Annotated in this window: 105 protein-coding genes and 1 pseudogene; 52 read left to right on the forward strand and 54 right to left on the reverse strand. The window is 68.7% G+C overall.

What is annotated here, in order from left to right:
- Positions 1-125: 125 nt before the first annotated feature.
- The 3 genes from J2X20_RS08570 (at position 126) to J2X20_RS08580 (ending at position 3,762) form a co-directional block, all read left to right on the forward strand.
- Positions 126-1,514, forward strand: a complete 1,389-nt coding sequence (locus J2X20_RS08570) for a pyridoxal-phosphate dependent enzyme (protein WP_310263370.1) — start codon at positions 126-128, stop codon at positions 1,512-1,514.
- The gene (locus J2X20_RS08575; RefSeq protein WP_310263372.1) at positions 1,511-2,692 is read left to right on the forward strand and encodes a trans-sulfuration enzyme family protein; all 1,182 of its coding nucleotides are present in this window, start codon (positions 1,511-1,513) and stop codon (positions 2,690-2,692) included. Before J2X20_RS08570 ends, J2X20_RS08575 begins: the two co-directional genes overlap by 4 nt.
- Before the next feature lie 80 nt (positions 2,693-2,772).
- The gene (locus J2X20_RS08580; protein WP_310263374.1) at positions 2,773-3,762 is read left to right on the forward strand and encodes an AAA family ATPase; all 990 of its coding nucleotides are present in this window, start codon (positions 2,773-2,775) and stop codon (positions 3,760-3,762) included.
- Between the two features lie 4 nt (positions 3,763-3,766).
- Here the strand turns inward: J2X20_RS08580 and J2X20_RS08585 are convergent, their stop codons facing one another.
- Positions 3,767-4,264, reverse strand: a complete 498-nt coding sequence (locus J2X20_RS08585) for a DUF3455 domain-containing protein (protein WP_310263376.1) — start codon at positions 4,262-4,264, stop codon at positions 3,767-3,769.
- Between the two features lie 94 nt (positions 4,265-4,358).
- Between J2X20_RS08585 and J2X20_RS08590 the strand changes: the two genes are divergently transcribed.
- Entirely contained in the window at positions 4,359-5,249 is an 891-nt protein-coding gene (locus J2X20_RS08590; RefSeq protein WP_310263378.1) for a 5'-nucleotidase, read from the forward strand.
- 261 nt (positions 5,250-5,510) lie between these two features.
- Here the strand turns inward: J2X20_RS08590 and J2X20_RS08595 are convergent, their stop codons facing one another.
- The 4 genes from J2X20_RS08595 to J2X20_RS08610 are packed head-to-tail and all read right to left on the reverse strand — an operon-like array spanning position 5,511 to position 9,584.
- Positions 5,511-6,617: a HupE/UreJ family protein gene (locus J2X20_RS08595; RefSeq protein ID WP_310263380.1), complete on the reverse strand. Its 1,107-nt coding sequence runs from the start codon at positions 6,615-6,617 to the stop codon at positions 5,511-5,513.
- On the reverse strand, positions 6,614-7,765 hold the full coding sequence (locus J2X20_RS08600) for a hypothetical protein (RefSeq protein ID WP_310263382.1): 1,152 nt from the start codon (positions 7,763-7,765) through the stop codon (positions 6,614-6,616). Before J2X20_RS08600 ends, J2X20_RS08595 begins: the two co-directional genes overlap by 4 nt.
- Complete coding sequence (locus tag J2X20_RS08605) at positions 7,762-8,031, reverse strand: hypothetical protein (RefSeq protein ID WP_310263384.1); 270 nt, start codon at positions 8,029-8,031, stop codon at positions 7,762-7,764. Before J2X20_RS08605 ends, J2X20_RS08600 begins: the two co-directional genes overlap by 4 nt.
- Before the next feature lie 11 nt (positions 8,032-8,042).
- Positions 8,043-9,584, reverse strand: coding sequence for a DUF4331 domain-containing protein (locus J2X20_RS08610; RefSeq protein WP_409034143.1), 1,542 nt, complete (start codon positions 9,582-9,584; stop codon positions 8,043-8,045).
- A gap of 129 nt (positions 9,585-9,713) precedes the next feature.
- On the opposite strand from J2X20_RS08610, the gene J2X20_RS08615 reads away from it, so the two are divergent.
- Positions 9,714-13,076, forward strand: a complete 3,363-nt coding sequence (locus J2X20_RS08615) for a S41 family peptidase (RefSeq protein WP_310263387.1) — start codon at positions 9,714-9,716, stop codon at positions 13,074-13,076.
- 114 nt (positions 13,077-13,190) lie between these two features.
- Positions 13,191-13,622 carry an ExbD/TolR family protein gene (locus J2X20_RS08620; protein WP_310263391.1) on the forward strand — a complete coding sequence of 144 codons (432 nt, stop codon included), beginning with the start codon at positions 13,191-13,193 and terminating at the stop codon, positions 13,620-13,622.
- Between the two features lie 51 nt (positions 13,623-13,673).
- On the opposite strand, the gene tyrS is transcribed toward J2X20_RS08620, so the two are convergent.
- Entirely contained in the window at positions 13,674-14,900 is a 1,227-nt protein-coding gene (tyrS, locus tag J2X20_RS08625; RefSeq protein WP_310263393.1) for a tyrosine--tRNA ligase, read from the reverse strand.
- A gap of 224 nt (positions 14,901-15,124) precedes the next feature.
- Here tyrS and J2X20_RS08630 point away from each other — a divergent pair, with 224 nt between their 5' ends.
- Positions 15,125-16,510 (forward strand): M23 family metallopeptidase, encoded by a 1,386-nt coding sequence (locus J2X20_RS08630; RefSeq protein WP_310263398.1) that lies wholly within the window; start codon positions 15,125-15,127, stop codon positions 16,508-16,510.
- Complete coding sequence (locus J2X20_RS08635) at positions 16,488-17,603, forward strand: anhydro-N-acetylmuramic acid kinase (protein WP_310263401.1); 1,116 nt, start codon at positions 16,488-16,490, stop codon at positions 17,601-17,603. The genes J2X20_RS08630 and J2X20_RS08635 overlap by 23 nt, the downstream gene beginning before the upstream one ends.
- Here J2X20_RS08635 and mdtD read toward each other — a convergent pair.
- From mdtD to rplM, 4 genes are all read right to left on the reverse strand, one after another.
- Positions 17,600-19,042, reverse strand: a complete 1,443-nt coding sequence (mdtD, locus tag J2X20_RS08640; RefSeq protein ID WP_310263402.1) for a multidrug transporter subunit MdtD — start codon at positions 19,040-19,042, stop codon at positions 17,600-17,602. The genes J2X20_RS08635 and mdtD overlap by 4 nt on opposite strands.
- Before the next feature lie 59 nt (positions 19,043-19,101).
- The gene (gene erpA / locus J2X20_RS08645; RefSeq protein WP_310263403.1) at positions 19,102-19,467 is read right to left on the reverse strand and encodes an iron-sulfur cluster insertion protein ErpA; all 366 of its coding nucleotides are present in this window, start codon (positions 19,465-19,467) and stop codon (positions 19,102-19,104) included.
- A 102-nt stretch (positions 19,468-19,569) separates the two neighbouring features.
- Positions 19,570-19,962, reverse strand: coding sequence for a 30S ribosomal protein S9 (gene rpsI, locus J2X20_RS08650; protein WP_310263405.1), 393 nt, complete (start codon positions 19,960-19,962; stop codon positions 19,570-19,572).
- A 9-nt stretch (positions 19,963-19,971) separates the two neighbouring features.
- The gene (rplM, locus tag J2X20_RS08655) at positions 19,972-20,400 is read right to left on the reverse strand and encodes a 50S ribosomal protein L13 (protein WP_119043837.1); all 429 of its coding nucleotides are present in this window, start codon (positions 20,398-20,400) and stop codon (positions 19,972-19,974) included.
- Positions 20,401-20,610: 210 nt separating this feature from the next.
- On the opposite strand from rplM, the gene J2X20_RS08660 reads away from it, so the two are divergent.
- From J2X20_RS08660 to J2X20_RS08670, 3 genes are all read left to right on the forward strand, one after another.
- Positions 20,611-21,414 (forward strand): GNAT family N-acetyltransferase, encoded by an 804-nt coding sequence (locus J2X20_RS08660; RefSeq protein WP_310263408.1) that lies wholly within the window; start codon positions 20,611-20,613, stop codon positions 21,412-21,414.
- Positions 21,415-21,710: 296 nt separating this feature from the next.
- Positions 21,711-22,451: a DUF2726 domain-containing protein gene (locus J2X20_RS08665; protein WP_310263410.1), complete on the forward strand. Its 741-nt coding sequence runs from the start codon at positions 21,711-21,713 to the stop codon at positions 22,449-22,451.
- Between the two features lie 23 nt (positions 22,452-22,474).
- The gene (locus J2X20_RS08670; RefSeq protein WP_310263411.1) at positions 22,475-23,521 is read left to right on the forward strand and encodes a serine/threonine protein kinase; all 1,047 of its coding nucleotides are present in this window, start codon (positions 22,475-22,477) and stop codon (positions 23,519-23,521) included.
- On the opposite strand, the gene J2X20_RS08675 is transcribed toward J2X20_RS08670, so the two are convergent.
- Both J2X20_RS08675 and J2X20_RS08680 read right to left on the reverse strand, forming a co-directional pair.
- The gene (locus tag J2X20_RS08675; protein WP_310263413.1) at positions 23,518-23,904 is read right to left on the reverse strand and encodes a YciI family protein; all 387 of its coding nucleotides are present in this window, start codon (positions 23,902-23,904) and stop codon (positions 23,518-23,520) included. The two genes, J2X20_RS08670 and J2X20_RS08675, sit on opposite strands and share 4 nt — an antisense overlap.
- Positions 23,905-23,935: 31 nt before the next feature.
- The gene (locus tag J2X20_RS08680; RefSeq protein ID WP_310263415.1) at positions 23,936-24,313 is read right to left on the reverse strand and encodes a VOC family protein; all 378 of its coding nucleotides are present in this window, start codon (positions 24,311-24,313) and stop codon (positions 23,936-23,938) included.
- Positions 24,314-24,457: 144 nt separating this feature from the next.
- Between J2X20_RS08680 and imuA the strand changes: the two genes are divergently transcribed.
- The 4 genes from imuA to J2X20_RS08700 all read left to right on the forward strand — a co-directional run bounded on the left by imuA (position 24,458) and on the right by J2X20_RS08700 (position 31,268).
- Complete coding sequence (imuA, locus tag J2X20_RS08685; RefSeq protein WP_310263417.1) at positions 24,458-25,312, forward strand: translesion DNA synthesis-associated protein ImuA; 855 nt, start codon at positions 24,458-24,460, stop codon at positions 25,310-25,312.
- Positions 25,281-26,573 carry a Y-family DNA polymerase gene (locus J2X20_RS08690; RefSeq protein ID WP_310263419.1) on the forward strand — a complete coding sequence of 431 codons (1,293 nt, stop codon included), beginning with the start codon at positions 25,281-25,283 and terminating at the stop codon, positions 26,571-26,573. Before imuA ends, J2X20_RS08690 begins: the two co-directional genes overlap by 32 nt.
- Entirely contained in the window at positions 26,570-29,923 is a 3,354-nt protein-coding gene (locus J2X20_RS08695) for an error-prone DNA polymerase (RefSeq protein WP_310263421.1), read from the forward strand. The genes J2X20_RS08690 and J2X20_RS08695 overlap by 4 nt, the downstream gene beginning before the upstream one ends.
- Positions 29,924-30,257: 334 nt before the next feature.
- A complete protein-coding gene (locus J2X20_RS08700) occupies positions 30,258-31,268 on the forward strand; it encodes a tetratricopeptide repeat protein (RefSeq protein WP_310263425.1) in 1,011 nt (336 codons plus the stop codon).
- Positions 31,269-31,472: 204 nt separating this feature from the next.
- On the opposite strand, the gene J2X20_RS08705 is transcribed toward J2X20_RS08700, so the two are convergent.
- Positions 31,473-32,657, reverse strand: coding sequence for an alkane 1-monooxygenase (locus J2X20_RS08705; protein ID WP_310263428.1), 1,185 nt, complete (start codon positions 32,655-32,657; stop codon positions 31,473-31,475).
- A gap of 147 nt (positions 32,658-32,804) precedes the next feature.
- On the opposite strand from J2X20_RS08705, the gene msrP reads away from it, so the two are divergent.
- The 8 genes and pseudogenes from msrP to J2X20_RS08745 all read left to right on the forward strand — a co-directional run bounded on the left by msrP (position 32,805) and on the right by J2X20_RS08745 (position 39,409).
- Complete coding sequence (gene msrP / locus J2X20_RS08710) at positions 32,805-33,773, forward strand: protein-methionine-sulfoxide reductase catalytic subunit MsrP (protein WP_310263430.1); 969 nt, start codon at positions 32,805-32,807, stop codon at positions 33,771-33,773.
- The gene (locus J2X20_RS08715) at positions 33,773-34,384 is read left to right on the forward strand and encodes a protein-methionine-sulfoxide reductase heme-binding subunit MsrQ (protein WP_310263433.1); all 612 of its coding nucleotides are present in this window, start codon (positions 33,773-33,775) and stop codon (positions 34,382-34,384) included. Before msrP ends, J2X20_RS08715 begins: the two co-directional genes overlap by 1 nt.
- A 40-nt stretch (positions 34,385-34,424) precedes the next feature.
- Positions 34,425-34,964: pseudogene (locus tag J2X20_RS08720) on the forward strand (FAD-dependent oxidoreductase); the annotation flags it as partial.
- A gap of 312 nt (positions 34,965-35,276) precedes the next feature.
- Positions 35,277-35,672 (forward strand): dihydroneopterin aldolase, encoded by a 396-nt coding sequence (locus tag J2X20_RS08725; protein WP_056203616.1) that lies wholly within the window; start codon positions 35,277-35,279, stop codon positions 35,670-35,672.
- Positions 35,673-35,677: 5 nt separating this feature from the next.
- A complete protein-coding gene (ttcA, locus tag J2X20_RS08730; protein ID WP_310263436.1) occupies positions 35,678-36,592 on the forward strand; it encodes a tRNA 2-thiocytidine(32) synthetase TtcA in 915 nt (304 codons plus the stop codon).
- A 109-nt stretch (positions 36,593-36,701) separates the two neighbouring features.
- Positions 36,702-37,325, forward strand: a complete 624-nt coding sequence (locus tag J2X20_RS08735) for a DUF4136 domain-containing protein (RefSeq protein ID WP_310263438.1) — start codon at positions 36,702-36,704, stop codon at positions 37,323-37,325.
- A 168-nt stretch (positions 37,326-37,493) separates the two neighbouring features.
- Positions 37,494-38,867 (forward strand): bifunctional UDP-N-acetylglucosamine diphosphorylase/glucosamine-1-phosphate N-acetyltransferase GlmU, encoded by a 1,374-nt coding sequence (gene glmU, locus J2X20_RS08740; protein ID WP_310263441.1) that lies wholly within the window; start codon positions 37,494-37,496, stop codon positions 38,865-38,867.
- A 122-nt stretch (positions 38,868-38,989) separates the two neighbouring features.
- Entirely contained in the window at positions 38,990-39,409 is a 420-nt protein-coding gene (locus J2X20_RS08745; protein ID WP_310263443.1) for a hypothetical protein, read from the forward strand.
- A 62-nt stretch (positions 39,410-39,471) separates the two neighbouring features.
- Here J2X20_RS08745 and J2X20_RS08750 read toward each other — a convergent pair whose 3' ends face one another.
- Both J2X20_RS08750 and J2X20_RS08755 read right to left on the reverse strand, forming a co-directional pair.
- Positions 39,472-40,617, reverse strand: a complete 1,146-nt coding sequence (locus tag J2X20_RS08750) for a BON domain-containing protein (RefSeq protein WP_310263446.1) — start codon at positions 40,615-40,617, stop codon at positions 39,472-39,474.
- Between the two features lie 147 nt (positions 40,618-40,764).
- Positions 40,765-41,619, reverse strand: a complete 855-nt coding sequence (locus J2X20_RS08755) for a phytanoyl-CoA dioxygenase family protein (RefSeq protein ID WP_310263448.1) — start codon at positions 41,617-41,619, stop codon at positions 40,765-40,767.
- Positions 41,620-41,704: 85 nt separating this feature from the next.
- On the opposite strand from J2X20_RS08755, the gene J2X20_RS08760 reads away from it, so the two are divergent.
- Positions 41,705-42,235: an SRPBCC family protein gene (locus tag J2X20_RS08760; RefSeq protein WP_310263450.1), complete on the forward strand. Its 531-nt coding sequence runs from the start codon at positions 41,705-41,707 to the stop codon at positions 42,233-42,235.
- Here J2X20_RS08760 and J2X20_RS08765 read toward each other — a convergent pair.
- Entirely contained in the window at positions 42,162-43,076 is a 915-nt protein-coding gene (locus J2X20_RS08765) for a DMT family transporter (RefSeq protein ID WP_310263452.1), read from the reverse strand. The genes J2X20_RS08760 and J2X20_RS08765 overlap by 74 nt on opposite strands.
- Before the next feature lie 126 nt (positions 43,077-43,202).
- On the opposite strand from J2X20_RS08765, the gene J2X20_RS08770 reads away from it, so the two are divergent.
- Positions 43,203-43,649 carry an Lrp/AsnC family transcriptional regulator gene (locus J2X20_RS08770; RefSeq protein WP_310263454.1) on the forward strand — a complete coding sequence of 149 codons (447 nt, stop codon included), beginning with the start codon at positions 43,203-43,205 and terminating at the stop codon, positions 43,647-43,649.
- A 121-nt stretch (positions 43,650-43,770) separates the two neighbouring features.
- Positions 43,771-44,379, forward strand: a complete 609-nt coding sequence (locus J2X20_RS08775) for a hypothetical protein (protein WP_310263456.1) — start codon at positions 43,771-43,773, stop codon at positions 44,377-44,379.
- Between the two features lie 6 nt (positions 44,380-44,385).
- Here J2X20_RS08775 and J2X20_RS08780 read toward each other — a convergent pair whose 3' ends face one another.
- A complete protein-coding gene (locus J2X20_RS08780) occupies positions 44,386-45,099 on the reverse strand; it encodes a hypothetical protein (protein WP_310263459.1) in 714 nt (237 codons plus the stop codon).
- A gap of 208 nt (positions 45,100-45,307) precedes the next feature.
- On the opposite strand from J2X20_RS08780, the gene J2X20_RS08785 reads away from it, so the two are divergent.
- The 5 genes from J2X20_RS08785 (at position 45,308) to J2X20_RS08805 (ending at position 48,171) form a co-directional block, all read left to right on the forward strand.
- A complete protein-coding gene (locus tag J2X20_RS08785) occupies positions 45,308-45,823 on the forward strand; it encodes a hypothetical protein (RefSeq protein ID WP_310263461.1) in 516 nt (171 codons plus the stop codon).
- On the forward strand, positions 45,820-46,506 hold the full coding sequence (locus J2X20_RS08790; RefSeq protein ID WP_310263463.1) for a DUF4386 domain-containing protein: 687 nt from the start codon (positions 45,820-45,822) through the stop codon (positions 46,504-46,506). Before J2X20_RS08785 ends, J2X20_RS08790 begins: the two co-directional genes overlap by 4 nt.
- Before the next feature lie 9 nt (positions 46,507-46,515).
- Complete coding sequence (pyrF, locus tag J2X20_RS08795; protein WP_310263466.1) at positions 46,516-47,208, forward strand: orotidine-5'-phosphate decarboxylase; 693 nt, start codon at positions 46,516-46,518, stop codon at positions 47,206-47,208.
- 73 nt (positions 47,209-47,281) lie between these two features.
- Positions 47,282-47,752, forward strand: coding sequence for a group II truncated hemoglobin (locus tag J2X20_RS08800; RefSeq protein WP_310263468.1), 471 nt, complete (start codon positions 47,282-47,284; stop codon positions 47,750-47,752).
- A gap of 35 nt (positions 47,753-47,787) precedes the next feature.
- Positions 47,788-48,171 (forward strand): VOC family protein, encoded by a 384-nt coding sequence (locus J2X20_RS08805; RefSeq protein WP_310263471.1) that lies wholly within the window; start codon positions 47,788-47,790, stop codon positions 48,169-48,171.
- Between the two features lie 15 nt (positions 48,172-48,186).
- On the opposite strand, the gene J2X20_RS08810 is transcribed toward J2X20_RS08805, so the two are convergent.
- Complete coding sequence (locus J2X20_RS08810) at positions 48,187-50,424, reverse strand: penicillin-binding protein 1A (RefSeq protein ID WP_310263474.1); 2,238 nt, start codon at positions 50,422-50,424, stop codon at positions 48,187-48,189.
- Positions 50,425-50,475: 51 nt separating this feature from the next.
- Positions 50,476-50,922 (reverse strand): tetratricopeptide repeat protein, encoded by a 447-nt coding sequence (locus J2X20_RS08815; RefSeq protein WP_310263476.1) that lies wholly within the window; start codon positions 50,920-50,922, stop codon positions 50,476-50,478.
- A gap of 220 nt (positions 50,923-51,142) precedes the next feature.
- Here J2X20_RS08815 and J2X20_RS08820 point away from each other — a divergent pair, with 220 nt between their 5' ends.
- From J2X20_RS08820 to J2X20_RS08835, 4 genes are read left to right on the forward strand one after another with little or no spacing between them, the layout of a single operon-like run.
- Positions 51,143-51,511 (forward strand): hypothetical protein, encoded by a 369-nt coding sequence (locus J2X20_RS08820; protein WP_310263479.1) that lies wholly within the window; start codon positions 51,143-51,145, stop codon positions 51,509-51,511.
- A complete protein-coding gene (locus tag J2X20_RS08825) occupies positions 51,511-52,593 on the forward strand; it encodes a sensor histidine kinase (RefSeq protein WP_310263481.1) in 1,083 nt (360 codons plus the stop codon). Before J2X20_RS08820 ends, J2X20_RS08825 begins: the two co-directional genes overlap by 1 nt.
- Complete coding sequence (locus J2X20_RS08830; protein WP_310263483.1) at positions 52,578-53,597, forward strand: LytS family sensor histidine kinase; 1,020 nt, start codon at positions 52,578-52,580, stop codon at positions 53,595-53,597. Before J2X20_RS08825 ends, J2X20_RS08830 begins: the two co-directional genes overlap by 16 nt.
- On the forward strand, positions 53,594-54,334 hold the full coding sequence (locus J2X20_RS08835) for a LytR/AlgR family response regulator transcription factor (protein ID WP_310263484.1): 741 nt from the start codon (positions 53,594-53,596) through the stop codon (positions 54,332-54,334). Before J2X20_RS08830 ends, J2X20_RS08835 begins: the two co-directional genes overlap by 4 nt.
- On the opposite strand, the gene J2X20_RS08840 is transcribed toward J2X20_RS08835, so the two are convergent.
- On the reverse strand, positions 54,321-55,154 hold the full coding sequence (locus J2X20_RS08840) for an amidohydrolase family protein (protein WP_310263486.1): 834 nt from the start codon (positions 55,152-55,154) through the stop codon (positions 54,321-54,323). The genes J2X20_RS08835 and J2X20_RS08840 overlap by 14 nt on opposite strands.
- Entirely contained in the window at positions 55,154-55,999 is an 846-nt protein-coding gene (locus J2X20_RS08845; RefSeq protein ID WP_310263487.1) for a transposase, read from the reverse strand. Before J2X20_RS08845 ends, J2X20_RS08840 begins: the two co-directional genes overlap by 1 nt.
- A 65-nt stretch (positions 56,000-56,064) precedes the next feature.
- On the opposite strand from J2X20_RS08845, the gene J2X20_RS08850 reads away from it, so the two are divergent.
- The 3 genes from J2X20_RS08850 (at position 56,065) to J2X20_RS08860 (ending at position 57,327) form a co-directional block, all read left to right on the forward strand.
- The gene (locus J2X20_RS08850; RefSeq protein ID WP_310263489.1) at positions 56,065-56,304 is read left to right on the forward strand and encodes a hypothetical protein; all 240 of its coding nucleotides are present in this window, start codon (positions 56,065-56,067) and stop codon (positions 56,302-56,304) included.
- 25 nt (positions 56,305-56,329) lie between these two features.
- Complete coding sequence (locus J2X20_RS08855; protein ID WP_310263491.1) at positions 56,330-56,938, forward strand: UPF0149 family protein; 609 nt, start codon at positions 56,330-56,332, stop codon at positions 56,936-56,938.
- Between the two features lie 65 nt (positions 56,939-57,003).
- Positions 57,004-57,327 carry a hypothetical protein gene (locus tag J2X20_RS08860; RefSeq protein ID WP_310263494.1) on the forward strand — a complete coding sequence of 108 codons (324 nt, stop codon included), beginning with the start codon at positions 57,004-57,006 and terminating at the stop codon, positions 57,325-57,327.
- 75 nt (positions 57,328-57,402) lie between these two features.
- Here the strand turns inward: J2X20_RS08860 and J2X20_RS08865 are convergent, their stop codons facing one another.
- Positions 57,403-59,187 (reverse strand): ABCB family ABC transporter ATP-binding protein/permease, encoded by a 1,785-nt coding sequence (locus J2X20_RS08865; RefSeq protein ID WP_310263495.1) that lies wholly within the window; start codon positions 59,185-59,187, stop codon positions 57,403-57,405.
- 74 nt (positions 59,188-59,261) lie between these two features.
- On the opposite strand from J2X20_RS08865, the gene J2X20_RS08870 reads away from it, so the two are divergent.
- Positions 59,262-59,666 (forward strand): acyl-CoA thioesterase, encoded by a 405-nt coding sequence (locus tag J2X20_RS08870; protein WP_310263497.1) that lies wholly within the window; start codon positions 59,262-59,264, stop codon positions 59,664-59,666.
- Between the two features lie 21 nt (positions 59,667-59,687).
- Here J2X20_RS08870 and J2X20_RS08875 read toward each other — a convergent pair whose 3' ends face one another.
- Complete coding sequence (locus J2X20_RS08875; protein ID WP_310263501.1) at positions 59,688-61,520, reverse strand: rhamnogalacturonan lyase B N-terminal domain-containing protein; 1,833 nt, start codon at positions 61,518-61,520, stop codon at positions 59,688-59,690.
- A 102-nt stretch (positions 61,521-61,622) separates the two neighbouring features.
- Complete coding sequence (locus J2X20_RS08880; RefSeq protein WP_310263503.1) at positions 61,623-62,357, reverse strand: SGNH/GDSL hydrolase family protein; 735 nt, start codon at positions 62,355-62,357, stop codon at positions 61,623-61,625.
- 263 nt (positions 62,358-62,620) lie between these two features.
- Here J2X20_RS08880 and J2X20_RS08885 point away from each other — a divergent pair, with 263 nt between their 5' ends.
- Together J2X20_RS08885 and J2X20_RS08890 are read left to right on the forward strand one after the other, a co-directional pair.
- Positions 62,621-63,409 carry a PEP-CTERM sorting domain-containing protein gene (locus J2X20_RS08885; protein WP_310263505.1) on the forward strand — a complete coding sequence of 263 codons (789 nt, stop codon included), beginning with the start codon at positions 62,621-62,623 and terminating at the stop codon, positions 63,407-63,409.
- Between the two features lie 124 nt (positions 63,410-63,533).
- Complete coding sequence (locus J2X20_RS08890) at positions 63,534-64,148, forward strand: phage tail protein (protein WP_310263507.1); 615 nt, start codon at positions 63,534-63,536, stop codon at positions 64,146-64,148.
- A gap of 20 nt (positions 64,149-64,168) precedes the next feature.
- On the opposite strand, the gene J2X20_RS08895 is transcribed toward J2X20_RS08890, so the two are convergent.
- The 8 genes from J2X20_RS08895 to J2X20_RS08930 all read right to left on the reverse strand — a co-directional run bounded on the left by J2X20_RS08895 (position 64,169) and on the right by J2X20_RS08930 (position 72,909).
- Entirely contained in the window at positions 64,169-64,933 is a 765-nt protein-coding gene (locus J2X20_RS08895; protein ID WP_310263509.1) for an enoyl-CoA hydratase, read from the reverse strand.
- A 72-nt stretch (positions 64,934-65,005) separates the two neighbouring features.
- Entirely contained in the window at positions 65,006-65,539 is a 534-nt protein-coding gene (locus tag J2X20_RS08900) for a DUF1569 domain-containing protein (RefSeq protein WP_310263512.1), read from the reverse strand.
- Positions 65,540-65,542: 3 nt separating this feature from the next.
- Positions 65,543-66,757 carry an acetyl-CoA C-acyltransferase gene (locus J2X20_RS08905; protein ID WP_310263515.1) on the reverse strand — a complete coding sequence of 405 codons (1,215 nt, stop codon included), beginning with the start codon at positions 66,755-66,757 and terminating at the stop codon, positions 65,543-65,545.
- Positions 66,758-66,786: 29 nt separating this feature from the next.
- A complete protein-coding gene (locus J2X20_RS08910) occupies positions 66,787-67,317 on the reverse strand; it encodes a DUF4442 domain-containing protein (RefSeq protein ID WP_310263517.1) in 531 nt (176 codons plus the stop codon).
- Positions 67,318-67,328: 11 nt separating this feature from the next.
- On the reverse strand, positions 67,329-69,725 hold the full coding sequence (locus J2X20_RS08915; protein WP_310263519.1) for a 3-hydroxyacyl-CoA dehydrogenase/enoyl-CoA hydratase family protein: 2,397 nt from the start codon (positions 69,723-69,725) through the stop codon (positions 67,329-67,331).
- Between the two features lie 173 nt (positions 69,726-69,898).
- On the reverse strand, positions 69,899-70,324 hold the full coding sequence (locus J2X20_RS08920) for a DUF2147 domain-containing protein (RefSeq protein ID WP_310263522.1): 426 nt from the start codon (positions 70,322-70,324) through the stop codon (positions 69,899-69,901).
- A 38-nt stretch (positions 70,325-70,362) separates the two neighbouring features.
- Positions 70,363-72,153: an acyl-CoA dehydrogenase C-terminal domain-containing protein gene (locus tag J2X20_RS08925; RefSeq protein ID WP_310263524.1), complete on the reverse strand. Its 1,791-nt coding sequence runs from the start codon at positions 72,151-72,153 to the stop codon at positions 70,363-70,365.
- Positions 72,154-72,195: 42 nt separating this feature from the next.
- A complete protein-coding gene (locus J2X20_RS08930) occupies positions 72,196-72,909 on the reverse strand; it encodes a TetR/AcrR family transcriptional regulator (protein WP_310265140.1) in 714 nt (237 codons plus the stop codon).
- A gap of 362 nt (positions 72,910-73,271) precedes the next feature.
- Between J2X20_RS08930 and J2X20_RS08935 the strand changes: the two genes are divergently transcribed.
- The 5 genes from J2X20_RS08935 (at position 73,272) to J2X20_RS08955 (ending at position 76,212) form a co-directional block, all read left to right on the forward strand.
- Entirely contained in the window at positions 73,272-73,829 is a 558-nt protein-coding gene (locus J2X20_RS08935) for an HNH endonuclease (RefSeq protein WP_056203026.1), read from the forward strand.
- Between the two features lie 117 nt (positions 73,830-73,946).
- On the forward strand, positions 73,947-74,429 hold the full coding sequence (locus tag J2X20_RS08940; RefSeq protein ID WP_310263526.1) for an outer membrane lipoprotein: 483 nt from the start codon (positions 73,947-73,949) through the stop codon (positions 74,427-74,429).
- 50 nt (positions 74,430-74,479) lie between these two features.
- Positions 74,480-74,968: a hypothetical protein gene (locus J2X20_RS08945; RefSeq protein ID WP_310263528.1), complete on the forward strand. Its 489-nt coding sequence runs from the start codon at positions 74,480-74,482 to the stop codon at positions 74,966-74,968.
- Between the two features lie 102 nt (positions 74,969-75,070).
- A complete protein-coding gene (locus J2X20_RS08950; RefSeq protein ID WP_310263530.1) occupies positions 75,071-75,529 on the forward strand; it encodes a DUF1203 domain-containing protein in 459 nt (152 codons plus the stop codon).
- A gap of 92 nt (positions 75,530-75,621) precedes the next feature.
- Entirely contained in the window at positions 75,622-76,212 is a 591-nt protein-coding gene (locus J2X20_RS08955) for a PEP-CTERM sorting domain-containing protein (RefSeq protein WP_310263532.1), read from the forward strand.
- On the opposite strand, the gene J2X20_RS08960 is transcribed toward J2X20_RS08955, so the two are convergent.
- The 5 genes from J2X20_RS08960 to J2X20_RS08980 are packed head-to-tail and all read right to left on the reverse strand — an operon-like array spanning position 76,209 to position 84,522.
- Positions 76,209-76,964 carry a nitrilase-related carbon-nitrogen hydrolase gene (locus tag J2X20_RS08960; RefSeq protein ID WP_310263533.1) on the reverse strand — a complete coding sequence of 252 codons (756 nt, stop codon included), beginning with the start codon at positions 76,962-76,964 and terminating at the stop codon, positions 76,209-76,211. The two genes, J2X20_RS08955 and J2X20_RS08960, sit on opposite strands and share 4 nt — an antisense overlap.
- Positions 76,961-78,196, reverse strand: a complete 1,236-nt coding sequence (locus tag J2X20_RS08965) for a saccharopine dehydrogenase family protein (protein WP_310263535.1) — start codon at positions 78,194-78,196, stop codon at positions 76,961-76,963. The genes J2X20_RS08960 and J2X20_RS08965 overlap by 4 nt, the downstream gene beginning before the upstream one ends.
- Positions 78,193-78,738, reverse strand: coding sequence for a GNAT family N-acetyltransferase (locus tag J2X20_RS08970; protein ID WP_310263537.1), 546 nt, complete (start codon positions 78,736-78,738; stop codon positions 78,193-78,195). Before J2X20_RS08970 ends, J2X20_RS08965 begins: the two co-directional genes overlap by 4 nt.
- 60 nt (positions 78,739-78,798) lie before the next feature.
- Entirely contained in the window at positions 78,799-82,473 is a 3,675-nt protein-coding gene (locus J2X20_RS08975; RefSeq protein WP_310263541.1) for a M48 family metalloprotease, read from the reverse strand.
- 54 nt (positions 82,474-82,527) lie between these two features.
- A complete protein-coding gene (locus J2X20_RS08980) occupies positions 82,528-84,522 on the reverse strand; it encodes an SDR family oxidoreductase (RefSeq protein ID WP_310263543.1) in 1,995 nt (664 codons plus the stop codon).
- A gap of 186 nt (positions 84,523-84,708) precedes the next feature.
- On the opposite strand from J2X20_RS08980, the gene J2X20_RS08985 reads away from it, so the two are divergent.
- Positions 84,709-85,416 (forward strand): phasin family protein, encoded by a 708-nt coding sequence (locus tag J2X20_RS08985; RefSeq protein ID WP_310263545.1) that lies wholly within the window; start codon positions 84,709-84,711, stop codon positions 85,414-85,416.
- 20 nt (positions 85,417-85,436) lie between these two features.
- Positions 85,437-86,678, forward strand: a complete 1,242-nt coding sequence (locus J2X20_RS08990) for a patatin-like phospholipase family protein (RefSeq protein ID WP_310263547.1) — start codon at positions 85,437-85,439, stop codon at positions 86,676-86,678.
- Position 86,679: 1 nt separating this feature from the next.
- On the opposite strand, the gene ubiM is transcribed toward J2X20_RS08990, so the two are convergent.
- The 4 genes from ubiM to J2X20_RS09010 form a co-directional block, all read right to left on the reverse strand.
- Positions 86,680-87,834, reverse strand: coding sequence for a 5-demethoxyubiquinol-8 5-hydroxylase UbiM (gene ubiM, locus J2X20_RS08995; protein ID WP_310263549.1), 1,155 nt, complete (start codon positions 87,832-87,834; stop codon positions 86,680-86,682).
- Between the two features lie 68 nt (positions 87,835-87,902).
- Positions 87,903-89,672 carry an ABC transporter ATP-binding protein gene (locus J2X20_RS09000; RefSeq protein ID WP_310263551.1) on the reverse strand — a complete coding sequence of 590 codons (1,770 nt, stop codon included), beginning with the start codon at positions 89,670-89,672 and terminating at the stop codon, positions 87,903-87,905.
- Positions 89,673-89,843: 171 nt separating this feature from the next.
- Positions 89,844-91,622 carry an ABC transporter ATP-binding protein gene (locus tag J2X20_RS09005; protein ID WP_310263553.1) on the reverse strand — a complete coding sequence of 593 codons (1,779 nt, stop codon included), beginning with the start codon at positions 91,620-91,622 and terminating at the stop codon, positions 89,844-89,846.
- Between the two features lie 6 nt (positions 91,623-91,628).
- Complete coding sequence (locus J2X20_RS09010) at positions 91,629-93,029, reverse strand: sodium:solute symporter (RefSeq protein ID WP_310263555.1); 1,401 nt, start codon at positions 93,027-93,029, stop codon at positions 91,629-91,631.
- Positions 93,030-93,134: 105 nt separating this feature from the next.
- Here J2X20_RS09010 and J2X20_RS09015 point away from each other — a divergent pair, with 105 nt between their 5' ends.
- Entirely contained in the window at positions 93,135-96,170 is a 3,036-nt protein-coding gene (locus tag J2X20_RS09015; RefSeq protein WP_310263557.1) for an ExeM/NucH family extracellular endonuclease, read from the forward strand.
- A 29-nt stretch (positions 96,171-96,199) separates the two neighbouring features.
- Positions 96,200-96,688 carry a PEP-CTERM sorting domain-containing protein gene (locus J2X20_RS09020; protein ID WP_310263559.1) on the forward strand — a complete coding sequence of 163 codons (489 nt, stop codon included), beginning with the start codon at positions 96,200-96,202 and terminating at the stop codon, positions 96,686-96,688.
- Between the two features lie 47 nt (positions 96,689-96,735).
- Here the strand turns inward: J2X20_RS09020 and ruvC are convergent, their stop codons facing one another.
- The 12 genes from ruvC to dusB form a co-directional block, all read right to left on the reverse strand.
- Positions 96,736-97,284: a crossover junction endodeoxyribonuclease RuvC gene (ruvC, locus tag J2X20_RS09025; RefSeq protein WP_310263561.1), complete on the reverse strand. Its 549-nt coding sequence runs from the start codon at positions 97,282-97,284 to the stop codon at positions 96,736-96,738.
- Complete coding sequence (locus tag J2X20_RS09030; protein WP_310263563.1) at positions 97,281-98,261, reverse strand: phosphatidate cytidylyltransferase; 981 nt, start codon at positions 98,259-98,261, stop codon at positions 97,281-97,283. Before J2X20_RS09030 ends, ruvC begins: the two co-directional genes overlap by 4 nt.
- Complete coding sequence (locus J2X20_RS09035; protein WP_310263565.1) at positions 98,261-98,911, reverse strand: lysophospholipid acyltransferase family protein; 651 nt, start codon at positions 98,909-98,911, stop codon at positions 98,261-98,263. Before J2X20_RS09035 ends, J2X20_RS09030 begins: the two co-directional genes overlap by 1 nt.
- Before the next feature lie 45 nt (positions 98,912-98,956).
- The gene (locus J2X20_RS09040) at positions 98,957-99,841 is read right to left on the reverse strand and encodes a tetratricopeptide repeat protein (RefSeq protein ID WP_310263567.1); all 885 of its coding nucleotides are present in this window, start codon (positions 99,839-99,841) and stop codon (positions 98,957-98,959) included.
- An 82-nt stretch (positions 99,842-99,923) separates the two neighbouring features.
- Entirely contained in the window at positions 99,924-100,313 is a 390-nt protein-coding gene (locus J2X20_RS09045) for a GFA family protein (RefSeq protein WP_310263569.1), read from the reverse strand.
- A gap of 4 nt (positions 100,314-100,317) precedes the next feature.
- The gene (locus J2X20_RS09050; RefSeq protein ID WP_310263571.1) at positions 100,318-100,842 is read right to left on the reverse strand and encodes a GNAT family N-acetyltransferase; all 525 of its coding nucleotides are present in this window, start codon (positions 100,840-100,842) and stop codon (positions 100,318-100,320) included.
- Positions 100,843-100,859: 17 nt separating this feature from the next.
- Positions 100,860-102,470: a GMC family oxidoreductase N-terminal domain-containing protein gene (locus J2X20_RS09055; RefSeq protein ID WP_310263573.1), complete on the reverse strand. Its 1,611-nt coding sequence runs from the start codon at positions 102,468-102,470 to the stop codon at positions 100,860-100,862.
- Entirely contained in the window at positions 102,467-102,958 is a 492-nt protein-coding gene (locus tag J2X20_RS09060; RefSeq protein WP_310263576.1) for a hypothetical protein, read from the reverse strand. Before J2X20_RS09060 ends, J2X20_RS09055 begins: the two co-directional genes overlap by 4 nt.
- Positions 102,958-104,367, reverse strand: coding sequence for a coniferyl aldehyde dehydrogenase (locus J2X20_RS09065; RefSeq protein ID WP_310263577.1), 1,410 nt, complete (start codon positions 104,365-104,367; stop codon positions 102,958-102,960). The genes J2X20_RS09060 and J2X20_RS09065 overlap by 1 nt, the downstream gene beginning before the upstream one ends.
- Positions 104,368-104,638: 271 nt before the next feature.
- On the reverse strand, positions 104,639-106,219 hold the full coding sequence (purH, locus tag J2X20_RS09070; RefSeq protein WP_310263579.1) for a bifunctional phosphoribosylaminoimidazolecarboxamide formyltransferase/IMP cyclohydrolase: 1,581 nt from the start codon (positions 106,217-106,219) through the stop codon (positions 104,639-104,641).
- Between the two features lie 106 nt (positions 106,220-106,325).
- A complete protein-coding gene (locus tag J2X20_RS09075; protein WP_310263581.1) occupies positions 106,326-106,577 on the reverse strand; it encodes a helix-turn-helix domain-containing protein in 252 nt (83 codons plus the stop codon).
- Positions 106,578-106,600: 23 nt separating this feature from the next.
- Positions 106,601-107,653, reverse strand: coding sequence for a tRNA dihydrouridine synthase DusB (dusB, locus tag J2X20_RS09080; RefSeq protein WP_310263583.1), 1,053 nt, complete (start codon positions 107,651-107,653; stop codon positions 106,601-106,603).
- 70 nt (positions 107,654-107,723) lie between these two features.
- Here dusB and J2X20_RS09085 point away from each other — a divergent pair, with 70 nt between their 5' ends.
- Both J2X20_RS09085 and J2X20_RS09090 read left to right on the forward strand, forming a co-directional pair.
- Complete coding sequence (locus J2X20_RS09085; RefSeq protein WP_310263585.1) at positions 107,724-108,221, forward strand: YqaA family protein; 498 nt, start codon at positions 107,724-107,726, stop codon at positions 108,219-108,221.
- Positions 108,218-109,705 (forward strand): carboxypeptidase M32, encoded by a 1,488-nt coding sequence (locus J2X20_RS09090; protein WP_310263587.1) that lies wholly within the window; start codon positions 108,218-108,220, stop codon positions 109,703-109,705. Before J2X20_RS09085 ends, J2X20_RS09090 begins: the two co-directional genes overlap by 4 nt.
- Before the next feature lie 54 nt (positions 109,706-109,759).
- Here J2X20_RS09090 and J2X20_RS09095 read toward each other — a convergent pair whose 3' ends face one another.
- Positions 109,760-110,353 (reverse strand): hypothetical protein, encoded by a 594-nt coding sequence (locus tag J2X20_RS09095; protein ID WP_310263590.1) that lies wholly within the window; start codon positions 110,351-110,353, stop codon positions 109,760-109,762.
- Positions 110,354-110,751 lie beyond the last annotated feature (398 nt).

Raw genomic sequence — 110,751 nt, forward strand, 5'->3', positions numbered from 1 at the left:
GCGGCAGCGCAGCATCAAAAAAAGCGCAAGCACATGCGGAAAACGGGATTGCGCACGAAGCCTGCCTTCGTATCCTGCGAGGTCTAGCCTATATTGGCCGCGCCCGACCCGCGGCCCGACTCGTCATGAACGCTCGACTCCCGCTCGAGGCCCGGCCCGCCGTGCTCGACCTCATCGGCAACACGCCGCTATTGCCCGTGCAGCGCCTGGACACCGGCCCCTGCCAGCTCTTCCTCAAGCTCGAATCCCAGAACCCCGGCGGCTCCATCAAGGACCGCATCGGCCTGGCCATGATCGAGACGGCCGAACGCGAGGGCCTGCTCAAACCCGGCGGCACGGTGGTGGAAGCCACCGCCGGCAACACCGGCCTGGGCTTGGCCCTGGTGGCCCGTGCCAAGGGCTACCAGGTGGCCCTGGTGGTGCCCGACAAGATGTCGGCGGAGAAGGTGCTGCAGCTCAAGGCCCTGGGCGCCCAGGTGCATCTGACGCGCTCCGACGTCGGCAAGGGCCATCCGGCCTACTACCAGGACGTGGCCGCCCGCCTGGTGCGCGAGATCCCCGGTGCCTGGTATGCCGACCAGTTCAACAACCCCGCCAACCCGCTGGCCCACGAGACGACGACGGCGCCCGAGATCTGGCAGCAGATGGGCCATGACGTCGACGCCATCGTCTGCGGCGTCGGTTCGGGCGGCACCATCACGGGTTTGAGCCGCTACTTCCAGCGCGTGCAACCGGGTGTCGAGATGGTGCTGGCCGATCCGGTCGGCTCCATCCTGAAGGACTACATCGACACCGGCAAATTCGGTGACGCCGGCTCCTGGGCCGTGGAAGGCATCGGCGAGGACTTCGTCCCTCCCATCGCCGACCTCAGGCCCGTGCGCAAGGCCTACAGCGTCAGCGACGCCGACAGCTTCGGCACCGCGCGCGAGCTCTATCGCGCCGAGGGCATCCTGGCGGGTTCGTCCACCGGCACCCTGCTGGCCGCGGCCCTGCGCTACTGCCGCGAGCAGACCACGCCCAAACGCGTCGTCACCTTCGTCTGCGACACCGGCACGCGCTATCTGTCCAAGGTCTACAACGACCATTGGATGTTCGACCAGGGCCTGCTGACCCGCCCACGCCTGGGCGACCTGCGCGACCTGATCTCGCGCCCGGTCACCAGCGGCGGTGTCGTGTCCGTCGGCCCTGACGACACGCTGCAGACGGCCTTCTCGCGCATGCGCCAGGCCGATGTGTCTCAGCTGCCGGTGCTGGAAGGCGGCCGCCTGGTCGGCCTGCTGGACGAGTCCGACCTGCTGGCGCGCCTGCATGCCGAGCCCGCGGCTTTCGGCGCCCTGGTGCAGAGCGCGATGAACACCGACGTCATCACGCTGGCGCCGAGCGCCTCGCTCGCCGAACTGAACGAGCAACTGCGCCGCGGCCTCGTCGCCGTCATCGCCGACGCCGCCGGCTTCCATGGCCTCGTCACCCGCTTCGACCTCATCAACCATCTGCGCAAGGAGGTCACGCGATGAGCAGCCCCAACGACACCCGCCTGGACTTCAACACCCGTGTCATCCACGCCGGCCAGACGCCCGATGCCGTGACCGGCGCGGTCATGCCGCCCATCTCGGTCAGCTCCACCTACCGCCAGAGCGGCCCCGGCGAACACACCGGCTACGAGTACGGCCGCACCCACAACCCGACCCGCCAGGCCTGGGAGCGCGCCGTGGCGGACCTGGAAAGCGGCGCCCAGGCCTATGCCTTCGCCTCGGGCCTTGCCGCCATGGCGACCGTGCTCGACACCCTGCCCGCCGGCGCCCACATCGTCGCCGGCGATGACCTCTATGGCGGCAGCTATCGCCTGTTCGAGCGGGTGCGCAAGCACAGCGCCGGCCTGCGGGTGAGCTATGTCGACAGCCGCGACACCGAGGCCGTACGCGCGGCCCTGCAGCCCGACACGAAGCTGATCTGGATCGAGACGCCCAGCAACCCGCTGCTGCGCCTGAGCGACCTCTCGGCAATAGCCAAGCTCGCCCGCGAGCACGGCGCGCTGGCGGTGGCCGACAACACCTTCGCCAGCCCCTGGGCGCAACGACCGCTGGAGCTGGGCTTCGACCTCGTCGTGCACTCGGCGACGAAATACCTCAACGGCCACAGCGACGTCATCGGCGGCATCGCCGTCGTCGGCGGTGAACCGCGCCAGGCCGAGCTGCGCGAGAGGCTCGAGTTCCTGCACAACGCCGTCGGCTCGGTCGCCGGACCCTTCGACAGCTTCCTGGCCTTGCGCGGTCTCAAGACCCTGGCCCTGCGCATGGAGAGACACAACGCCAGCGCCGCTGAACTGGCCGCCTGGCTGGCTGCGCAACCTCAGGTCGAGCGCGTGCTCTACCCCGGCCTGGAAAGCCATCCGCAGCACGCGCTGGCCAAGCGCCAGATGCGCGGCGGCGGCGGCATGATCAGCGTCGCGCTGAAGACCGACCTGGCCGGCGCCCGCCGCTTCCTGCAGCGCGTCGAGCTGTTCACGCTGGCCGAAAGCCTGGGCGGCGTCGAGAGCCTGATCTCGCTGCCGGCCTTGATGACGCACGCCTCCATCCCACCCGACACGCGGGCGCGGCTGGGCATCACCGATTCGCTGGTGCGGCTGTCGGTCGGCATCGAGGCCGCGGACGACCTCAGAAGGGACCTGGCAACCGCCCTCAGCGTGATCTGACACACGAACCGGTGATTTCCCGACATGCGCGGTGGGGGCGGTTTTTGCTTGAATCAAGGCGTCCAGACGGAGTTGGAGCCATGAGCAGTACCGCCATCACCTGTGTCGCCCCGCGCATCCCGGTCGCCCGCATGCGCAGCATCTACCGCGTCGAGGAGGTGTCGCGCCGCCTCGACAAGCTGCCACCCAAGGAGCACGAATCCCTGCGCGCCACCTACGAGCGCATGATCGAGAAGGGCGAGCAGCGCTTCCAGGTCAAGCCGTCGGGCCTGCCCGTCATGGACGCCCTCTACGAAGAGCTGCCCAACTTCCACGAGGTGCTGGATGACGTGCGTCGCCAGATCGCCCTGTGCAATGACAGCAGCGACGCGCTGGAGATCACGCCGCTGCTGCTGCTCGGCCCGCCCGGCGTTGGCAAGACCCACTTCGCCCGCCAGCTCGCCGAGCTGCTGGGCACCGGCATGGGCTTCGTCTCCATGAGTTCATTGACGGCCGGCTGGGTGCTGTCCGGCGCCTCCAGCCAGTGGAAGGGCGCGCGCGCCGGCAAGGTCTTCGAGGCGCTGGTGGACGGCGACTATGCCAACCCCGTCATGGTGGTGGACGAGATCGACAAGGCCGGCGGCGAGGCTGCCTACGACCCCCTGGGTTCGCTCTACAGCCTGCTGGAACACGACACGGCCAGCACCTTCATCGACGAGTTCGCCGAGGTGGCCGTGGACGCCAGCCAGCTCATCTGGGTGGCCACCGCCAACGATGCCCGCGCCATTCCCGATCCCATCCTGAACCGCGTCAACGTCTACGAGATCCAGGCGCCGGACTTCGCCGCCGCCCGCACCATCGCGCTGCGGCTGTACCAGAAGCTGCGTAGCGGCCACGACTGGGGCAAGCGTTTCGACGAGCGGCCCAGCGACGGCGTGCTGGACCGCATGGCCGAGCTGGCGCCGCGCGAGATGCGTCGCGCCTGGATGACCGCCTTCGGCAATGCGCGCCTGGCGCACCGCGACACCCTGCTCTGCGAGGATCTGCCCGTCGCCGGCGCGAAGAAGGCGCGCATCGGCTTCATGCAATGAGGCCTCAGCGGTAGAAGTAGTAGGCCGCCGTGTAGGCCACGCGGGCCTGCTGGCCCAGCTTCTCGGTCGTGCAAGGCTCGGCAGGCTCCACCCCGCCGCCGGTGTTCAGGCGCTGGATGCTGCGCACGGTGGCGAACACGCCGCTGCCGCTGTTGCTCTTGGCGGCCAGCAGCAGCCAGGGGATGGCGGTCTCCGGCGTGGGGCTGGGCGCGCGGGCCTTCACTTCGCCGACCACCTTGCTGCCGTCCGGCGCCTCCCAGGTCGGGCCGGCGTAATGCTTGCCCAGCGGGTTGCTGCGCTGGTCGGCCAGCGTGGCCTCGGGTGCCTTGAACACCCAGCCCGGGCCGCTGCCGTCGGCCTTGGCGGCGCAGTCGTAGATCTGCACGCCGCTGGCCAGGGCTTCCATGACGAAGGTCTGGCCGGCGGGTGGCTGCAGGTTGGCGGGCACCTGGGGCGGCTGGGGCGCGGAAACGCAGCCCGCCAAGGCCAGGACGGAAAGCATGGCGACAGCAATGCGCATGGAGAGGCTTTCGAACCGGTGAGACGGCGAGTCTAGAAAGAGGCGCCGCCTCAGTCGCCCCCTATCATCGACCACCATGCCTGCCAGCCTTTCCGGTCAACTCGTCGTCGCCATCTCCTCGCGCGCCCTCTTCGACTTCGAGGCCGAGAACGAGGTCTTCGAGGCCGGCGACGACCACGCCTACATGGCCCTGCAGCAGCAGCGCCTGGACGAACCGGCACCGCCCGGCGTGGCCTTCTCGCTGGTGGAGAAGCTGCTGGCCTTCAATGCCGGCGGTGCGCCCCAGGTGGAGGTCGTCGTGCTGTCGCGCAACGACCCGATCTCGGGCATGCGCGTGTTCCGCTCGGCCAAGCATTACGGCCTGCCCATCGAGCGCGGCGTGTTCACGCGCGGCGCCTCGCCCTGGCGCTATCTGAAGCCGCTGTCGGCCCAGCTCTTCCTGTCCACCAACGAGGCCGATGTGCGCCAGGCCCTGGGGGCCGGCGTGGCCGCGGCCCGCGTGATGCCGCTGGCGGCGCGGGCCTCGGCGGCGCATCCCAAGGAACTGCGCATCGCCTTCGACGGCGACGCGGTGCTGTTCTCTGATGAAGCCGAGCAGGTCTTCCAGCGCGACGGCCTGGCGGCCTTTCGCGAGCATGAGCTGCAGCGCGCCCATCAGCCGCTGCAGGCCGGTCCATTCAAGGCGGTGCTGGAGGCCCTGCACCGCCTGCAGCAGCCGCACGCCAACGGCATGAAGGTGCGCACCGCCCTGGTCACGGCGCGCAGCGCGCCGGCGCACGAGCGCGCCATCCGCACGCTGATGGACTGGCAGATCGAGGTCGACGAGGCCATGTTCCTCGGCGGCCTGGCCAAGGGCGAGTTCCTGCGCGAGTTCGAGCCCGACTTCTTCTTCGACGACCAGGTCGGCCACATCACCAGCGCCGCGGCCCATGTGCCGGCGGGTCATGTGGCCATGGGCAGGGCCTGATAGCGCCACGGCAACGGGTCGCGTTGTGACCAGAAAGGTCGCAGGCACGACAGCAAACCGCAAGCTGGGCTCCCCGCCCAGCGAGGATTTGCAACACAGCATGCGGCCTTTCTGGTCACAACCCTTCGGGCAGGCCCGCCGCAAGGGGCCACTCGTTGTTGCAGCCCTGGCCCGCACACGAGTGCGGGCGGCGCGCTACGTCTAGATTGGCCCCTTGCGGCGGGCCTGCGCGACCCATTGCCGTAGCGCTATCAGGCCCAGCTAGCTGATCAGGGCCAGGCCCAGGCTGCGCTCGGCCAGCCAGACCAGGGCCAGCATGGCCACGGCGCTCGACCCGCCGGGCACGATCCAACGCCGGTAGACGGTCGCCGAACGCAGCGCGAGCGCCAAGGGCAGCAGCAGCGCGACGACCGCGAGTTGCCCGAGTTCGACGCCGAGGTTGAAGCCCAGCAGCGGCAGCACCAACTCGCTGCCGCGCAGGCCGAGGTCCTTCAGCGGCCCGGCAAAGCCCACGCCATGCACCAGGCCGAACAGGCCCACCATGCTCCAGCGCGGCCCCGGCACGAAGGGCCTCAGGTTGTCGATGGCGGCCAGCAGCACGGTCAAGGCGATCAGCGACTCGACGACGGCCGCCGGCGGGTCGATGGCGCCGCTGGCCGCCAGCGCCAGCGTGATCGAATGGGCCAGCGTGAAAGCGGTGACGAGCTTGAGCGTCTCGCCCAGCGCGGCGCGGCCGCTGGCGCGCGGCGCCCAGCCCTTGCCCTCGCGGCGCCAGACGGCGACCAGCAGCAGCGTGACCAGGAAGAGCACATGGTCCAGCCCGCTGGCGATATGAGCCATGCCCTCGACGACAAAGCCGCCGAAGCCGCGGCTCTCGAGGCTGAGGCGCTGCGGGCCGGCGCCCGGCGTCAGCACCAGCGGCTCGCCCGCCGCGCCGACGAGGCGTGCCAGGCCACGGTGGGCCGTGTCGGTGCTGGCGAAGAGGCGGTAGTCGATGTCGAGCTCATGCACGGCCGCCGCGCAGTGCCAGTGGCTGATGAGGACGGCATGCGTGCCGTCGCTGTGCTGGTCGAGCTGGGGTTGGGGTCGGTCCTGCAGCGTGCAGGCCGCGCCATCGGCCGTCAAGCGCAGGCCGGCCGCGGCGAGCGCCTCGACGTCGGGCCAGCGCTGGCGCACCTCGCCCCAGCTGAGCTTGCCGTCGCCGTCGGCGTCCAGGGCGAGATCGCGATCCAGGTCACGCAGCGCGATGTCCAGGCGCTGCTCGACGGCAGTACCGTCGACGCGGTAGACGAGATAGGCCTCGCTGGCCTGGTGGGCCTGGGCCGCGCCGCTCAGCAGCAGCGCCAGCCACAACAAACAACGGATCACGGCGCAAAGCTCCGGTCAAGGGCGGCAAGGCGTGCATCCTGCCAGCCCTTGCCGCGCAGCACACGCGCCAGCTCCCGGCGCGTCGCGTCGCCATCACGGCCGGCAGCCAGGGCCGCGCGCAGCAGCAGCACGGCATCGACCGGCTCGCGCTGCATGGCCCAGTTGACCTGGGCCAGGCGCAGGGCCTCGCGCGGCTGCTGCTCGACGTCCAGCGCAAAGCGGGCCTGCTCGCGTGCATGCTTGCCGGGCTCGCGGCGGTCGGCGGCGGCCAGGCGCTCGCGCATCTGCGCCGTAGCTGCCGACGCATCGCGGCCGAGCTGGCGCAGGGCGATGACCTGGCGCAGCAGCAGCGCATCGGCCTCGGCGTCGGGGCTGCGCTCGACCAGCACCAGGGCCTCGGCCGCACGCTGGCGGGCCAGCAGCCAGTCGGCCAGCGCAGCGCGGGTGTAAACCTCGTCCTCACCGGCCAGCGCCGTGCGGTAGAGGGCCGGCGCGGTGGTCTCGTTGCCCAGGCGTTCGGCCAGCTCGGCACGCATCAACGCCAGCCAGGGCGCCATGGTCCGGCCCGGGTTCAGCCGGGCCAGGGTTTGATCGGCGGCCTGGCCCTGGCCCGACAGGCTGGCCAACTCGGCCAAGCAGGCCGCGGCGGGCAGCGCGGCCAGCGGCTGCAGCTGCTCGCACAAGGCGCGCGACTCGGCCAGCTCGGCGCGCAGCTGGTGCAGGGCGGCGGCGTCGAGCAGGGCCTGGGCACGCTGGTCGGGTGCCAGCTCGGTGCGCGCCAGCAGGTGCTTCAGCTCGGCCAGGGCCGGCTCGAACTCGTGCCGCGCCTGCAGCACGCGGGCGCGCAGCAGCACCGCTTCGGCGGGCGCATCGGCCTGGCGCCACCACGGCGCCAGCGCCGCCTGCGCGGCACCGAGCTCGCGCGGGTCGCCATGCACGCGGGCGCGCTGCAGCGCTGCGCGGGCGGTGGCGACGGCGAGCGGCAATTGCGCCGGATCGCGCGCCAAGGCCGCACGACGCTCGCGCTCGGCGGCGTCGATGCGATAGGGCAGGCGCTGCACGATCTCGGCGTCGTCCTTCGGCACGAAGGGTTCGGCCGAGACCGCGAGCGGCAGCGCCAGCAGCAGCGATACCAGCAGCAGCTTCACAGGCTTTGCGGCTCTTCGGTCTCGCTGACCGACACCGCCACCGTCGGCAGCGTCAGCGCCTCCGTGGTCTCGTCGTCGGTCTTCTGCGCCTTCAGATAGCTCACCAGGGCCGTGGATGAAGCCACGGCGCTGTCGGGCACGGCGGTGGGAGCCGGCGGAGGCGGGGGCGGTGGGGCGATGATTTCAGTGTCGCTGTCACTGCCGCCGCAAGCGGCGAGCAGGAGGGCGGCAGCTGTTGCGACGAGGGCGTTCTGGCGGGTCAGCATGGCGGCCCCCTTCACTTCGTGCCCGGGATGGGCGTGTTGAGATAGGGGAAGCCACTCATCAGGGGCACGACGGCCTGATCGACCGCGTCATGCAGCTTGAAGCTGGTGGCACCCAGGGGCACCGCGGCGGGCTTGCAGGCCGCGCCGAAGCCGAGCTTGTCGGTGTCGCCATTGGCCACGCACAGGCCGCCCATGACGGCCACCAGGGAGATGTCGACGACGTCGTCCTTGGGACGGCGGCCATTGGGGAAGCCGGCGTTGTCATTGCCCGCGGCGAGGATGTTGCCGACGATGCCCAAACGGTTCTGTTGAGCGAAGGGCACGGCCGGGATGGCGGTGTTCAAGCGCAGCATCTCGGAGGCCGTGACCGTCTTCTGCTGATTGACGCCCTTGATGCCGGTCAGGAAGGTGGTGACGAGGTCGTTGCGCGGGAAGTTGGTGGGCGCCGTGTTGGGCAGGCCCAGCGCGATCTCCAGCAGGGCCGGCAGGGTCGGGTTGGTCACGTAGTCAGCGAACTGACCGTCGTCCTTGGGCTTGGACGAGTTGAACTTGTCCTTGTCCTTCAGGCCGATGACGACCTCGTTGACCAGGGGCATGCCCAGGCGCGAGACCTGCACCCAGGCGCCGCCGGCCTTTTCGCTGGCCTGGTGGCCCGAACCCGGCTTGGGATCAAGCAGGCGGCCCTGGCGCAGGCTGGCCGTCGTCCAGCCGCCGATGACGTCGTCGGTCGCCGTCTTCAGGCAGTCCTTGTGGATCTCCAGCGCCAGCGTGGTGACGTTCTTGTCGTCGATGGTGTTGGGCGCGGCATTGATCAGCGACGGGTCGGTGATGACGGAGACCGGCGCGTTGACGAGGTCGAAGATGGTGCCGAGGTTGACGGCAAAGGGGTCCTGGCGCTGGCCGACGAAGACCTTGGCCTGGGTCGAGCAGCCGGGAATGGTGATGGGGTAGACATGCTTGGCCGCGTAGCTCGCATAGTCGGCGATGGTCTTCTTGCCGATGTTGTCGACCGGCTTGTCAAAGGTCGTGGCGCCGCTGGTGGCATGTGCCACCGCCTGGGCCGTGCCGCTGCGGCGGTCGCCGCGCACCACGGTCAGCGTGTAGCTCTCGTTGACCTGCAGATTGGCGTCCTTCACATTGGACACGGCGCCCGACTGGATCAGCGGGATGCCGACCATCTTGCCGCCCACGCTCAGCGACGTGCCGGCGCCGCTGTTGGACAACGTGTTCTTGAAACGGAACTGGAAGCTGATGTGTTCCTTGGCGTCGCCGACGTTGTCGACGTGGATCTCGTACAGCGCGTTCGGGTCCATCGAGAAGTAGTTCGGGCCGCCATAGCCATCCTGCAGGGGCTGGTAGTTGGCGATCAGCGTCACATAGCCGGCGCGGCCGGTCTCGTAGCTGTTGAACATATAGAAGTCCGTCGCATCGACCTTGGGCACGGTCGTGATGAAAGGGGCTTCGCGGTGGCTGGAGGCCTGGGCGCCAGCGGCCAGGCAGAGCAGCGCAACGCCCAAAGCGCTGCGGGTGAGACGAGCATTCATCGTGGGCATCCTGTGGGGCAATGCCGGCTTGGCATCTGGGGTGCTCTACGCGCGCTGCGCGCCTCCGGATTCACCCGATGTGACGAATCGCCCCTCCTCCCCCTAGCAAGACAATCGCGCTACTTTCAGGAGAGCTGAATGCCCCGTTTGCGTTTCGCCGCCCTTGCCGCCGCCCTATGCGCCACCAGCGCCTGGGCCGGTAGCAACGGCTTCTACCGCCAGCCCGCCCTCCAGGGCGACCAGATCTATCTCGTGGCCGAGGGCGACCTCTGGCGCGTCGGCACCCAGGGCGGCGCCGCCCAGCGCCTGACGACGCACAACGGCCAGGAAAGCCAGCCGGCCGTCTCGCCCGACGGTCAGTGGCTGGCCTTCACCGGCCAGTACGACGGCGGCACCGAGCTCTATCTGATGCCGGTGGCCGGCGGCCCGCCCAAGCGCCTGACCTGGGAAGGCGGCGGCATGCGTGTCTGGGGTTTCACGGCCGCTGGCGAAATCCTCTACACCGGCCTGGACAGCCGCCCCGGCTCCCAGCTCTTCGCCATCGACGTGAAGACCGGCCAGCGCCGCCAGTTGCCCGTCGGCCAGGCCAGCGACGCCGCCCTGAGCGCCGACGGCAGGACGCTCTACTTCACGCGCGGCGGCCTGCGCGGCGACAACGCCCGCCAATACCGCGGTGGCGGCATCTCCAAGTTGTGGGCCCTGGATCTGCAGGACAAGGCCGAGGCCAGGCCGCTGATCGCCGAGGGCAACAACGACCGCCGGCCCCTGCCCTACCGCGTCGGTGCTGCGGAGCGCATCGCCTTCCTGTCGGACCGCGATGGCACGGTCAATCTCTGGTCGGTGGACAGCCGCGGCGGCGACCTGCGCCAGCACACCACCCACAAGGGCTGGGACATCCGCCATGCGTCCATCGACGGCACGCGCGTCGTCTATGCCCTGGGCGCCGATCTCTACCTCGTCGACCTGGCGCAGTCCGTCGCGCCGAAGAAGCTCGACATCAGCCTGGGTGGTGACTTCGACCAGCAGCGCGAGCGCTGGATCAAGAAGCCCCAGGATTTCCTGACCGACACCGCCTTCGCGCCCAACGGCGAGCGCGTGCTGCTGGCCGCGCGCGGCCATCTCGCCACGCAGGGCGTGCAGCAGCTGCGCCGCGCCGAGCTGGCCCAGCCGGCCGACGGCCGCTGCAAGCAGGGTGAATTCAGCAGCGACAGCAAGAGCGTGTTCGCCTTCTGCGACTTCAGCGGCGAGCAGGAGATCTGGCGCTTTGCCGCCAATGGCAGCGGCCAGCCCGAACGCATCACCCATGGCGCACCGGCCCAGCGCCGCGAATTGCTGGCTTCGCCCGACGGCCGCTGGCTGGCCCATACGGACAAGGAAGGCCATATCTGGCTGACCGACCTCAAGGCTCCCGCCGGCCCCGCCAACACCCGCGAGGTCGGCCGCAGCCAGCTGCCCAGCGCAGCGAAATTACTGGCCTGGAGCGCCGACGGCCAGACCCTGGCCTGGATGCTGCCGCTGCGCAACGCCGACCGTGACCAGTTGCAGCTCTTCCACATTCCCGACGGCCGCACGCACACGCTGACCTCTGACCGCTACGACGCCGGCGGCGCCGCCTTCAGCCCCGATGGCCAGTGGCTCTACTTCGCCTCCAACCGCAACTTCGCAACGACGGCCAATGGCAGCCCCTGGGGCGACCGCAACACCGGCCCCTTCTTTGGCTTTCGCAGCAAGCTCTACGCCCTGGCCCTGCAGCCCGGCCTGCGCTCACCCTTCGCGCCCAAGGACGAACTGGAATCGGTTGTCGAGAAGAAGGCTGACGAGCAGCGTGCCCAGGACCGCAAGGCCACCGACAAGGACCCGACCGAGCGCAAGCCTGACGACAAGGACGGCAAGGACGCCAGCAAGAAGCCCGAGGAGAAGAAGAGCGCGAAGCCCTCCATCGTCTTCGAAGGCCTGGCCGAGCGCCTCTACGAACTGCCCGTGCCGGCCGGCAGCTACCGCAGCCTGCGCGTGGACGGCAAGCGCCTGTGGTTCCTGGACCGCGACCTGGAGAACAAGAGCCAGCTCAAGTCCATCGCCATCGACAACCAGGGCGGCCCAGCCGAGATCCTGGCCAGCGATGTGCGCGACTACGACCTCAGCGCCGACGGCAAGAAGCTGATGGTCGTGCGCAACCAGCCCGCCGGTGCGGCGCCCGAGGTCCTCATCGTCGAGGCCGCACCCAAGCTGCCGACCGACCTCGCCAAGCTGCAGGTGCGCTGGAGCGACTGGCAGATCGCCACCCAGCCGCGCGCCGAATGGAAGCAGATGTTCGTGGACGCCTGGCGCATGCACCGCGACCACTTCTACGACAAGGCCATGCATGGCGTCGACTGGGCGGCCGTGCGCGCCAAATACGAGCCCCTGGTGGAGCGCGTGACCGACCGCTACGAGCTCGCCGAGCTGATGGCCCAGATGGTCAGCGAGCTCGGTGCCCTGCACAGCCAGATCGGAGCCGGCGACACCCGGCCGGCGCCGGACGAGCCCGGCCTGGCCGGCCTGGGCGGCCGCTTCTCGCGCGCGCCGGGCGGCTGGCGCATCGATGCCATCTACGGCCATGAGGCCGAGCTGCCAGCCGAGGCGCCACCGCTGGCCGCCGCCGGCGTCAACCTGAAGGTGGGCGACATCATCACCACCCTCAATGGCCGCCCCACGGCCGACGCGCCGCACATCCTGGACATGCTGCGCGGCCAGGCCGGCCGCCAGGTATTGCTGGAGGTGAAGCAGGCCAATGGCAAGACGGTGCAGCGCATCGTCACGCCGGTGGCGCAGACGCGCGAGAACCAGTTGCGCTACAACGACTGGCGCGTCAGCCGCGCCCGCACGATCGAACAGCTGGGCCAGGGCCGCATCGGCTATGTGCATCTGCGCGCCATGGGCCCGGCCGACATCGCCGACTTCGTGCGCGAGTTCTATGCCGCCAGCGACCGCGACGGTCTCATCATCGACGTGCGATACAACAACGGCGGCAACATCGACAGCTGGATTCTCGAGAAGCTGCTGCGCCGCGCCTGGGCCTTCTGGCAGCCGCGCTCGCCCGACGGCGCGTCGGTCTATCCGAACATGCAGAACGTCTACCGCGGCCACACCGTGGTGCTGATGAACGAGGACACCTATTCCGACGGCGAGACCTTTGCCGAAGGCTTCAAGCGCCTCAAGCTCGGCCCCGTCATCGGCAAGCGCAGCTCGGGCGCGGGCGTGTGGCTGTCGGACGGCAACCGCCTGCTGGACAACGGCATCATGCGCGCCGCCGAGAACGGCCAGATCGATGCCGAAGGCCGCTTCCTCATCGAGGGCATAGGCGTGACGCCCGACATCGAGGTCGACAACCTGCCGCGCGCGACGGCGATGGGATTTGATGCCCAGCTGGACGCGGCGCTGGCGGAGCTGAAGCGGCGCATCGCGGCCGAGCCGGTCCAGCCGGTCAAGCCCGGCGCCTATCCGCGGCCCGTGAAGCCGTGAGTTGCAGGGAGGCCGCGGCCTCCCTTTGCTTTTGCGCCCAAACTGGCATCATGGATCGCAGCCCCGTCATCCCGACGCTCGGCATGGATCCTGGGAGGCCTTATGGGTTTAGGAATGAAGCTCGCGACCGCGTCCGGCAGTACCGAACCCCAAGCCCTGATGGAGGTCAACACGACGCCATTGATCGATGTGATGCTGGTGCTGCTGGTGATGCTCATCATCACCATCCCGATGCAGCTGCACTCCTTCGGGCTGGATATCGGCGGCAGCCCTCCTGCCGCGAATCCGCCCAAACCCGTCGTGCATGTGGTCTCCATCGACTTCGACGGCACCGTCTACTGGGATGACCAGGCCCTGAACGGTCGTGCCGCCGTCGACGCCAAGATGCAGGAAGTGGGCGCCCTGGCGGCGGCCAACCAGCCCGAGGTGCATATCAAGCCGAACAAGCTGGTGGACTATGGGGTCGTCGCCGCCGTCATGAGCTCGGCGCAGAGCCACGGCGTCAGGAAGATGGGCGTGCTCGGCAACGAGCAGCTCGCCAGCTAGCCGCCCGATCCCGTCGCGAGCAAAAGGGAGGGCGCGGCCTCCCTTTTGTTTTCAGCTCAGCACGACCCGCGCAAACTTGCGCTTGCCCACCTGCAGCACATGCTCGCCGGCATCGAGCTTCAGGCCCTTGTCAGAGATCACCTCGCCGCCACGGCGCACGCCGCCCTGCTCGACCATGCGCAGGCCTTCACCCGTCGATGCGACCAGGCCGGCGGCCTTCAGCACCTGGGCCAGGCCCATGGGCGCGCCGTTGAGTTGCACCTCGGGAATGTCGTCCGGAATGCCGCCCTTGGCGCGGTTGTTGAAATCGGCCTCGGCTGCATCCGCGGCGGCCGCGCTGTGGAAGCGCGCCGTGATCTCCTTGGCCAGCATGACCTTGGCGTCCTTCGGATTGCGGCCTGCCTGGACCTCAGCCTTCAACGCGGCAATTTCGCCGAGAGACTTGAAGGACAGCAGCTCGAACCACTTCCACATCTGCACGTCGCTGATCGACAGGATCTTGGCGAACATGGTGTTGGCCGGCTCGGTGATGCCGATGTAGTTGTTCTTGGACTTGGACATCTTCTCGACGCCGTCCAGGCCCTCCAGCAGCGGCATGGTCAGGATGCACTGCGGCTCCTGGCCGTATTCCTGCTGCAGATGGCGGCCCATCAGCAGGTTGAACTTCTGGTCGGTGCCGCCCAGCTCCAGGTCGGCCTTCAGCGCCACCGAGTCATAGCCCTGCATCAGCGGGTAGAGGAACTCGTGCACCGAGATCGGCGTCTGGGCCGCGAAGCGCTTGGTGAAGTCGTCGCGCTCCATCATGCGGGCCACCGTGTACTTGCTGGCCAGCTGGATCATGCCGGCCGCGCCCAGCGGCTCGCTCCACTCGGAGTTGTAGCGAATCTCGGTGCGTGCCGGGTCCAGCACCAGCTTGGCCTGGGCGTAATAGGTCTCGGCGTTGGCCTGGATCTGCTCCTTGGTCAGCGGTGGGCGGGTGGCGTTGCGGCCGGACGGGTCGCCGATCAGCGAGGTGAAGTCGCCGATCAGGAAGATGACCTGGTGACCCAGGTCCTGCAATTGGCGCATCTTGTTCAAGACCACCGTGTGACCGACGTGGATGTCGGGCGCCGTCGGGTCCAGGCCCAGCTTGATGCGCAGCGGCACGCCCGTTGCGGCCGAGCGGGCCAGCTTCTTCGTCCATTCCGCCTCCGGCAGCAGCTCATCCACGCCGCGGCGCGTGACAGCCAGGGCTTCGAGGACGGCATCGGTGATGGGGAATTGCGGGGCGTCGGACATGGCGCATCGGCGCCTGGCAGCTAACCAGACGAAACGTTAAGTTATTGATCCATCGGGGTTAACCGGCATGCCAGGTAGGACAAAGCCGTTAGAATTCACCCTTCGTTTTGGGGGTGTTGTTTCAACACAACCAATCCAGGGATTTTAAGGGCCGCCCACGAGCGGCCTGCGCGCGGAACCGGCTCGGCCGGGATTGCCCCAGCGACAACCCCGGGAAACCGAGAGTGACCGTTCAGAATCGTCTCCAGCAACTCCAAGCCAGCCTGCAGCGCGCCGAGGCCTTCGCCGCCAAGCACCCGCGCGCACTGACGGCGTCCGTCGTCGGCGCCCTGAGCTGTTTTGCCGTGACCGCCTTCGGCATTGCGCCGCTGGCCCCCGATGCGGCCCAGCTGCCCAAGCGCACCCTGGTCGAAGCCATCGCCACGCCCGACATCGAGAGTCAACTCGATGAACTGGCCGCCCATGCCGTCGGCCTGACCCGCGCCGAGGCCACCCGCTCCAGCGACACCCCCGACAGCCTGCTCAAGCGTGCCGGCGCCTTCGACCCGGCCGCCGCCGCCTTCCTGCGCAACGACCCGCTGGGCCGCCGCGTGCTGCAGGGCCGCGCCGGCAAGATGGTCCACCTGACGGCCGACGCTTCGGGCCAGGTGCAGCAGATCGTCGTGCGCTCGCCTGCCGAGAAGGTCGAGCAGCAGGGGAGTCACTTCACCCGCCTGACCATCGAGCGCGTCGGCGGCCGCTTTGTCGCCCGCACCGAAACGGCACCGCTGCAGGCGCAGGTGGCCCTGGGCAGCGGCACCATCCGCACCTCGCTGTTCGCCGCAACCGACGACGCCAACATCCCTGACGCCATCGCCTCGCAGATGGCCGACATGTTCTCGGGCGACATCGACTTCCACCGCGAGCTGCGCAAGGGCGACCGCTTCAGCATCGTCTACGAAACGCTGACGGCCGACGGCGAACCCGTTCCATGGGACGGCGGCGTGGGCCGCCTGCTGGCGGGCGAGTTCACGAACAACGGCCGCACCTATTCGGCGGTCTATTTCAAGGACGGCGTCACCGGCAAGAGCAGCTTCTTCGGCTTCGACGGCACAAGCAAGCGCCGCGCCTTCCTGGCCAGCCCGATGGAGTTCTCGCGCATCACCAGCGGCTTCGCGATGCGCCTGCACCCCATCATGAACACCTGGCGCCAGCACAACGGTGTCGACTACGGCGCGCCGACCGGCACGGCCGTGCGCTCGGTGGGCGACGGCACGGTCGAGATGGCCGGCTGGCAGAACGGCTTCGGCAACGTCGTGCAGGTGCGCCACAGCGGCGACCGCAGCACGGTTTACGCCCACCTGAGCCGCATCGACGTCAAGAAGGGCCAGCGCATCGAGCAGGGCATGAAGCTCGGCGCCGTCGGCATGACGGGCTGGGCGACCGGCCCGCATCTGCACTTCGAGTTCCGTGTCGGCGGCCGCCACATGGACCCGCGCACCATCGCGAAGGCTTCCGAAGCCGTCACGCTGCCGGGTTACGCCAAGTCGCAGTTCCTGCAGACCGTCGCCAGCGTCAAGACCCAGCTGGCCGTGGCCGAGACCATGGATGGCGTCTCCGCAGCGGACTGAAGCCCCCCGGCTCTTCATCGGGCTGATGTCGGGCACCTCGCTCGACGGCGTTGATGGCGTCCTCTTCGACGCCGACGCGCTGGCCGTCACCGGCCATGTGCACGCCCCCTTCTCGCATGCGCTGCGCGACGAACTGCTGGCGCTGAACAGCCCCGGCGACAACGAGCTGCATCGCGCCGCCCTGGCCGCCAATGCGGTGGCCCGTGCCTATGCCGACGTCGTCTCGCAGCTGCTGGAAGCCACGGGCACGCCGCGCACCCAGGTTGCCGCCCTCGGCGCCCATGGGCAGACCGTGCGCCACCGCCCGGACGGCTTCGACGGCTACACCACCCAGCTGCTGAACGGCGCCCTGCTGGCCGAGCAGGCCGGCATCGACGTCATCTGCGACCTGCGCAGCCGCGATGTCGCCGCCGGCGGCCAGGGTGCGCCCCTGGTGCCGGCCTTTCATCGCGCCGTGTTTGGTGCGCAGGGCCAGGACGTCGCCGCCCTCAATCTCGGCGGCATCAGCAATCTCAGCCTGCTCTTTGCCGATGGCCGCACCGGCGGCTTCGACTGCGGACCGGCCAACTGCCTGATGGACGGCTGGATTGCCCGCCACCGCGGCCTGGCCTACGACGCCGACGGCGCCTGGGCCGCGACGGGCCAGGTGCTGTCCGGGCTGCTGGCGGCCCTGCTGGCCGAGCCCTGGCTGGCGCTGCCACCGCCCAAGAGCACCGGCCGCGATCTCTTCCATCTCGGCTGGCTGGAGCAGCGCCTCAGCGACGGCCAGGCGCCCCAGGATGTGCAGGCCACGCTGCTGGAACTGAGCGCCCGCTGCGTGGCCGACGCGCTGAAGGCGCAGATGCCTCAGGCCCGAACGCTGATCGCCTGCGGCGGTGGCGCGCTCAACGGCGCCCTGATGCGCCGCCTGGCCGCCCTGCTGCCCGGCGTCGCGGTGCAGAGCAGCGCCGAACGCGGCCTGCCGGTCGACCAGGTCGAGGCTGCTGCCTTTGCCTGGCTGGCGCATCGTTTTGTCGAACGCCTGCCCGGCAATCTGCCGGCTGTCACCGGCGCGGCCGGGCCACGGTCGCTCGGCGCCCTCTATCCGGCCTAGCCGGCTTCCACGTCCTGTTCACGGTTCGCCGCCGTCGCGGCGCTGTCGCGTTCGTCGAGCTGCCAGAAGATGGCGGCCGAAGCCATGGTGATCAAGGCCATGCAGACAAAGGTGGCGCGGAAGGTCTGCAGGGTCTGCACGCCGTCCATGCCGAAGTGGGCCGTGAAGGCCGCCAGCACCGCGCCCGCCGCCGCCACACCCATGCCCATGGCCAGCATCTGCACCATGGACAGCAGGCTGTTGCCGCTGCTGGCCGTGTCGGGCCCCAGGTCCTTCAGCGTCAGCGTGTTCATGGCCGTGAACTGCATGGAATTGACGGCGCCGAAGACGGCGAGCTGCAGGATGTTCAGCACCAGCGGCTGGCCCGGCGAGACGAGGGCAAAGCTCGCCATCGCGAGCCCGACCAGCAGGGTGTTGACGGTCAGCACGCGGCGGTAGCCGTGGCGGATGATCAGCGGCGTCGTGATGCGCTTCACCGACATGCTGGCCAGCACCACGGGCAGCATCATCATGCCGGCCTGGGCGGGCGAGTAGCCCAGGCTCACCTGCAGCAGCAGCGGGATCAGGAAGGGCATGCAGGAACTGCCCAGGCGCGAGAACAGATTGCCCAGCAGACCGATGCGCAGCGAGCCGACGCGAAACAGCCGGGGCGAGAACAGCGGGTCGGGCCGGCGCAGTGCATGCAGCCAATAGGCCGTCAGGCTGGCCAGGCCGAAGATCATCAACAGCAGCACCGAAGCCTGGCGCAGGCCCAGGCCGGACAGGCCGTCCAGGGCCAGCGAGATCGCCACCATGCCGAAGGCCAGCAGCAGATAGCCGGCCAGGTCAAAGCGCCCGGTGGAGACGGGTGCCGGTGCCGGCATATAGCGCAGCGTGGCCAGCGCGCCGATGACGCCAACCGGCACGTTGATGAGGAAGATCCAATGCCACGACGCCACCTCAACGAGCCAGCCGCCCAGCGTCGGGCCGATCAGCGGGCCGACCAGGCCGGGGATAGCGACAAAGCTCATCGCCTGCAGGAAGCGCTCGCGCGGGAAGGTCCTCAGCACGACGAGGCGCCCCACCGGCAGCAGCATGGCGCCGCCCGCGCCCTGCACGACACGCGCGGCGACGAGCATCGTCAGGCTGGGCGCCAATGCGCAGAGCACGGAGCCGATCACGAACAGCACGATGGCGCCGATATAGACGCGCCGTGTGCCGAAGCGGTCGGCCACCCAGCCCGTGGCCGGGATCAGCATGGCCATGGTCAGCGAGTAGGCGACGACGACGGACTGCATGCGCAGCGGGCTCTCGCCCAGGCTGCGCGCCATCGCCGGCAGGGCCGTGTTGACGATGGTGGCGTCCAGCGTCTGCATGAAGAAGCCGAGGGCCACCAGCCACAGCAGCATGCGCTGGTCGCGCTCGTGCTGGAGGTCCGGCGTGGGCAAGGGAGATGCCATGGCTCAGAAAGCGAAAAACCGCCCGAAGGCGGTTTTTTGGAGGGGTGGTCAGCGCACGCTCAGACCGAGAAGCTGGAACCGCAGCCGCAAGTGGTCGTGGCGTTGGGGTTCTTGATGACGAACTGGGCACCCTGCAGGTCTTCCTTGTAGTCGATCTCGGCGCCCATCAGGTATTGCAGGCTCATCGAGTCGATCAGCAGCGTCACGCCGTTCTTCTGCATCTGCGTGTCGTCTTCGTTGACGGCCTCGTCGAAGGTGAAGCCGTACTGGAAGCCGGAGCAGCCACCGCCCTGCACGAAGACGCGCAGCTTCAGGTCCGGGTTGCCCTCCTCGGCCACCAGGTCGCGCACCTTGTCGGCGGCGCTGTCGGTGAAGACCAGGGGCACGGGAATGTCGGTGACGGGGGTATCAAGCACGGCGCTCATGGCGTGGGCTCCTGTGAATCTGTCCAGAGACGAATATGGGGATTGTCGGCGCAAAAACAAAAGGCCGCTTGGGAGCGGCCTTTTGTGTCCAAAGCGTATGAATTAACGCTTGGAGAACTGCTTGCGGCGACGGGCACCGTGCAGACCGACCTTCTTACGCTCGACTTCACGCGCGTCACGCGTGACGAAGCCGGCGCGGCTCAGTTCGGGCTTCAGGGCTGCGTCGTAGTCGATCAGCGCGCGGGTGATGCCCAGGCGCAGGGCGCCGGCTTGACCCGATTCGCCACCACCGTGCACGTTCACCTTGATGTCGAAGGCCTCGCCATTGTTCGTCAGCAGCAGGGGCTGCTTGGCGATCATGATGGAGGTCTGACGACCGAAGTAGGTGTCGATGGACTTGCCGTTGACGATGATCTGGCCCGTGCCCTTCTTGATGAAGACGCGAGCAACCGACGACTTGCGGCGACCAGTACCGTAATTCCAATTTCCGATCATGGCCGTTCCTTAGATCTCGAGAGCCTTGGGCTGCTGGGCGGTGTGCGGGTGCGAGGGACCTGCATAGACCTTCAGCTTCTTGACCATGGCGTAACCCAGCGGGCCCTTGGGCAGCATGCCCTTGACGGCCTTCTCCAGCGCGCGGCCGGGGTGCTTGGCTTGCATGTCCTTGAACTTCGTGGCGTAGATGCCGCCGGGGAAGCCGCTGTGACGGTAGTACACCTTGTCGGTGGCCTTGTTGCCGGTCACACGGAGCTTGTCGGCATTGACGATGACGATGAAATCACCGGTGTCGACGTGAGGCGTGTAGATGGCCTTGTGCTTGCCGCGCAAACGGAGTGCCACTTCGCTGGCAACACGTCCGAGCACCTTGTCGGTGGCGTCAATCACAAACCACTCGTGCGTCACTTCGGCCGGCTTGGCGCTGAAGGTCTTCATGAGAGTAGCTTTCGCTGTGCCGGCCCCTCAAATCAAGAAGCCGGCGATGGATGGCTGAATACTGCCGGCCTCGGTGCTGCGTCTGTTGCACAGCCTCTCGACACGGATCTTTCCCGCAGCCTTTTGACGGAAAAGCCCACGAGTGTACCAGCGCCGCCGGTGGTTTGGAAAGGCTCGACGCGTTAACCTTGTCATACCCGCAGGCCCACCATGCCCAAGCCCCCGCCCGCCATCCCTGATGCGCCCGCCGAACTCACGGCGGACTGGGATCACGAGCTGGCGGCATTCGGCCCTGACCCGAATGCGCCGGCCGCTGCGCCACCCACGGAGGCCCCGGGCCCGCTGGCCAGCGCCCGCGCCGCGCTGGAGAGGCTGTCGACCTGGGTGCCCATCCGTTCCCTGGCCCGGCGCCACCGGCGCCGCATCATCGACCACCTGCTGGCCCTCGACCCCCAGGACCGCTATCTGCGCTTCGGCTATCCGGCGTCCGACGAGCAGATCCGCAAATATGCGCTGAGCATCGATTTCGCCCGGGACGAGGTGCTGGGCATCTTCAACCGCCGCTTGCAATTGATCGCCCTGGCCCATCTGGCCTACGCCCAGCCGCTGCTCGGCGGCGAGCCCGAGCGGGCGATGGCCGAGTTTGGCGTCTCCGTGCTGCCGCAGTCGCGCAGCCGCGGCCTGGGCAGGCGGCTTTTCGACGCCGCCGGTCTGCACGCCCGCAACCGCGGCGTCGACACCCTCTTCATCCACGCCTTGAGCGAAAACCGCCCCATGCTGCGCATCGCGGCGGCCGCCGGCGCTCTGGTCGAGCGCGACGGCGGCGAATCGGCGGCCTATCTGCGCCTGCCGCCGGAATCGTTTGGTTCGCAGGTCGAACAGGCACTGGAGCGTCATCTGGGCGAGCTGGACTTCCAATTCAAGCGCCAGGCCCAGGTGCTCAGCGAGTTCGTCGACAGCGTGGCCGAGGTCAAAGCCCATTTCGAATCCTCGGGCCGCGCCGCCAAGGAATAAATGACGGCCTGACGGTCGTTTGCGAGCGCCTTCAACCCCTTAGCCCGGGGGCATCGGGGCTAGCGAGTAATGTCTTTTGGGGACGTTGCGCTTACATTGACCGTCCATTGCGCCGCGAAACAACAGGTCGGCGTCATCCGCCGTCCTCCCTGAGGGATATGCCGTACGCCATCTACTGGATCGCCGCGCTGGCTGTTTGCGTCCTGGGTCTGGCCATCAGCCTGATCTGGGCGCTGCGCCGACCTGCGTACGCCAATAAAGGCTTGCCGGCGGAGTGGTCACTCACAGCACGACCGGTGTTCACGACCGACGAGCGGCGCGTCTTCCGCCTGCTGCGCGAAGCCCTGCCCCATCACGTCGTGCTGTCCAAGCTGCCGCTGGTGCGCTTTTGCCAGCCGACCGAGGCCAAGGAGGTCCGTTACTGGTTCGACCTGCTGGGCGCCTCCCATGTCACCTTCGCCGTCTGCAGCCCCAACGGCCGCGTGCTGGCCGCCATCGACCTGGAAGGCGAACGCGGCGTGACGCCGCGCAGCCTGCAGATCAAGCATGCCGTGTTGTCGGCCTGCCGCGTGCGCTATCTGCGCTGCGCCATGGATCAGCTGCCCAGCGTCGCCGAACTGCAGCTCCTCGTGCCGCAGAGCAGCAATTCGCGCGGCCCGCTGCCGGCGCCGGCCAGCACGGCGCCTCCGTCGCGACGCCGCATGGGCGGCAGCGAGGACGAATTCGGCAGCGACTGGGGCCAGTTCTCCCAACCCCTGCCGCTGTGGCAGGACGCCGGCGTCTTTGGCGGCAGCAACGACGGCTATGGGGATCGGGAGCGGGAGCGCGACCGCCATTACCCGCGCGCGCAGCCGCATCAACCGGCTCCGCCGCAGCCGCAACGCCGCCTGCCCCAGCGCAACCTCGACACCGCACGCTACAACCCGCGCAGCCTGCCGGTGCTGGATGACGCCGACGAGGAGGCCATGATGGACGACATCGTCGGTGTCGTCGTCGATGCGCCGCGTTACGCAACTCAGCGCCCACGCAGGGGCTGATCGCAACCGGCGACACTCGCCGGATGCCCCACGCGATTCCTGACCTCAGCTTCGGCGACCTGACGCCGGAGTTCATGCTCGACGCCCTCGAGGCCGCCGGCCTGCGCGCCGATGGCCGGCTGCTGCAGCTCAACTCCTTCGAGAACCGCGTGCTGATGCTGCATCTGGAGGACGGCGGTGCGGCCGTGGCCAAGTTCTACCGGCCGGCGCGCTGGAGCGATGCGCAGATCCTGGAGGAGCATGCCTTCGCCGCCGAGCTGGCTGCGGCCGAGGTGCCGGTGGCCGCGCCTTGGCCGCTGGAAGGCGGCTCCACTCTTTTTCACTACCAGGGCCAGCGCCTGGCCGTCACGCCGCGCCAGGGCGGCCGCGGGCCGGAGCTGGAAGACCCCGAGGTACTGCGCTGGATCGGCCGCCTGCTGGCCCGCCTGCACGGTGTGGGCCGCCAGAAACCTTTCGCCGAGCGTCTGGCCTGGGCGAGCGCCGAGCCGGCGCAGACGGCCCGGGACTGGCTGATGGCCAACGACGCCATCCCGCCCGAGATCGCGGCCAACTGGGATGACGCGGCCCAGCGCTGCATCGCCGCCATCCAGGCCGCCTTCGACAGCCTGCCCGACCTGCAGCTGACCCGCCTGCATGGCGACTGCCATCCCGGCAATATCCTGTGGACGCCCGACCGCGGCCCGCATTTCGTCGACCTCGACGATGCCGTGACCGGTCCCGTGGTGCAGGACCTATGGATGCTGTTGCCCGGCGAGCCCGACGCCGCTCGCCAGTTGCTGAACGCCGTGCTGGACGGCTACGAGCAGATCGCCGAGTTCGACGACCGCGAGCTGCGCCTTATCGAACCGCTGCGCACCATGCGCATGATCCACCACAGCGCCTGGCTGGCCCGGCGCTGGGGCGACCCGGCTTTCCCGCTGGCCTTCCCCTGGTTCGGCACGCCCAACTACTGGCTGGACCAGGTCGCCAAGCTGCGCGAGCAGTTGGAGGCCATGAAGCCCAAGGACGCGCCGCCGACGCTGGCGCGGGACGAGGACGTGGTGGACTTCGACGGCGACGGCTTCTCTTAACGCCAGCTCGTAGGCGTCTCGTTGGTCGCCACCCTCACGTCGGCGAGGGTGGGATCCAGCGGGCGGATTTCCATGGTCAGGCCGAACTGCAGGCAGGGGTTCCCGGCCGCGATGGCCGCGGCCTGCTCCAGCGTCTCGGCGACGATGAACCAGTAGCCGCCGACCCATTCCTTGGTCTCGGCAAACGGGCCATCGGTGATGAGTCCGCCCTTGGCGACGACGCGGCAAGCCGGCTCCAGGCGGCTGCCGGGCTTGAGCCGGCCCTGGGCCAGGCCCTGCTCGTACCAGACATAGAAGGCATCGATGGCGGCCTGCACAGCCTGCGGGCTGGCGTCGGCATCCCATTGACCGCGGGACAGCACCAGATAGTCGTTCATCGGCATCGAGGCATCTCCTGGAAGGTGGGGCGCATCATCAGGGCAAGGGGCTGGTCAGCACCACCGAATAACCGTCGGGGTCGCGCAGCCAGAACTCCCAGTTGCCGTTCTCGCTCCAGCGCCGCGGCCTGACAACCTCGACGCCCAGGCCCTCGGCCCGCGCGACCGCGGCGTCGAAGTCCGGCAGCTCGAACCACAGCAGCACGCCGTTGCCGTGCGGCAGGGCCGGGTCGCCCAGCGGCCCATGGTCGTGGCCGACATCCCAGCGATGCAGTTGCAGCACCAGGCGCCCCTGGGCGTCGTTGACGCGCTCGTACTCGTCGCCGCCATGGCCGCTGTGGGCACCCAGCAGGCGTTGATACCAGCGGCTGCTGGCGGGCACGTCGCGAACGCAGATCAACGGGGCAAGTTGCATGGCGGCTCTCCGGGGCAGGCGTGAAATGCTAGCGGCTCGAGCCGGTCGATAGGCGGAAAATACTGGATATAAATACAGCATTGTGATCTCATCCAAGCTCCGGTTCCTTCCCTCTGACCCTCGCCCGCTCCGTGCTTCCCGGCCATGTCGCCCGCTTCCGTCGCCACTTCCGCCCCCCTTGTTCCGCCGCCTCTCGGCCGCCTGCCGCTGGACGACGCCCGTCTGCAGGGGCGACTGTGGCGCGGCAGCAGCCTGAGCACCGCCGCCGACCCGGCGCTGGCCAGCGGCTTCGCAGCCCTGGACGCCGAACTGCCCGGCGGCGGCTGGCCGCTGCGGGCCGTCACCGAGCTGCTGACGCCTCAGCCCGGCGTGCTGGAGTGGCGGCTGCTGGCCCCGGCCCTGCGCGACTGGTGGGCGGCCCAGGCCCTGCCGGCGGCCACGCCAAGCCGGCGCGGGCGCGCGGCCACGCCGGCACTGCGCTCGCTGCTGTTGATCAACCCGCCGCACACACCGCATCTGCCGGGCCTGCAGGCTCTGGGCCTGCCGCCAGCGGCCCTGGTCTGGGTGGAGGCCGGCACGCCGGCCCAGGCGCTCTGGGCCGCCGAGCAGGCCATCAAGTCGCGCGTGGCCATGCTGGCCTGGCTGCCCGAGACGCAGCCGGAGCAGATCCGGCGCCTGCAGGTCAATGCGCTGAGCTCCGACGCCCCGGCCTTCCTGATGCGGCCCGAACGCGTCCAGCAGCAGTCCTCGGCCGCGCCGCTGCGCCTGGTCGTGCAACCCGGCGAAGGCTGGGAACTGAACGTGCACCTGCTCAAGCGCCGCGGCCCGGCGCACGAGGGCTGGCTGCAGCTGTCCGCCGTGCCGGGCGAGGTCGAGCCCCTGCTGACGGCGGCCAAGCGCAAGCCCCTGCCTGTGCCGGCGCCGGAACCCACCCCGACACCCGTCAGTCCTCCCATGGAGCGCCATCATGCGCTGGCTCGCCCTGTGCTGCAGGCCTGATGCGCCCGCGGGTGACAGCGACGCCCTGGGCTGGCTGGCGCTGAGCTTCACGCCGCGCGTCGCGCGGCTGGAGGAGGCCGTCGTGGCCGAGGTGTCCACCAGCCTGAAGCTGTTCCGCGGCGCCCGCGCGCTGCGCCAGCGATTGCAGGCGCAAGCAGCGCAGGCCGGGCTGGCCCTGGGCAACATGGCCTGGGCACAGACGGCCCTGGGTGCGCTGGCGCTGGCGCGCTGTGCCGACACCACCCCTGGCCGCCTGAGCGAACGCCTGGACGCCCTGCCGCTGTCGGCCCTGAGCGCCGCCCAGGCCCACCACGCCATGCTGGCCCGCCTAGGCTGCACACGCCTGGGCGAGTTGCGCCGGCTGCCGCGCCCGGCCCTGGCCCGGCGCTTCGGCCCGGCCCTGCTGATGGCACTGGACCAAGCCTATGGCGACCTGCCCGAGGTGCACGAGTGGTTGAGCCTGCCCGACCGCTTCGACGCACGGCTGGAACTGCCTTATCGCGTCGAGCATGCGCCGGTGCTGCTGCACTTTGCCGAGGTGCTGCTGCGCCAGCTCTGTGCCTTCCTCACAGCTCGCCATGCCGGCGTGCGCGCGTTGCGCCTGTCCTGGCAGCACGACGCCATGCGCGCGCGGGACGTGGCCAGCAGCGGCGAGATCGACATTGCCACCGCCGACACGACACGCGACCTGCCTCGTCTGACGCGCCTGCTGGGCGAGCACCTCGCCCGCACCGAGCTGGCCGCCCCGGCCGGCGAGATCCGCCTCAGTGCCGACACCGTGCTGCCCTTGCAGGAAGGCAGCGTCAGCTTGCTGCCCGGCCCCTCCGACCCGGCCGAGCGCACGACGACGAATGCGCTGCTGGAGCGGCTGTCCGTGCGCCTGGGTGCCGACCACGTGCGCGAGGGTCGGTTGCGTGAGGACCACCGGCTCGACCATATGCAGAGCTGGCGGGCCTGGCCGGCCCCACCGGCCACCGCCTCGCGCCGCCCCTCAGGCCCCCAACCCACCTGGCTCGTGCAGCCGCCCCGGCCGCTGCGCTCCGATGCGCGCGAGCAGCCGACCTACTGCGGCGCCTTGACCCTCGTCAGCGGCCCGCACCGCGTCGAGGCGGGCTGGTGGGAAGGCGCCAGCGGCATGCAGGCGCGCGACTACTTTGTGTACCGCAGCGCCACGCGCGGCCTGCTGTGGGTCTATCACGAGCGGCCTTCATCGACCGCATCCGCCGCTCCCGGCTGGTTTCTTCATGGAGTGTTTGCATGACGCCTCCCATGTCAGACCGCGACGAAAGGCTGGCGATGCTGCGCCAGCAAGGCATTGACTCGGAGGCCGAGCTGCGACGAGCGGCCGATGGCGGTTGGCCATCTCCGTTCTCCGGTTCAGGTGGCGAGCTGCCGCGCTACGCCGAGCTGCACTGCCTGTCGGCCTTCAGCTTCCTGCGCGGCGCCTCGGAGCCGGCGGAGCTGGTCGAGCGCGCCTGCGAGCTGGGCTACGAGGCCCTGGCCATCACCGACGAATGCTCGCTGGCCGGGGTCGTGCGCGCCCACAAGCAGCTGCGGGAGATGCGCGAGGCGGCGCATCACATCCTCAAGGAAGAGGCGAAAGAGGCTGGCCTGCCGACCGAGGACATCGAGCAACCGCAACTGATGAAGCTGCTGATCGGCAGCGAATTCCTCGTCCGCGACGACGCCGGCACGCCGCGCTTCAAGCTCGTGCTGATCGCGCAGAACCTCAATGGCTACGGCAATCTCAGCCAGTTCATCACCCGGCTGCGCCGCGCCAGCCCGGTCAAGGGCGAGTACACCCTGTACTGGCGCCAGCTCGCGCCCGAGAAGCTGGGTGATTGCCTGGCCCTGCTCGTGCTGCCCCGCGAAGCCCCCGATGCCGAGCTGGCGCCGGCCGCGCATTGGGTGCTGCGCCATTTCGCCGGCCGCGCCTGGATCGCCGTCGAGCTGATGCGCGAGGCCAGCGACGCGCTGTGGCTGCAGCGCCTGCAGGCGCTGTCCGAGCAAACCGCCCTGCCCCTGGTGGCCGCCGGCGACGTGCACTTCCATGTGCGCTCGCGCAAGGCCCTGCAGGACGTGATGACGGCCACGCGGCTGGGCCGCACCGTGGCCGAGTGCGGCTTCGACCTTCAGCCCAACGCGGAGCAGCATCTGCGCAGCACTTATCGAGTCTCCCGGGTCTATCCGGAAGCGTTGATGCGCGAAACACTGCAGGTGGCGGCGCGGTGCGAGTTCAGCCTCAGCGAGATCAGCTATCACTATCCGAGCGAGGTCGTGCCACCGGACGTCACGGCCGCTCAGCACCTGCGCAATCTGACCTATGCCGGCGCCGAGAAGCGCTGGCCCTGGGACAAGCAGGGCCTCGGCGGTGTGCCGGACAAATGGAAAGCTCGCATCGAGTACGAACTCGAGCTGATCGAGGAACTGGGCTACGAGCACTACTTCCTGACGGTTGGCGAGGTCGTGGAGTTCGCACGCAGCATCAAGATCCTCTGCCAGGGCCGCGGCTCAGCGGCCAACAGCATCGTTTGCTACTGCCTGCACGTCACCTCCGTCGACCCGGACCGCAGCACCTTGCTGTTCGAACGATTCATCAGCCGCGAGCGCAACGAACCGCCGGACATCGACGTCGACTTCGAGCACGAGCGCCGCGAAGAGGTCATCCAGCACCTCTACAAGAAGTACGGCCGTGACCGCGCCGCGCTGACCGCCGTCGTCATCTGCTACCGCCCCAAGAGCGCCATCCGAGACGTGGGCAAGGCGCTGGGCTTCACGGAGGAACAACTCGATGTGATGAGCCAGGACCACAGCGGCTGGTCCACCCAGGTGCTGCCCGAGGAGCACCGCCTCGAACTGCTGCAAAAACTCGGCCTACCCGAGGACGACCCGCGCCTGCTGCAGCTCATCACGCTGGGCCGCCAGCTCAACGGCCTGCCGCGCCACCTCAGCCAGCACGTGGGCGGCTTCGTGTTGACCGAGGGGCCATTGGAGCGCCTCGTGCCCATCGAGAACGCGACCATGAAGGACCGCAGCGTCATCGAATGGGACAAGGACGACATCGACGAGCTGAAGATGATGAAGGTCGACGTGTTGGCCCTGGGCATGCTCAGTGCCATCCGGCGCTGCTTCGATCTCGTCAACCGGATGCGCGGCACGTCCATCGACCTCACCATCCCCGACAACGACACCGCCACCTACGACATGATCTGCAAGGCCGACACCATCGGCGTGTTCCAGATCGAGTCGCGAGCGCAGATGTCGATGCTGCCGCGCCTGCAGCCACGCAAGTACTACGACCTCGTGGTCGAGGTGGCCATCGTGCGGCCCGGCCCCATCGAAGGCGGCATGGTGCATCCCTACCTGAAGAACCGCGCGCTGGACCCCAAGGACATCAAGTACCCGAAGGAGGCCCTGAAGGAAGCGCTCGAACGCACCTGCGGCGTTCCCATCTTTCAGGAGCAGGTCATGCAGGTGGCCATGATCGCGGCCGGTTTCACTGCAACCGAAGCCGATGGCCTGCGCCGCGCGATGGCGGCATGGAAGCGCCCCGGCGTGCTCGACAAGTACTACGACAAGGTCATCAAGGGCATGCGGGAACGCGGCTACGAAGACGCCTTCGCCGAGCAGATCTTCAGCCAGATCAAGGGCTTCTCCTCCTACGGCTTCCCCGAGTCCCATGCCGCCAGCTTTGCCCTGCTGACCTATGTCAGCTCCTGGCTCAAATGCCATGAGCCGGCGGCCTTCCTGTGTGCACTGCTGAACTCCCAGCCGCTGGGCTTCTACACACCCAGCCAGTTGGTGCAGGACGCACGCCGCCATCACGTCGAGGTGAGGGCCATCGACGTCAACCACAGCAACAGGTACAGCACCCTCGAGCACCGCGACGGCGAACACCAGCCGGCAGTGCGCCTGGGGCTGCATCTGGTCAGCGGCTTGGGTGACGAGGCGGCCGACCGCATCGAGCAGGCCCGTACACGCGACGGCGATTTCGCCCACCCGCAGGACCTCGCCTTCCGCGCCCGCCTCACCCAGCAGGACATGCAGCAGCTCGCCGCCGCCGATGCCCTCACCTCACTCGCCGGCCACCGCCGCCAGCAGGTCTGGCAGGCCTCGGCCCTGCATGCCATGCCCGAACTGCTGCAGGGCAGCCTGCTGCCCGAGGACGACCTCGCCCTACCGGCCGCTGCCGAGGGCGAGGAAGTGCTGTGGGACTACGCTGCCACCGGCCTGACGCTGCGCCGCCACCCGCTGGCCCTTCTACGTCCGCGCCTGGCCAAGGAGGGCCTGCTGAGCGCCCAGCAGCTCGACGCCGTCAAGAGCGGCCGCCGCGCCAAGGCCTGCGGCATCGTCACTGGGCGGCAAAAGCCGCAGACGGCCAAGGGCACCCTCTTCGTCACGCTGGAAGACGAGACCGGCAATGTGCAGGTCATCGTCTGGCCCAAGGTTTATGAAGAACACCGCGGCACCATCCTCGGCGCGCGCCTGCTGGCCGTGGAAGGCGTCTGGCAGCGCGGGGATGGCGATGTGCGGCATCTGCTGGCGCAGGGATTCACCAACCTCAACCCGCTGCTGGGCAGGCTGCCGACGGAGAGTCGGGATTTCAGGTGAGGGGCGGCGGCATCAGGCCAAAAGCAGTTCGGGCCGCCGTGGCGGCAGCTCTCGTGCGAAGCGGTAGTGTGTGTTTACCGAATCGATTGGATAGCACGAGCGACGCGATGCGGCCACTGAACTGAGGCGCCTGACAGGCGAACTTTGACAATGAATACGCTGGCGCTCCAGTCTGTGAGTTCTTGGAAGCTTCGGTCTAATGTTCCGTCAATGAGGGCGGCGCGATGTGCCTGAACGCGACGTCAGCTCTGCAATGGCTGCGGCACGAAAAAACGTTGTCCTATAGAAACGGAGACCCCATTTGAGAAGATCTTGGAGATTCAAGTCGCGAGTCTTGCTCGCCGTCACCTGCATTGCCATAACTGTCGCTGCTGCTGCCGAGCCTGCGCGAGTTCCGGCAGACGCTCTGCAACATTGGAATGCGGCAGGAATCCGCGCGAGTCAGTTTGATTGGGGAGGTGCAATCATTGAGATCAATGCTGTCATTGCCCTGCTCCCCAATGAACCCGCGGCGTTGAACTTTCGCGGCGATATGCATTTGCGGATGCAAAACTGGGCTCAAGCGGAGGCTGACTACTCGCGCGCTATCGAACTCTACGGGGCTAACAAACAGGCCGCTCAATCGCTGATCCGGCGGAGCACCATCTGGACTAGATCGCGACCCGATGATTCGCTCAAAGACATCGAACGAGCGGTCAGACTTGATCCTGACTATGCTGAGGCCCGATACATGCATGCGGCCGCTTTATGGCAGCGAGGCCTCAACAAAGACGCACTTGAAGAAATAAACAAGGGCATCGCGCTTGATCCCGACAAGGGTCTTTATCACCAAATGCGCGGGATGGTGCTGGAGAGGCTGGGGGACCTTGCTAGTGCAAAGGCAGCCTTGGATATCGGGGTGCAGCGCGAGCCCAGCATGTTCATGACTTGGTCTGCGCGCGCTTCGCTAGGTCTGAAGTTGGGCGACTTCGTGTCAGCCAGAGATGACGCCAACAAGGCACTGTCTCTGTTCCCCTCGGCCCGCGGAATGCGCGTTACCGTCGCGATTGCGACCGCACTTCTTGGGGATATCGTTGCTGCCAACGCCATGTTTCTCGAAATTGCAGCGCAGACACCAGAGGCGCTGTCACCTCAAGCACGAGTTGCGGGCCTGGAGATCGATGCCGTTCTTGAGCGAATAGGCCGAAACGATGTCAATGGCGCCCGTGCTGAACTCGCTTGGGGACTGGTGTGCAAGGCCCGCGGAGAGAAAGATGATGCCAAACGACATTTCGCAGAGGCGCTAAGAAGAGATCCGTCTACGCATTCGGAGGTTGAGATCGCTCGAGCCGAAGCGCGACGGTGAGGACTAAACCGGGCGACGCACGTCTTTGCGCGAAGTTGCCGCAAAGGTTGTCGCCAACGGGCAATGACGTTCTGAGTTCTGGGCTGGTTCGCGAGCTTCGTGCAGAACCGTAGCGGTTCATATAACAGCGCACTAAGGGGGTCGAGCGGCGTGTGCACACGTGGTATCGCACAGGCGTGCGACCGCTTAGAGCCGCGGTCGCCCTTACCTTTCGCGTCCCTTGCCCCACCATTTCTCCAACCTCCCCCTCTTCCCCTCCTGCACATTTGCCCTCCCCAACTCCCCGCCGTAATGCGCCATCACCCTGCGGTCCATCAACCGGAACCACAGCGGCGGCACATAGGCCACCAGCAGCAGGCCGGCATAGCCGCTGGGCAGCTGCGGCGCCTCTTCGAAATGCCTGAGAGCCTGGTAGCGGCGCGCCGGATGGGCGTGGTGGTCGCTGTGGCGTTGCAGGTGGTACAGGAACAGGTTGGACATGCGGTGGTTGCTGTTCCACGAGTGCTCGGGCGCGCAGCGCTCGTAGCGGCCGTCGGGCCCGCGCTGGCGTAGCAGGCCGTAGTGCTCGATGTAGTTCACCACCTCCAGCAGCTGGGCGCCGTAGAACGCCTGCACGAGCAGGAAGGGCAGCACCGCCCAACCCAGCCAGGCGACCAGGCCCGCGTAGAGCAGCGCCGTCATGGCCCAGGCTTGCAGGCATTGGTTGCGCCAGTGCCAGGGGCCATGGCCGCGGCCGGTCAGGCGGTCGCGCTCCAGCTGCCAGGCCGAATGCAGGCTGCCCCACATCGTGCGCGGCAGGAAGGCCCAGAAGCTCTCGCCCAGGCGGGCGCTGGCCGGGTCCTCGGGCGTGGCCACGCGCCGGTGGTGGCCGCGGTTGTGCTCGACGAAGAAATGGCCGTACGCCACCGGCGCCAGCACCAGGCGCGACAGCCAGCGCTCCCAGGCGGCGTGTTTGTGGCCCAGCTCGTGGGCGGTGTTGATGGCGATCCCGTTGATGCCCCCCACCGTCACCACCAGGCCCGCGAGGCCCACCCAGCCCAACCCGCCGTGCACGGCCAGCCAGGCGCCGTGCAGCGTCAGCCCGAACTGCAGCGGCACGAAGACCAGCAGCACGACGAGGTACCAGCGGTCGGCCTCGAGCGCGGGCACCAGCGCCTCGGGCGGGTTGCTGCGGTCCTCGCCCAGCAACGTGTCCAGCAGCGGGATCAGCGTGTACATGACGCCCGGCAGCAGCCACAGCCAGAAGGCGTCGCCGCTGCGGCCGGCCTGCCAGACGTTCAGCCAGGCCAGCCCCGGGAACAGGCCCGACAGCAGCCAGGCGTAACGCTTGGCGTCGCGCCATCGCGTGGGAGCAGGTGCAGGAGCGGGCGCCGACAGGGTGGCAGGCATGGCGGCATGCTCGGCGGCCGGGCGGCGGCCGTCAAGGACGGCGCTACTCAGGTTTACACAGGGCCTCGTACGGCCCGGCGCCAGGCGGTGTAAGTTCCGGCCATCCCTGGCCGACCGAACCGCCAGACCCACCGTATCGCACACACCATGCTGATCAAGACCTCCGCCGCCCACGAGCCCCTGTCCAGCGAGATCACGCCCCGCCGCGTCTACCTGAACCGCCGCACAGCCCTGGCCGGCCTGGGTCTGGCCGCGACCTCGCCGCTGGCCCTGTCCCAGGCCGCGCCGGGCGGCGGCAAGCTGCCCAAGCTGCCAGGCGCCCACTCGGCCGTGCCCGGCGCCCTGGTCATGGACAAGGTCACCAGCTACGCCGACGCCACCTCGTACAACAACTTCTACGAATTCGGCACCGACAAGTCCGACCCGGCCGCCCACGCCCACACCCTCAAGCCCCGGCCGTGGACGGTCAGCATCGAGGGTGAATGCGCCAAGCCCGGCCGCTACGACCTGGACGCCCTGCTCAAGCTCAGCGCGATGGAAGAGCGCGTCTACCGGCTGCGCTGCGTCGAGGGCTGGAGCATGGTCATCCCCTGGGTCGGCTATTCGCTGGGCGAGCTGCTCAAGCAGGCCCAGCCCACGTCCAAGGCCAAATACGTCGAGTTCACGACGCTGGCCGACAAGGCCCAGATGCCCGGCGTGCGTTCCGGCGTGCTGGACTGGCCCTATGTCGAGGGCCTGCGCATCGACGAGGCCATGCACCCGCTGGCCCTGCTGGCCTTCGGCATGTATGGCGAAGTGCTGCCCAACCAGAACGGCGCGCCGCTGCGCCTCGTGGTGCCCTGGAAGTACGGCTTCAAGTCGGCCAAGAGCATCGTCAAGATCCGCTTCGTCGAGAAGGAGCCCGTGTCGAGCTGGACCAAGGCGGCCCAGCAGGAATACGGCTTCTATTCCAATGTGAACCCCAATGTGGCCCACCCGCGCTGGAGCCAGGCCAGCGAACGCCGCATCGGCGAGGACGGCCTGTTCGCCAAGAAGCGGCCGACGCTGATGTTCAACGGCTACGAGGCCCAGGTCGGGCAGCTCTACGCAGGCATGGACCTGAAGCGCAACTACTGATGAAGGCGGCGTTGACGCGCGCGCTGCTGCACCCAGCGGCGAAGGTGCTGCTGTTCCTGCTTTGCCTGGGCCCCCTGGCCTGGCTGGTCTATGGCGCCTTCGCCAACCAGCTCGGTGCCAACCCGGCCGAGGCCCTGATCCGCCGCCTGGGCGACTGGACGCTGCGCGGCCTGTGGCTGACGCTGGCCATCACGCCGCTGCGCGAGCTGACGGGGCTGGCCGCGCTCGCAAGGTTCCGGCGCATGCTGGGCGTCTTCACCTTCAGCTACGCGACCCTGCACCTGATGGCCTACAGCTGGCTGGACCAGGGCCTGGATTTCGCCGTCATCGCCACCGACATCGCCAAGCGGCCCTTCATCCTGATGGGCTTCACGGCCTGGGCGCTGATGCTGCCGCTGGCCGCCACCAGCTTCAACAGGGCCATCAAGGCCCTGGGTGCCAAGCGCTGGCAAGCCCTGCACAAGGCCATCTACGCCATCTCCGTCATCGCGCTGATGCACTTCATCTGGATGCGCGCCGGCAAGCACAACTTCGCCGAGCCGGCCGTCTACGGCGTGATCCTTGCCGCGCTGCTGGGGTGGCGCCTCTGGAAGCGATTCAGCAGGAAATAGCCTCGCCTGGGATAATTCGCGGCTTTGCCCCGGCCGCCCCATGCCCAGCCCCACTTCCATCGACGTAGCCATCCTCGGCGGCGGCCCTGCCGGCTGCAGCGCTGCGTCCTGGCTGGGCCAGATGGGCATGAGTACCCTGCTGGTCGAGCGCGAACCCCGTCTGTGCGCCGCCCTGGCCGGCCTGGACTTTGCCCAGGACTGGGTGCTGGGCGAGCCCGCCGCCCACCTGGCGGCGCTGGGCCAGCACTACGCCGCCCAGGCCCAGGCCACGCCCGGCATGACGCTGCGCCTGGGCACGCGGGCCGAATCCGCGCGCCACACGCCCGAGGGCTGGACGCTGCAACTGGCCACCGGCGAGCATGTGCAGGCCCGCGCCCTGCTCGTCGCCACCGGCCTGCGCCTGCTGCGCCCGGCGCGCTATTTCGCCGTGCCACACGAGCGTGTGCTGGATGCCTCCCAGCTCACGGCCCGCCGCGAGAGCCTGCCCCCCGGCCGTGTGCTGCTGCTGGGTGCCGGCGACAACGCGGCCGAGAACGCCCTCTTCCTGGCTGAGCGCGGCCACCAGGTCACCGTGTGGTCGCGCGGCAGCTGGCGTGCCCAGGTCCATCTGGCGGAGAAGGCCGAGTCGCATCCGCACATCACCGTGCAGCTGGCCACGCCCCTGCCCGAGGCCCTGCTGCCGGACGCCAGCGGCGTCACGGTCGGCAGCGAGCGCTTTGATTACGTCGCCGCCCTGCTGGGTTTCGAGCCCGAACCCTCGGCCTTCGCATTGCTGGACGAGGCCTCGCGCCAACGCGCCTTCGTCGCCGGCGACGCCAGCCGCCGCTGGCACCCCTGCGTGCAGACGGCCCTGGCCGATGGCGTGCAGGCGGCCAAGCAGATCGAGCTGGCCCTGCGCCCGCAGGTCGCCGCCGCGCCGCAGCGCTACAACAACCGCCAGGTCATCCACCTGCAGGGCCTGCGTTTCCGCGCCAACCTGGGCGTGCTCGACTTCGAACGCACCGGGCCCCAGCCCATCCAGGTCGATGCCGAGGTCAACCTGGGCGCCATGCCGGTGGTCGCGCGCGACGCCGACATCGGCCATGTGCTGGACTACCGCCGCGTGCGCACGGCCATCATCGACGAGTGCACGGCTGAGCACACCGACCTCGTCGAAGCCCTGCTGGGCAAGCTCTGCAACCGCCTGATGAGCCTGCCCGGCGTCGTCGGCGTGCGCCTGAAGCTGACCAAGCTCGAAATCTTTCCCGACTGCGAAGTCGCAATCAGCACCGAACTGGGTGCATGGTGAGTCCTATGTCTGAAGTCCTCGATCTCGAACAAGCCGCCGCCGAGAAAAAAGCGGCCCACGAAATCAACAAGTTGTCCAAGCGCCTGCATCGGCAAGTGGGCCAGGCCATCACCGACTTCAACATGATCGAAGACGGCGACAAGGTCATGGTCTGCCTGTCGGGTGGCAAGGACAGCTACGCCATGCTGGACATCCTGCTCAACCTGCAGCAGCGCGCGCCCATCAAGTTCAGCCTCGTCGCCGTCAACCTCGACCAGAAGCAGCCCGGCTTCCCGGAAGAAGTGCTGCCCAACTACCTGCGTTCGCGCGGCGTGGACTTCCACATCGAGAACCAGGACACCTATTCCATCGTCAAGAAGCTCATCCCCGAGGGCAAGACGACCTGCAGCCTGTGCTCGCGCCTGCGCCGCGGCATCCTCTACCGCGTGGCCGGCGAGCTCGGCGCCACCAAGATCGCCCTGGGCCATCACCGCGACGACATGGTCACGACGCTGTTTCTGAACATGTTCTTCGGCAGCCGCATGAAGGGCATGCCGCCCAAGCTGGTCAGCGACGACGGCAAGAACGTCGTCATCCGGCCGCTGGCCTATGTGAAGGAGCCCGACCTGGTGCGCTGGGCCGAGCACCGCGAGTTCCCCATCATCCCGTGCAACCTCTGCGGCAGCCAGGAGAACCTGCAGCGCGTGCAGGTCAAGGCCATGATCAACGAGTGGGAGAAGCGCTACCCGGGCCGCATCGACAACATCTTCACGGCCATGGGCAATATCGTGCCCTCGCACATGATGGACAAGAAGCTCTTCCCCTTCGAGACCATGAAGGCGACGGGCGTGGCGGACGCGGGCGGCGACATCGCCTTCGACGACGACGAGTCTTGCGCGACGCCGTCGCCGGCGGCCTCGGTCATCACGCTGCAACGCTAGGGCGACGCGAAACAGGCTGCCGTCGCAGTGACCTGTTTTGCGCCGCCTTTACACGAGGGCAATCTGGCCGCGTCAGAATCCCCTCCATCACCCAAGATGGAGGTGTTCCATGAACCGCCGCCTGATCCTGTCCGCCGTCGCTGCCGCGTCGGTCGTAGCCCTCACCGGCTGCGCCGGTCCCTACACGGTCTCCGCTGACGTCTCCAGTTATGGCAACTGGCCGGCCGACCGCAAGCCCGGCACCTACGCCTTCGACCGCCTGCCCTCGCAGCAGCAGAGCGAGGAGGCCGCCAAGCGCCAGGAAACGCTGGAGAACGCCGCCAAGGCCGGGCTGGAGAAGGCCGGCTTCAAGCCCGCGGCCGACGCCAAGAGCGCCGACGTCCTCGTCACCCTGGGGGCCCGCGTCACCGCCTACGACCCCGTGCCCTGGGACGACCCGTTGTGGTGGCGCTGGCGCGGTCGCATGTTCTCGCCCCGCTATGGCTACGCCGCCGGATGGGGCGGCTGGGGCTGGCGCCAGGACCCCTTCTTCGACCGCCGCTACGACCGCGCCGTGGCCGTGCTGATGCGCGACCGTGCCAGCGGCGAGGCCCTGTTCGAGACCCATGCCAGCAACGAAGGCATGACCATGGGCGGCGAGGCCGTCATCGGCAGCCTCTTCGACGCCGCCCTGGCCGAGTTCCCCAAGGTCAACCCCAAGTCGCACCGCGTGTCCGTACAGGCGACGAGATAGCCACCCCCTACCGGCTTCGCCGGCCCCCTCAAGGGGGCACCACCAGCGGCCCGGCAAAGCCGGTTCCGCGGTGGTCGCCCTGGGTAAGGCACGACGCCAGACGTGTCCGCGCGTCGCGATAGCCTGCCCATAATCGCGACTTCGTCAAAACGTAGTCGCAAGGCAGGCATGGCGCTCAATATCGTGATCATGGCGGCGGGCAAGGGCACCCGCATGAAGTCCGCAACGCCCAAGGTCTTGCACAAGCTCGCCGGCCGCTCGCTGCTGGCCCATGTGCTGAAGAGCTGCGAGTCCCTGGCCGCCGACGCGCGCATCGTCATCACCGGCCACGGCGCCGAGCAGGTCGAGGCCGCCGTGGCCGGCGTCTCCTTCGTGCGCCAGATGCCCCAGCTGGGCACCGGCCACGCCATCCAGCAGGTCGTGCCCGCCCTCGTGGGCGAGGGTACGACGCTGATCCTCAATGGCGACGTGCCCCTCATCGAGACGAGCACGGCCAAGGCCCTTATCGACGCCTGCGCCGGCCATGCCCTGGTGCTGCTGACCGTCGACCTCGCCGACCCCACCGGCTATGGCCGCATCATCCGCGACCCCGATGACGGCGGCGTGCTCGCCATCGTCGAGCACAAGGACGCCACGCCCCAGCAGCGCCTCATCCACGAAGGCTACAGCGGCATGATGGCCGCCCCCACCGTGGCGCTGAAGCGCTGGGTCGGCCAGCTGACCAACAACAATGCCCAGGGCGAGTACTACCTGACCGACATCGTCGCCATGGCCGTCGCCGAGGGCCTGCCGGTGCTGGGCATCAAGGCCCACAACGAGATCGAGGTGCTGGGCGTCAACGACCCGGTCCAGCTCGCCCAGCTCGAGCGCGCCTTCCAGCTGCGCCAGGCGACGGCACTGATGCATGCCGGCGTGCGCCTGGCCGACCCGGGCCGTTTCGACCTGCGCGGCACGCTGACCCACGGCCAGGACGTCGAGATCGACGTCAACTGCGTCTTCGAAGACGATGTGAGCCTGGGCGATGGCGTGCGCGTCGGCGCCAACTGCGTCATCCGCAACGCCAAGATCGCCGCCGGCGCGCGCATCCACGAGTTCACCCACATCGACGGCGAGGCCGCCGGCGCCAGCGTCGGCGAAGGCGCGCTGATCGGGCCGTTTGCCCGCCTGCGCCCCGGCGCCCAGCTCGGCGCCGAGGTCCACATCGGCAACTTCGTCGAGGTCAAGAACTCGACGCTGGCCAAGGGCGCCAAGGCCAACCACCTGGCCTATCTCGGCGACGCCACCGTCGGCGAGCGCGTCAACTACGGCGCCGGTGCCATCACGGCCAACTACGACGGCGCCAACAAGCACCGCACCACCATCGGCGACGACGTCCACGTCGGCTCCAACTGCGTGCTGGTGGCCCCGCTCACCATCGGCAAGGGCGCCACCATCGGCGGCGGCTCCACCATCACCAAGGAAGTTGCACCTGGTGACCTGGCTGTGGCGCGTGGCAAACAAGTTGCATTGGCTGGCTGGACCCGTCCGACCAAGAAGCGTTGAATAGAAGCTGTCCCGTGACTTAGTTCCGGCGATTGCTTCACGAGGCCCGGGTTGAGGGGAAGCTCGCCGGCCCGGCCCGCCGTTACGATGGCCCCGACTCACGAATGCCGCTGTAGCACTCCATGGCCCAAGAACTCGACTTTGCCGCGCTCTCGCTTGACGATGCCGTCCCGGCCGATCTCGGTGCCTATGAGATCGCCCAGGCACGCAGCGAGGAAGACGCCCGCAACCGTGCCCTCGAACTCAAGGCCCAGGCCTGCGACAACGCCGCAGAAGCCTGCTGGTACCTGGCCCGCAGCCTGGGCGCCGCACGCGATCTGCCCCAGGATGGCGAAGCCAGCCTGGAGCTGCTGTTCCAGCTGATCGGTGCCCTGGCCGACCTGCCCACCGACATCGCCGCCGCGCCCCTGCCCGAAGTCATCGGCGGCCGTGACGATGGCATCACCGAACTCTGCCTGCAGCTCGAGGCCGCCCGCGAGGTGACCGAGGAAGCGCTGATCGACGCTGAGCTGGCACCGGCACGCAGCCAGTTCTGTCACTAAGCCAAATCGCCCAAAGCAAAGGCGCCCCGAGGGGCGCCTTTTTCATGGCCGTGCGGCCGCTCTTACTGCTGGATGACGGGCGCCTGGCTGACGACCGTCGCAGGCGGCAGCGTCAGGCGGTTGTCGACCGCCTTCACGCCCGTCGCGGACGAGGCGACGACCGTGGCTCGCTCGCGCGTCTGGCTGTCGGGCGCCTGGCCTTCCAGCTTCACGACGCCATGGTCGGTGCTGACGGCGATGGGCACGGCGGCCAGCGTCGCGTCGGCGGCCAGGGCCATGCGCACCTTGACCGTGATGCCGCTGTCTTCAGCCACCGCCGGCTGAGCCGGGGCCTGCGGCGTGGTCTGGGCCAAGGGAGGCGTCCCCGTCGCGGCCGAACTGGCGGCCGTGTCCGGCGTGGTGGCGGCGATGGGCGGGATGACGGCCGGCGGCGTCACGACGGGCTGGGGCGCCGTCACCGGGCCGGCCGAGGTCGGCGGCATCACGATGGGGGCGTTGCCGGGCGGCACGCTGAGCGGCTGTGCATTCGCCGGCGCCGCGGCGACCGTGGTCGGCGGCGGCAAGGTGGGTGCCGGCGTGTTCGGTGCGGCGCGCTGGACCATGTCAGGACGCGGCGCTGGCGTCGGGGCCTGGGCGAGGGTGCGGGACTCGACGGCCGGACGGCTCGTCGTCACGGGCGGGCCCAACCGGGCCGGCTCGACGGGCTCCGGCGTGGCTGCGGCCATGGCCGTCGTCGATGCCGTGCTGTCCGCGGCCTGCGAAGCGGCGGGCGTTTCAAGGGCCGGCGTGGCGTCGGCAACCTGGGCCGGCTGTTCGGCGCTGCCCACCACCAGGGCAGGCGGCGTGACCGGCGCTTCACTCGGGCGGTTCATGGCCCAGATGGCGACGGCCGCGATGATGGCGGCGCCAGCACCGGCGGGAATCATCCAGCTGATCTGACGGTCACGGTGGATGGCGGCTGGCGCGGGACCCGTGGGCGTCGGCTGCGGACGCACGAAGGCAGGGTCGACGCGGGGCGCTTCGGTCGCCGCCGCCGCATTCAGCGGCGCGTGGATGGAGACCTTGGCGCCCGCACCGGCGGGCTTGAATCGCGCCGCGCCGACGGCGGGCCGGCCGGTGGACTTCAGCGCATCGGGCAAATGCTCGGGCTTGGTCTCTTCCAGGTGGCTGGCCCAACCCTCGGCGTGCATCGATTTCGGGAATTTCATATCTGCCTCCAGATCGTCGTGGTCGACGTTTGCGGTGGAGACAACTTTGAAGTGACCCGACGGCGCGCCCTGCCGGTGCAGGCACCTTCGCCTTGTAGGACAAAGGGCGCGGAATGTATGCGCTTGTGAGTGTTGTGAGCAGAGGGCCTAGAAACCCCGCACCGGCAACGTCTCATCACGTTGCAGCCAATTGCGCGGCGAGTAGCGGCTGGCGCCGTCGGTCACATGCAGGGTGTAGGCATGGCGCGACTTGTCGGAGCGGTTGGCTGCTGAGTAATGCGGCAGCAGGCCATGGAAGACGACGAGGGAACCGGCCTCGACCTCGAGCGGGATGGCTTGCTGCGAATCCGCCGCCGGCCAGGGCGTCGGGTCGACCTGCTCCATCCAGGCCTTGCGGCCTTCGCGCACAAAGCGCTCGCGCAGCACGCCGCGCTGGCCCTTGTGGCCGCCGGGCTCCGTCCACAGGCAGCCGTTTTGCAGCGTCGCGTCTTCCAGCGCAAACCAGAAGGTCGTCACGGTGATGGGATCGCTCTCGAAGAAGCTGGCATCCTGGTGCCAGCGCACCTCGCCGCCGATGCCCGGCTGCTTGAAGATGAACATGCTCTGCCAGACCTGGGGCCGGGCCAGGCCAAGTTGTGCGGCCACGCCGCGCAGCGCCTCGCCCTTGGAGAAGGCGCTGAAGACGGGGTCCAGGTCATGCATGGCATGGCCGATTTTGTTGATGGCCAGTTCCTTGGGCACGCGCAGGCGACCCTGTTCGTCGAAGGCCTCCTCCTCGAAGAAGCAGCGCATCTGGTCGCCGCTGTCGAGGAAGTAGTCGTCGACATGGCGCTGCTGCTCCTCGGTCGTGAAGACGGGGCGCTGCTCGCCCGGGTCGAAGGCCTCGACGAGGTCCAGGGCGCGCCGACGCAGCGCGGCGATGTCGGCGGCCGTCTTGAAGCCGGGGATGACGAGATAGCCCTGTTCGGCGTAGACGGAGGCGAGGTCGGCGTCGATCTTCATATGCTTGCGGGAAGGAGTTGTGCGGATTGTGTGGCCAGCGCGGGGCGCCCACAGTCGGCCCCCTCAACACTGCGGGAGACTTCCGATGAAAGTGCTCAAGGTCCTGGTGATCGCCATCGTCGCCCTGCTGCTGATCGTCTGCGTCGGCGGCCTGCTGATGTCGCCCAAGTACACGCTGTCGCGCACGGTGAAGATCAACGCCGCGCCGGACAAGATCTACGCCCTCATCGCCGATCCGCGCGGCTGGAAGCAGTGGAGCGCCTGGAACCAGCGCGATCCGGCCATGGCCATCGAGTACAGCGGCCCGGCCTCGGGCCCGGGTGCCGTCTGGGCCTGGAAGAGCAAGAGCCAGGGCGACGGCCGCATGACCTTCACGACGGCCGAGGCGCCCAAGCGCCTGGCCTACGAGCTCTATTTCCCCGACTTCAACACCACCTCCACGGGCGACTTCCGCCTCGACGCCAATGGCGGCGCCACCCAGGTCACCTGGTCCATGGACGGCGACATGGGCAGCAACCCCGTCTACCGCTGGATGGGGCTGTTCATGGACAAGATGGTCGGGCCGGATTTCGACGCGGGGCTGGCGAACCTGAAGGCGCTGGCCGAGAAGCCTTGAATAGCCCTGCAGCGCCGAGCAGGATGGCCGCCGCCCCCAGCCACTGCAGCGGCGCCAGCTCATGCCCCAGGGCCAGCCAGTCGACGAGGATGGCCACCACCGGGTAGAGAAAGGACAGCCCGCCCTGCAGGGCTGTCGGCAGGCGCTGCACGCCCGCATACATCAGCGCATACATCAGGCCGGTGTGCACGACGCCCAGCACCACCAGCGGCATCCAGCCCAGCGCCGTTTGCGGCAGCTGGCCGAAATCGGCAAAGGGCGCCAGCATCAGCAGGCCCACGGCGACCTGGATCAGGGCGATCAGCGGCGCGGGCACGCCGCTCAGGCGCTTGGCGACGACGGCCGCCACCGCCCACAGCGCCGCGGCACCCAGGGCCATCGCCACACCCAGGCCGAAGTCGCCGCCGACATAGCCGGCACTGGGCTTGGCCTGCACGATGAGCACCATGCCTGCAAAGGCCAGGGCCACCCAGGCCAGCCGCGCCAGGCTCAGGCGCTCGCCGAAGAACACCACGCCCAGGCCCATCAGCAGAAAGGGCTGCAGGTTGTAGACCGCCGTGGCCACGGCCACCGAGGCCCGGCCATAGGCGCCGAACAGCAGCACCCAGTTCAGCACGATGGCCACGCCGCCCAGCACGGCCAGGCCCAACTCGCGCGCGCTGGGCCGGCGCCACAGGCCCAGGGCCGTGCAGATCAGCGCCAGCGTCAGCAGCCCGAAGCCGCAGCGCCAGAACACGACGTCCAGCGGCGCCAGGCCGGACAGCAGCACGAAATAGCCGATGGAGCCCAGCAGGCTCATCGCGCTGCCCATCTCGAGGGCGCCGCGGGTGGTGGGGGACATGGTGCTGGCCAGCAATGACGATGAGGGCCATTGTTCCAAGGCCAGCCCAATCGATACATGCATTTGAGACGGCAGATTGATGACTTGGCAGAATCGACAACGGCATTTCTCCATTTGCACCTAATCATGATCGACGACACCGATCGCCTGCTGCTGGCCGCCCTGGCCGCTGACGCCCGCGCGCCGCTGAAGGACCTGGCCGAGGCCATTGGCCTGTCGCCGCCCGCCACCTCGGAGCGGTTGGCGCGGCTCAAGGAGCGCGGCGTCATCCGCGCCTTCACCATCGACATCGACCCGCTGGCCCTCGGGTTCACGCTGCAGGCCATCGTGCGCGTACGCCCCATGCCCGGCGCCCTCGCCCAGGTGCAGCAGCGCATCGAGGACATGCCCGAGGCGCTGGAGTGCGACAAGGTCACCGGCGACGACTGTTATGTGCTGCGCCTGGCCCTGCGCTCCATCGAGCACCTCGACCAGGCCCTGGACCGCCTGGCCGACTGCGCCCAGACCAGCTCCAGCATCGTCAAGGCCCAGCCGCTGCGCCGCCGTGTACCGATGCTGAAACTGGTCGGCTGAGGCACGATCCCCAATCGAGAGCCGCCCTCCCCCCGAAAACGGTGGCGACAGAGCCGCCCCCGATTGACCCTGACGCGGCAGAGGCGCAAGGTCTGCGCGCCCATCCAGGAAAGGAAACGCCATGACGTCCCTCCTCCTTCGCGCACGGCTCTGGCTCGCTGCGCTGCTGTTCGCCCCCACGCTGCTGCTGGCCGCGCCCTATGAGGTCATCGGTGCCATCAGTACCCACCAGACCGGTGGCCCGTTCCTGACCAACCTCGGCAACGGCACGACGCGCTGGGTCACGCCGCTCGACTGGACCAACAACAACGCCTTTGCCACCGGCCCGCTGTTCTTCATCGCGACCTCGCAATGGGTCAACGGCTCGCCCGTCAACGCCAACGCCATGCAATGGGACAACGCCGCCGGCCTGTTCCGCCAGGGCAATCTGGCGGCCGAGGCCGACAACGAGGACCGCTTCATCAAGCTGACCGACACCGACATCAGCTTCGCGGCCCTGAATCCGGTCTTCGGCATCGGGGCCGGCGACAGCCTCGCCGCCTTCGCCCTCGGCACCTTCAACCCCGGCCAGACACGCAACGCCGAGATCAACTTCCTGCTGACCGATAGCATCGGCGAAATGTGGTTCAACGGCTTCATCGTGCAGCAGAAGCTGCCGCTGCCGGGCAGCCTGCCGCTGGTGCTGGCGGGCTTCCTCGCGCTGTCGGCAGCGCGCCGGATCCGCCGCTGAATCCCGTCAGCTCGGCTCCCACACCAGGGCCAGGGCCAGCGCCGCCTCGGTGACGGCGCGGCCCAGCGGCGTGGCCGGGTCGGGGCGGCGCAGCCGCGGCTGGCTGCCGCTCAGGTCCAGGCTGCCGACGACCGTGCCCTGGTGCAGCATCTCGTAGCCCACCGCCGCCGTGCGCGGCTGGGCATTGCCTTCGAGCAGATGGACGGAGCGCAGCCCCACCGTCAGCTCGCCGCGGCGGTAGGCACCTTCGCGGCTGAGCTTGCCGCGGCGCATCTGGCCTTCGCCGATCTGCAGCATGGCCGCGGGCGCGCTGCCCCAGCGGCAGCTCAACACCCAGGGCTTGCTGTCGGTCAGGCGGCCGTTGGCGCTGACCTCCTGCGCCCAGGCCTCGCAAACGGTGGAGCTTTCGCCTGTCGGCCCCTGCCAGCTGAAGTTCAGAGGCGCGCGCAGATTGCCCGGCAAGGGCTCGAACAGGGCCAGCCGCTCCGCGCCGCGCTCGTAGCGCACGCGCTGGCCGCTCAGCGAGAAATCGCCCTTGCGCGCCCAGCCCGGCTTGCCAAAGCTCTCTTCCGCCACGCCCGCCACCGACGGCGCCTGGGCCATGTGCGCGTCGCGCCCGTCATGCCCACGCGTCTCGCGCCCCTCGCGTACCGAGGCGCAACCGGCAAGCAGCAGGGCCAGCAGGGTCGGAACGGCAACGGTCAAAAGGCGATGGCGCATGGGCAGGAAACTGGATCGTGGCGGATGCCCCGACTCTAGGGCCGCGCCCGCCGGACAGCTGTTACCCGGCGTTGCTTCCGTTAAACGCCACACCGGCTGTCGGCCCGCACTGCGGCTCGTCGCAACGCCGGCGCTGCCGGTCGCAGCCGCGTCGCGACCGGCCTGCGGCCGCGGCAAGCTGCGCGCTGCCCAGTCACACTCCGCCACCATGCCCAACGCCTCCCCGCCGCGCCTGCCCCTCGCCGCCCTCGCCCTGATGGCCGAGGCCCTGCACCTCGCCTGGGAGGCCCTGCATGGCGGCATCGTCAGCCACCATCTGCTGCAGCGCGCCGACCTGCCCGGTCTGTCCAACGCCTGGGGCCTGCTGATCCTGCCGGCGCTGGCTGCCTGGGCGGCCGGCCGCCTGCCCAGCGCCCCGGCAGCACGACGCGCCTGGTTGCCCGTAGCCCTCGGCTTTGTGCTGCCGCTGCTGCTGGGGGCCGCCCTGTCCCTGGCCTTCCAGCTGCATCTGCAGTTGCTGACCGAGGCCCTCTTTTTCGGCCTGCTGCTGCTCGCCCTGCTGCTGCCGGCGCACCGGCCCGAGAGCCTGTTCGGCTATGTGCTGGGGATGAGCTGGACCTTCGGTGCCGTGCTGCCGACGCTGGTGGGTGGCGTCATCGCCGGGCTGTCGTGGTGCCTGCGCGGCATCGCCCGCCGCGTCTGGCATGCAGCGAGGCCCGCATGAGCGCCGTCGGTTCGCGCGAGCTGCGCATCTCGGGGCTTTGCTATCTCGCCATCATCGCCCTGGGCCTGTACAGCGAGGCCTACGTCCGCGGCAGCCTGGTCGTGGCCGGCGATGCCACCGCGACGGCCCAGCGCATCGCGGCCCACCCGCTGCTGTGGCGCAGCGGCCTGGTCGCCGACCTGATGATGCAGGTGCTGGACCTGCCCATCATCGTCATGATGTGGCGCTTGCTGAAGCCGGTGAACGAACCGCTGGCCCTGACGGCCACCGGCCTCAACCTCGTACAGACCTGCGTGCTGGTGGCCAACCGCGTGCAGGCCCTCGCCGCACTCGATGTGCTGATCAGTCCTTCCATGGCCGCGGCCTTCCTGCCCGGCCAGCGGGATGCCCTCGCGCTGTTCGCCGTGCACCTGCATGGCCAGGGCTTCGGCATCGGCCTGATCTTCTTCGGCTTCGCCTGCGTGCTGCGCGGCTGGCTGATCGCCCGCAGCGGCGTGCTGCCGCGCGTGCTCGGCGGCCTGCTGGCGCTGGCGGGGGTCTGCTACCTCGTCAACAGCCTGGCGCTGCTGCTGGCCCCCGCCTTCGCCCAACTGCTGTTCCCGGCCATCCTGCTGCCCAGCCTCGTCGGCGAGCTGGCGTTGGCGCTCTGGCTGACACTGAAGGGCAAACCTCGTTTGGCATAGTCGCCCCCCATGCCCAGCCCCGTCATCGTCGCCCTCGATTTCGAATCGGCTTCAGAGGCCCGCGACATGGTGCGCAGGCTGGGCGCCGCGGCCGACCACTACAAGATCGGCCTGCAATTGCTGACCGAGGCCGGCCCCGACCTCGCGCGCGAGCTGGCGGCCGCCGGCAAGCAGGTCTTTCTCGACCTCAAGCTGCACGAGATTCCCAGCTCCGTCGCCGGCGCCGTCCAGGCCGCCGGCCGCATGGGTGCCGGCATGGTGACAGTCCACGCCTCGGCCGGCTCGGCGGTCCTGGGCGCCGCCGTGGCGGCGGCCCGGCCCTATCCGCAGCTGAAGGTGCTGGCGCTGACGCTCATCACCAGCCTGTCGGACGCCGACCTGCCCGAGATCGGCCTCGCGCCCTCGGTGCAGGACCAGGTGCTGCGCCTGGCCCGGCTGGCGGCCGAGAACGGCTGCCATGGCGTCGTCGCCTCCGCCCGCGAGGCAGCCTGGCTGAGCGAGATCCTGCCCGCCGGCATGCTCATCGTCTGCCCGGGCGTCCAGCTGCCCGCCGCCACGGCCAACGACCAGGTGCGCACCGCCACGCCGGCCGCCGCGGCCCGCGCGGGAGCCACCCATGTCGTCATCGGCCGCGGCATCACGGCAGCAGCCGATCCCGCCGCGGCCCTGCGCCTCGCGCAAGCCGCCTTCGCGGCCGGCTGACCGCGGGCAAACACCCGCTTGTCATCGTCCGGCCAGGCCCCAAGTCCCGCGCATCTCCACCCTCGAGGCCCTCATGAGCGAGCCCCAAGTTCCGACCCTCTACGCCTGGCTGGGCGGCCTGCCCACCCTGCTGCGCCTGACCGAACGCTTCTACGAGCGCGTCAAGGAAGATGCCCTGCTGGCCCCCGTCTTCGCCCACATGAACGGCGAGCATCCCGCCCATGTGGCGGCCTTTCTCGCTGAAGTGCTGGGTGGCCCGGCCACCTATTCGGCCGAGCATGGCGGCCACCCGCACATGGTGCGCCAGCATCTGAACCGCCACCTGAGCCAGGCCCAGCGCCGCGCCTGGGTGGCCCTGCTGCTGGACACGGCCGACGAACTTGGCATGCCCGACGACCCCGAGTTCCGTTCCGCCCTGGTGGGCTATCTCGAATGGGGCTCGCGCCTGGCCGTGCTGAACTCCCAGCCCGGCGTGACGGTGGATGACAACGCCACCATGCCCAAGTGGGGCTGGGGCGAGGTCAAGGGGCCCTGGCAGGGCTAGGGCATGCTGAAATCGCGCGACTTCAGGAGACCCTCATGAAACGCGTGACCGGCATCGGCGGCATCTTCTTCAAATCCCCTGACCCCAAGGCCCTGGGCGAGTGGTATCGCCAGCACCTCGGCATGGACGTCGAGGCCTGGGGCGGCGTCACCTTCGAGCCCGCCGTGCCCGGCGAGGCCGGTGCGGGCTCGACGAACTGGTGCCCCTTCAAGGCCGACACGACGTATTTCGCGCCCAGCACCGCGCCCTTCATGATCAATTTCCGCGTCGCCGACCTGCACGGCCTGCTCGCCGCCCTGCGCGAGGAAGGCTGCAACGTCGTCGGCGAACCGCAGGACTCGGAATTCGGCAAGTTCGGCTGGGTCATGGACCCCGACGGCAACAAGCTCGAGCTCTGGGAGCCGCCGGCGGGGCAGTAAGCAGCCGCCGCGCGGCTACTGGTTGATCGGCGGCTGCGACGGCCTCTCAGTCTCGGGCTCCGACGCCACGGGCGGCGGCGCCGGCGGCAGGCCGATGCGGGCGATCGCCATGTCGCCAGCGAACTCCGAATAGAACCAGTTGCCGTCTTCCTGGACCAGGCCTTCGGCCGGCGGCGCCAGCTGGGTGTTGGGCTGGCCCTTCAAGGCCACGGCCATGGTGGCGGCCCAGACCGGCAGGGCCAGGCCACCGCCGGTTTCGCGTTCGCCCAGGGACTTGGGCTGGGGGTAGCCTATCCACACCGCGCCGGCCCGCGTGGCCTGGAAGCCGCAGAACCAGGCATCGACGGCGTCATTGGTCGTGCCCGTCTTGCCGTAGAGGTCCCAGCGGCCCAGCATGCTGCTCGCCCGGGCACCCGTGCCTTCGCGCGCGACCGCGGCCAGCAGTTGCGAGGTCATGAAGGCATTGCGCGGGCTGACGGCCGTCCTGAAGCGCGGCGCCTCGGCCTTCCACAGCACAGCGCCCTGGGCGTCCTGCACGCGGTCGATGAGCCAGGCCACCGGCATCTGGCCCGCGTTGGCAAAGGCGGCATAGCCCTGTGCCATCTGCAGCGGCGTGACCGAGCCGGTGCCCAGGGCGATGGTCAGGTTCAGCGGCTGCTTGTCCTCGTCCAGGCCGAAGCGGGCGGCCCAGGCACGCGCGCGCTGCGGACCGATGGCCTGCACGAGGTGGATGGTGACCATGTTCTTGGAGCGGGCCAGGCCCTGGCGCAGCGTCAGCGCCTCCTCATACTGGCCGTCGTAGTTGCGCGGTGACCAGTCGCCCACCTCCACCTGCTGGTCGCTGACCAGCGTGCCCGCCCAGGCGCCCTGCTCGATCAGGGCCGAGTAGATGAAGGGCTTGAAGGCCGAGCCCGGCTGGCGCCAGGCCTGGGTGGCGGAGTTGAACTGGTTGCGGGCGAAGTCGAAGCCGCCGACCAGGGCGCGGATGGCGCCGGTGCCCGGGTCCAGCGTGACGACGGCACCCTCGGCCTGCGGCGTCTGGCTGAGCTGCCACTGCTTGCCCGACTCCAGCACGCGCAGCACGGCGCCGCGCTTGAGATTGGCCAGCGGGCGCAGGGCCTGGCCCTTCCACGTGATCTTCTCGCCATCGGCCATCACCAGCTCGGCGGCGTTCTTGTCGATCTTGAGCAGGATGGCCGTGCGCAGCTCGCCCAGGTCGGGGTAGGCATCGAAGGCGGCGTCCAGGGCCTCGTCCTGCTCTTCACCTTCGGGCAGCTCGACGGTCTTCTCCGGGCCACGGAAGGGCTGGCGGCGCTCCAGCTCGAAGAGGGCGTGGCGCAGCGCCTCCTGGGCCGCGGCCTGCTCGGCGTAACGCAGCGTCGTGTAGACGGTGAGGCCGCGCGTGTAGGCCTCCTCGCCATAGCGCGTGACCATCTCGGCGCGCACCTGCTCGGCGGCATGGTCGGCCACGCCCGAGAGGCGCTTGGGCCGGCGCACGTCCAGCGGCATCTCGCGGGCCGCATCGGCCTGGGCCTGGGTGATCTGGCCCACGGCGACGAGGCGGCCCAGCACGACAGCCTGGCGGCGCTTGGCGCGTTCGGGGTAGAGGGCCGGGTTGAGGCGGTTGGGGTCCTTGGGCAGGCCGACGAGGACAGCAATCTCGCCGGTCGTCAGCTTGTCCAGCGGCTTGCCGAAATAGCGCTCGGCCGCGGCGCCGAAGCCATAGGCCTTGTTGCCCAGCGAGATCTGGTTCATGTAGATCTCGAGGATCTGGTCCTTGCTCAGATTCCTCTCGATCTTGATGGCCAGCAGCCCTTCCTGGGCCTTGCGCGCCAGCGTCTGGCGGTTGCTCAGGAAGATGTTGCGGGCCAGCTGCTGGGTGATGGTGGAGGCGCCCTGCAGCCGCGTCGGGTGCAGCAGGTTGTGCAGCATGGCGCGGCCGATGCCGCTGTAGTCGATGCCGGAGTGGACGTAGAAGTCGCTGTCCTCGACGGCCAGCAGCGCGTCCTGCAAGGGCTTGGGAATCTCCTTCAACGGCACGAAGCGGCGCCGCTCGGCACCGAACTCGCCGAGCAGCTGGCCGTCCTCGCTGAGCACACGCAGCGGCTGGTGGGGCTGGTAGTCGGTCAGCGCATCGAGGGCCGGCAGCTGGGACCAGATCAGGGCAGCGACGATGCCGCCCAGCAGCAGGATGGCCAGCGGCGCGCCGACGAGGGCGGCGAGCCAGGGGCGTTGGAGCAGGTACTTCAGCATGGCGCGCATCCTAGGGGCTGGACGCCAGCGCCTGGTGTAGGCCGCGAGCTGTTATTTCGCCGCACCGGCGATGGCCTTTTGCAGGTCCTCGCGTTGCTCGCAGCCGCTTGGGCAGGCCTTCTCCAGCACCGCCAGGCGCTCGCGTGCCTTGGCCAGGTCACCCTTCATCACATAGAGCTCGCCGAGGTATTCGTTGGCGCCGCGGTGGCTGGGGTCGATGCGCAGCGCCTCCAGGTATTGGGCCTCGGCCTCGGCGAACTGCGGCGTGGCCTGCTTGCGCAGCGTGTAGCCCATCAGGTTGTGCCAGTCGGCGCTGCCGGCCTGGGGCTGGGCGCGCAGCGCGGCCAGGGCACCCACCCAGTCCTTGGCCGCGATGAGGCGGCGCGGTGCGGCCAGCGGGTCGGCCGCGGCGGGCTTGATCTCGGGTGGCGGGCTCATGTCGGCGGCGCCGGCCGAGGCAGCCAGCGACAGGGCGGTCAGGGCAGCAATCCAGCGCATGTCGTCTCCTCGTTGTGGGGCGGAGCTTAGCGTCCCCGGGTCGCCGGGCCGGGCTGGCGGAACGTCTGCGCTGACCGCCTGCCGGAAGTCATGGGGCGCTGCCCGCCGTCGGCCCCGGCGCGGGCTTCGTCGGCTGAATTCCAGGCTTGGTCCGGCGGCTGCTGACTGCAGCGGCGGCGATCTCTAACTTTGCGCCATCGCCACCCCTCAAGGAGCCCCCATGAAAGCCATCCTGCCCCTGCTGCTGCTTGCCGCCGCCCCCGCCTTCGCCGCCCCTGCCGCCTGCCCCGACGTCAATGAGCAGCTGAGCGAATACCTGGCCAGCGCCAAGCAGCGCGTCGGTTTCGACGGCGAGGTGCGCGTCGAGTTCGAGGTCGACGCCGAGGGCCGCGCCACGCTGCTGGCGCTGGACGGCTCGCGCCAGTACCGCAGCCCGGTGCGCATCGCCATGAGCACGCTGGAATGCCAGCGTGGCACGCCGCAGCGCTATGTGCTGAACATCCGCTTCGCCGACCCCGCGCCCCGGGCCGTCGCGGCCGCCGCCTCTGCCACCCTGGCCCAGGCCAAGCCGGGTGACACTCCGCGCTGATGCCCCCCGCTCCTCCCGCCGATCGCGTCGCCCCGCTGCACTGGCGTGCCCTGCTGGCCGCGGCCGCGCTGAGCGCCGCGCTGGCCACGGCCCTGCTGCTGCCGGGCGCCCTGCGCTGCGCGCTGTGGCGCGAGCATGACTGTCGCGCCAGCATCGGCCTGAAGGGCGGGATCGGCCTGGCTCTGCTGCTGTGGGGGCTGTGGCTGGCGGCGGCGCTGACCCAGCCCCTGCTGCCGCGTGCCGGCGTGGCCCGGCGCTGGGGGCTGGCCGTGCAGATCGGCGGGCTGACGCTGCTGTTCGCGACGCTGAACGGCGTCCTGCACACCGTCGGCGTACCGGACGGCCGGCTCAATGCCTACACGCTGCAGATGCTGCTCACCTTTGCCGCCTGTGTCTGTCTGGGCCTGGAATACCGCCAGCGCGGCTCCCTTGGCCAGGCCGATGCCGAACGCCTGCAACGCAATGAGCAGACCCTGGCCCGCCAACTCGACGAAGCCCGCGCCGCCCTGCTGCAGGCCCAGGTCGAGCCGCATTTTCTGTTCAACACCCTGGCCCACCTGCGCCGCCTGGCGCGCACCGATGCCCAGGCCGCCCACGCCATGCTGGCCGACCTGCGCCGCTACCTGGCGGCCGCCCTGCCCGAACTGCGCCAGGCCGAGACGCCACTGGCGCGCGAGCTGGAGCTGGTGGTCGCCTTCCTGGCCCTGCACCAGCGCCGCATCGGGCCGGAACGCCTGGCGCTGCGCTACGAGATCGCGCCGGGGCTGGAGGACGTCATCGTGCCCTCCACCTGCCTGCTGACGCTGGCCGAGAACGCCATCAAGCATGGCATCAGTCCGCAGGTGGAAGGCGGCGAGATCTGCGTGCGCGCCGGGCCCGATCCCGAAGCGCCGGGCCTGCTGCGCCTGGAGGTGGCCGACACCGGCGCCGGCATGGGCAGCAGCAGCGGTAGCGGCACGGGCCTGGCCACACTGCGCGCGCGCCTGGCGGCGGCCCATGGCGCCGAAGCCAAATTGAGCCTGCATCTCAACCAACCCCGCGGCCTCATCGCCCGCGTGCAGCTGCCATGGCCTGGACGCTGAAGGCGAGCGACCCTGGCTGGATGCTGCTGGTCGGCGCCGCCACGCTGGTGGCCAATGGCACGCCGCTGGACAACACGATGTCCGGCAGCGATGCGCTGAACGCGCTGGCCTACAACGTCATCCAGTTCGGCATCCCCGCCGTGCTGCTGCTGCGCCTGGCCGACGCCCTCGTCGACGCCGGCCACCTGCCGGCCTGGCCGGCCTATATGGGCGTCGTCGGGCTGACCGTCTTCGGCGGCGTCTGGCTCATTGCGCCGCGGCTTTACCCCCTGCTCGGCAAGGCCGATTGGTGGACCTGGGAGAACGACTTCGCGCTGGCCAGCACGACGCTGATCTGGCACGGCCTGGGCGTGGCCGTCTATGTGCAGCTGCGCTTCTCGCAGCGCGCCCTGGCGCGCCTGTCGACGCTGCAGGATGCCGCCGCCCAGCGCGAGCGCCAGCTCGCCGCCACCCAGCTGCTGGCCCTGCAGGCACGCGTCGACCCCGCCCTGTTGTCCGAACGCCTGGCCGCCATCGACGCCGAGCTGTTGAGCCAGCCCCTGCGCGCCCAAGGCAGGCTCGCAGCCTTGATCGAGCTGCTGCGGGCCCTGCAGCCCCACGTCGAGGCGGAGGTGTCGACGCTGGCGCGCGAGATCGTCGCCCTGCGAGCCTATGCCCGCCTCGTCAGCGCCGACGCCCAGCACACCGAGAGGCTGCATCTCGCCGGCCTGGCGGAGCCACCCGACTGGCCCTTGGCACCGATGGTGCTGCTGCCGCTGGTGCGGCCCCTGCTGGACGAGGGCACGACGCTGTGGAGCCTGTCGCTGCATAGCAGCCCCGGCCTGGCGGAGCTGCGCCTGCGCGCCCTGGGGCCCGACCTCACGCGGACCCGCCTCGCGGCCGAAGCTGTGGCCCTGTCGGAGCTGTCCCGGCGCCTTCAGGCAGTCCACGGCGACTCGGCGTCGCTGGAGCTGTTCATCGAAGATATGCCGCTGTTCAAGCTGACCTGGCCGACGCCGACATGACGCGCATCCTGATTGCCGAAGACGAAGCCCTGCTCGCCGCCGAGATCCGCGAGGAGCTGCTGCGCCAATGGCCTCAGGCCCAGGTCGTCGGCATGGCGCGCGACGGCCATGAGGCGCTGCGCCTCGTGGAACAGCTGGCGCCCGAGGTCTGCTTCCTGGACGTGCAGATGCCGGGCCTGTCCGGCCTGGAGGTGGCCCAGCTCGTCGGCCGCCGCGCCCATATCGTCTTCATCACGGCCCACGAGCGCTATGCGGTGCAGGCCTTCGACGAAGGCGCCGTCGGCTATCTGCTCAAGCCCCTGGACCCGGTGCGCATGGCCAAGACCCTGCAGCGGCTGAAGGAACGCCTCACCCAGCCTCCGGCCGATCTCGGCGGCCTGACCTCCCGCACCACGCCCACGGTGACCGTGGAGCCGCTGCGCTGGATCACCGTGCAGCGCGGCCGCGAACTTCAGCTCATCACCGTCGAGGACGTGGCCTATTTCCGCGCCGACCACAAATACGTCGCCGTCGTCACGGCCGACAGCGAGGCCCTGATCTCGGTGCCGCTGAAGGAGCTGGTCGCGCGCCTGGACGGCGAGCATTTCTGGCAGGTGCACCGCTCCACCATCGTCAATGCGCGGGCCATCAAGTCGGTCAGCCGCTCCCTGAGCGGCAAGCTGAGCATCGCGCTGAAGGACAGGCCGGAGACGCTGGAGGTCAGCCCGGCCTACGCGCACCGCTTCAAGCAGTTGTAAGGCGAAAAAGTTCGGCGGCGTTGCCCCAAGCGATGCGCTGTGCCACCTCGTTCGGCAATTGGCCGAGCCAACCCCGGTAGTCGGCAAACAGTCCCTCGTAGTGCTGCAGGCGCTGGGTCACCCAGGTGTCGGAGCCGATCAGGAAACGGTGGGGGTGCTGGGTGAACACGGCACGCCAGTCCTCGCTGAGGCGGCCGTCGAAAGTGATGCCGGGCCGGTAGGACAGCTCGCCGCGCAGGCCCGGGTGCCTGGCCAGCAGCTCGCGCACTCGCGGCAGCGGCTCGCCGGAAATGCCGGAATGCGCCCAGATCAGCGAGGCGCCGGGCGCATGGCCGAGCAGCTTGTCGACGGCCACATCGTCCACATGGGCCAGCACGGTGAGGCCGCGCTCGCGGGCCAGCTTCATCAGCGCGACGGCGGTCGGGCCGTCGGCATTGGCGCTGTCGTAGAGATGGAATTCACCCAGACCGCGGAAGGGGCCGGCCGGGCTGCCCTTGGCCAGCAGGTCCAGCACCATGCGGCGGATGCTGTCGTCGTTGAACCAGCCGGTGTAGTCGGCGCGGTTGCGATACAGGCGGATGAACGGCACCCATTGCGGCCCCGCCTCGGCGACGAGGCGCAGCGTGCCGTCGTTGGGCCGGCTGTTGACGAGGGCCCCGCGTACACCGGCGCGGGCCATGCGCGCCAGCACATCGGCCGGCGGATGCGGCAGTTGGGCGTCGTCGTTGTAGTGCAGATGGGCGTCGAACAACGGGCCGGCGTAGTCAGCCGCCCGGGCCGAGAGTGGCAAGCCAGCCAGCAGCAGTGCGCGTCGTTTCATCAGACCGCGCGCTCTGCTGCGGCGATCAGGCGGCTGATGCGCGACACCGACAACCCGAGCTGGCCCGCCAGATCCGTCATCGCCACGCCACCCTCGGCATGGGCCAGCCACAGCGCCTGTTCACGGATGCCGCCGGCGCGCTTCATCCATTCCGTGAAGCTGGTGCGCGCGACGCGCCGCGGCGCGACGGCCGCCGCCCGCATGCGCGCAGCGAAGTCCGCGTCACCCAGGAAGATCTGCTCGCGCAAACGCCCCGGCCACAGCTGCAGGCCCGGATCGGACGCGACCAGGCGCGCGTAACGTTCGCCGGCCAGGCGATGCTGGGCCGGCGTCGTCGCTGGCTTGCCCAGCAGATGGGTGTGCAAGCCGTCGACATCCAGCCATTCGGGCGCGTCCTCCATGCCGGCCAGGGCGCGGAAGCTCGAGCCCGACCAGCCCGCCGCGCCGCGGGCCAGGCCCAGGCGCACCGGGTTGAGGTCGATATAGCGGCAGGCATCCAGCAGATAGCGCTCGCGATCGACCAGCACGGCATGGAAGCGCCCCTGGAAGAGCGGCCCGCGAAAGCCATGGCGGTGCTGGCAATGCTGGGTATAGACGCCGTTCACATGCCGCATCAGCTGCGACAGGTTGGCGCGGCGCGTGAACAGCAGCAGGTGGTAGTGGTCGGGCAGCAGGGCGTAGGCCAGGGCCTGGGCGTCGAAGCGGTGCAGGGCCTGGGCCAGCAGGGAGCGCATCTCGGCGCGGTCGGCGTCGTCGACAAAAGCCAGCTGCCCGCTCTCGAACGGGCAATGGGCGCCGATCAGATAAACGGCGCCGGCGATCTCCAGTCGGGCAGGCCTTGCCATGCGCCACCTTAAGTCTCGCCGCCCGGAATGGCAAGATGGCGGCCTGCCGGCACACGCCAAGCCAGATGAAAACGCATCAAATCGAAATCCAGAAGTTCAAGGCCGCCTCCACCAACCAGCACGGCCAGATCCTGTTCAAGGTGGACGCCCTGGTCACGCCCAAGACGCCCATTGACGGCATCGAGCCCAGCAGCGTCATCGTCATGACGGAGCAGAACGCCCGCGTGCTGATGGCCCTGCTGAAGGCGCAGATCGCCGAATTCGACAGCAAGAAACCCAAGAGTCGCCACGGCCGCCACGGCTGAACTCGCGAGCCCAAGGACGACACCCATGCAGTACCCCCAGTACAACCCCGCCTCCGACAACCGCCCGCTGACCGACGAGGAGCTCAACGACCTGGACGAGTTGCTCTCGGTCCTGCCCAGCGACAGCGCGATGAACATCGAGGCGCTGGACGGCTACCTGACCGGCCTGCTGCTGTCGCCGCAAAAGCTGGCCGACCTGCCCGGTGAGGCCTGGATTCCGGTCGTCTGGGGCGGCGACCAGGAGCCTGATCCCAAGCCTTTCGCCAGCGGCAAACAGCGCAAGAAGGTCGTCATGGCGGTGCTGCGGCATGTGCAATCCATCGCCATGGCCTGGGCGCACGCCCCCAAGGCCTGGGAGCCGATCTTCAGTTTTGCGGATGGCGAGGACGAAAACACCGAGTACGCCGACGCCGAGGATTGGGCGGTGGGTTTCCTGACGGCCGTGGACCTGGCGCCCGAGGCCTGGGCGCCCTGGTTCGACGGTGCCGAGACCGGCCCCCTGCTTGCGCCCATCGCCGCCCTGGGCGGGGAGGACGGCCCCCTGGCCGAGGCCTCGGCAGCCGAGCGCGACGCCGCCAGCCGGAAGATTCCTGACGCCATGCTGGCGTTGTGGGCCATCCGCGAGAAAAGGTAAACATCCCCCCTAACGCGGGTGTCTGCAGGTGGTCTCTGACGCCGGTTTAGGTTAAGTTCAGTCCCATGCTCCAGACCGTGCTCGCCGCCACCGGCCTCGTCGTTTGCATCGCCCTGGGCGTGCATATGGCCCTGCCCTACCGCTGGCAGGCGCGGGTGGACGCCGGTGTGGCCGCCCTGCAGTCCTGGGCGCAATTGCAATTCGCCCGCCTCACGGGCTGGCGCCGCCGCCAGCGCCAGACCCGAGCCGCCGCGCTGGAGGCCGAGCGTGTGATCCGCCGCGCCCGCGAGTCCGCGCTTCACGATGCGCGCGACAGCCGCACCGATGGTGAATGGGACGGCAACGTCTACCGCCCCAAGAGCTTCGAGAAGCCCAAGAAGCCGCACTGAGCAGGGCCCGAGGACAGCGCCTGCGCGCTGTCCGACGCTCTGTGAAGGACCGCGGCATGCAGGCCGCGGGCATGATCAGTCCACCGACTGCTGCAGCTTCCACATCTCCGCATAGCGGCCATTCCTGGCCAGCAGTTCGTCGTGCCGACCGCGCTCGATGATGTGGCCCTGCTCCAGCACGATGATCTCGTGGGCGTCGACCACCGTGGACAGCCGGTGGGCGATGACGAGAACCGTCTTGTTCTGGCCCACCGACTCCAGTTCGGCCTGGATGGCGCGCTCGTTGGTCGAGTCCAGCGCCGACGTCGCTTCATCAAAGATGAGGATGGGCGGGTTCTTCAGCAGCGTGCGGGCGATGGCCACGCGCTGCTTCTCGCCGCCCGACAGCTTGAGACCGCGCTCGCCGACCATGGTGTCGTAGCCCAGCGGTGTGGCGGCGATGAAGGCGTGGATATGGGCGGCCCGCGCCGCGCCCTCGACCTCGGCCTGGCTGGCGCCGGGTCGGCCATAGGCGATGTTGTAGGCCACCGTGTCGTTGAACAGCACCGTGTCCTGGGGCACGATGCCGATGGACTTGCGCAGGCTGGATTGCGTGACGGCGCGGATGTCCTGGCCGTCGATGCGGATGGCGCCGGAGTCGATGTCGTAGAAGCGGTAGAGCAGCCGCGCCAGCGTGCTCTTGCCCGAACCGCTGGGGCCGACGACGGCCACCTTCTTGCCGGCCGGGATCTCGAAGCTGACGCCGTGCAGGATGGGCCGCACCGGGTCGTAGGCAAAGCGCACGTTGTCGAAGACGACGCTGGCGCCACCCGCCTGCAGATCGGTCGCACCCGGCGTGTCGGCCACCTCGCGCTCGCGGTCGAGCAGGCGGAACATCTTCTCGATGTCGGTCAGGGCCTGCTTGATCTCGCGGTAGATGACGCCGAGGAAGTTCAGCGGGATGTAGAGCTGGATCATGAAGGCGTTGACCATGACGAGGTCACCCAGGCTCATGCGCCCGTCCACGACGCCCTGGGTGGCCCGCCACAGCATCAGCACCAGGGCGGTGGCGATGATGAGCTGCTGGCCGGTGTTCAGCATGGACAGCGTCCGCTGGCTTTTCAGCTGGGCCTTGTACAGCTTCTCCAGGCTCTCGCCATAGCGCGCCGACTCGAAGTCCTCGTTGTTGAAGTACTTGACCGTCTCATAGTTCAGCAGCGAGTCGATGGCCTTGCTGTGGGCCACCGAGTCCAGCTCGTTGAGCGCCTTGCGGAACTTGGTGCGCCACTCGGTGACGACGACGGTGAAGCTGATGTAGACGACCAGGGCCGCGACGGTGATGCCGGCGAACCAGACGTCGAACTTGACGCCCAGCAGCGTCAGCACCAGCACCACCTCGATCAGCGTCGGCACGATGCTGTAGAGGGAATAGCTGATCAGCGAATGCACGGCCCGCGTGCCGCGCTCGATGTCGCGCGTCATGCCGCCGGTCTGGCGCTCGAGGTGAAAGCGCAGGCTCAGGTCGTGCAGATGCCGGAACACCTGCAGCGAGATGCTGCGTGCCGTGCCTTCGGTGGCCTTGGCGAAGATCAGCTCGCGCAGCTCGGTGAAGAGGGACGTCGACAGCCGCAGCCCGCCATAGGCCAGCAGCAGGCCCAGGGGCACGACGACCAGAGTCTGGGGCGAACCCGGCTTGAGGTCCAGCGCATCGATGAGGTGCTTGAGCAGGATGGGTACGCCCACATTGCTGACCTTGGCGCCCACCATGAAGGCCAGGGCCAGGCCGACGCGCCAGCGATAACGCCACAGATAGGGCAGCAGGCGGCCGACCGTGCCCCAGTCACCCCGGGGGGCGGGAGCCGAGGCGGCCGTGGCTGGCACGGAGGATGCTGATGTGAGGGATCTCAAGCGCAGGACCGAGAATGTGGATCGATGAATTGTTGCAAGTAGAAGCGATGACCCAGGATTCAAGCCTCACACAACCCCACGCCGGCCAGCGCGAGCTGGTGCTGCGGGTGATGCCCATGCCCGCCGACTCGAATGCCAACGGCGACATCTTTGGTGGCTGGATCATGGCCCAAGTCGACATTGCCGGCTCCATCCTGCCGGCGCGCATCTCGCGCGGCCGCGTCGCGACGGTGGCCGTCAATGAGTTCATCTTCAAGCAGCCGGTCTCCATTGGTGACCTGCTGAGCTTCTACGTGACCGTCACCCGCGTGGGGCGCACGTCCGTCTCGGTGCACGTGGAGGTCATGGCCGAGCGCGACCCGGAGAACCTGCACGTGGTCAAGGTGACCGAGGCCAACCTGACCTATGTGGCCATCGACCGCGAAGGCAAGCCCAGGCCGATCACGGTCTGATCTGCCTCGGCAGTCCAGGCGTCACGGCGTCACGATCAGGTCGACCGCGTCGTAGGAGAGGCCTGGGCTCAGATAGGCCGTGCCCGAAGTGCCGCTGACGACATTGATCGTCAGCGTGTTGGTGCCGGCTACCAGCGCCGTCGATGGGATGTCGAAGCTGTAGAGCCGGTTGACGCCGCGATAGGTGCCCACGGTCAGATTGCGTGAGCCCTTGGGCGGCGCCGTCGGAATGGCCGAGGTCCAGCTGTTGACGGTGATCTGCGGGCGCGCGCCGTTGAAGTCGGCCGTGGTGCCCAGGCGCAGCGTGAGGTTGCGCACCTGGGCGCTGGTCAGCGTGAACTGGATGACGCGCGCGTTGTTGACGTCCTTCCACTGGTAGGCCGGGAAGCCGCTGGCGGCGCTCGACGAACCGACGACGAAGGTGGACGGCAGCCAGCTGCTCATGCGCACGTCCGTCGGATGCATGGTCGTGAGCCGGCTGCCGTTCAGGAACTCGGCGGGCGAACCGTCCCAGTTGCCGATGCGCCAGAGCGCCGACGTGCCGGAAGGGTCGGCGTTGATCGCCAGCGTGTTCAGCGCCGTCGTGCCGCCGGCCGTGACCGTCACGCTGCCGGTGTAGACCGCCAGCTCGTTCTTGTAGACCGTCAGCGTGTAGGTCCCTGGCCGCATGCCGGTGCTCTTGAAGAAGCCGCCGTTGGCCAGGTTGGCGCTGGCCCAGTACTGCGCCGTGGCGTTGGAGAAGCCCACGGTGTAGGTGTACGCGGAATCGGTGCCCGACAGGCCCACGCCAGCCACCGTGCCACGACCGGAGGCCGCCACATAGCCATCCAGCGCCATCAGCGAGAACCAGCTGGTGTCGGGCGCGGCCGGCGCGCCGCCATTGGTGAACATCAGTGTGTAGCTGTTGAGAACGCCCAGGCGGAAGGCCTCGGTCTGGCCCTCGCCGTAGTTGACGATATAGGTCAGCTCGTTGCTGGTGGACGTGATCTGGTTGAGCAGGCTGCGGTAGAACGGTCCGCCGGAGTTGCCTTCGTTGTTGTCGCGGTAGAACCAGAGCCCGACGCTGCCGGCGCTGTTCACGCCGCCGAAGTACTGCCAATCCTTCAGCCGCATATTGGAGTAGTGCTTGGAGCGCGTCTGTCCGCTGCTCGCCGTGCCGCTGGAGAAGCCGAACACGTCGCTCGCTTCGACCGTCGTGTCGGTGCCGCGCAGGTCCTGCGGCCAGCTGCCATTGCTGGCCAGGCCGCCGGGCGTGCCGGCCGGGCCGCCCTTGGACAGCACCGCAACGGGCACGCGAACGATGAAGCGCACCAGGTTCAGCGTGTCGGGCTCCTCGGTGAAATAGCTGCCCATATAGATGCGCGGCTCGCCACTCTTGGCCATGTAGTAATGCTTGAGCACGCCGCCGTTGGCGCTGTAGACCGTCACCGTGATCTTCACGTAGGCGCCGCCGCTGACGACGCCGCCATCGGCCGTGGATGCCGGGGTGGCCGCACCGGTGCTGCTGATCATCTGGGCCTGCACATCGACGGCCGAGACATTGCTGTAGAGATAGTCGAAGCCGGAGTTCAGCTGCGAGCCGCGGCTGGCGTCGGCGTACTGCACGCCGTTGTAGAGGAGGCTGGAGAGGTCGCCCTTGGACTGGGTGCTGACGCCATTGTCATAGGCCATGACCTTGAACACCAGGCCGCCGCCGGTGTCCACCTGGTATTGCAGCTTGGAGGAACTGCCGCCGTCGTAGAGGGTGGTGAGGCTGAAGGCCGCCAGCGCTGGCGTGGCTGTCGCCATTGACAAGAGCACGAACGCCGCCGCACCCAGCCGGCGCAGGCGCCGGCGGAGGATATCGATCCGCATGTTTTGTCTCCTATTGAGCCCGCCGTCTGCGGGTTCGCGCGGCCGGTGCTGCCGCGTGTTTGCGGCGGGGGCAGTCTAGGAATGGGCTGGCGCCCATAACGCTCAACTTGATGAGCGGATCGAGAGATGAGGCAGCGAAGCCACAACCCGGTCGGCCAGGGCCTCGGCCCACAGGGCATAGCCGCGCGGGCCGGGATGGAAGCCGTCCTCCGCCATCAGCTCGGCGGCGTTGCGCTGCATGGCTTCGGGCAGAAACAAGACCTGCCGGCCCGGTTGGCCGGCCACGGCACGATGCAGGGCCGCATTGAAGCGCGCCGCCTGGCGGCCGAAGAACCAGCGCAGCGGCTGGGGCAGCAGCGGGAACTGCTGCATGGGTGGCGCCGCGCAATGCAGGCTCAGGCGCACGCCGGCACGCTCGGTCGCCAGCGCATGGATGCGGTCGAGTGCGGCCAGGGCCTGGGAAGGCGCAATCTGGTCGACGACATCGTTGACGCCCAACGACGTGATCAGCACATCGGCCGGTATCACCTCGGCCGCTTCGAAGGCGGCGAGCGCCTGTTCGCTGCGATGGCCGCTGGTGGCGATGAGCTGCCAGCCCACCGCTTGACCGAGCCGGGTCGTCAGGGCCTGGGCCAGCCGGCCGGCCAGGGCTTCATCCTGGTGGGAGGCGCCGACGCCGGCAGCCGATGAGTCGCCGACGATGAGCAAGCGCAGCGCCGAGCCGTCCGCCGCACGCGGCCCTGCGGCCTCAGGCAGACGCAGCGCAGTGGCCCTCACACGGCGGCCTTGCCAGAGCAGGAGCGGGCCCAACAGCAGTTTGGCGACGAACAACTTCATTCGGCTAAGGGGACCGGATACAGCGGCCCTGTTGGGGATGGGCAGGCGCGGCGAGTGTAAGGAGATGCCGCCCACCAAGGACGGCGACATCGTCAAAACGCCAATTTTCAAGGAGGGTTTGACTCCATGTCGAAATGATTGACAGCCGCCGGCCGGGGCTGCACCACTGGGGCGCCAAGTCCTTGAATACAGTGGATTTGTTCGATGCGGCACGGGATATGCGGGTACCGATATCAAGGCCTTTTCGGGCCAAGGAGCTGGAGATGAGCAAGCCTTTCACCCAGTTGTCCTTTGCGGCGGCCCTGCTGCTGTCGGCCACGTTCAGCGCTGCCGGCCCGGTGCCTGTGGGGCTCAGCATCAACGGCTCGGTGACGCTGGACACGGTCAATTCCGCGGCGCCCACGGGCACGGCGACCCAGAGCGGCCAGCTCAAGTACCGCAACGGTGGCAGCGACAGCCTCGCCTCCTTCAGCGGCGCTCCGGCCGGTATTTCGCCATCGAGTTCCCTGGGCGGAGCGCTGAGCGCCACGGGTGACGGGTTCGGCGTGCAATTCAGCATGGCGGGCGGCGGCCTGTCCTCGGTCGGACCGCTGTTCGCAGACTATGCGCTCAGCCTGGCCAACAGCTCGGCCACCGACACCTTCACCATCCTGTTCCGCGGCCTGTACACGAACTCGGTCAGCGCCAGCGGCGCCGACGCCTACGCCCATTCGCTGTGGAGCTTCAAGGACGCCGGCCTGAACGAGCTGGTCGCCACCGAGCATTCGGTGGACACCCTCAACACCGGGCCCAGCAACAACTTCAGCTTCGACAGCGCGAGCAACGCCGTCCTGATCACCCTGCTGCCCGGCGAATCGGCGAGCTATACGGGCTTCCAAAGCCTGGTGGGGGGCGGCAGCGACGGCAATTTCGCGAGCTTCTTCGACGTCTTCTTCGAGCTTGAAGACATCCGCTCCAGCGGCATCGTCAACCGCGTGCCCGAGCCGGGCACGCTGGCCCTTGCCGCGGTGGCCCTGTTGGCCCTGTCGCGACGACCCCGCGGCCGCCGCTGAAGGCGCCCGCTGGCCGCGGGCTGCTGCAAGCCCGAGACCTTCTCGAGATTTCAACGGCGGCGCGCTTCTCCAGCCTGGAGCGGGGCGCCCTTCTTTCTCGACCCCACCCTGAAAGGCTTTCCCCATGAAACTACGCCCCATCGTTTCGCTGGCCGGGGGATTGCTCGCCAGCCTCGCCGGCTCTTCGGCCATGGCCTGTTCAGGCGCCGAGCCCTACCTCGCCACCGTGTGCATGACGGCCGCCACCTTCTGCCCACGGGGCTATCTGGAGGCCGACGGCCGCCTGCTGTCGATTGCGCAAAACACGGCGGTGTTTGCGCTCATGGGCACGACCTATGGCGGCGACGGCCGGACCACCTTCGCCCTGCCCGACCTGCGCAGCCGCGTGCCGGTTGGCGCCGGCATGGGCCCGGGCCCGGGCCTGGCCAGTGTCGACCAGGGCGAGGTGGGCGGCGTGGAAAACGTCACCCTGCTGCAGAACCAGATGCCGATACACAGCCACGCAGCGCAGCTGCGCGGCGTTTCAGGCACCGGGACCACAGACACCCCGACCGCCGCCTCACCCGCCCGGCTGGCGCGCTCCAACAACTACAGCGCAGCCCCGACCGACGTCAACATGGCCGCAGGGACGGTCTCGGTCGCCTCGGCCGGCGGCAGCCTGCCCTTCGCCGTGCGCAACCCCTATCTGGGCCTGCGCTACTGCGTGGCCATGGAGGGGATCTTCCCCTCGCGGCAATAAGCCAGGCGGCGCGCCCGGGCTCAGTTGAACTTCGAGAAGTCCGGCGCGCGTTTCTGGAAGAAGGCCTGGAAGGCCTCCATGGCCTCGGGGCTGCGCAGGCGGGCACCGAAGATCTCGGCCTCACGCGTGATGGCGGCCTTGACGGCGTCGCGCTGGGCGTCGCGGATCAGCTTCTTGCTGTCGCGCACGGCGCCCGGCGCCAGCGTGTTGAAGCGCTCGGCAATGCGGCGCGCGTGGTTCAGCACCTCGCTGCCCGGCAGCACGCGGTTGGCGATGCCACATTCGACGGCCTGCTCGCCGGTGAAGGGGTCGCCCAGCAGCAGCTTCTCGGCGGCGCGGCGGTTGCCGATCAGCTGCGGCAGCACGACGCTGGACGCGAACTCGGGCACCAGGCCCAGGGCCACGAAGGGCATGGCCAGGCGGGCTTCATCCGAGACAAAGACGAAGTCGCAATGCAGCAGCATGGTCGTGCCGATGCCGATGGCGGCACCGGTCACGGCGGCGATGACGGGTTTGCCGCAGTCGACCAGGGCATGCATGAACTGGAAGGTCGGCGCGTCCTCGCCGCGCGTCGGGCCGGCCATGAAGTCCTCGAGGTCGTTGCCCGAGGTGAAGATGCCGGGCTGGCCGGTGATCAGCACGGCGCGCACGGCCGGGTCGGCGTCCGCCGCACGCAACGCATCGGCCATGGCCTGGTACATGGCCTGGGTGATGGCATTCTTCTTCTCGGGGCGGGCGATCTCGAGGGTCGCGACGCCATTGACGGTGTAGCTCTTGATGGTCATGTGAACTCCTTGCGGCAGGTGCTGGCGCTATTGGACGGCATCGACGCCAGGCGAGGCGTCAACCGCGCGACGTCACGCTGTTGCCGTCTTGGCGTGGAACTGGGTCCAGTGATTGGCCAGGTGCATCAGATGGGCTCGCTCGTACTGCGGCTTGGTCAGCTCACCGTAGGCGAAATGAGGCCGCAGTGTGCCGTTGAATTGGGCGAAGGCGTCCATCGCGGCCAGCAGGCGGTTCACCGAGGTCTTCAGCGCCTGTGACGCGTCCAGCGCCGGCGCGCCGGGAATGGGCTCGTCCAGACTGTGGCTCATGGCGCCACGCGCGTTGAAGACGGCGAAGGCGGCGGAGCCAACGGAGGAACGGAACCACGCGCCCTTGAGCGCCGGGAAGCCCTGCATCGAGAACTCGATGCTCTGGGCCAGATGCTGCATGACCTGGCTCAGATTCCACGGATTGCCCTGCACGACCTTCTCGTTGAACAGCAGGTCCAGCACGGCCTGTTGGGCCTGCTTCCAGCTGGTGAAGGTCTCAAGCCGCCCGGTGCAGGCGGCCAGTGGTGTCGCCGCGAGCAACACCGTGGAGGTCTTGAGCGCGCGGCGACGGTCCATGGTTCAAAGCCTTTCGAAGATGCCAGCAGCGCCCTGGCCGGCGCCAACGCACATTGTGACCATGCCGTACTTGCCGCCGGTGCGGCGCAGATTGTGGATGACCGAGGCGGCGCGGATGGCACCGGTGGCGCCCAGCGGGTGGCCCAGGGCGATGGCGCCGCCGTTGGGGTTGACCTTGGCGCGGTCGAGCTCGATGCCCTTGCTGTCGAGGTCGTTCAGCACGGCCAGCGATTGGGCGGCGAAGGCTTCGTTCAGCTCGACCCAGTCCAGGTCCTTGGCCGAGATGCCGGCCATCTTCAGCGCAGCGGGGATGGCTTCGATGGGGCCGATGCCCATGATCTCGGGCGGCACGCCCTTGACGGCGAAGGAGACGAAGCGGGCCAGCGGCGTCAGGTTGAAGCGCTTCAGCGCCGCTTCGCTGACGATCAGCAGGCCGCCCGAGCCGTCGGAGGTCTGCGAGCTGTTGCCGGCAGTGACGCTGCCCTTGGCGGCGAACACGGGCTTGAGCTTGGCCAGGCCTTCCAGCGAGGTGTCGGGGCGGGCGCCTTCGTCGAGCTTGACGGTGCGGGTCTTGGTGTTGACCGTGCCGTCAGCCAGGTTGGGCGTGCGCTCGACGACGTCGAAGGGCGTCATCTCGGCATCGAAGTAACCGGCCTGCATGGCGGCCACGGCGCGACGATGCGATTCCACCGAGAAGGCGTCCTGGGCCTCGCGGCTGATCTTCCACTGGGCGGCGACCTTCTCGGCCGTCAGGCCCATGCCGTAGGCGATGCCGATGTTCTCGTCACGCTCGAAGATCAGCGGGCTCAGGGACGGCTTGTTGCCGCCCATGGGGATCATGGACATGGACTCGACGCCGCCGGCGAACATCACGTCGGCCTCACCGACGCGGATGCGGTCGGCCGCCATCTGCACGGCGGTGATGCCGGAGGCGCAGTAGCGGTTGATGGTCACGCCGCCGATGGTGGGGCCCAGGCCGGCCAGCACCGAGGCCACGCGGGCGATGTTCATGCCCTGCTCGCCTTCGGGGAAGGAGCAGCCGACGATGGCGTCTTCAATGGCGGCGGGGTCCAGGCCCGGGGCTTGCGCCAGCACGGCCTGCATGACCTTGACGAGCATCTCGTCGGGGCGGGTGTTCTTGAAGTAGCCACGGCCGCTCTTGCCGATGGGCAGACGGGTGGCGGAGACGATGTAGGCGTCTTGGACTTGCTTGCTCATGTTTGTTCCTTGGTCAGTTGGGGACAGAGCTACGCGCGGGTACGCGCTTCGGTCTGTCCCGCAAGGTCTTGGGATTGGGGCTTTTCTTTGGGCACCCAGGCCCAGACAAATTCACACTCGATCGGCTCGATGCCGGCTTCGTCGGTCACGGTCACGGCGACCTTGACCTCACCCTTGGTTTCGTTGGCCATCGCATGGCGCTGCGCCGCCGTCAGGTGCGCCTTGGCGACCAGGCCGCCGGTAGCGCGCTTGCGGAAGTTCACCTGCAGCGACTTGCACAGCGGCAGGCAGTCGTCACGCACATTCATGCCCACCACCATGCCGGTGGCGGTCTCGGCGAGCAGCGACATGGCGGCCGCGTGCACGCCCTTGATGTGGTTCTGCACCGGGCGCTTGTTGGCGACGCGGATCTCGCTGCGCTCGGGCGTGAGCGCAACGAAATCCAGCGAGGCGGTTCCCGTGAAAGGCACCGCGCGACGCAGCGCGAAATTTCGCGCAGGCCCACGCAGCGGGGACGGCAGGCCGTCCAGCTTGGCAAGGGTGCGTTGAAGCCGGTTCACGAGTGATGGCCTTAGTTGCGGACGGGCTTGCCGGTTTGCAGCATCCCCATGATGCGCTCTTGCGTCTTGGGGTTGTCCAGCAGCGAGCAGAAGTGCTTGCGCTCCAGGGCCATCAGGTACTCCTCGGTGACCAGGGAACCCGCCTCGACCTCGCCACCGCAGACCACGTCGGCAATCGCCGCGGCCAGGTGGTAGTCGTGGGCGCTGACGAAGCCGCCGTCGCGCATATTGGCGACCTGGCCCTTGATCGTCGCGATGCCGCTGCGGCCGGCGACCGGGAACATGAGCTTGTGCGGTGGGCGGTAGCCGGCCTCGCTCATGCCCTTCACCGTGGCCGTGGCCACGTGCAGCAGTTCGTCCTTGTGCGGGACGATGATGTCGCTGTCGAGCAGGAAGCCGTTCTTGCGGGCCTCATGAGCCGAGGTCGCGACCTTGGCGGTAGCCGCGGTCAGGAAGCCGTCCTTCAGGAAGCTCAGGATGTCGGCACCGGCATTGCCGGCGGCGGCCATCTCGGCGGCGCGGCGGGCGATATAGGTCAGGCCGCCACCGCCGGGGATCAGACCCACGCCGACTTCGACCAGGCCCACATAGCTCTCGACATGGGCGACGCGGCGGGCGCAATGCACGGCCAGCTCGGCGCCACCGCCCAGGGCCAGGCCGCGCATCGCGGCGACCACCGGCACATTGGCGTAGCGCAGGCGCAGCATCATGTCCTGCAGCTTCTTCTCTTCCGGCGCGATGCCCTTGCTGCCCATCTTCATGAAGACGGGCATCAGGCTCTCGAGGTTGGCACCGGCGGAGAACACATCGTCCGGCGACCAGATCACCAGGCCCTTGTAGTCGGCTTCAGCGATCTCGACCGCCTTCAGCAGGCCCTCGGTGACGGCCGGGCTGATCAGGTGCAGCTTGGCGGTGATGGAAGCGATGACGACTTCGCCGTCCAGCGTCCAGACGCGCACTTCCTCGTTCTTGAACAGCTCGGTGCCGCTCTTCAGCGGGTCAGCGGCGCCGGTGCCCAGCAGGCTTTCCGGGAAGGCCTGGCGGGCGTAGACCGGCAGCTCGCTGCGCGGCTTGAACTTGCCTTCAGCGGCGCTCCAGGAACCTTGCGGCGTGTGCACGCCACCGGCTTCAGCGACCGGGCCTTCGGTGACCCAAGCCGGCAGCGGCGCGCTGGACAGGGTCTTGCCGTCGGCGATGTCGGCCGAGATCCACTCGGCGACCTGCTTCCAGCCGGCGGCTTGCCACAGCTCGAACGGGCCCTGTTGCGTACCGAAGCCCCAGCGCATTGCGAAGTCGATCTCGCGGGCGGTGTCGGCCACGGTGTTCAGGTGAACGGCGGCGTAATGGAAGCTGTCACGCAGGATGGCCCACAGGAACTGGGCTTGCGGGTTGGTCGATTCGCGCAGCAGCTTGAGGCGGTCGGCCGGTTGCTTCTTCAGCATGCGAGCGACGATCTCATCGGCCTTCTTGCCGCCGGCGACGTATTCACCGGTGGCGAAGTCCAGGCGCTGGATGTCCTTGCCGACCTTCTTGTAGAAACCGGCACCGCTCTTCTGGCCCAGGGCGCCCTTCTGGATCAGGCCCGCCAGCACGGCCGGCGTGGCGTAGGTGCTGTAGAAGGGGTCGTCCTTCAGGTTGTCCTGCATGGTCTTGACGACGTGGGCCATGGTGTCCAGGCCGACGACGTCCGCGGTGCGGAAGGTGCCCGACGAGGCGCGGCCCAGCTTCTTGCCGGTCAGGTCGTCGACGACGTCCACCGTCAGACCAAACTTCTCGGCCTCGATCATCGTGGCCATCATGCCGGCGATGCCGACGCGGTTGGCGACGAAGTTGGGCGTGTCATGGGCGCGCACGACGCTCTTGCCCAGCGACGTGGTGACGAAGGCTTCGAGCTGGTCGAGGATTTCGGGGCGCGTGGTCGGCGTGTTGATCAGCTCGACCAGGGCCATGTAGCGCGGCGGGTTGAAGAAGTGGATGCCGCAGAAGCGCGGCTTGATTTCTTCGGGCAGCACTTCGGAGAGCTTGGTGATGCTCAGGCCCGAGGTGTTGGAAGCGACCAGGGCGTGCGGGGCAACGAAGGGCGCGATCTTGGTGTACAGGTCGAGCTTCCAGTCCATGCGCTCGGCGATGGCCTCGATGATGAGGTCACAGCCGCGCAGCACTTCCAGGTGCTCCTCGTAGTTGGCCTGCTGGATCAGCGCGGCTTCGGCCGAGTCACCCAGCGGCGCGGGCTTGAGCTTCTTCAGGCCGTCGACGGCCTTGGTGACGATGCCGTTCTTGGCACCTTCCTTGGCGGGCAGGTCGAACAGCACGACCGGCACCTTGCAGTTGACGAGGTGGGCGGCGATCTGCGCGCCCATCACGCCGGCGCCGAGCACGGCGACCTTGCGGACTTGGAATCGACTCATTTCATTCTCCATGTTTGCCAGTTGTTCATTGCCCTTCGGGCCGAGCGCCGGGCCGCCCCAAGCCGGCCCGGTTGGCGATGTGCTTGCGGTCATTCCGCCAAGCATCGCCGTCCCCTCGGGGGACCGACCAGGCTGACCCGCGTCCAGCGCGGCAGCCTGGGCGAGGGGCCACTTCACTCCACGCGGATCCACGTCTGCGTGCGGTAGAAGGGGCCGATATAGCCGCGCATCTCCAGTTTCTTGCCGCCTTCGATGGGCTTGAGCCGGGTGCGGTAGGTCTTGCCGTTGTTGGGGTCGAGGATCTCGCCGCCACCCCAGGTGCCGTCGCCCTCGCCCTTCACGCCGCGGATGATCTGCAGGCCGACGACGGGCTTGTCCTTGCGGTCGTCCGTGCACTTGTCGCACTTGGAATCGCCTGGATCCTTGGGGTCCAGCAGCTTGTCGATGCTGCCCACGAGGGTGCCCCCCTGTTCGCTGATGCGAACCAGCGACTTCGCGGTTTTGCCGTCGTCGTCAATGGTCTTCCACAGGCCCACGGGTGAAGTCTGCGCCAAGGCAAACGCGGGCAACAGCAGGGCAGCAGCGAACAGGAATTTCATGGGGGGCATCCTTGTCGTCGAGCAGGCTCGACCTTGTCTCAGAACAGGGCTTCTTCCATTTCCATCAGCGGCGCCAGGCCCGCACGGCAGGTGCGGATCAGGCTGGCCGTCTCAGGCAGCAGCTTGGCGAAGTAGAAGCGGGCCGTGGCCAGCTTGGCCGTGTAGAACGGGTCGCCGCTGTCCTTCTTGGCCAGGGCGATCTTGGCGGCCTGGGCGAAGAAGAAGGCGAAGGTCATGTGGCCGACCACGCGCAGGTAGTCCACTGCCGCCGCACCGACTTCGTCGGGGTTGCCGAAGGCCTTCATGCCGATTTCCTGCGTGAGCTTGTTGACCTTGTCGCCCAGGTCGGCGAGGGGGTTCACGAACTCCTGCATGGCTTCGTTGGTGCCTTCCTCTTCGATGAAGGCGGCGATCTTCTTGCCGAACTTCTTCAGCGTAGCGCCGTTGTTGCCCAGTACCTTGCGGCCCAGCAGGTCCAGCGACTGGATGGTGTTGGTGCCTTCATAGATCATGTTGATGCGCGCATCGCGCACGAACTGCTCCACGCCCGTCTCATGGATAAAGCCGTGGCCGCCGAAGACCTGCATGCAGTGCGAGGTGGCGAGCCAGCCGTTGTCGGTGATGAAGGCCTTGATGATGGGCGTCAGCAGCGCGACTTCGGCGTCGGCTTCCTTGCGCTCGTCCTCGTCGTCGCTCTTCAGCGCCTTGTCCAGTTGCAGCACCGTGTAGCCCTGCAGCATGCGGCCGCCTTCGGCGAAGGCGCGGGCCGTCAGCAGCATCTTGCGCACGTCGGGGTGGACGATGATGGGGTCGGCCGGCTGGTCGGGCGACTTGGGGCCGCTCAGGGCGCGCATCTGGATGCGGTCCTTGGCATAGGCCACGGCGTTCTGGTAGGCCACTTCGGTCAGGCCCAGGGACTGGTTGCCGACGCCCAGGCGGGCCGCGTTCATCATGACGAACATGGCAGCCAGGCCCTTGTTGGGCTGACCCACCATGGTGCCGACAGCGCCTTCCAGCGTGATCTGCGCGGTGGAATTGCCGTGGATGCCCATCTTGTGCTCCAGGCCGGTGCAGAAGACGGGGTTGCGGGAGCCGAGCGAGCCGTCGGCGTTCACGTTGAACTTGGGCACGACGAACAGCGAGATGCCCTTGCTGCCCTGGGGCGAGTCCGGCAGGCGGGCCAGCACCAGATGGACGATGTTGTCCGCCATGTCGTGCTCGCCGGCCGAGATGAAGATCTTCGAGCCGGTGATCTTGTAAGTGCCGTCGGCCTGCGGTTCAGCCTTGCTGCGCAGCATGCCGAGGTCGGTGCCGCAGTGGGGCTCGGTCAGGCACATGGTGCCGGTCCACTCGCCGCTGGTCAGCTTGGGCAGGTACAGGGCTTGCTGCTCGGGCGTGCCGTGGGCATGCAGGGCCTCGTAGGCGCCGTGGCTCAGGCCCGGGTACATGGTCCAGGCCTGGTTGGCCGAGTTCAGCATCTCGTAGAAGAACTGGTTCACCAGATGCGGCAGGCCCTGGCCGCCGAACTGCGGGTCGCAGCTCAGCGCCGGCCAGCCGCCTTCGACGTACTGCTTGTAGGCTTCCTTGAAGCCCTTGGGCGGCTTGACCTCGTGCGTGGTCTTGTCGAGCACGCAGCCCTCGGCGTCGCCGCTGAGGTTGATGGGGGCGATGACTTCGGCGGCGAACTTGCCACCTTCCTCGAGCACCGCGTTGATCGTGTCGGCGTCGATGTCCTCGTGGCCGGGCAGCATCTTCAGCTCGTCGACGACGTTCAGCAGCTCGTGCATGACGAACTGCATGTCACGCATGGGCGGGGTGTACTGGGGCATCGGGTACTCCTGGGACTACGGTGAGAGTGGTGGTGAATCGGTTCAGCGCTTGACGGCGCCGTTCTTGGGAGGCTTGCGCGACTGGTCGACCTGCAGGCCGAGCGGCGTGGCATAGAACTGGATGGTCCGCTCGAAGCCGGTGCCGGCGCGCGCCAGGGCGCCGGGAATGCGCATGAAGCGCGCGTCGTGGTGCAGGGACAGGATGAGGCCATGCAGTTCGAAGCAGATCTGCTCGACGTCGGCATCGGCCTTCAGATGGCCCTCGCCGATGGAGAGGGTGATGGCCTTCTGGAGGGCCGCATGCCAGGCCTTGACCATGGCGACGAGAGCGTCGCGCACCGGGCCGGGCCGGTCGTCGAACTCGACGGCGCCGCTGATGTAGATGCAGCCGGAGTCGACCTCGACCGAGACGCGGCGCACCCAGCGCTCGAACATGGCGCGCAGCCGCGGCAGGCCGCGCGGCTCGCGGATGGCGGTGAAGAAGACTTCTTCCTCGAACTTGGCGTGATACTCGGTCACGACCGCGATCTGCAGTTCCTCACGCGAGCCGAAGTGGGCGAAGACGCCCGACTTGCTCATGCCCGTCACGTCGGCCAGGGCGCCGATGGACAGGCCTTCCAGGCCCATGTGCGAGGCCAGGCCCAGGGCGGCTTCGAGGATGGCGGCGCGGGTCTGCTGGCCTTTTTGCAGCGAGCGCGCAACGCGGGCCGGCTTCGCAACGCGCAGCGGGGCGGTTTTCTTGGGCGGCAGGGGCAGCGTGCTCACGGACAGACCAGGCAGGAATAAAACGAACGATCGTTCTATTTTGCAGGTCGCTCCGGCGACAGCGCCAGTCCAGTCCGACTAAATCCTAGGGTGTTGTGCCTAAAACTGCCGCCCACCTAGGGTAGACCCCAGCCCCTCGCCCGGTCCCGCACGCTGAACGCGGGCGCGCCTGGTCGGTCCCCCGCGGGGACGGCGATGCTCGCGGCATCGAGCCGCGAGCACTTCGCCCAACGGGCCGGCTAGGGGCGGCCCGGCGCTCGGCCCCAAATACAGACACCACCGCCACGTGTCATGGCCCGGCGCTTGAGCGGCAGGTCGCTTCTGAAGTAGTCTCCGGTAGGAGGTTGACTTCTGTGGATGTGCTCCAACTCGATGTCTCCGGCCGCCCCCAGGCCTGGATCACGACCCGTGAAGCGGCCGTGATCTATGCCTGCGACGGTGTCGCCTGGACGCTGGGCGACCCCTGCCAGGTGCTGCGCGGGGGCTGGCAGCGCATCTCGGGCCGCCAGTCGCGCATCGAGGTCCACCCCATCATTGCCGTGCGCGGCGCCGTTCCCAGCCGGGCCTGGCGCCAGGCGCCGGCCCTGACCAACAGCAAGCTCTTTGTGCGCGACCGCTTCGTCTGCGCCTATTGCGGCCACCACTGCCTGCCCGAGGACCTGACGCGCGAACACATCCATCCAACCTCGCGCGGTGGCTACGACACCTGGATGAACTGCATCACCGCCTGCCGGCCCTGCAACGGCCGCAAGGGCAACCGCATGCCGGAGGAGGCCCATATGAGCCTGCTCTATCTGCCCTATGTCCCCAGCCTGCACGAGGACATGATCCTGCGCGGACGCCGCATCCTGGCCGACCAGATGGAATTCCTGCTCGCCAGCGTGCCGCGCAGCTCGCGCCTGCATGGCTGACGCAGGGGTGATCCCCGTTGACCGCCAACGGTAAAGAGTTGTAGTCCAGGGCATCCAGCCGTCAACGGCAGGACAATTGCGGACGTTGGGCTGCCGTTTTGCCCAAGGAGTATTCGAATGTCCAAGCTCATGACTTCCCTCACCCTGGCCGCGGCCCTGGTGCTTTCGGCCTGCTCGACGACCAGTCCCGACGTCGTCCAGCGCGGTGACGCGCAGCGCCTGTCGCAGATCCAGGACGCCACCGTGCTGTCCACCCGTCCCGTCACCGTCGACGGTTCGCAAAGCGGCGTTGGCGGCGTGGCCGGCGGCGTGACCGGCGCGATTGCCGGCAGCTCGGTCGGCGGCCGCCGTGAAGGCGCCGTCGTCGGCGTCATCGGTGCCGTCGCCGGCGCCGTCATCGGCAACGCCATCGAGCGCTCGGCCACCAAGGAAGACGCCCTGGAAATCATCGTCCAGCTGCGCAACGGCGAACGCCGCGCCATCGTCCAGGCCAAGGGCGCCGAAACCTTCAACAGCGGCGACCCCGTCGTGCTGGTCACGACCGGTGGCAAGACCCGCGTGCAGCGCGCCCCGGCGGTCCAGCCGGCCAGCAACGGCTGAAGCCTTCCGGCGGGAGCGGACAATGGCGGGCTCACCAGCCCGCCATTTTTATGTCCGCTCCCGACACCGACGAACCCCTGTATGAAGCGCGCCTGTGGCGCGACAACGGCTGGACCGCCCAGGTCATCAAGAACGAGGACGACGAAGGCTGGGCCGTCGCCATGTACAAGGCCGGCGAAAGCGAGCCGGCCCTCGTCGGCCCCTGGACCATGGGGCGCGACAAGAAGAACCCCAAGCCGCTGGACGGCAATGCCTTCAACACGCTGGTGAAGACGGCGTCCGAGGTCATACGCCGCCATGAGCAGCAACTCCATGCCCAGCTCAACAAGGCCCTGTACGTCGCCCGCGACGGCAACTGGCTGAAGATCTCGCTGGAGATCGTGCCCAGCGAGGACGACCCCTTTGCCTGGCTGCGCGCTCACGACGCGGCCGGTGAACAGCTCGCCCAGGTCAAGGTGGCTGCCGGCTTCCGGCTGAGCCAGTCCGCTGCCGAAAGCTGGGTGGACAACGCGTTCGAGCGCCCGGCCGGGCGCGACTAGAGCCTCCTAGCCCCAGGGCAATGGGCTCTCCATGTCCGATAGCGGCCAGACCTGAGCGGGCCGCTTGCGAAGAATGGCACTCATCCCAACCAGGAGCACGCCATGCCCTTTCGCATCACCGGCCTGTCCGCCCAGCCCTTCGCCCACCTCTTTGGCCTCAGCGACGCCGAACTCGCCGCCCATGGCGCCCTGCGCTATCGCGGCGAAGGCCTGCCCGACCGCGTCGAACTGCGCGACACGACGCCCGACGAGAGCGTCCTGCTGATCAACCACGAGCACCAGCCCGCCGACACGCCCTATCGCTCCCGCCACGCCATCTTCGTGCGCGAGCAGGCCAGCCAAGCCTTCGACGCCGTCGACACCGTGCCCGGGGCGCTGCGCCGCCGCCTGCTGTCGCTGCGCGCCTTTGACGCCGCCGGCCTGATGGTCGATGCCGACATCATCGACGGCCAGGCCATCGAGGGCCTCATCGAACGCCTGCTGGCCCAGCCCGAGGTCGCCTACATCCACGCGCATTTCGCGCGGCGCGGCTGCTATGCGGCCCTGATCCGGCGCGCCTGAGCCCCCGCAGCTCGGGGGCCACCCCCAAATTCGAAGTGCGCAGTTATGAGCGGTCGCGGATAGATTTCGCCGATTCCTCATCGGAGACCGCCATGTCACTCCAGCCTCGACTGCCCCTGCTCGCCGCCGCCTTGCTGATCGCCGCGCCTTCATGGGCCGCGACGCTCTACACGCTGCCGGCGCCGACGGCGGCCCTCGAGACCAACAACTCGGTGGCGCTGAACTTCGCCGCCGGTGCGGGCGCTGGCCAGCTCGCCTTCACGCTGGCCGGCTATGCCACGCTGGACGGCGACAACTTCTGGATCGACATCCTGCATGTGACGCTGAACGGCAGCGAAGTGCTGAGCGGCACCTGGGACATCGGCGGCGGCGGCCTCAGCCGCGTGCTGGTCGACCCCAACGGTGCCACCGTCGGTGTCGTCAACAACAGCACCAAGGAGCTGATGATCAGCCTGCCCGTCACGCTGGCCGGCGGCAGCAACCAGCTCGTCTTCAACTACGAGAGCCCGAACGCCTTCGAAGGCTCGGCGCGCGCCGGCTTCCAGGGCCTGGGCGACGAAGGCTGGGGCCTGAACGCCGTGACGGTGACCGGCAACCTGGCCCCCGTGCCCGAGCCCGCCAGCGGCGCCCTGCTGCTCGGCGGCCTGGGCGCCCTGGCCTGGCTGGCCAAGCGCCGCCGCTAAGCCAGCTCGACGACGGCCAGCGCTGCCGCATCGCGCGGCAGTGTCTGCACGCAGCCGCCACCGGGCGCGATGACGACGCCCGCGCCGAAGCCACGCTGCTCGGGCGCGTTCAGCGCCACCGGCCAGTTGCTCTGCAGCACCCAGGCGTCCAGCTCGCGGGCGAGGACTTCGGCACCGGCCCGGTAGGCCTGGCACAAGGCCGTCTGCTCGGCATCGGATTCGGCGATATAGCTGGGCCAGAAGATGACGCGCAGCCTCGCGTCGGCAACAGGGACGCGCAGTTCGGGCAGCAGCGCCTCGATATCCAGCATCTCGCGGCACAGCACCGAGGTCGCCAGCAGGCCGCCTATGGCTGTCCAGCACCGTGCGCCACCCCTTGTGAAGAAGCTCGCCTCGCTGTCGGTCAGGCCGCGCTTGTGCACACGGCCCAGTTCACGGCCGGCTGCGTCGATGTAGAGATGGCTGTTGAAGACCGCGCCGCCTTCGCCCAGCGTCGGCACGCCGAGAACGGCCGCGATGCCCAGCCGCTGACAGGCCGCACGGACTTGGGCCTCGGCGTCCACCAAGGCCGTCGCGTCCAGCAATTCGGGCAGGCGGCGATGAAAGCCCGTCAGCGCCAGCTCGGTACAGACACAGCCTTCGGCGCCAGCGGCGGCCGCAGCCTCCAGCGTCGCCAGGGTCTCGGCCAGATTGCCCTGCAGCGTCCAGTGCATGCACGGCTGGCTGACCGCCCAGCGCGGCCGGCCCCTCAAGCCGCGATCTCGAACGTCAGGCCGGCCCGTTCATGCAGGCGGCGCACCAGGGCCAGGCCCATGGCGGCGCCCGGCGTCCAGACACCACCCGGCGTCGCGTCGCGGTTCACGTCCTGCACCAGGCACAGGGCCGTCTCGCTGATGAGCTTGCAGGTCGAGCCATAGCCGGGGTCGCGGTCGCCCTTGACGACGGCGCGCAGCAGCTCGCCCTGAGCCGACTTGCCGGTGAACCAGCATTCGTAATGACCAGCTTCGCGGGCCGCCTTGTCCGGGCCCTCACCCGGCTTGGCCAGCACGAAGCGGCGCAGCAGGGCCCGCGTCGGGCCAAAGCCCAGGGCCAGGTTCTGCAGCTTGTTGAAGCGCGCCAGGGCGACGGCCTTCTTGCGGCCCTTGTCGGCCTGGCCGGGCTTGCCGGTCAGCAATTTCTCGCTGTAGATGAAATCGGTGCCCCAGGGATGGCCGCGCAGCGCATTGCTGCGATGCACGTTCTTGGTGTTGATGGTGGCCATGAAGAAGGGGCCGCTCCAGTGGTCGGCCCAGTCGTCGAAGTCCGCCGTCTGGCCACCAGGCTGGCGCGGGCCCTTGAAGCCCGGCGTCAGCGCAAAGGGGTTGGCCATGACCTTGATCAGCGCGGGCTCACGGCGCACGGCCTCGATGGTTTCCATCATGCTGGCCAGGGTGCCGCCCGAGGCCGTGCCCTTGACGCGGGCGACGCGGCCGCGCACTTCGGGCAGGGGCGCGCCGAAACGCTTCTCAGCCTCGGCCTGCAGATAGACGACGCCGAGGTCGAAGGGGATGGAGTCGAAACCGCAGGAGAAGACGATGCGCGCCCCGCTCTTTTGCGCTGCCGGCGTCAGCTTGTCGATCATGCGGGCCATCCACAGCGGCTCGCCGCAGAGGTCGACATAGTCGGTGCCGCCCTCGGCACAAGCCGTCGCGAGGGGCTCACCATAGAGCTGGTAGGGGCCGACCGTCGTGATGACACAGCGAGTGCGCGCAACCAGGGCCTTCAGCGCCGCCGCATCGCTCGCATCGGCCTTCAGCAGCGCGACGGAGGCCGGCAGATGCAGCTCATCGCGCACTTTGCCGAGCTTGTCGAGGCTGCGCCCCGCGATCGCCCAACGCGCGCCGGCGGCGCCGCTGAGGTGCAGGTACTCGGCCACGAGACGACCCGTGAAGCCGGTCGCGCCGAAGACGATCAGGTCGAATTCGCGGTTGCTGTTGTCCTTCACTTGCTCCTGCCCTTCATCGCCATCCATTCGCTGCGCAGCAGCGACAGCGAATGGCAGTCCACATACTCGCCGCCGACAAAGACGACGCCGCGCTGGATGCCCTCGTGCGTGAAGCCGCACTTCTCCGCCACGCGCCGTGACGCATGGTTGTGCACCGACATGCCGCAGGACAGCCGGTTCACCGGCCAGTTTTCGAACAGATAATCCACCAGCAGCGCGGCCGCCTCGCTGGCCAGCCCCTGGCCTCGCATCGCGACGTCGGCCAGGGTCCAGCCAATCTCGCGCGCCGTCGTGTAGCGGGCCGCGGCGAAGTGCACCACGTCGCCGATGACCGAACCGTCAATCAGGTGACAGATGAGCAGGCGCTCGGCATCCTCGTTGGCGAAGCCGTTGTCCTGCCAGCGCTTGTCGACCGCATGCGGCGTCATCATGCGCGAACCCAGATGAGGGCCGCGCACCTGCGGGTCGCCGGTCGTGCGCTTGAGCCAGGGCAGGTCGTCCTCGGTGACATAGCGCAGGCCGACACGTTGTCCTCTGAGCATGGGTCTTGTCCTCTCCAAACAGAAAAACCCGGCCGAGGCCGGGCTTCGGAACATTGTGATTCAGTTGAAGTAGGGCCGCTCGTGGCTGAGCAGCAGGCGCTTGGCGGCTTCACGCCAGGCCGGCGGCGTGCGCTCGCCGAGCAGCACTGTGGCCATGCTGTAGGCCTGGCCGCGCAGCTCCAGCGACAGCCCCTGCAGATGCCTTTCGGCGCCGGCCAGCGTGGCGGGGCTGTGCAGCGCGGCGCGGAAAGCCTCCAGCTTGGCCTGCTCCTGGGCGTCCACGCCGGGCAAGCCCTTGGGCAGCGCCGGCAGGGTCCAGCGCTCGCGTTCGGCCAGGGCCAGCGCGGTCCAATAGGTGTCCCGATCCAGCCCCTGATCGGCCGACAAGCCCCGAGCAAGCCCGCGCAACTCCAGCGACGCTCCATCGGAAGCCGCGGCCAGGCGCAGCGCGTGCGGGTTGGGCGCCAGCTGGAGCACCTGATCGAGCCGCCCCGCGGCCAAGCTGGCATAGACCTCGGGTTCCGAGATCAGCGTGCCCGCCTGCTCCTTGATGCCCAGGGCGGCCTGCAGCCGACTGGGCGGCCCGATGCGCTCGGCCACGCTGTCCAGGGGCTTCTCGCCCAGTAGGCGGCGCAGCCGGTTGGCCTCGACGGTCGCGAATGGCGCCAGCGTGGGCTCGGCACGGGCCAGCTCGTAGTTGCGCAGGGCGACGCGCCAGTTGGCATTGCCAGCCTCGGCCCAGGCGGCCCCGTAGGCCAGCCAGGGGTGCTGGGGGAAACGCGACAGGCCGGCCACCAGTGCCGCGTCGCGCACGGGCCCGTCGGGCAGGCAGCGCGCCGCCAGATAGACGGCGTTGCCGTCCGCATCCGCCGCGGCCGCACGGCGGCCCAACTCGCCGCAAACGCGCTTGAGCTCGTCGGCGGGCAGCGTGTCGAAGCGCTCGCGCTGCAGCTCGATGCTGGCCGGTTCACGCGCCAGCGCTGCGGCCAGCAGCTTGTCGTGCGCCGGTCGGCCCTGCAGCTGGCTCAGCCAGATGAGGCGCAGCGGCGAATCGCGGCGATCCCAGTGCAGATGCGCCTCGCTGACACGCTCGGCGGCGGCGGTGTCGTCACCCAGCAGTGAGAGCTGCAGGCCCGGCATGGCATCTGCGGCGCTGTGCAGCACGCGCCGGGTCTCCGTCTGCCCCTGCTTGACCGACACGCTGTGGGGTGGATCGCCGAAGAAGACGTCGGCCTGGCTCGTGACCCAGCGCTGCGCGCCCAGCATCCTGGGCGGCACCGAGCCGGTGTCGCGGCCATAGGTGTAGGTCAGCTCGACCAGCGGCGCGGCACCGGCGACGTTGTAGACCGGCCGGCCCGGGCCATGCTCCAGGGCCACCTCGACGCGCTCGATGAGCTCCCCCTGCTCCGTCTCGGCCACGATGGGCAGGTGGGCGTCCGGCGCCTGGCCGACCGTGGCCGAACCAAAGGCAGGCAGGGTGATGGCGCTCGCCCCGCCGACGCGCACGCGCACGGGGCGGTCCAGGCCGTTGAGCACCTGCACGCCGATGTCGCCATAGCCGCCACCGAAGCCGAGCACACCGACGACGATGCCACCGGCCACGGCGATGCGCGCCGCCGCCGCACCACGGCCCTGCGCGGCCAGGAAGCGCGCCCAGAGGCTGGGGCTGAGGTCGCGCGGGCGCTCGGCCCCCTCCAGCAAGGTGACGTAGCGCGGCGGCGCCGCAGGCGTCTCGGCCGCCGCTGGTTGCGCTTCGCCACGGGCCACCCGGTCCTCGGCCGCCAGCAACTCGCCCAGCAGCGCGCCGCGCAGGCGGTTGAGCGCATGCTCGGCCCCGTCCATCCAGCCGTCGATGACGTTCAGCCAGTCGCCGAGGTTGCCGTAATCCGGCGCCTGCAGCTTGAATTCGCCCAGGGCAGCAGGCCAGCTTTGCACCTCCAGGCGCTTCAGCGTGGCAGCGTCCAGGCGCAGCAGGCCGGCCTGGCCATGCAGGTCCATCAGCCCCTCGTGCAGGGCCTCGGCCGCGCCCAGCACGCGATCGCGCACGGCATTGGTGATGCGCCCGACCGTCAGCACGTGCACCGTGTGAGCCAGCACGCCGCGCAGGTCGCGCAGATTGGCCGTCGTGTGCTCGGTGTAGTGCAGCTGGGCCAGCAGCCCGCGCAGCCGCGCCTCGCTGCCATCGCCCAGGACGCGGGCCAGCGCGAGATGGGCGGCGCGGGCGGCTTCGTCGTGACGGCGCAGCTCGGCCAGCAACTCGGCGTGCTCGGCGGGTTCCTTGTCGGCGTCGATGCGGCGCCAGCGGCGCACGGCCTCGCCCAGGCTGGCCGGGTAGAGGGCGGCCAGGCGCTGGATGCCCTCGGCGGCTCCAGGCAATGCGCCGACGAGCTGGCCGGGTTCGGCCACATGGCGGGTCAGCGCACGGCCGAGGTAGGCACCGCGGTAGCGCGGTTGCAGCAGCTCGCCGCCGAAGCGCTCGTCCAGCGCGGCCTGCAGGGCCGCCTCGTCCATGGGCTGGGCAGACCCGGGCGCCTCGATCAGCCGGCGCGTGACCTGCTCGCGCAGTGCGGCGGCGTTCTCGAACAGCGTCCAGGCGCTGCGTTCATCCACCTCGCTGGCCCTGTAGTTAGCCTTGGCGCGCGCTTCGCGCTCGTGGTTGAGCGGATGGGTGCGCCACATCTGCGGCACGGCGCTGTCGGCGGTGTCGAAGAGGCGGCTGGGACCGCCCTGGGCGGCCGGCACCCGGCCATAGTCGGCATCGTCCAGCATGCGGCCGGTGCGCTCCGAGATGGCCGCCTGCAGCGCGAACAGGTCGCCCACCCACTGCTCCTTGGCGCGCAGTTCGCCCGCCACGCCGGCGGCACGGTCCCAGTCCATGTCGGCCGTCTGCAGCTTGTACAAGGCATGGACGAGGGCGTCGCTGCCGGTCAGCGCGACGGCCACGGCGTCGGCGCCGTATTCCATCTCGCGGCCCAGGCTGCGCTGCAGCAACTGCACCCCGGTGAAGACGCTGTCGACGAGGCTGCGGATGGCCCAGACGATGACACTGAGCACCCAGCCGACCCAGGCGATGCGGAAGTCGAAACGGCTCAAGGCCTGCAGGAAGCGGTCCAGCATGTCGCGCTGCGCCACCAGCCGCGCGGCGATCTGCTGGGCCACATAGACCCAGCGGCCCACGGCCATGGCGCGCTGCGCGAAATGGCCGAACTCATGGGCCAGTACGGCGCGCAGCTCGCTGCGGTTCAGCACATTGACCAGACCCAGGCCGATCTCGAGGTCCTTCTTGGTCGGCCACAACAGGTTCAGCGGCGACAGGTCGTAGAACACCGCCGCATTGACGCGGGCCGACACCAGCACCCGGTGCGGGCGCGGCGCGCCGACGGCATCGGCGATGGCGTTCAGCTCGACGAACAGCGCCGGCTGGTCGCTCGACTGGATCTCCAGGCTGTGGTCTTCGGCGCGGCGCTGGCGGAAGAACAGCGCCTTCAGCATGAAGACGGCCAGCAGGGCCGCGCAGAGCGCGACGAGCCCCGCCCAGAAGCCGTCGCTGCGGCCCGCGAAAGCGCTTTGGCCGAGGCGCCAGGCCGTCCAGGCAAACCAGCCGGCCAGGCCGAAATAGATGCCCAGAAAGGCGACCAGCGCGGCCACGGCGCCCCAGGCCCGGAGCTTGTAGCTGCGCGGCGTGGGCGCCGCGGTGACGGCCGGCAGCGGCCCGGCGGATGACGGGTATTGCAAGAGATCCTCCCTTCAGCGCCGGGACTCTATGGCCCCTGGGCGCTCAACGATGGCTTAGAAGTGAATCCCCCGCATCATCTGCTGCAGAGCGATGGCTTCCGGCGACAAGCCGCCGCCCTTGCTCTTGTCGCCCTTGGCCGCGTCGCTGTCCGGGAACATGCGGAAGGTCGTGTTCATGACGATCTGCGCGATGCGCGGCGCGGCGGCGTGCAGCAGCTCGCCCGAGATGCCCAGGCGGGTGGCGATGCGCACCGGCTTGTTGATGCAGGCCTGGGCAATCATGTCGCCGGCCTCTTCCGGCGACAGCGTCGGCACGTTGTTGTAGATCTTGGTGGGCGCGATCATGGGCGTGCGCACCAGCGGCATGTTGATGGTCGTGAAGGTGATGCCGGTGTCGGCGAACTCGCTCGAGGCGCAGCGTGTCCAGGCGTCCAGCGCGGCCTTGGAAGCCACATAGGCCGAGAAGCGCGGCGCATTGGTCAGCACGCCGATGGAGCTGATGTTGACGATATGGCCCTTGCGCTTGGCGGCCATGCCCGGCAGCAGGCCCATGGTCACGCGCAGGCAGCCGAAGTAGTTCAGGTCCATGGTCCGCTGGAAGTCGTGGAAGCGGTCGTAGCTGGACTCGATGGCGCGGCGGATGGAGCGGCCGGCGTTGTTGATGAGGAAGTCGACGCCGCCGAAGTTCTCGTTGCACCACTCGATCAGGTTGGCGCTGCCTTCCGCGTCGGCGATGTCGCAGGCGAAGGCGTGCACCTGGGCCTGCTTGCCGGCCTTCTCCTTGATCTCCTTGACGGCCTCATCCAGCTTGGCCTGGTCACGCGCGCAGATCAGCGTGATGGCGCCGGCCTCCGCAAACTTGATGGCCGCGGCCAGGCCGATACCGGAGGACCCGCCGGTGACGAGGACGACCTTGCCGCCTGTCGCGCCCTTCAGCGAGCGGTCGATGAAGAGGGCCGGGTCGAGATGACGCTCCCAGTAGTCCCACAGCCGCCAGGCGTAGTCGTTCAGGTCGGGGCAGGCGATGCCCGAGCCTTTCAGCGCCGCCTCGGTGTCCCGGCAGTCGAAGCGGGTCGGGTAGTTGATGAAGGTGAACATGTCCTCGGGCAGGCCGAGGTCCTTCATGACCGCATTGCGGATGCGGCGCACCGGTGCCAGGGCCATCAGGCCCTTCTTGACGCTCTTGGGGATGAAGCCCATCAACGCGGCGTTGATGAAGAGGTTCATCTTGGGCGCATGGGCGGCCTTGCTGAAGATGTCCAGCACGTCGCCGACGCGGTAGCCCTTGGGGTCGACGAGGTGGTAGCAGCCATGGCCCTTGGTCACCTTGTGCGAGATGTGGTCCAGCGCGTCGACGACGAAGTCCACCGGCACGATGTTCATGCGGCCGCCTTCCAGGCCGATGCTGGGCATCCACGGCGGCAGGATCTGGCGCATGCGCTGGATCAGCTTGAACACGTAGTAAGGACCGTCGATCTTGTCCATCTCGCCGGTCTTGGAGTCGCCGACGACCATGGCGGGGCGGTAGACCGTCCAGGGGCGCTTGCACTCCTTGCGCACGAGCTTCTCGCTCTCGTGCTTGGTCATGAAATAGGGGTGATCGAGGTTCTCGGCCTCCTCGAACATGTCCTCGCGGAACACGCCTTCATACAGGCCCGCCGCGGCGATGGAACTCACGTGGTGCACATGCCCGGCATCGATGGCCTGGGCGAACTCCACCATGCTGCGGGTGCCCTCGATGTTGACGGCGACCTGGGACTCCTCGTCGGCCGAAAGATCGTAGACGGCGGCGAGGTGGTAGAGGTGGTCGATCTGGCCCTTGAGGCTCTTGATGACGTCGCTGGCGACGCCGAGCTTCTTGGCCGTCAGGTCGCCATAGACGGGAATCGCGCGGGTCTTGCTGGCGCCCCAGTACTCGAGCAGGTCGGGCAGCTTGCCGGCGCTCTCCTCGCGCATCAGGAAGTAGACCGTGCTGCCGCGACGCGCCAGCAGCTTCTTGACGAGCCGCTTGCCGATGAAGCCGGTGGCGCCAGTGACGAAATACTGCATGTGGGTCTCCTGCTTGTGGATTTGACGGGTATCGCACTGATTCTTGACCAGGGTTTACAGCGCCCCGCTGGGCACTTTCCCCAGGGGCCATCGTAGAGCGCACTCACTAGGAATGGCCGTGCCGATGCCGGGTGCCGCCGCTACAGTGCCCCTCGGCAATTCGCAAACTCGCAAGGACACCCCACCATGGTCAAGAAGCTCCAGAAGATGGCTGACAAGAAGAAGGCTGCGGCCGCCACCGGCTTCCCGGCTGGCCTGCTCGACGGCGACATGGCCAAGAACGTCAAGGACAGCGCCCAGCAGATCTGGGCCGCCGGTCTCGCCTCCTTCGCCAAGGCCCAGGGCGAAGGCTCCAAGGTCTTCGAGGCCCTCGTCTCGGAAGGACTGAAATTGCAGAAGAAGACCCAATCCGCCGCTGAGGAAAAGCTCAGCGCCGTGGCCACCAAGGTCAGCGGCATGGCCGGTGATGTCGGCGCCAAGGCCGGCCAGCACTGGGACAAGCTGGAAAGCATCTTCGAAGCCCGCGTCGCCAAGGCGCTCAAGACCCTGAACGTGCCCTCCGCCGGCGACGTGCAGAGCCTGATCAAGCGCATCGACGATCTGGCCGTTTCGGCCGGCCTGAAGAAGGCTTCGCCCGCTGCCAAGGCCAAGAAGGCCGTCGTCAAGAAGGCTGCCGCCGTCAAGAAGGCCGTGGCCAAGAAGGCCCCCGCTGCCAAGAAGGCCGTCGTCAAGGCTGCAGCGCCCGTGAAGGCCGCCGTCAAGACCGTGGCCAAGAAGGCTGCTCCGGCCGCCAAGAAGGCCACCGCTCCCGCGAAAAAGGTCGCTGCAGCCAAGCGCGCCCCGGCCAAGAAGGCCGCAGCCGCACCGGCCGCCGAGCAAGCCGCTCAAGCCTGAGCAAGTAACTCTCTCCGACCATGAGCCAACCGAAGATCGGTTTGGCCTTGGCGGGCGGAGGCCCACTGGGCGCCATCTATGAAGTTGGCGCCCTTTGTGCTTTGGAGGAGGCCGTTGACGGCCTGGACTTCACCGCCTGCGACGGCTACATCGGCGTCAGCGCGGGCGGCTTCATCGCCGCCGGCCTGGCCAACGGCATGACGCCGCGCCAGCTCTGCGCCGCCTTCATCGAGAACACCGCCGAGGCGCCCGACCGCTTCGACCCCGCCGAGTTGCTGCAGCCGGCCTGGGCCGAGTTCGGCGAGCGCCTGCGCCTGCTGCCCGGCCTGCTGGCCGATGCCGCCCGCGAGGTGCTGCTGGAAGGCCGCTCCGTGCTCGGTGCCATCGAACGCCTGGGCCGCGTGCTGCCCACCGGCCTGCTGTCCAGCGAGCGCTTTGGCGAAGCCCTGACCCAGGTTTTCGCCCTGCCCGGCCGCACGAATGACTTCCGCGAGCTGAAGCACCGCCTGGTGCTGGTGGCCACCGATCTGGACAGCGGCGACGCCATCCCCTTCGGCACCGAGGGCTGGGACCATGTGCCCATCTCTCAGGCCGTGCAGGCCAGCGCGGCCCTGCCCGGGCTCTTCCCGCCGGTCGAGATCGACGGCCGCCACTACGTCGACGGCGCGCTGAAGAAGACCCTGCACGCCTCCGTGCTGCTGGACCGCGGCCTGGACCTGCTGATCTGCCTGAACCCGCTGGTGCCCTACGAGAGCAACCGCATGTCGCCGCGCGACGCGCGCTCGCGCCGGGCCAAGAAGCTGGCCAGCAAGCTTGGCCGCCCGGCGGTCAAGGCGCTGCAGCCGCGCATCCACCGCCTGGTGGACGGTGGCCTGCCGCTGGTGCTGTCGCAGACCTTCCGCTCGCTGATCCACTCGCGCCTGGCCCTCGGGCTCAAGGGCTATGAGCTGACGCATCCGCAGACCGACATCCTGCTGTTCGAGCCCGACCCGCGCGATGCCGAGCTCTTCATGGCCAACACCTTCAGCTACCGGCAGCGCCGCCATCTCGCCGAGCATGCCTACCAGGCCACGCGCGAGCTGCTGCGCGAGCGCGCCGCGGTGCTCAAGCCGCAGTTCGAACGCGCCGGCCTGACGTTGCGCGAGGACGTGCTGGCCAGCCGCGAGGCTCGCCTGCTGCCTGCACCGCAAGAGACGCGCATCGAGCAGGCGCTGCGCGAGCTGCGCAGCAGCCTGACCGTGCTCGAGGCACGCGCCCGCTGACTCAACCCGCCGCGTCGACGAGGCGGCGCGTGATCGCCGCGCGCAGCGGCGGCAGATGGCTGGCCAGGTCGATGACGGCACGGCGCAGCGCGAGCACAGGCGCACGGTCGTCGGTGAAGAAGCGCACCAGCATATTGGTGCCGAAATAAAGCGGGCCGGCGCTGCGTCGATGTTCGGCCTCGTAGGCCAGCAGCGGTCCGATGTCGCCCGGGTCGCGCGCCACGTCCAGCCGCCGTGCCAGCGCCTCGATGCCATAGAGCCCGAGGTTGTAGCCATGCGCGGTGACGGGGTGCATGCCCACGGCTGCATCGCCGATCAGCGCAACGCGCGGCGCGACGAAGCGCTCGGCCCAGACGGCCACCAGCGGATAGACATGCCGCGCGCCCACGACGCGCATCGCACCCAGGCTGCCCTCGGCGGCGGCCTCGATGGCGGCGGCCAGTTGCTCATCGTCCATCGCGGCGATGCGCGGCAGCTCGGCGTTTGCCACCGTCCACACCGCCGAGCAGCAGCGGCCCGCCTTGGGCAGCAGGGCCAGCGTATGGCCCTGCAGAAAGCACTCCTGGGCCAGGCCGCCGTGGTCATGCGCATGGGCCAAGGGCACCAGCAAGGCGCTGCGGCCAAAGTCGTGATGGCGTGCCCCGATGCCGGCCAGGCGGCGCAGCGCCGAGAACCGGCTGTCGGCCGCGACCACCAGCGGTGCGGCATGCCAATCCCCGCTGCGCAGCCTCAGCCTGGCTTCGCGGGCATCGCGCTGGAAGTCGGTCACCCCGCTGCCGCAGCAGACCGGGATGCCCCGCTCCTGGGCCGCGGCCCAGGCCGCCGCGCGGATGTGGTGGTTGGGCACCAGCCAGCCGAGGTCCTGCCCGGGCGACTCGAAGGGCAGCGGCCGCCGCGAGCCACTGGAGCGCACGCTGGCGCGGCGCAGCGGCGCGACGTCCGGCAGGCGCTGCCACAGGCCCAGGTCTTCGAGCAGGCGGCGCGAGCGGTGCGTGAGGGCGATCTCGCGGCCGTCATCGGCGGGCTGCGCCAGCGTTTGCGCCTCGGCCTGTTCCAGCACACGCACGGCCAGCCCGCGATCATGCAGCGCACAAGCCAGCGCCAAGCCGGCGGGGCCGGCGCCGCAGATCAGCACCTGAGCAGAAGAATCGGTCATCAAAAGGCAGCACAAGACAAGCTGCCACGCAGCCTAGGCAGGACGGTGCGTTCCCGCCTTGACCCAGGTCAGGCCGACTCCGGATCGGCCTCGATTTCTTCCAGCGTCTGCAGCTCCACGAGGCGGCGGTACAGGCCGCCTTCCATGGCCATCAGCGCCTCGTGCGTGCCGCGCTCCTGCAGATGGCCGTGGTTGAGCACCAGGATCTGGTCGGCCGCGCGGATGGTGGACAGGCGGTGGGCGATCGCCACCACCGTCACGCGGCCATGCAGGGCCGTCAGCGCCTCGCCGACGCGCTGCTCGGTCGCGCTGTCGATATTGCTGGTGGCCTCGTCCAGAAACAGGATGCGCGGCGCGCCGGCGAGGGCACGGGCCATGGCCAGCAGCTGCTTCTGGCCGGTGGAGACGCGCGCCCCGCCCTCGCCCAGCTTGGTGTCGTAGCCTTGCGGCAAGGCCTGGATGAAGTCATGCGCACGGGCCGCCAGAGCGGCGTCCTGGATGTCTTCCTCGCTGATGCCCGGCCGGCCCATGGCGATGTTGTCGCGCACGCTGGCCGCCATCAGATAGGGCTCCTGCGGCACCAGGCCGACGGCATCGCGAAAGGCCGCGTCCGGCACGCTGGCCAGCGCCTGGCCGTCGACCGTGACGCGGCCCTGCTGCGCCGTGTAGAAGCGCAGCAGCAGCGACAGCAGCGTGCTCTTGCCGCTGCCCGTGTGGCCGACGATGCCGACAAAGCTGCCGGCCGGGATGTCGACGTCCACACCATGCAGCACTGGCCGCGCGGGGTCATAGCCAAAGGTCAGGCCCTCGATTCGGATGCTGCCCTGGGCGATGTCGCGGCCATCCTGAGGCGGCCCGCGGTGCTCGTCCTCTTCCAGCAGCGTGCGCACGCGCGACGCGGCCACCATGGCCTGCTGCAGCTGGCCAAACTGCATGGTGATCTGGATCAGCGGCTCGACGACGCGGGCGATATAGCTGAGAAAAGCGTACAGCAGGCCGACTTCCAGCCCCGACAGCTCGCGCCGGCCAAAGCTGTAGATGACGGTGACCAGCAGCAGCACATTCATCAAATCCAGCGCCGGGCGCAGCAGCCAGGCATTGGCGCGTAGCTCGGCGATGCGCGACAGCCGGTGCTCGGCATTCGTCGTCTCGAAGCGCTGGCCAAAGCGCCCGGCCGCGCCGCTGGCCTGCAACACCGCCATGCCGGCCATGCTCTCGGCCATCTGGGCGTTGATGTCGCTGCGCAGCTGGCGGGTGCGCTGCACCGCCGGCGCGGACAGCTTCTGGTAGCCCAGGATGATGACCACCATGGCCGGCACCAGGGTCGCGACGATGAGCATCAGCCGCCAGTCCAGGAAGGCCATGGCCACCAGGGAGCCGAAGACGACGATGGTCGAGTCCAGCATCACGTACAGCACCTGGCGATAGAGCTGGTTGACGGCCTCGGTGTCGTTGGTGACGCGGCTGACGAGCTGGCCGGTGATGGCCTTGTCGAAAAAGGCCATGGGCAGGGCCAGCACATGGGCGTAGACGCGTTCGCGCAGGCGCAGCACCGAGCGCCGCGCCACGCCGGCCATGCGCGACAGCTGGGCATAGCGGATCCAGCTCGCCGCCCAGCCGGTCAGCAGCATCAGCGCCAGCAACGTGGCCATCTCGGCGATGTCGAACTGGCGCGGCAGCAGGTGATGGTCGATATAGCGCTTGCCGAAGATGGGGGCGAGCACTTCGAGGCCGGCGGCGGCGATGAGCCAGATGCCGCCACTGATCAGGTGTGCGCGTTCGGGCCGCGCTGAGTCCAGCAGCAGGCCGACGCTTTTCCACGGCGTGTCCTTCTTCATCTCCGATGCTTCCCCGGGCAGTGCATTGCGGGCCGAGCGCCGGGCCGCTCCCAAGCCGGCCCGCACTGGCGATGTGCTCGCGGTTCAATGCCGCGAGCGTCGCCGTCCCCCCGGGGGATCGACCAGGCTCGCCGGCGTCCAGCGTGGCGAGACTGGGCGAGGGGCGCCATTTCAAGCGGCTTCAAGACTGGCCTCGATCTGTTGATAGCGCCATTGGGCCGCGTACCAGCCGCCGAGAGCCAGCAGCTCGGCGTGCGTGCCGCGCTCGATGACATGGCCCTGCTTGAGCACGATGACCTCGTCGGCATCCATGACGGCTGACAAGCGATGGGCAATGACGATGACACTGCGGTCGGGCCGCGCGCTGCGCAGCTCGCGCAGATGGTCGAGGATGTCGGTCTCGGTGCCGGTATCGACGGCCGACAGCGCATCGTCCAGCACCAGCAAAGGCGCGTCGCTCAGCAGCGCGCGTGCAATGGCGACGCGCTGGCGTTGGCCGCCGGACAGGGTGACGCCGCGCTCGCCGACCTCGGTGGCATACCCCTCGGGCAGGCGCGCGATGTCGTCATGCACGGCCGCCAGCCGCGCCGCGGCTTCGACCTCTTCGCGGCTGGCGCCGGGCCGGGCCAGCGCGATGTTGTCGGCCACCGAGGCCGAGAACAGAAAGGGCTCCTGAGGCACCCAGGCAATGTGGGCGCGCAGCGTGGCCAGCGGCAACTCGGGCAGGGCGACGCCGCCCAGCGTCATGCGCCCGGCTTGCGGCTCGGCTTGGCGCAGCAGCAGGCGCACGAGGGTGGACTTGCCCGCACCGGTCGCGCCGACGATGCCCAAGGTGCGGCCGGGCGCCAGCGTCAGATCTACGCCTTCCAAGGCCGGGCGCTTGGCACCGGGGAAGCTGAAAGTCAGGGCTTCCGATCGCAATGTCACATCGGCCGGCAACGCCGCATGACCGTTGTCGGCCAGCGTAAGCGGCGCATCCAGCACCGGCGCCAGCCGCGTCCAGGCGGCACGGCCGCGCTCGAGCAAGGCCAGCACCCAGCCGGCCGCGAACATCGGCCAGATCAGCTGGCCGAGATACATCGTGAAGGCGGTCAACTGGCCGATGCTGATCTCGCTGCGCGAGACCAGCCAGCCGCCCATGGCCAGCGCAATCGCCGTCGCCGCGCTCAGCGTCATGCCGACGGCGGGCTCATAGGCAGCCTCCCAGCGCTGGGAGCGGAAACTCGCCTCGGCCGCGCGCTCGGCCAGGTCGCTGAACTGCTTCTCGCTGCGCGCCACCAGGCCCAGGGCGCGCACGGTGCGCACGCCGGACAGGCTTTCCTGCACCTGCTGGTTCAGGTCGCCGAAGCGGGTCAGCGAGTCCTGCGCGGCCTGATGCAGGTGGTTGGAGATCCACCAGAAGGCCAGCGCCATCAGCGGGAAAGGCAGCAGCGCGGCGAGGCCGAGGCGCCAGTCGATGCCCAGCGTCATCATGGCCAGCACGAGGACCAGGGTTTGCGTGCCGTCAAAGCCCGCCAGCATGGCCTCGCCGGCGGCCTGCTCGACGGTGTCGATGTCGTTGGTCGCCAACGCCATCAGGTCGCCGGTGCGCTGGGACTGGAAGTAGGCCGGGCCTTGCAGGGCGAGCCGCGCGTACAGGCGAGTGCGCAGGCGGGCGCCGAGGTGGAAGGCGGCCTTGAACAGCGTCAGCCGCCAACCCACGCGCAGCAGGTAAATGGCGAGACCGGCCAGCACCAGCAGGCCGAGCTGGCGCAGCAGCGCATCGCCACGCAAGCCCCCCGCCACCAGCGCATCGACGACATGACCCACCTGGCGCGGGATCCACACCGTCATCGCCGCGATGCAGCTGAGCATGGCGCCCGCTGCGGCGTAGGCGCGCCAGTGCTCGCGCACGAAGGCGGCGAGCATGCGGGAGAGGCTGGTGGGCGAGGGCAACGGGGCGGCGGACATGGGCCGTCAGTGTCGCCGCTGGGCGGCCAAGCCGAGGCCTGCCCATGTCAGCAGCCCGTTCAGCAACAGCAACTCCAACCCGATCTGATACCCGCCCCAGGGCTGCCCGAAATCCAGCACTGCACACAGCAGCGGGGCTGCGATGCAGACCCCGATCAACGCGGCCGCCGACACCTTCCTCGGCGTGAACATCGCAAACGCAAACAACCCCAGCAGCGGCCCATAGGTATAGCCCGCCAGCTTGAGGATCAGATAGATCATGCTGGCACTGTCGAGCGCCTTGAAGCCCAGCACCAGGGCCAGGAACAGCACCGCAAAACCGATATGCACGCGCCGCCGGGTGCGCACGTCCTCGCGCGGCAGACGCAGCAGGTCCAGGCAGGTGCTGGCCGTCAGCGCGGTCAGCGCGCCATCCGCGCTGGGCAGCAGGGCCGACACCAGGGCCAGCACGAAGACGACCTGCACCCAGGCCGGCAGATGCTGCATGACGACCGTGGGAAAGAGTGCATCGCCGGTTGCGTTCAGCCCATGCTCGCGAGCGAACAGCGTCAGCAAACCGCCCAGCAGCAGGAAGGCCGCGACGACGACGAGCATCAGCACGGCCAGCACGAGGACGTTCTTCTGCGCGTCGCGCAGCCTGGCGACCGACAGGCTCTTCTGCATCATTTCCTGGTCCAGCCCCGTCATCGCGATGGCGATGAACATGCCGGCGAGCAAGGCCTTGACGGAGAAGTCGCGGCTCAGCGGGTCACCCACCCAGACACGGCTCAGGCCGGCGGCATCGAGCTGGGCGAGCGCATCGGCCCGCCACAACAGGGCCACGCAGACGATGAGGCCGGTCAGCATGCCGGCCGTCTGCAGCGTGTCGGTCCACACCAGGGCCTTGACGCCCCCCTCGACGGTGTAGAGCAGGATCATCGCCAGTACGACGGCCGCGCCCAGCGCGAAGGGCACGCCCAGCGGTTGCAGGATCAGCGTGTGCAGCACCTGCACGACGAGGTAGAGGCGCGCCGTCGCGCCCAGGGTGCGGCTCAGCACGAAATAGGCCGATCCCAGGCGCTGGGCCGCCGGCCCGAGTCTGGCCAACAGCAGGCCGTAGATCGAGGCCAGCTTGAGCCGGTGATAGGCCGGCAGCAGCACGAGGGCGATGACGGCATAACCCACCACCTGACCGAGGGCGATCTGCAGATAGGTGAAGCCGTTAGCCCCGACCGAGCCCGGCACGCTGATGAAAGTGACGCCGGACAGCGACGTCCCGATCATTCCGAAGGCGACGACCGGCCAGGGACTTTCCCTGCCCCCCACATAGAAACCCTCAGCCCCGGAACCGTGCGAGACGCACCGCGCCAGCACCAACAGCCCAGCGAAATAGGTGAGAACCCCGAGCAAAAGCAGTGCAGGCGACATGGGCCGGGATCATGCCTGAGCGCACCCCCTCGAATGCGGTGGATCAATTCGTCACGAAGCATCAATAGGATGCGCCCCGTTTTGGGCAATTTTTACTAACCCGTCATGCAACTCAAACCTCTGGTCTCCCTCCTCGCAGCGGCCTTTGCCGCACCGGCCGTGCTGGCTTCGACCAGTGGGGTCGTGATCAGCCAGTTGTATGGCGCCAATGGCAACAGCTTCGCCAGCGACTACGTCGAGCTGCACAACACCAGCGCCGCGCCGGTCAGCATCAGCGGCTGGTCCATCCAGTACGCCAGCGCAACGGGCACCGGCAACTTCTCGGGCAATGGCGTCGTCGCCCTGTCCGGCTCCATCCCGGCCGGTGGCTTCTACCTGGTGAGGTTGGCCACCACGACCGGCACCGCCCTGCCGACGCCCGACGCGACGGGCAGCATCAACATGTCCGGCAGCGCCGGCAAGGTCGTGCTGGCCAATGTGGCCACCGGCCTGACCTGCAACGGCGGCAACAACATCTGCTCGGCCGCCCAGCTCGCGCAGATCGAGGACCTGGTCGGCTACGGCAGCGCCAACTTCTTCGAAGGCGCCGTCGCACCGACGCTGACCAACACCACGGCGCTGTTCCGCAACGGCAACGGCTGCACCGACACCAACAACAACGCCGCCGACTTCGCCACCGGCACGCCCGCGCCCCGCAACAGCGCCTCGGCCCTGGTCAGCTGCGGCGGCACGCCGGTCAACCAACCCATCGTGCCGAGCTGCCCCGACCAGAGCGCCGTGTCCGGCACCGCGTCGAGCTTCAGCGTCAGCGCGGCAGACGCCGACAGCCGCGTCAACGCGGCCACGGTCGTGGGCAACCTGCCCTCCGGCGTCACGCTGGGCAATCTCGTGCCCGCCGCCAGCGATGGCGCGGCCGCCACCCAGAGCTTCGATGTCAGTGGCGCCGTCGCCGCGGGCGTCTACAACCTCTCGCTGAAGTGGGACAACGACGAAGCCCAGACCGCCAGCTGCAACTTCAAGCTGTCGGTGACCGGCCTCGTGAGCATCCCCAGCATCCAGGGCTCCGGCGCCAAGAGCCTGCTGGACGGCAGCACCGTCATCACCACCGGCATCGTCACCAAGCTGATCAACAACGGCTTCTACATGCAGGACCCCGACGGCGACGGCGACCCGGCCACCTCGGACGGCATCTTCGTCTTCACCAGCAGTGCCCCCACGGTGGCCGTCGGCGACAAGGTCAAGGTCTCGGCCAAGGTGCAGGAGTATTCGGTGTCCAACAGCGCGGCCAGCCAGGCCAACCCGCTGACCGAGCTGAGCAGCGTCACCAATGTCTCCGTCATCAGCACCGGCAACCAGCTGCCGCTGCCGGTCGACGTGAGCCTGGCTGCGCTGGCCAGCCAGTCCGACATGGAGCGCTATGAAGGCATGCTGGTCCACATCACCGACGAGCTGACGGTCAACCAGACCAACTTCGTCGGCAGTTGGGGCCAGCTGACCGTGTCGGCCGGCGGCCGCACGCTGAACCCGACCAATGTGATGCGCCCCGGCCCGGCCGCCCTGGCCATGCAGGCCGCCAACCTGGCCCGCAGCGTCGTGCTGGACGATGGCAGCGCCAGCAAGTTCCCCAACCCCACACCCTACCTCTGGCAGGACGGCACGGTGCGCGGTGGCGACACCCTCAGCGGCGTGACCGGCGTCGTCGACTTCGGCCCCTCCACCGACTCGACCACCGGCCCCCTGGCCTACCGCATCCATCCGACCGCGGCCCCGGTGTTCGCCCGCCCGATCGCTCGCCCGCTGACGCCGCCGGCCGTGGGCGGCAATGTGCGCGTGGCCAGCTCCAACGTGCTGAACTTCTTCACCACCTTCACCGACGGCACCTCCGTGCCCGGCGGCGGTGCCTGCCCGAGCGCCGGCTGCCGTGGCGCGGACAACCTCAACGAGTTCAACCGCCAACGTACCAAGATCCTGAACGCGCTGTCGGGCCTGAACGCCGATGTCGTCGGCTTGATGGAGATTCAGAACAGCGGCAACTTCGCGGTGCAGAACCTCGTTGACGGCCTCAACGCCATGATGGGCGTCAACACCTATGCCGCCGTGCCCCTGCCGGCCGCCGGCACGGGCACCGACGCCATCCGCGTGGCCATGATCTACAAGCCCGCCAAACTCAGCCTGATGGGCGCGTCCATCTCCGATGCCGACCCCATCAACAACCGCCCGACCTATGCCCAGGGCTTCGCGGCACCGAACGGTGAGAAGTTCGCCGTCGTCGTCAACCACCTGAAGTCCAAGGGCAGTTGCGGCACCGGCCTGAACGGCGACACCGGCGACCTGCAGGGCTGCTGGAACCTGCAGCGCAAGCAGCAGGCCCAGCGCCTGCTTGACTGGCTGCCCACCGTGCAGGCCACGGCCGGCACCGACCGCGTCATCATGATCGGCGACTTCAATTCCTATGCGAAGGAAGACCCGATCGACGTGCTGACCAACGCCGGCATCATCGACCTCGTCAGCATGTTCGATCCGGCCGACTACAGCTATGTCTTCGACGCCAGCGCCGGCCGTCTCGACCACGGCCTGGGCACGGCGGCCATCGCTGCCAAGGTGACGGGCGCGACGAGCTGGCACATCAATGCCGATGAGCCGGAATGGACCGACTACAACACCGAGGACAAGGCCGCTGGCAACGACTGGTATGTGGCCAACCAGTTCCGCGCCTCCGACCATGACCCGATGCTGATCGGCCTGAATCTGGTCAAGAACCTCACGGGCACCAGTGGCCGCGACACCATCGTCGGCACGGCGGGCGACGACATCATCGAAGGGGGCGCCGGCGCCGACACGCTGACCGGCAACGGCGGCCGCAACCAGTTCGTCTACGGCAGCATGCTGGATGCCGGCGACGTCATCACCGACTTCACCGTCGGCATGGACACCCTGGTGCTGACCAAGCTGATGGCTTCACTGGGCATCGCCAGCGCCGACCCGCTCGCCAGCGGCCATGTGACCTGCACGCCTTCGGCCGCAGGTGCCGTCATCAACATCGACGCCGATGGCAGCGCCGGCGCGGCCAAAGCCAAACCCCTGCTGCAACTGAAGGGCGTGGCCTGCTCGGCCATCAATGCCTCCAGCTTCAAGTTCTGAGTCCCCGCATTTCCAGGAAGAACAACATCATGATTCGTAAATCCCTGCTAGCCCTCGCGGCCTTGACCCTGGCCGGTGCGGCCGTGGCCTCTCCCCACAGCATCACGGGCAGCTTCGACAGCAACCCGGGCGTCACCGTGCTGACCGGCACCTTCGACTTCGACGATGCCCAGGTCGCCGCGGGCGGCTTCGACGGCGCCTTCGACCTGACCGCACTGGACTTCGTCTTCAACGGCGAGAGCTTCACGCTGGCCCAGGCTGCGTTCAACAGTGCCTACGTGCAGTTCGACGGCGGCACGCTGACGGGTCCCAACGGCTTCTTCACGACCGCAGGCGGCGGCACGCTGGAATTGCAGTCCTTCTTCGGGTCGAGCAATTTCACCTTCAGCACCACGCGTGGCGATCAACTGGGCACGCTGGCGGTGGCTGCCACGGTCCCTGAGCCAATGAGCCTGGCCTTGGTGCTGGGCGGCCTCGCCGCGGTCGGTGCGGCCTCGCGCCGCCGCAAGGCAGCCTGACCGGCTTCGCATTGGCTTGAACGGCCCGCCTCGGCGGGCCGTTTTTCCTAGTAGGTCCGCCCGCCCTTGAACTGGGCGTGCTGGCGGCGCTGCAGCGTCGTGCTGCGGCTCATGGCCTCGAAGCTGGTGCGCGCATGCGCATGCATGATGGCCAGGCCCAGCGCGTCGGCCGCGTCCTTGCCGGGCAGGCCGGGCAGGTTCAGCAGGCGCTGCACCATGGCCTGGATCTGTTCCTTCTTGGCGTGGCCATGGCCGACGATGGCCTTCTTCATCTGCAACGCCGTGTACTCGCTGACGAGCAGGTCGGCGGAGACGAGGGCCGTCAGCGCCGCGCCGCGCGCCTGGCCCAGCAGCAGCGTGGACTGGGGGTTCACGTTGACGAAGACGATCTCGACCGCCGCGCATTGCGGCTGGTAGCGGGCCGTGACCTCGCGGATGCCGTCGAACAGGATCTTCAGTCGTGCCGGCAGGTCCCCCACCTCGACGCCGCTGGTCTTGATGGTGCCGCTGGCGACGTAGGCCAGTCGGGGGCCCTCAGCGTCGATCACTCCAAACCCCGTGGTCTGAAGGCCCGGATCGATGCCGAGAATCCTCACCGGTAGTACCACCGAGCGGAATGGAACAGCACCGGTGCGGCAAAGCACAGCACCGCGATGCGGTCGAGCAGGCCGACGGCGCCGGTGATGGAGCTGCGGTTGCCCCAGTACAGCACGCCGGCGTCCTTCTTCAGCGCCTTCATGACCAGGCCGCCGAAGCCAGCGGCACCCGAGGTCAGGAAGGCCATGGCCAGGGCCTGGCCGGCCTTGAAGGGGGTGATCCAGTACAGCAGCAGGCCGGCCACGGCGCCGGTCAGCGTGCCAATCCACCAGGCCCGCATCGAGAAGCTGCGGCTGATCTGGCGCGACACCGGGCGGCGGCGCAGCGTGCGGGTGGCGATCTCCTGCGCGATCTGCGAGGCCGCCACCACCATGACGAGGAAGAACAGCAGGAAGGCACCGCGCCCGGTGTTGCCAGGGATGTCCAGCAGCAGCAGGGCCGGCGCATGCGACAGGCCGTAGACGCAGACCATCACGCCCCACTGGATCTTGGCGTTGCGCTCGAGGAAGCGCTGCGGGTCGCCGGCCAGGGCGCTGACGATGGGCAGCACCAGGAAGCCGTAGACGGGCAGGAAGACGGTGAAGAGATCGAAGAAGCGCGTGCCGCAGATCATGTACTGCACCGGCAGCAGCACGAAGAAGGCGACGATCAGCGTGCGGTGGTCGCTGCGCTGGGTGTGCACGAGGGTGATGAACTCGCGCAGGGCCAGGAAGGAGAACAGCGCGAACAGCAGCGTCGCGCCCAGCGGCCCGGAGATCCAGGCGACCCAGAACATGCAGCCGCCGATCCAGGCGGCGCGCAGGTCGCGGCGCACGCGTTCCCAGTTCAGCTCGGAGGCGCGGCGGGCTTCCTCATCCTCGCGCTCGCGCAAGGAGTTCAGGAACAGGCCGACCGTCAGCAGCATCAGGAAGCCGAACAGCACGACGAAGAGCAGGGCCACCTGCTCGTTGGCGTTGAGGGATTTCAGCCAGCGCATCAGTGATCCTCCACCGGACGGCCGACCAGGGTCGGATCGGGCCGCTGCTCCATGACGGCCTCACGGGCACGGCACAGGAAGTCGGCCTTGCTTTCACCCTCGCGCAGCTGGATGGGCGCACCGAAGGTCACCGTGCACAGGATGGGCACGGGCACGACCTCACCCTTGGGCATGACGCGCTGCACGTTGTCGATCCAGGTCGGGATCAGCTGCACATGCGGGAACTGCTCGGCGAGGTGGTAGATGCCGCTCTTGAACGGCATGGGGTTGCCCTTGTTGGAGCGTGTGCCCTCGGGAAAGATGACGAGGGAGTCGCCATTGGCCAGGGCCTCGGCCAGGGGCTCGAGGGGGTCTTCGTCGGGGTTGGCGCGCGTGCGGCTGACGTAGATGGCGTTGAAGACCTCGGTCGTCAGCCAGCGCTTGAGGGCGCTGGTCGTCCAGTAGTCACGCGCGGCGATGGCCCGCGTCGTGGCCCGCAACTCATGCGGGAAGGCCGCCCAGATCAGGACCAGGTCGAAGTGACTCTGGTGATTGGCGATGTAGATGCGCTGCTCGGCCTTAGGCGGGCAGCCCTTCCAGTGGCCCTGTGCACCCGTGATGAGACGGGCAATGAAGGCGAGCAACTGGCCGGTGAAGGCGGCTGGCGTCATGGGGCGGGATTATCAGGGTCCGCCCCTGCGCCAGCCCGTGACAACTTACCAGTCGTCGCTGCCGCCGCCACCGCCGCCGAAATCGCCACCGCCGGCGTCGCCGGCGCCCCAGCCATCACCGCTGCCGAAGTCGATGTCACGGCGCGTCAGCTCGTCGGCCGCAGCGTTGCCGCCACCGGAGTCGAAGCTGCCAGGGATGAGGCCGCCACCGCCGCCGCCGCTGTCGCGCGGCACGCTGTGCTCGTCACTGCCACCGTGCAGCAGCTTCTCGGCCAACATGCCGGCCGCCACACCGCCCGCCGCGGCCAGGCCCACGCCCATCAGGCCGGGGCCGCCCGAGGCCGGTGGCACGCCGGGGCCATAGCCCTGGGGACCATAGCCGCCACCCATGCCATAGCCGCCGGCCATGGCGGGTTGGGCCTGGGCCGCGGCGCGGCGGCGCATCCAGCTGGCCGCAACCCAGATGAAGATGACGGCGCCGACGACGAGCAGCCAGACGGGTACGCCGCCACTCTCGCTGCGCTGCGCCGGTGCCGCCCGCATCGGCGGCGGGCTGTTGACGACGGCCGGCGTGTTGGCCGAGGACTTGGCCAGGCCGGCCTGCTCGCGCTGCAGCAGTTGCTCGAAGGCGGTGAACTTGGCCGAGTCGGCGAACTTGATGGCCGGATCGAGCGCGCGCGCGCGGCGCACATGCTCGGCGGCCTCGTTGAACTGGCGCTGATGGGCCAGGATCTCGGCCAGCACATAGTGGGCACGCGGGCTGTCGGGCTTGGCCGCGACGACCTCGCGCATCATCTTCTCGGCGCCGGGGTAGTCGCCGCGCTGCACGGCGGCCTGCACCTCGTCGACATTGGGCAAGGCCTGCGCCGTACCCAGCCACAGCCCGGACAGCAGGGCCATGCACAAGAGCAGGAATCGGGGGAATTTCATCGCAACACTCCTCAAGCCATGCGGCAGTTTGCGCCGCTGAGATGGGCCCGGGCCGCCCGGTTTCAAGGCTTTACTTGTAGGACTAGAACCAATAGTCGGCAACGCATCTGCCATCGCGCGGCAGATCGTCGAAGCTGTCGAGCCCGTCGAAATGGTCGATGGGAATATTCGCCACCGCCCCGGGCTCGGCCAGGCGCAGGTTGACCGCGATGCGCCGCCGCCCATCCTCCTCGAGCCTCAGCCCGCGCCAATGCGTCACGCAGCCACAGGTCGGACAGAAGTGGAATTCCAGCGCACGGCCACGCACATAGGCCCGCGTTTCACCGCTGACATGGATGCCTTCATCCACATAGTCGTAAGCCCACAGCGTGCCGTAGCGCCGGCAGGCCGTGCAGTTGCAGGCGGTGGCGCCATCGGGCTGGCCGTCGAAGCGCCAGCGCACGCTGCCGCACAGGCAGGAACCTTCGATCATGTCTTCACTCCGCGGGCCGCACAGCGGCGGCATAGACCGGGTCGATATAGATCTGGCCGCCGAACAGAAACTCCTGGCCACCGACCTTGGCAAAACCGAAGCGTTCATAGAACTCGACGGCCCGCACATTGCGATCGTAGACGCCGAGCCAGAGCGTGCCGGCGCCGCGTTTGCGGGCCTGCTCATGCACGGCCTGCATCAGCCCCGCGCCCAGGCCCCGGCCGATGAAGCCGGCGCCCAGATAGATGCGCCACAGCTTCAGCGGCACAGGGCCCGTCACGCAGTCGGGTGCCGCCTCATCCTTGACGATGGCATAGCCCGCCAGTTGCCCGTCCACCCAGGCCAGCAGCGTCGTACAGGCCGGGTCAGAGATGACCCCGGCCATGACCTCGGGCCGGAAATGCTCGGCCACGTAGTCCGCGATTTCCTGCGCGTCGCTGATCTCGCGATAAGTGTCGGCAAAGGCCTGGGCGGCAAAGGACGCAAGCAGCGTGGCGTCTCCGGAGGTGGCATGGCGGATCGTCGGCATGCCGACGATTCTCGCCGTCAGGCGAGAAGCACCGCCTTGGCGCCCAGGCGCTGGATCAGGCCGCTCGTCAGGCGCGTGGCCAGGCCATAGACCGTGAGCTGGGGGTTGGCGCCCAGGCTGGTCGGGAAGAGCGAGCCGTCATGCACCGACAGATTGGCAAGCTGCCAATGCTGGCCGTCGGGCCTGACGACGCCACGGCCGGCATCGGCCGCCATCGTGCAGCCGCCCATCACATGGGCGCTGCCCACGGTGGCGAGGAAGGGCTTCATCGTCAGCTTGGCGATGCCGGCCTTGGCCTCGGCCAGGTTGGCATAACCCTGGGCCTGCTCATGCACCGGCCTGACCGTCTTGGCGCCGGCGGCGAACTGGATCTCGGCCATGGTGAGGTAGGCGCGGCGCACGCCGTCGAGCAGATAGTCGCTCAGCGTGTAGTCCAGCACCGGCGTGCCATCGCCGCGCAGCTTGACGGCGCCGCCGGCCGCGTCGGCATGGAAGCCGTCGCGCAACAGCGCGATCATCAGCTGGGTGCGCGGCAGGTCCTTGGCGCGCTGGACCAGTTCCGAGCCGACGCCTCCTCCATTCGTCAGCGCGAAGGCGGGGTGCACGGGCGCGACCTCGAGCTTGTAGCCGATAGGCCCGTCGATGGGGCCGGCATGCAGGAAGTGGTCGCAGAACACCGACAGCGGCGCACCGGCCCAACCCGCAACCTCGTGGTCGAACAGGGCCACGCCGCCGGCCGTCGGGTGCAGGAAGGTGCGCTTGCCGAGCAGGCCATTGGGGTCGGGCGCGTTGGAGCGCAGCAGCAGGCCCGGCGAGTTGATGGCGCCGCCGGCGACGACATAGTGCTTGGCCGTGATGCGCAGCTGCGCGCCCGTCACGCTGCCATCCAGGGCCACCGGCTCGGCGACCAGCGCGGCCACCTTGTCGCCCTGCAGTTCGAACTTCGCCGCGCGGGTCTGTACCAGCATCGTGGCGCCCAGGTCCAGGGCCGCCGGCAGGGTGCTGACCAGCATGGACTGCTTGGCATTGGTCGGGCAGCCCATGCCGCAGGAACCGAGGTTCCAGCAGCCCTTGACGTTGCGGCGCACGACCTTGGTCGGGATGCCGAGCTTCTCGGCGCCGCGCTTCAGCACATCGTTGTTCTCGTTGGGTTCGGTCAGCCAGTCGCCGATGTTCAATCGCCTCTCGGCCTGCTCGAACCAGGGCGCCATCGCGGCTTCGTTGAAGTCCTTGAGACCGAACTGCTCGCCCCAGTAGGCCAGCGCATCGGGAGGCGTGCGAAAGCTGCCGGTCCAGTTGATGGTCGTCGAGCCGCCGACGCAGCGGCCCTGCAGGATGTTCATGGCCTGGTCGACCGTCTTGCGGCCGCCGGCCTCCTGGTAGAGCTGCGGGTAGGCGTCGGCCTCGCGCTGCCTGAACTGGCTGCTGGAGCGCAGCGGGCCCTCTTCAATGATGACGATCTTCAAGCCCGCGCGGGCCAGCATCTCGGCCGTGATGCCGGCACCGGCACCGCTGCCGACGATGGCGACGTCGCAGTCCAGCGTGGCGGGCAGGGCCGCATGCGGGCCGCCGTGCACCTTCCAGCCGCGTTGCAGCCCTTCGAGGATGGGATCGGGCAATGAACTCATGGGATGTCTCGCGGACCGGCGTAGCCCGCCGTCTTCCAGTTGGCCGGTTCGGTGAAGAAGGCGATGGCGTTGAGGTCGCGCAGCGCGTGGTAGATCTGCTGGCGGGTGTTGGAGGTGGACAGGCGCATGGCGTCAAAGGCCGTGCGGATGTCGTCGATGCCGGCCTCGGCCCAGGGTCTGGACAGGCCGACCAAGGCGTAGCGGCCAGCCACCGTGCTGAGGAGACCCAGCGCGTCGGACAGCTCCTTGCGCGTGGCGGCCGGCAGTGCCGCGATGGAGACATCCAACCGCGCGAGCTGGGCGTCCACGCCGTCGGCGGGCAGCAGGTCGCCGAGCACGGCGATGGCCGAAGCTCGCATCAACTCGCGTGCGCCGGGGCTCAGCCTGCCGTCGACCAGGCCGGGCTTGATGAGGGCCACACCGGCACCGGCCACGCCGATGACGACGGCGGCGCCAATGCCTAACTTCAGGAGTCCACGGCGCTTCATCACACCACTTTCTTCAACAGGGACAGCAGGCGCTCGAAGGTGGCGCCATAGGGGGGTTGGAACAGTTGGGTGCCGGCAAAGCGCGACTGGATGAACAGGGGCTTCTCCTTGCTGAAGGTGCGAAAGCCCCATTCACCGTGATAGGACCCCATGCCGCTGGCACCGACGCCGCCGAAGGGCTGTTCTTCCTGGCCCAGGTGCCAGATGCAGTCGTTGACCGTCACGCCGCCGGCATGGGTCTCGCGCATGACGCGGTCGCGTTCGGCGCCGTCCTGGCCGAACCAGTACAGGGCCAGCGGGCGGTCGCCGCGGTTGACATGGGCCAGGGCTTCGTCGACCTTGTCGTAGCCGACGATGGGCAGCAGCGGGCCGAAGATCTCCTCCTGCATGACGGTGGCCTCGGGCGGCACGTCCAGCAGCAGCGCCGGGACAAGGCGCCGGTCGTCGGGTTGTTCGTCATGGCTGCGCAGCACACGTGCGCCGCGATCGGCAGCATCCTTGATCAGACCTTGCAGGCGCGCATGGTGGCGCGGCGTGGCGACGCTGGTGTAGTCGGCATTGCCGGCGATGCGCGGGTACATGCGGCGCATCTCGGCCAGGATCTTCTGGCTCAGCGGCTCGACCATCTCGCGGGGCACCAGCAGGTAGTCGGGCGCCACGCAGGTCTGGCCGGCGTTGAAGAGCTTGCCGAAGGCCAGGCGCGATGCCGTCAGGGCGACATCGCAGCTGCGGTCGACGATGGCCGGCGACTTGCCGCCCAGCTCCAGCGTCACCGGCGTCAGGTTTTTTGCCGCGGCCTGGGCCACATGGCGGCCGACAGCCGTGGAGCCGGTGAAAAAGAGATGGTCGAAGGGCAGCTCGGTGAAGGCCTTGCCGACCTCGGCGTCGCCGGTGATGACCTGCATCTCCTCGGGCCGGAAGTGCTCGGCCACGATACGGGCCATCAGCTCCGACGTGGCCGGCGTCAGCTCCGACGGCTTGATCAGCACGCGGTTGCCGGCGGCCAGCGCAGCGACGGCTGGCTCCATTGCCAGGTAATAGGGGTAGTTCCAGGGCGACACGATGCCAACGACGCCCAGGGGCTGGCGCATCAGTACATTGCGGCCGGGCAGAAAGTGCAGCGGTGTCTCGACGCGCCTGGGCTTCATCCAGCGGCGCAGACGCTTGAGGGCATGCTTGGCGCCGGACTCGACCGTGAAGATGTCGGCCAGCAGCGACTCCTGGCGGGCGCGGTGGCCGAAGTCCCGGGCCATGGCGGCGGCAAGCGCGTCGCCATGCTTTTGCGTCATCGCGACCAGCCTTTGCAGGCGGTCGCGGCGCACCTCGTAGGAGGGCATGCGCTCGGCCTCGTAGGCGCGGCGCTGCGCCGTCAGCGCCAGATGCAGGCGTTCCTGCAGGGCGGTGTCCATGGGCATGTCTCCGGTTCTCGATCTAATGCATCGAGGCTAACCGCAAGACGGGCCCCCACCATCGGGGGAGGCCCTGGACTAGAGGACTGCGTCTAGTCGCACAGGCGACACAGAGGATTGACGGAATTTGCGGGCCGAGCGCCGGGCCGCTCCCTAGCCGGCCCGCGTATGGCGATGTGCTTGCGGCTCGAAGCCGCAAGCATCGCCGTCCCCTCTGGGGACCGACTGGACGGGCCCGCGTTCAGCGGGGCCCGACTGGGCGAGGGGCTCGTTAATGCCGGAAATGACGTACGCCGGTGACCACCATCGCGATGCCGCGCTCATTGGCTGCGGCGATGACTTCGTCGTCGCGCATCGAGCCGCCCGGCTGGATGACGCAGGTCGCACCGGCATCGGCCAGCACGTCCAGCCCATCGCGGAACGGGAAGAAGGCGTCGCTGGCCACCGCAGAACCGACCAGGCTGAGGCCGGCATGCTGGGACTTGATGGAGGCGATACGGGCCGAGTCGAGGCGGCTCATCTGGCCGGCGCCGACGCCCAGCGTCATGCCGCCGCCGCAGTAGACGATGGCATTGCTCTTCACATACTGCGCGACGGTCCAGGCGAACATCAGGTCGTCAAGCTGCTGGGCCGTGGGCTGCAGCGTCGTGACGACCTTGAGGTCTTCCTTGCGCAGGAAATGGTTGTCGGCCGTCTGCAGCAGCAGGCCCGAGCCGACGCGCTTGCTGTCGCCGGCATTGCGGCCCTGGTCCCACGGACGCGGGCCACCCGGCGGCAGCGCGATCTGCATCAGGCGCACATTGGCCTTGGCCTTGAAGATCTCCAGCGCCTCGGCGCTGAAGCCGGGGGCCATCAGCACCTCGACGAACTGCTTGGCGACGAGCTGGGCGGCCGCGCCATCCACTTCGCGGTTGAAGGCGATGATGCCGCCGAAGGCGCTGGTGGGGTCGGTCTTGAAGGCCTTGCTGTAGGCCTCGGCCGGGTTCACACCGACGGCCACGCCGCAGGGGTTGGCGTGCTTGACGATGACGCAGGCCGGCGTGTCGAAGCTCTTCACGCATTCCCAGGCCGCATCGGCGTCGGCGATGTTGTTGTACGAGAGCTCCTTGCCCTGCAGCTGCTTGCCGGTGACGAGGGAGCCGGGCGCCGGGAACAGGTCGCGGTACAGGGCCGCGGTCTGGTGCGAGTTCTCGCCATAGCGCAGGTCCTGCACCTTGACGAAGGTGGCATTCATCTGCGCCGGGTACTCGGCCTTGCTGCCGTCTTCCTGCAGGCTGGACAGGTAGTTGCTGATGGCCGCGTCGTACTGGGCGATGCGGTTGAAGGCGGCCACCGATGCAGCGAAGCGCGTCTTGTCGCTGGTCCTGCCGTTCGCCTTCAGCTCCTCGAGGACGGCACCGTACTGGGCCGCGTCGGTCAGCACCGTCACGTCCTTCCAGTTCTTGGCCGCGCTGCGCACCATCGCCGGGCCGCCGATGTCGATGTTCTCGATGGCGTCTTCCAGCGTGCAGCCGGGCTTGGCCACGGTCGCTTCAAACGGGTAGAGGTTGACGGCCAGGATGTCGATGCGCGTGATGCCGTGCTTTTCCATGGCGGCCACATGCTCGGGCGTGTCGCCACGGGCCAGCAGGCCGCCGTGGATCTTGGGATGCAGCGTCTTGACGCGGCCATCCATCATCTCGGGGAAGCCGGTGTGCTCGGCCACCTCGGTCACCGGCAGGCCGGCCTCGGCCAGCAGCTTGGCGGTGCCGCCGGTGGACAGCAGCTTGGCGCCCAGGGCGTGCAACCCCTTGGCGAAGTCGAGGATGCCGGTCTTGTCGGAGACCGAAAGCAGTGCGGTGAGTTGGGTCATGTTCTTGATCAGTTGGGGTCGGAGCTTCTCGCTGCGCTCAAAGGTCCAACCCGCAAGGTTTAGTCAGTTGGGGTCGGAGCTGCTTCGCAGGTCCAACCCGCAAGGTTTAAAGATTGTGATCAGTCAGCTTGCGACGCAAGGTGTTGCGGTTGATGCCCAGCCACTGCGCGGCCTTGCTCTGGTTGCCGCCGGCTTCGCGCATGACGATCTCGAACAGCGGCTTCTCCACCAGCTTGATCAGCATCTCATGCATCGAATGCGGCTCCTGGCCGTCGAGGTCACGGAAGAAGGCTTCGAGGTTGTCGCGCACGCAGGCGTCGATGGGATTGGGCGGATTGGTGTTCTTCTGGGCACTCATGACAGGGGCGCGAATGGGTTTCGTCAGGCGGCACAGGCTTCTTGGGCCTGAACTTCGTCGTCGTCGTTGGCCGCCTCGGCAGGAGGCAGCCGGTCATGCGTCTGGCCAAGTTCGTCGAACCAGTCGCGCAGAGCTTGCAACTGCAGGTCGCAGCGCTCCAGGGTGTTCATGTGCTGGCGGAAGGCCTCGCCGCCGGGCAGGCCGCGCACGGCCCAGCCGATGTGCTTGCGCGCGCTGCGCACGCCGCTGAGCTCACCGTACAGGCCATAGTGGTCGTGCAGATGCTCGGTCAGCACGTCGCGCGCCTCGATCACGCTCGGCGCCGCTAGGTGTTCGCCTGTCGCCAGAAAGTGGGCCACCTCGCGAAAGATCCAGGGCCGGCCCTGGGCCGCGCGGCCGATCATCAGCGCGTCGGCTCCCGTATAGGCCAGCACGTCACGCGCCTTCTCGGGCGAATCGATGTCGCCATTGGCCACGACGGGAATCGTCAGCGCTGTCTTCACCGCGGCAATGGTGTCGTATTCGGCCAGGCCCTTGTAGCCCTGCTCACGGGTGCGGCCGTGGATGGTCAGCATGGCGATGCCGGCGGATTCGAACAGCCGGGCCAGGCGCAGCGCATTGCGCTCGTCGGCGCTCCAGCCGGTGCGCATCTTCAGCGTGACGGGCACGCCGCATGGCGCGCAGACGGCGACGACGGCCTCGACGATCTCCAGCGCCAGCGCCTCGTTGCGCATCAACGCCGAGCCCGCCCATTTATTGCAGACCTTCTTGGCCGGGCAGCCCATGTTGATGTCGATGATCTGGGCGCCGCGGTCGATGTTGTAGGCCGCAGCCTCGGCCATCATGGCCGCATCGGTGCCGGCGATCTGCACGGCAATCGGCCCCGGCTCACCCGAGTGGTCGGCGCGGCGCGAGGTCTTGAGGCTGCCCCATAGCTCCTTGCGCGACGTCACCATCTCGCTGACCGCATAGCCCGCACCCAGGCGGCGGCAGAGCTGGCGGAAGGGCCGGTCCGTCACTCCGGCCATCGGCGCCACGAAGAGCCGGTTGGGGAGGGAGTGGGGGCCGATTTGCACGAGACGTCTGCTTAAAAAAGAGGCGAGATTGTAGCCATCCGGCCCGTTGGCCAGCCTCCACAATGCCGCCATGGAAGCCTGGCTTGGCCAATTCATCAGCGAGCTGCTCGCCGCCCTGGCCCTGCCCCAGGTCGGGCTGGTGGCCGTCTTCGTCATCACTTTCGTCTCGGCCACGCTGCTGCCGCTAGGCTCTGAGCCGGCCGTCTACCTCGTCGTCAAGGCGGACCCGAGCATGTTCTGGGCCGTGATCCTGGTGGCCACGGTCGGCAACACGCTGGGCGGCGTGACGAGCTGGTGGATTGGCTACGGCGCCGAGAAGGCGGTCGAGGCGGTGAAGCACCACGAGCCGTCGCATTCGCGGGCGATGCGGTGGCTGCAGCGCTTCGGCCCCAAAGCCTGCCTGATGAGCTGGCTGCCCATCGTGGGCGACCCGCTTTGCGCCGTGGCCGGCTGGCTCAAGCTGCCCTTCTGGCCTTGCGTGGGCTGGATGGCCCTGGGCAAGTTCCTGCGTTTTCTTCTGTACACCGTCGCCTTGATTTGGCTGATTCCGGAGACCTGGTTGTCATGACCTCTGCATACCAAGACCTGAGCGCGCGCCAGCGGCGCCTGCACCACCTCGGCCATCTGCAGGCCATCGCCCAATGGGACCAGGCGGCCAATATGCCGGCCAAGGGCAACGAGGCGCGCAGCCTGGCCCTGGCCGAGATGGACGGCCTGCTGCACCAGCTGGCGACCGACCCCGCCCTGCCCGGCCTGCTGGACGCCGCGGCCGCCGAGCCGCTGGACGATGGCCAGCGCGCCAATCTGCGCGAGATCCGTCGCGCCTGGCGCGCCGCCAACGCCCTGCCCCAGGCCCTGGTCGAAGCCAAGAGCCTGGCCAACAACCGCTGCGAGCACGCCTGGCGCAGCCAGCGCCCGGCCAATGACTGGGCCGGCCTGGTGCCGAACCTGCGCGAGGTGCTGAAGATCGCCCGCCAGGAGGCCGAACTGCTGTCGCAGATGTCGGGCCTGTCCAAGTACGACGCGCTGCTGGACAACTACGAGCCGGGCATGCGCGGCGCTGACGTCGAAGCCGCCTTCGCACCGCTGCGCGGCTGGCTGCCGGGCCTGATCCGTGACGTGACGGCCAAGCAGGCCGGCGAAACCGTCATCAAGCCGGTCGGTCCCTTCCCCACGGCAGCGCAAAAGGCGCTCGGGCTGGATGCGATGAAGCTGATGGGCTTCGACTTCGCCGCCGGCCGCCTGGACGAGAGCACCCATCCCTTCTGCGGCGGCGTGCCCGAGGACGTGCGCATGACAACGCGCTACCGCGAGGACGACTTCCTGCCCAGCCTGATGGGCACCATCCACGAGACGGGCCACGGCCGCTACGAGCAGAACCTGCCGCGCGAGCTGCTCGGCCAGCCCATCGCCCGCGCCCGCTCCATGGGCATCCACGAAAGCCAGAGCCTGAGCTTCGAGATGCAGCTGGGCAGCCATCCGGCCTTCGCCGGCCTGCTGTCGCCGCTGCTGGTGAAGCACTTCGGCGACCAGCCAGCCTTCGAGCCTGGCAATCTGAACAAGCTGCTGACGCGGGTGCAGCCGGGACTGATCCGCGTCGATGCCGACGAGGTCACCTACCCCGCCCACATCCTGCTGCGCTTCGACATCGAGCGCGCCCTCATCGAAGGCCAGGCCGAGGTCGAGGACATCCCGGCCCTGTGGGACGCCAAGATGGCCGAGCTGCTGGGCCTGGACACGCGCGGCAACTTCAAGGACGGCCCCATGCAGGACGTGCACTGGCCGGCCGGCCTGTTCGGCTACTTCCCCTGCTATACCCTGGGCGCCATGTACGCGGCGCAGTGGTTCGCCGCCATGCGGGCCCAGCGGCCGGACCTGGACGCACAGATCGCGCGCGGCGAGTTGGGTCCGGTGTTCGACTGGCTGTCCACCCATGTCTGGCAGACCGCCAGCCGCTACGAGACGCCTGAGCTGGTGAAGCGTGCCAGCGGCGAGGCCTTGAACCCGGCGCACTTCGAAGCCCACCTGCGCCAGCGTTATCTGAGCGCTTGAAATGCAAACGCCGAGGGTTGAGGCCCCCGGCGTTCTTCATCTAAGGCCGCTGGATCAGCCGGCCGTCGTGCCGTTGGTCTTGGCGCGATGGATGCGCGTGCTCTGGCGGTTCTCGGCGCGCTGCACATGCTTCTGCTCACCGGCGCCGACATGGCCGTCGGCCGCGGCATGGGCTTCCGCACGATCCACGTGCGCCTGGCCCTGCTCCATGCGGGCGGCCTCGCGCTTGGTCAGAGAGCCACTGGCAAGACCCGCCTCGACACGTTTTTCCTGGTTGACGTTGCGCTGCACGTCGGCCTGCATGCGCTGGCTGGAGGCGGACAGCGGGTTGCCGTTGACGCCGTTGTTCTTGGCCGTCTCGATGTCGCGGCTGGCCTTGTTCTGCGCCGCACGCAGCTGCTGGCGCTCGGCGGCGCTGAGCTTGCCATCCTTCATGTCCTTGGCTTGCAGCCGGTCGACCTTGGCCTGCTCGCGCTCGAGCAGCCCCGCTTCGCGCGTCGTCAGCTTGCCGCTTTGCAGGCCGTTTTCGATGCGCTGCTGCTGGTTGACGTCACGCTGGACGGTGGTCTGGGCATTGACGGGGGTCTGGGCCATCGCGGCGCTGGTCAGCAGGGCAAGGGCGGCGCAGGCAATCAGGGAGATCTTCATTCGAGGGTCCTTTCAGCGGTCAGCGACGGCTGGCCTGTGCGTTCAACGCTGGCCTCTGCGCTCAGCCGACGCACAAGCCCGCCGGTCGGTGAGAGGGCGTAACAGGGGACGACAGCTTGGCGACAGCTTGAGCTGTGGCGCGGGCGCAAAAAAAAGGGGTCGCCCTCGTGGGGGCGCCAAAAAAAAGGGCCACTCCTGCGGGAGCGGCCCAATTCGGTACAACAACGATTTCTCTCTTCAATCCACTGCGCTTCCCCGGCCCCCCGGCCATCTCCACGCGTGGCGCCCAGGTTAATGGTCTCCCGGACTGGGCCGCCGCAACTCGAACAGCGACCGTGAAGTCATTCTGAACACATGCCGCCGGGCTGGCATCCCCGCAAGCCCAGGGGTGCTCCGGC

The organism is Roseateles saccharophilus, assembly GCF_031458095.1.
GTDB lineage: Bacteria > Pseudomonadota > Gammaproteobacteria > Burkholderiales > Burkholderiaceae_C > Pelomonas > Pelomonas saccharophila_A.

What these genes read in the sequence shown, in the direction of transcription:
- J2X20_RS08570 (WP_310263370.1), top strand. Translation starts at nt 126, where the DNA reads ATGAACGCTCGACTCCCGCTCGAGGCCCGGCCCGCCGTGCTCGACCTC.
- J2X20_RS08575 (WP_310263372.1), top strand. Translation starts at nt 1,511, where the DNA reads ATGAGCAGCCCCAACGACACCCGCCTGGACTTCAACACCCGTGTCATC.
- J2X20_RS08580 (WP_310263374.1), top strand. Translation starts at nt 2,773, where the DNA reads ATGAGCAGTACCGCCATCACCTGTGTCGCCCCGCGCATCCCGGTCGCC.
- J2X20_RS08585 (WP_310263376.1), bottom strand. Translation starts at nt 4,264, where the DNA reads ATGCTTTCCGTCCTGGCCTTGGCGGGCTGCGTTTCCGCGCCCCAGCCG.
- J2X20_RS08590 (WP_310263378.1), top strand. Translation starts at nt 4,359, where the DNA reads ATGCCTGCCAGCCTTTCCGGTCAACTCGTCGTCGCCATCTCCTCGCGC.
- J2X20_RS08605 (WP_310263384.1), bottom strand. Translation starts at nt 8,031, where the DNA reads ATGCTGACCCGCCAGAACGCCCTCGTCGCAACAGCTGCCGCCCTCCTG.
- J2X20_RS08610 (WP_409034143.1), bottom strand. Translation starts at nt 9,584, where the DNA reads ATGCCCACGATGAATGCTCGTCTCACCCGCAGCGCTTTGGGCGTTGCG.
- J2X20_RS08615 (WP_310263387.1), top strand. Translation starts at nt 9,714, where the DNA reads ATGCCCCGTTTGCGTTTCGCCGCCCTTGCCGCCGCCCTATGCGCCACC.
- J2X20_RS08620 (WP_310263391.1), top strand. Translation starts at nt 13,191, where the DNA reads ATGAAGCTCGCGACCGCGTCCGGCAGTACCGAACCCCAAGCCCTGATG.
- tyrS (WP_310263393.1), bottom strand. Translation starts at nt 14,900, where the DNA reads ATGTCCGACGCCCCGCAATTCCCCATCACCGATGCCGTCCTCGAAGCC.
- J2X20_RS08635 (WP_310263401.1), top strand. Translation starts at nt 16,488, where the DNA reads ATGGCGTCTCCGCAGCGGACTGAAGCCCCCCGGCTCTTCATCGGGCTG.
- mdtD (WP_310263402.1), bottom strand. Translation starts at nt 19,042, where the DNA reads ATGGCATCTCCCTTGCCCACGCCGGACCTCCAGCACGAGCGCGACCAG.
- erpA (WP_310263403.1), bottom strand. Translation starts at nt 19,467, where the DNA reads ATGAGCGCCGTGCTTGATACCCCCGTCACCGACATTCCCGTGCCCCTG.
- rpsI (WP_310263405.1), bottom strand. Translation starts at nt 19,962, where the DNA reads ATGATCGGAAATTGGAATTACGGTACTGGTCGCCGCAAGTCGTCGGTT.
- rplM (WP_119043837.1), bottom strand. Translation starts at nt 20,400, where the DNA reads ATGAAGACCTTCAGCGCCAAGCCGGCCGAAGTGACGCACGAGTGGTTT.
- J2X20_RS08660 (WP_310263408.1), top strand. Translation starts at nt 20,611, where the DNA reads ATGCCCAAGCCCCCGCCCGCCATCCCTGATGCGCCCGCCGAACTCACG.
- J2X20_RS08670 (WP_310263411.1), top strand. Translation starts at nt 22,475, where the DNA reads ATGCCCCACGCGATTCCTGACCTCAGCTTCGGCGACCTGACGCCGGAG.
- J2X20_RS08675 (WP_310263413.1), bottom strand. Translation starts at nt 23,904, where the DNA reads ATGCCGATGAACGACTATCTGGTGCTGTCCCGCGGTCAATGGGATGCC.
- J2X20_RS08680 (WP_310263415.1), bottom strand. Translation starts at nt 24,313, where the DNA reads ATGCAACTTGCCCCGTTGATCTGCGTTCGCGACGTGCCCGCCAGCAGC.
- imuA (WP_310263417.1), top strand. Translation starts at nt 24,458, where the DNA reads ATGTCGCCCGCTTCCGTCGCCACTTCCGCCCCCCTTGTTCCGCCGCCT.
- J2X20_RS08690 (WP_310263419.1), top strand. Translation starts at nt 25,281, where the DNA reads ATGCGCTGGCTCGCCCTGTGCTGCAGGCCTGATGCGCCCGCGGGTGAC.
- J2X20_RS08695 (WP_310263421.1), top strand. Translation starts at nt 26,570, where the DNA reads ATGACGCCTCCCATGTCAGACCGCGACGAAAGGCTGGCGATGCTGCGC.
- J2X20_RS08705 (WP_310263428.1), bottom strand. Translation starts at nt 32,657, where the DNA reads ATGCCTGCCACCCTGTCGGCGCCCGCTCCTGCACCTGCTCCCACGCGA.
- msrP (WP_310263430.1), top strand. Translation starts at nt 32,805, where the DNA reads ATGCTGATCAAGACCTCCGCCGCCCACGAGCCCCTGTCCAGCGAGATC.
- J2X20_RS08715 (WP_310263433.1), top strand. Translation starts at nt 33,773, where the DNA reads ATGAAGGCGGCGTTGACGCGCGCGCTGCTGCACCCAGCGGCGAAGGTG.
- ttcA (WP_310263436.1), top strand. Translation starts at nt 35,678, where the DNA reads ATGTCTGAAGTCCTCGATCTCGAACAAGCCGCCGCCGAGAAAAAAGCG.
- J2X20_RS08735 (WP_310263438.1), top strand. Translation starts at nt 36,702, where the DNA reads ATGAACCGCCGCCTGATCCTGTCCGCCGTCGCTGCCGCGTCGGTCGTA.
- glmU (WP_310263441.1), top strand. Translation starts at nt 37,494, where the DNA reads ATGGCGCTCAATATCGTGATCATGGCGGCGGGCAAGGGCACCCGCATG.
- J2X20_RS08745 (WP_310263443.1), top strand. Translation starts at nt 38,990, where the DNA reads ATGGCCCAAGAACTCGACTTTGCCGCGCTCTCGCTTGACGATGCCGTC.
- J2X20_RS08750 (WP_310263446.1), bottom strand. Translation starts at nt 40,617, where the DNA reads ATGAAATTCCCGAAATCGATGCACGCCGAGGGTTGGGCCAGCCACCTG.
- J2X20_RS08755 (WP_310263448.1), bottom strand. Translation starts at nt 41,619, where the DNA reads ATGAAGATCGACGCCGACCTCGCCTCCGTCTACGCCGAACAGGGCTAT.
- J2X20_RS08760 (WP_310263450.1), top strand. Translation starts at nt 41,705, where the DNA reads ATGAAAGTGCTCAAGGTCCTGGTGATCGCCATCGTCGCCCTGCTGCTG.
- J2X20_RS08765 (WP_310263452.1), bottom strand. Translation starts at nt 43,076, where the DNA reads ATGTCCCCCACCACCCGCGGCGCCCTCGAGATGGGCAGCGCGATGAGC.
- J2X20_RS08770 (WP_310263454.1), top strand. Translation starts at nt 43,203, where the DNA reads ATGATCGACGACACCGATCGCCTGCTGCTGGCCGCCCTGGCCGCTGAC.
- J2X20_RS08775 (WP_310263456.1), top strand. Translation starts at nt 43,771, where the DNA reads ATGACGTCCCTCCTCCTTCGCGCACGGCTCTGGCTCGCTGCGCTGCTG.
- J2X20_RS08780 (WP_310263459.1), bottom strand. Translation starts at nt 45,099, where the DNA reads ATGCGCCATCGCCTTTTGACCGTTGCCGTTCCGACCCTGCTGGCCCTG.
- J2X20_RS08785 (WP_310263461.1), top strand. Translation starts at nt 45,308, where the DNA reads ATGCCCAACGCCTCCCCGCCGCGCCTGCCCCTCGCCGCCCTCGCCCTG.
- J2X20_RS08790 (WP_310263463.1), top strand. Translation starts at nt 45,820, where the DNA reads ATGAGCGCCGTCGGTTCGCGCGAGCTGCGCATCTCGGGGCTTTGCTAT.
- pyrF (WP_310263466.1), top strand. Translation starts at nt 46,516, where the DNA reads ATGCCCAGCCCCGTCATCGTCGCCCTCGATTTCGAATCGGCTTCAGAG.
- J2X20_RS08800 (WP_310263468.1), top strand. Translation starts at nt 47,282, where the DNA reads ATGAGCGAGCCCCAAGTTCCGACCCTCTACGCCTGGCTGGGCGGCCTG.
- J2X20_RS08805 (WP_310263471.1), top strand. Translation starts at nt 47,788, where the DNA reads ATGAAACGCGTGACCGGCATCGGCGGCATCTTCTTCAAATCCCCTGAC.
- J2X20_RS08810 (WP_310263474.1), bottom strand. Translation starts at nt 50,424, where the DNA reads ATGCTGAAGTACCTGCTCCAACGCCCCTGGCTCGCCGCCCTCGTCGGC.
- J2X20_RS08815 (WP_310263476.1), bottom strand. Translation starts at nt 50,922, where the DNA reads ATGCGCTGGATTGCTGCCCTGACCGCCCTGTCGCTGGCTGCCTCGGCC.
- J2X20_RS08820 (WP_310263479.1), top strand. Translation starts at nt 51,143, where the DNA reads ATGAAAGCCATCCTGCCCCTGCTGCTGCTTGCCGCCGCCCCCGCCTTC.
- J2X20_RS08825 (WP_310263481.1), top strand. Translation starts at nt 51,511, where the DNA reads ATGCCCCCCGCTCCTCCCGCCGATCGCGTCGCCCCGCTGCACTGGCGT.
- J2X20_RS08830 (WP_310263483.1), top strand. Translation starts at nt 52,578, where the DNA reads ATGGCCTGGACGCTGAAGGCGAGCGACCCTGGCTGGATGCTGCTGGTC.
- J2X20_RS08835 (WP_310263484.1), top strand. Translation starts at nt 53,594, where the DNA reads ATGACGCGCATCCTGATTGCCGAAGACGAAGCCCTGCTCGCCGCCGAG.
- J2X20_RS08840 (WP_310263486.1), bottom strand. Translation starts at nt 55,154, where the DNA reads ATGAAACGACGCGCACTGCTGCTGGCTGGCTTGCCACTCTCGGCCCGG.
- J2X20_RS08845 (WP_310263487.1), bottom strand. Translation starts at nt 55,999, where the DNA reads ATGGCAAGGCCTGCCCGACTGGAGATCGCCGGCGCCGTTTATCTGATC.
- J2X20_RS08850 (WP_310263489.1), top strand. Translation starts at nt 56,065, where the DNA reads ATGAAAACGCATCAAATCGAAATCCAGAAGTTCAAGGCCGCCTCCACC.
- J2X20_RS08855 (WP_310263491.1), top strand. Translation starts at nt 56,330, where the DNA reads ATGCAGTACCCCCAGTACAACCCCGCCTCCGACAACCGCCCGCTGACC.
- J2X20_RS08860 (WP_310263494.1), top strand. Translation starts at nt 57,004, where the DNA reads ATGCTCCAGACCGTGCTCGCCGCCACCGGCCTCGTCGTTTGCATCGCC.
- J2X20_RS08870 (WP_310263497.1), top strand. Translation starts at nt 59,262, where the DNA reads ATGACCCAGGATTCAAGCCTCACACAACCCCACGCCGGCCAGCGCGAG.
- J2X20_RS08875 (WP_310263501.1), bottom strand. Translation starts at nt 61,520, where the DNA reads ATGCGGATCGATATCCTCCGCCGGCGCCTGCGCCGGCTGGGTGCGGCG.
- J2X20_RS08880 (WP_310263503.1), bottom strand. Translation starts at nt 62,357, where the DNA reads ATGAAGTTGTTCGTCGCCAAACTGCTGTTGGGCCCGCTCCTGCTCTGG.
- J2X20_RS08885 (WP_310263505.1), top strand. Translation starts at nt 62,621, where the DNA reads ATGAGCAAGCCTTTCACCCAGTTGTCCTTTGCGGCGGCCCTGCTGCTG.
- J2X20_RS08890 (WP_310263507.1), top strand. Translation starts at nt 63,534, where the DNA reads ATGAAACTACGCCCCATCGTTTCGCTGGCCGGGGGATTGCTCGCCAGC.
- J2X20_RS08895 (WP_310263509.1), bottom strand. Translation starts at nt 64,933, where the DNA reads ATGACCATCAAGAGCTACACCGTCAATGGCGTCGCGACCCTCGAGATC.
- J2X20_RS08900 (WP_310263512.1), bottom strand. Translation starts at nt 65,539, where the DNA reads ATGGACCGTCGCCGCGCGCTCAAGACCTCCACGGTGTTGCTCGCGGCG.
- J2X20_RS08905 (WP_310263515.1), bottom strand. Translation starts at nt 66,757, where the DNA reads ATGAGCAAGCAAGTCCAAGACGCCTACATCGTCTCCGCCACCCGTCTG.
- J2X20_RS08915 (WP_310263519.1), bottom strand. Translation starts at nt 69,725, where the DNA reads ATGAGTCGATTCCAAGTCCGCAAGGTCGCCGTGCTCGGCGCCGGCGTG.
- J2X20_RS08920 (WP_310263522.1), bottom strand. Translation starts at nt 70,324, where the DNA reads ATGAAATTCCTGTTCGCTGCTGCCCTGCTGTTGCCCGCGTTTGCCTTG.
- J2X20_RS08925 (WP_310263524.1), bottom strand. Translation starts at nt 72,153, where the DNA reads ATGCCCCAGTACACCCCGCCCATGCGTGACATGCAGTTCGTCATGCAC.
- J2X20_RS08940 (WP_310263526.1), top strand. Translation starts at nt 73,947, where the DNA reads ATGTCCAAGCTCATGACTTCCCTCACCCTGGCCGCGGCCCTGGTGCTT.
- J2X20_RS08945 (WP_310263528.1), top strand. Translation starts at nt 74,480, where the DNA reads ATGTCCGCTCCCGACACCGACGAACCCCTGTATGAAGCGCGCCTGTGG.
- J2X20_RS08950 (WP_310263530.1), top strand. Translation starts at nt 75,071, where the DNA reads ATGCCCTTTCGCATCACCGGCCTGTCCGCCCAGCCCTTCGCCCACCTC.
- J2X20_RS08955 (WP_310263532.1), top strand. Translation starts at nt 75,622, where the DNA reads ATGTCACTCCAGCCTCGACTGCCCCTGCTCGCCGCCGCCTTGCTGATC.
- J2X20_RS08970 (WP_310263537.1), bottom strand. Translation starts at nt 78,738, where the DNA reads ATGCTCAGAGGACAACGTGTCGGCCTGCGCTATGTCACCGAGGACGAC.
- J2X20_RS08980 (WP_310263543.1), bottom strand. Translation starts at nt 84,522, where the DNA reads ATGCAGTATTTCGTCACTGGCGCCACCGGCTTCATCGGCAAGCGGCTC.
- J2X20_RS08985 (WP_310263545.1), top strand. Translation starts at nt 84,709, where the DNA reads ATGGTCAAGAAGCTCCAGAAGATGGCTGACAAGAAGAAGGCTGCGGCC.
- J2X20_RS08990 (WP_310263547.1), top strand. Translation starts at nt 85,437, where the DNA reads ATGAGCCAACCGAAGATCGGTTTGGCCTTGGCGGGCGGAGGCCCACTG.
- ubiM (WP_310263549.1), bottom strand. Translation starts at nt 87,834, where the DNA reads ATGACCGATTCTTCTGCTCAGGTGCTGATCTGCGGCGCCGGCCCCGCC.
- J2X20_RS09000 (WP_310263551.1), bottom strand. Translation starts at nt 89,672, where the DNA reads ATGAAGAAGGACACGCCGTGGAAAAGCGTCGGCCTGCTGCTGGACTCA.
- J2X20_RS09005 (WP_310263553.1), bottom strand. Translation starts at nt 91,622, where the DNA reads ATGTCCGCCGCCCCGTTGCCCTCGCCCACCAGCCTCTCCCGCATGCTC.
- J2X20_RS09010 (WP_310263555.1), bottom strand. Translation starts at nt 93,029, where the DNA reads ATGTCGCCTGCACTGCTTTTGCTCGGGGTTCTCACCTATTTCGCTGGG.
- J2X20_RS09015 (WP_310263557.1), top strand. Translation starts at nt 93,135, where the DNA reads ATGCAACTCAAACCTCTGGTCTCCCTCCTCGCAGCGGCCTTTGCCGCA.
- J2X20_RS09020 (WP_310263559.1), top strand. Translation starts at nt 96,200, where the DNA reads ATGATTCGTAAATCCCTGCTAGCCCTCGCGGCCTTGACCCTGGCCGGT.
- J2X20_RS09030 (WP_310263563.1), bottom strand. Translation starts at nt 98,261, where the DNA reads ATGCGCTGGCTGAAATCCCTCAACGCCAACGAGCAGGTGGCCCTGCTC.
- J2X20_RS09035 (WP_310263565.1), bottom strand. Translation starts at nt 98,911, where the DNA reads ATGACGCCAGCCGCCTTCACCGGCCAGTTGCTCGCCTTCATTGCCCGT.
- J2X20_RS09040 (WP_310263567.1), bottom strand. Translation starts at nt 99,841, where the DNA reads ATGAAATTCCCCCGATTCCTGCTCTTGTGCATGGCCCTGCTGTCCGGG.
- J2X20_RS09045 (WP_310263569.1), bottom strand. Translation starts at nt 100,313, where the DNA reads ATGATCGAAGGTTCCTGCCTGTGCGGCAGCGTGCGCTGGCGCTTCGAC.
- J2X20_RS09050 (WP_310263571.1), bottom strand. Translation starts at nt 100,842, where the DNA reads ATGCCGACGATCCGCCATGCCACCTCCGGAGACGCCACGCTGCTTGCG.
- J2X20_RS09055 (WP_310263573.1), bottom strand. Translation starts at nt 102,470, where the DNA reads ATGAGTTCATTGCCCGATCCCATCCTCGAAGGGCTGCAACGCGGCTGG.
- J2X20_RS09060 (WP_310263576.1), bottom strand. Translation starts at nt 102,958, where the DNA reads ATGAAGCGCCGTGGACTCCTGAAGTTAGGCATTGGCGCCGCCGTCGTC.
- J2X20_RS09065 (WP_310263577.1), bottom strand. Translation starts at nt 104,367, where the DNA reads ATGGACACCGCCCTGCAGGAACGCCTGCATCTGGCGCTGACGGCGCAG.
- purH (WP_310263579.1), bottom strand. Translation starts at nt 106,219, where the DNA reads ATGACCCAACTCACCGCACTGCTTTCGGTCTCCGACAAGACCGGCATC.
- J2X20_RS09075 (WP_310263581.1), bottom strand. Translation starts at nt 106,577, where the DNA reads ATGAGTGCCCAGAAGAACACCAATCCGCCCAATCCCATCGACGCCTGC.
- J2X20_RS09085 (WP_310263585.1), top strand. Translation starts at nt 107,724, where the DNA reads ATGGAAGCCTGGCTTGGCCAATTCATCAGCGAGCTGCTCGCCGCCCTG.
- J2X20_RS09090 (WP_310263587.1), top strand. Translation starts at nt 108,218, where the DNA reads ATGACCTCTGCATACCAAGACCTGAGCGCGCGCCAGCGGCGCCTGCAC.
- J2X20_RS09095 (WP_310263590.1), bottom strand. Translation starts at nt 110,353, where the DNA reads ATGAAGATCTCCCTGATTGCCTGCGCCGCCCTTGCCCTGCTGACCAGC.